Source organism: Blochmannia endosymbiont of Camponotus quercicola (genome assembly GCF_059935335.1).
This window is the reverse complement of the sequence record NZ_CP011794.1, coordinates 692,057-792,315: the sequence shown is the minus strand read 5'-3', so window position 1 is coordinate 792,315 and position 100,259 is coordinate 692,057. Positions and strand designations below refer to the sequence as shown.

At 29.0% G+C, this 100,259-nt stretch carries 72 protein-coding genes, 8 tRNA genes and 2 pseudogenes (1 of these 82 cut by a window edge); 62 read left to right on the top strand and 20 right to left on the bottom strand.

Features of this window, described 5'->3' with window-relative positions:
* The first annotated feature begins 644 nt into the window (after positions 1-644).
* The 3 genes from CBquer539_RS03285 to pgi all read left to right on the top strand — a co-directional run bounded on the left by CBquer539_RS03285 (position 645) and on the right by pgi (position 4,063).
* A tRNA-Ile gene (locus tag CBquer539_RS03285) sits at positions 645-718 on the top strand.
* 367 nt (positions 719-1,085) lie between these two features.
* On the top strand, positions 1,086-1,979 hold the full coding sequence (locus CBquer539_RS03280) for a homoserine O-succinyltransferase (RefSeq protein ID WP_500836430.1): 894 nt from the start codon (positions 1,086-1,088) through the stop codon (positions 1,977-1,979).
* Between the two features lie 428 nt (positions 1,980-2,407).
* The gene (gene pgi, locus CBquer539_RS03275) at positions 2,408-4,063 is read left to right on the top strand and encodes a glucose-6-phosphate isomerase (protein WP_500836429.1); all 1,656 of its coding nucleotides are present in this window, start codon (positions 2,408-2,410) and stop codon (positions 4,061-4,063) included.
* 74 nt (positions 4,064-4,137) lie between these two features.
* On the opposite strand, the gene rsmD is transcribed toward pgi, so the two are convergent.
* Positions 4,138-4,746: a 16S rRNA (guanine(966)-N(2))-methyltransferase RsmD gene (gene rsmD / locus CBquer539_RS03270; RefSeq protein WP_500836428.1), complete on the bottom strand. Its 609-nt coding sequence runs from the start codon at positions 4,744-4,746 to the stop codon at positions 4,138-4,140.
* A gap of 437 nt (positions 4,747-5,183) precedes the next feature.
* On the opposite strand from rsmD, the gene ftsY reads away from it, so the two are divergent.
* From ftsY to polA, 10 genes are all read left to right on the top strand, one after another.
* The gene (gene ftsY / locus CBquer539_RS03265; RefSeq protein ID WP_500836427.1) at positions 5,184-6,107 is read left to right on the top strand and encodes a signal recognition particle-docking protein FtsY; all 924 of its coding nucleotides are present in this window, start codon (positions 5,184-5,186) and stop codon (positions 6,105-6,107) included.
* Positions 6,108-6,707: 600 nt separating this feature from the next.
* Entirely contained in the window at positions 6,708-7,559 is an 852-nt protein-coding gene (rpoH, locus tag CBquer539_RS03260) for an RNA polymerase sigma factor RpoH (RefSeq protein ID WP_500836426.1), read from the top strand.
* Between the two features lie 323 nt (positions 7,560-7,882).
* A complete protein-coding gene (metE, locus tag CBquer539_RS03255; protein ID WP_500836425.1) occupies positions 7,883-10,177 on the top strand; it encodes a 5-methyltetrahydropteroyltriglutamate--homocysteine S-methyltransferase in 2,295 nt (764 codons plus the stop codon).
* A gap of 258 nt (positions 10,178-10,435) precedes the next feature.
* Positions 10,436-11,215 carry a uridine phosphorylase gene (gene udp / locus CBquer539_RS03250; protein WP_500836759.1) on the top strand — a complete coding sequence of 260 codons (780 nt, stop codon included), beginning with the start codon at positions 10,436-10,438 and terminating at the stop codon, positions 11,213-11,215.
* Between the two features lie 287 nt (positions 11,216-11,502).
* The gene (gene rmuC / locus CBquer539_RS03245; RefSeq protein ID WP_500836424.1) at positions 11,503-13,044 is read left to right on the top strand and encodes a DNA recombination protein RmuC; all 1,542 of its coding nucleotides are present in this window, start codon (positions 11,503-11,505) and stop codon (positions 13,042-13,044) included.
* Between the two features lie 116 nt (positions 13,045-13,160).
* Complete coding sequence (gene ubiE, locus CBquer539_RS03240; protein ID WP_500836423.1) at positions 13,161-13,919, top strand: bifunctional demethylmenaquinone methyltransferase/2-methoxy-6-polyprenyl-1,4-benzoquinol methylase UbiE; 759 nt, start codon at positions 13,161-13,163, stop codon at positions 13,917-13,919.
* A 593-nt stretch (positions 13,920-14,512) separates the two neighbouring features.
* Positions 14,513-16,150, top strand: coding sequence for a ubiquinone biosynthesis regulatory protein kinase UbiB (gene ubiB / locus CBquer539_RS03235; protein WP_500836422.1), 1,638 nt, complete (start codon positions 14,513-14,515; stop codon positions 16,148-16,150).
* A 245-nt stretch (positions 16,151-16,395) separates the two neighbouring features.
* The gene (gene ubiD / locus CBquer539_RS03230) at positions 16,396-17,895 is read left to right on the top strand and encodes a 4-hydroxy-3-polyprenylbenzoate decarboxylase (RefSeq protein WP_500836421.1); all 1,500 of its coding nucleotides are present in this window, start codon (positions 16,396-16,398) and stop codon (positions 17,893-17,895) included.
* 497 nt (positions 17,896-18,392) lie between these two features.
* Positions 18,393-19,022: a thiol:disulfide interchange protein DsbA gene (gene dsbA / locus CBquer539_RS03225; protein ID WP_500836420.1), complete on the top strand. Its 630-nt coding sequence runs from the start codon at positions 18,393-18,395 to the stop codon at positions 19,020-19,022.
* Between the two features lie 242 nt (positions 19,023-19,264).
* A complete protein-coding gene (gene polA / locus CBquer539_RS03220; RefSeq protein WP_500836419.1) occupies positions 19,265-22,069 on the top strand; it encodes a DNA polymerase I in 2,805 nt (934 codons plus the stop codon).
* 148 nt (positions 22,070-22,217) lie between these two features.
* Here the strand turns inward: polA and yihA are convergent, their stop codons facing one another.
* From yihA to coaBC, 8 genes and pseudogenes are all read right to left on the bottom strand, one after another.
* A complete protein-coding gene (gene yihA, locus CBquer539_RS03215) occupies positions 22,218-22,823 on the bottom strand; it encodes a ribosome biogenesis GTP-binding protein YihA/YsxC (RefSeq protein ID WP_500836418.1) in 606 nt (201 codons plus the stop codon).
* A gap of 205 nt (positions 22,824-23,028) precedes the next feature.
* A complete protein-coding gene (glnA, locus tag CBquer539_RS03210; RefSeq protein ID WP_500836417.1) occupies positions 23,029-24,459 on the bottom strand; it encodes a type I glutamate--ammonia ligase in 1,431 nt (476 codons plus the stop codon).
* Positions 24,460-25,173: 714 nt separating this feature from the next.
* Positions 25,174-25,353, bottom strand: a pseudogene (gene rpoZ, locus CBquer539_RS03205) (DNA-directed RNA polymerase subunit omega); the annotation flags it as partial.
* A 95-nt stretch (positions 25,354-25,448) separates the two neighbouring features.
* Complete coding sequence (gene gmk, locus CBquer539_RS03200) at positions 25,449-26,087, bottom strand: guanylate kinase (protein WP_500836416.1); 639 nt, start codon at positions 26,085-26,087, stop codon at positions 25,449-25,451.
* A 321-nt stretch (positions 26,088-26,408) separates the two neighbouring features.
* The gene (locus CBquer539_RS03195) at positions 26,409-26,849 is read right to left on the bottom strand and encodes a MarR family winged helix-turn-helix transcriptional regulator (protein WP_500836415.1); all 441 of its coding nucleotides are present in this window, start codon (positions 26,847-26,849) and stop codon (positions 26,409-26,411) included.
* A gap of 1,198 nt (positions 26,850-28,047) precedes the next feature.
* Complete coding sequence (locus CBquer539_RS03190) at positions 28,048-28,929, bottom strand: YicC/YloC family endoribonuclease (RefSeq protein WP_500836414.1); 882 nt, start codon at positions 28,927-28,929, stop codon at positions 28,048-28,050.
* An 835-nt stretch (positions 28,930-29,764) separates the two neighbouring features.
* Positions 29,765-30,217: a dUTP diphosphatase gene (dut, locus tag CBquer539_RS03185; RefSeq protein WP_500836758.1), complete on the bottom strand. Its 453-nt coding sequence runs from the start codon at positions 30,215-30,217 to the stop codon at positions 29,765-29,767.
* The gene (coaBC, locus tag CBquer539_RS03180; protein WP_500836413.1) at positions 30,201-31,409 is read right to left on the bottom strand and encodes a bifunctional phosphopantothenoylcysteine decarboxylase/phosphopantothenate--cysteine ligase CoaBC; all 1,209 of its coding nucleotides are present in this window, start codon (positions 31,407-31,409) and stop codon (positions 30,201-30,203) included. Before coaBC ends, dut begins: the two co-directional genes overlap by 17 nt.
* Before the next feature lie 488 nt (positions 31,410-31,897).
* Between coaBC and rpmB the strand changes: the two genes are divergently transcribed.
* Together rpmB and rpmG are read left to right on the top strand one after the other, a co-directional pair.
* Positions 31,898-32,128 (top strand): 50S ribosomal protein L28, encoded by a 231-nt coding sequence (gene rpmB, locus CBquer539_RS03175; protein ID WP_500836412.1) that lies wholly within the window; start codon positions 31,898-31,900, stop codon positions 32,126-32,128.
* 20 nt (positions 32,129-32,148) lie between these two features.
* On the top strand, positions 32,149-32,316 hold the full coding sequence (gene rpmG / locus CBquer539_RS03170) for a 50S ribosomal protein L33 (RefSeq protein ID WP_500836411.1): 168 nt from the start codon (positions 32,149-32,151) through the stop codon (positions 32,314-32,316).
* Positions 32,317-32,533: 217 nt separating this feature from the next.
* On the opposite strand, the gene coaD is transcribed toward rpmG, so the two are convergent.
* The 5 genes from coaD to rfaD form a co-directional block, all read right to left on the bottom strand.
* Positions 32,534-33,058, bottom strand: a complete 525-nt coding sequence (gene coaD / locus CBquer539_RS03165) for a pantetheine-phosphate adenylyltransferase (protein ID WP_500836410.1) — start codon at positions 33,056-33,058, stop codon at positions 32,534-32,536.
* A gap of 666 nt (positions 33,059-33,724) precedes the next feature.
* On the bottom strand, positions 33,725-35,002 hold the full coding sequence (gene waaA, locus CBquer539_RS03160; RefSeq protein WP_500836409.1) for a lipid IV(A) 3-deoxy-D-manno-octulosonic acid transferase: 1,278 nt from the start codon (positions 35,000-35,002) through the stop codon (positions 33,725-33,727).
* Between the two features lie 1,887 nt (positions 35,003-36,889).
* Positions 36,890-37,855 (bottom strand): lipopolysaccharide heptosyltransferase I, encoded by a 966-nt coding sequence (gene waaC / locus CBquer539_RS03155; RefSeq protein WP_500836408.1) that lies wholly within the window; start codon positions 37,853-37,855, stop codon positions 36,890-36,892.
* 23 nt (positions 37,856-37,878) lie between these two features.
* Positions 37,879-38,919, bottom strand: a complete 1,041-nt coding sequence (gene waaF / locus CBquer539_RS03150; RefSeq protein ID WP_500836407.1) for a lipopolysaccharide heptosyltransferase II — start codon at positions 38,917-38,919, stop codon at positions 37,879-37,881.
* Positions 38,920-38,933: 14 nt separating this feature from the next.
* Positions 38,934-39,899, bottom strand: a complete 966-nt coding sequence (rfaD, locus tag CBquer539_RS03145) for an ADP-glyceromanno-heptose 6-epimerase (RefSeq protein ID WP_500836406.1) — start codon at positions 39,897-39,899, stop codon at positions 38,934-38,936.
* A gap of 566 nt (positions 39,900-40,465) precedes the next feature.
* On the opposite strand from rfaD, the gene CBquer539_RS03140 reads away from it, so the two are divergent.
* The 6 genes and pseudogenes from CBquer539_RS03140 (at position 40,466) to pfkA (ending at position 45,181) form a co-directional block, all read left to right on the top strand.
* Positions 40,466-40,855 carry a rhodanese-like domain-containing protein gene (locus CBquer539_RS03140; RefSeq protein WP_500836405.1) on the top strand — a complete coding sequence of 130 codons (390 nt, stop codon included), beginning with the start codon at positions 40,466-40,468 and terminating at the stop codon, positions 40,853-40,855.
* An 11-nt stretch (positions 40,856-40,866) separates the two neighbouring features.
* Complete coding sequence (gene grxC / locus CBquer539_RS03135) at positions 40,867-41,151, top strand: glutaredoxin 3 (RefSeq protein WP_500836404.1); 285 nt, start codon at positions 40,867-40,869, stop codon at positions 41,149-41,151.
* Between the two features lie 374 nt (positions 41,152-41,525).
* Positions 41,526-41,648: a hypothetical protein gene (locus CBquer539_RS03130; protein WP_500836403.1), complete on the top strand. Its 123-nt coding sequence runs from the start codon at positions 41,526-41,528 to the stop codon at positions 41,646-41,648.
* Positions 41,649-41,675: 27 nt separating this feature from the next.
* A complete protein-coding gene (gene gpsA, locus CBquer539_RS03125) occupies positions 41,676-42,695 on the top strand; it encodes an NAD(P)H-dependent glycerol-3-phosphate dehydrogenase (protein ID WP_500836402.1) in 1,020 nt (339 codons plus the stop codon).
* 55 nt (positions 42,696-42,750) lie between these two features.
* Positions 42,751-43,488: pseudogene (cysE, locus tag CBquer539_RS03120) on the top strand (serine O-acetyltransferase); the annotation flags it as partial.
* A 730-nt stretch (positions 43,489-44,218) separates the two neighbouring features.
* A complete protein-coding gene (gene pfkA / locus CBquer539_RS03115; protein WP_500836401.1) occupies positions 44,219-45,181 on the top strand; it encodes a 6-phosphofructokinase in 963 nt (320 codons plus the stop codon).
* Positions 45,182-45,373: 192 nt separating this feature from the next.
* Here pfkA and tpiA read toward each other — a convergent pair whose 3' ends face one another.
* Positions 45,374-46,150: a triose-phosphate isomerase gene (gene tpiA / locus CBquer539_RS03110; protein ID WP_500836400.1), complete on the bottom strand. Its 777-nt coding sequence runs from the start codon at positions 46,148-46,150 to the stop codon at positions 45,374-45,376.
* 218 nt (positions 46,151-46,368) lie between these two features.
* Entirely contained in the window at positions 46,369-47,121 is a 753-nt protein-coding gene (locus CBquer539_RS03105) for a ferredoxin--NADP(+) reductase (RefSeq protein WP_500836399.1), read from the bottom strand.
* 1,480 nt (positions 47,122-48,601) lie between these two features.
* On the opposite strand from CBquer539_RS03105, the gene rpmE reads away from it, so the two are divergent.
* From rpmE to CBquer539_RS03010, 19 genes are all read left to right on the top strand, one after another.
* Entirely contained in the window at positions 48,602-48,850 is a 249-nt protein-coding gene (gene rpmE, locus CBquer539_RS03100) for a 50S ribosomal protein L31 (RefSeq protein ID WP_500836398.1), read from the top strand.
* Between the two features lie 287 nt (positions 48,851-49,137).
* Entirely contained in the window at positions 49,138-50,286 is a 1,149-nt protein-coding gene (metB, locus tag CBquer539_RS03095) for a cystathionine gamma-synthase (RefSeq protein ID WP_500836397.1), read from the top strand.
* 337 nt (positions 50,287-50,623) lie between these two features.
* Positions 50,624-51,535 carry a methylenetetrahydrofolate reductase gene (metF, locus tag CBquer539_RS03090; protein ID WP_500836396.1) on the top strand — a complete coding sequence of 304 codons (912 nt, stop codon included), beginning with the start codon at positions 50,624-50,626 and terminating at the stop codon, positions 51,533-51,535.
* Positions 51,536-51,956: 421 nt separating this feature from the next.
* Positions 51,957-52,793 carry a glutamate racemase gene (gene murI, locus CBquer539_RS03085; protein WP_500836395.1) on the top strand — a complete coding sequence of 279 codons (837 nt, stop codon included), beginning with the start codon at positions 51,957-51,959 and terminating at the stop codon, positions 52,791-52,793.
* Between the two features lie 530 nt (positions 52,794-53,323).
* Positions 53,324-53,396: transfer RNA gene (locus tag CBquer539_RS03080), tRNA-Ala, on the top strand.
* 152 nt (positions 53,397-53,548) lie between these two features.
* Positions 53,549-53,622: transfer RNA gene (locus CBquer539_RS03075), tRNA-Asp, on the top strand.
* Between the two features lie 16 nt (positions 53,623-53,638).
* Positions 53,639-53,712 (top strand) — tRNA-Trp (locus CBquer539_RS03070).
* 1,267 nt (positions 53,713-54,979) lie between these two features.
* Positions 54,980-56,629, top strand: coding sequence for an acetolactate synthase 2 catalytic subunit (ilvG, locus tag CBquer539_RS03065; protein ID WP_500836394.1), 1,650 nt, complete (start codon positions 54,980-54,982; stop codon positions 56,627-56,629).
* Positions 56,626-56,862: an acetolactate synthase 2 small subunit gene (ilvM, locus tag CBquer539_RS03060; RefSeq protein ID WP_500836393.1), complete on the top strand. Its 237-nt coding sequence runs from the start codon at positions 56,626-56,628 to the stop codon at positions 56,860-56,862. The genes ilvG and ilvM overlap by 4 nt, the downstream gene beginning before the upstream one ends.
* Before the next feature lie 57 nt (positions 56,863-56,919).
* The gene (locus CBquer539_RS03055) at positions 56,920-57,843 is read left to right on the top strand and encodes a branched-chain amino acid transaminase (protein WP_500836392.1); all 924 of its coding nucleotides are present in this window, start codon (positions 56,920-56,922) and stop codon (positions 57,841-57,843) included.
* A 75-nt stretch (positions 57,844-57,918) separates the two neighbouring features.
* Positions 57,919-59,769 (top strand): dihydroxy-acid dehydratase, encoded by a 1,851-nt coding sequence (gene ilvD, locus CBquer539_RS03050; RefSeq protein ID WP_500836391.1) that lies wholly within the window; start codon positions 57,919-57,921, stop codon positions 59,767-59,769.
* An 8-nt stretch (positions 59,770-59,777) separates the two neighbouring features.
* The gene (gene ilvA, locus CBquer539_RS03045; RefSeq protein ID WP_500836390.1) at positions 59,778-61,328 is read left to right on the top strand and encodes a threonine ammonia-lyase, biosynthetic; all 1,551 of its coding nucleotides are present in this window, start codon (positions 59,778-59,780) and stop codon (positions 61,326-61,328) included.
* Between the two features lie 56 nt (positions 61,329-61,384).
* Complete coding sequence (gene ilvC / locus CBquer539_RS03040; RefSeq protein ID WP_500836389.1) at positions 61,385-62,866, top strand: ketol-acid reductoisomerase; 1,482 nt, start codon at positions 61,385-61,387, stop codon at positions 62,864-62,866.
* 238 nt (positions 62,867-63,104) lie between these two features.
* Positions 63,105-63,443: a thioredoxin gene (trxA, locus tag CBquer539_RS03035; RefSeq protein WP_500836388.1), complete on the top strand. Its 339-nt coding sequence runs from the start codon at positions 63,105-63,107 to the stop codon at positions 63,441-63,443.
* A 432-nt stretch (positions 63,444-63,875) separates the two neighbouring features.
* Complete coding sequence (rho, locus tag CBquer539_RS03030) at positions 63,876-65,135, top strand: transcription termination factor Rho (RefSeq protein ID WP_500836387.1); 1,260 nt, start codon at positions 63,876-63,878, stop codon at positions 65,133-65,135.
* A gap of 570 nt (positions 65,136-65,705) precedes the next feature.
* Positions 65,706-65,779: transfer RNA gene (locus tag CBquer539_RS03025), tRNA-Arg, on the top strand.
* Positions 65,780-65,827: 48 nt separating this feature from the next.
* Positions 65,828-65,900: transfer RNA gene (locus CBquer539_RS03020), tRNA-His, on the top strand.
* Positions 65,901-65,934: 34 nt separating this feature from the next.
* A tRNA-Leu gene (locus CBquer539_RS03015) sits at positions 65,935-66,022 on the top strand.
* A gap of 121 nt (positions 66,023-66,143) precedes the next feature.
* Positions 66,144-66,217: transfer RNA gene (locus tag CBquer539_RS03010), tRNA-Pro, on the top strand.
* A gap of 68 nt (positions 66,218-66,285) precedes the next feature.
* Here CBquer539_RS03010 and hemD read toward each other — a convergent pair.
* The gene (gene hemD, locus CBquer539_RS03005) at positions 66,286-67,035 is read right to left on the bottom strand and encodes a uroporphyrinogen-III synthase (protein ID WP_500836386.1); all 750 of its coding nucleotides are present in this window, start codon (positions 67,033-67,035) and stop codon (positions 66,286-66,288) included.
* Between the two features lie 37 nt (positions 67,036-67,072).
* Complete coding sequence (gene hemC / locus CBquer539_RS03000) at positions 67,073-68,002, bottom strand: hydroxymethylbilane synthase (protein WP_500836385.1); 930 nt, start codon at positions 68,000-68,002, stop codon at positions 67,073-67,075.
* Between the two features lie 985 nt (positions 68,003-68,987).
* Here hemC and dapF point away from each other — a divergent pair.
* From dapF to yigL, 4 genes are all read left to right on the top strand, one after another.
* Entirely contained in the window at positions 68,988-69,812 is an 825-nt protein-coding gene (gene dapF, locus CBquer539_RS02995) for a diaminopimelate epimerase (protein WP_500836384.1), read from the top strand.
* Positions 69,813-70,027: 215 nt separating this feature from the next.
* Positions 70,028-70,744 carry a 5-amino-6-(5-phospho-D-ribitylamino)uracil phosphatase YigB gene (gene yigB / locus CBquer539_RS02990; RefSeq protein ID WP_500836383.1) on the top strand — a complete coding sequence of 239 codons (717 nt, stop codon included), beginning with the start codon at positions 70,028-70,030 and terminating at the stop codon, positions 70,742-70,744.
* A gap of 2,481 nt (positions 70,745-73,225) precedes the next feature.
* Entirely contained in the window at positions 73,226-74,170 is a 945-nt protein-coding gene (gene corA, locus CBquer539_RS02985; protein WP_500836382.1) for a magnesium/cobalt transporter CorA, read from the top strand.
* Between the two features lie 374 nt (positions 74,171-74,544).
* Positions 74,545-75,369 (top strand): sugar/pyridoxal phosphate phosphatase YigL, encoded by an 825-nt coding sequence (yigL, locus tag CBquer539_RS02980; RefSeq protein ID WP_500836381.1) that lies wholly within the window; start codon positions 74,545-74,547, stop codon positions 75,367-75,369.
* A gap of 544 nt (positions 75,370-75,913) precedes the next feature.
* Here yigL and CBquer539_RS02975 read toward each other — a convergent pair.
* Positions 75,914-76,510: a YhgN family NAAT transporter gene (locus CBquer539_RS02975; protein ID WP_500836380.1), complete on the bottom strand. Its 597-nt coding sequence runs from the start codon at positions 76,508-76,510 to the stop codon at positions 75,914-75,916.
* Positions 76,511-76,749: 239 nt separating this feature from the next.
* On the opposite strand from CBquer539_RS02975, the gene asd reads away from it, so the two are divergent.
* Positions 76,750-77,856 (top strand): aspartate-semialdehyde dehydrogenase, encoded by a 1,107-nt coding sequence (gene asd / locus CBquer539_RS02970; protein WP_500836379.1) that lies wholly within the window; start codon positions 76,750-76,752, stop codon positions 77,854-77,856.
* Between the two features lie 167 nt (positions 77,857-78,023).
* Here asd and CBquer539_RS02965 read toward each other — a convergent pair whose 3' ends face one another.
* The gene (locus CBquer539_RS02965; RefSeq protein ID WP_500836378.1) at positions 78,024-78,659 is read right to left on the bottom strand and encodes an NfuA family Fe-S biogenesis protein; all 636 of its coding nucleotides are present in this window, start codon (positions 78,657-78,659) and stop codon (positions 78,024-78,026) included.
* Positions 78,660-80,236: 1,577 nt separating this feature from the next.
* Here CBquer539_RS02965 and aroK point away from each other — a divergent pair.
* From aroK to rpoC, 17 genes are all read left to right on the top strand, one after another.
* Positions 80,237-80,779: a shikimate kinase AroK gene (gene aroK, locus CBquer539_RS02960; protein ID WP_500836757.1), complete on the top strand. Its 543-nt coding sequence runs from the start codon at positions 80,237-80,239 to the stop codon at positions 80,777-80,779.
* Positions 80,780-80,838: 59 nt separating this feature from the next.
* Positions 80,839-81,924: a 3-dehydroquinate synthase gene (gene aroB, locus CBquer539_RS02955; protein WP_500836377.1), complete on the top strand. Its 1,086-nt coding sequence runs from the start codon at positions 80,839-80,841 to the stop codon at positions 81,922-81,924.
* Positions 81,925-82,333: 409 nt separating this feature from the next.
* Entirely contained in the window at positions 82,334-83,002 is a 669-nt protein-coding gene (rpe, locus tag CBquer539_RS02950; protein ID WP_500836376.1) for a ribulose-phosphate 3-epimerase, read from the top strand.
* 241 nt (positions 83,003-83,243) lie between these two features.
* A complete protein-coding gene (trpS, locus tag CBquer539_RS02945) occupies positions 83,244-84,251 on the top strand; it encodes a tryptophan--tRNA ligase (RefSeq protein ID WP_500836375.1) in 1,008 nt (335 codons plus the stop codon).
* A gap of 426 nt (positions 84,252-84,677) precedes the next feature.
* A complete protein-coding gene (locus CBquer539_RS02940; protein ID WP_500836374.1) occupies positions 84,678-85,265 on the top strand; it encodes an anthranilate synthase component II in 588 nt (195 codons plus the stop codon).
* 1,979 nt (positions 85,266-87,244) lie between these two features.
* Positions 87,245-87,616: a 30S ribosomal protein S12 gene (gene rpsL, locus CBquer539_RS02935; RefSeq protein ID WP_500836373.1), complete on the top strand. Its 372-nt coding sequence runs from the start codon at positions 87,245-87,247 to the stop codon at positions 87,614-87,616.
* A gap of 166 nt (positions 87,617-87,782) precedes the next feature.
* A complete protein-coding gene (gene rpsG, locus CBquer539_RS02930) occupies positions 87,783-88,253 on the top strand; it encodes a 30S ribosomal protein S7 (protein ID WP_500836372.1) in 471 nt (156 codons plus the stop codon).
* Positions 88,254-88,430: 177 nt separating this feature from the next.
* On the top strand, positions 88,431-90,551 hold the full coding sequence (fusA, locus tag CBquer539_RS02925; RefSeq protein ID WP_500836371.1) for an elongation factor G: 2,121 nt from the start codon (positions 88,431-88,433) through the stop codon (positions 90,549-90,551).
* A 62-nt stretch (positions 90,552-90,613) separates the two neighbouring features.
* Positions 90,614-91,798, top strand: a complete 1,185-nt coding sequence (gene tuf, locus CBquer539_RS02920; protein ID WP_500836370.1) for an elongation factor Tu — start codon at positions 90,614-90,616, stop codon at positions 91,796-91,798.
* A gap of 77 nt (positions 91,799-91,875) precedes the next feature.
* Positions 91,876-92,253: a preprotein translocase subunit SecE gene (gene secE, locus CBquer539_RS02915; protein WP_500836369.1), complete on the top strand. Its 378-nt coding sequence runs from the start codon at positions 91,876-91,878 to the stop codon at positions 92,251-92,253.
* 1 nt (position 92,254) lies between these two features.
* On the top strand, positions 92,255-92,800 hold the full coding sequence (nusG, locus tag CBquer539_RS02910; protein ID WP_500836368.1) for a transcription termination/antitermination protein NusG: 546 nt from the start codon (positions 92,255-92,257) through the stop codon (positions 92,798-92,800).
* A gap of 139 nt (positions 92,801-92,939) precedes the next feature.
* Positions 92,940-93,368, top strand: a complete 429-nt coding sequence (rplK, locus tag CBquer539_RS02905) for a 50S ribosomal protein L11 (RefSeq protein WP_500836756.1) — start codon at positions 92,940-92,942, stop codon at positions 93,366-93,368.
* A gap of 7 nt (positions 93,369-93,375) precedes the next feature.
* Entirely contained in the window at positions 93,376-94,080 is a 705-nt protein-coding gene (gene rplA / locus CBquer539_RS02900) for a 50S ribosomal protein L1 (RefSeq protein WP_500836367.1), read from the top strand.
* A gap of 392 nt (positions 94,081-94,472) precedes the next feature.
* Entirely contained in the window at positions 94,473-94,964 is a 492-nt protein-coding gene (gene rplJ, locus CBquer539_RS02895; RefSeq protein ID WP_500836366.1) for a 50S ribosomal protein L10, read from the top strand.
* Positions 94,965-95,056: 92 nt separating this feature from the next.
* The gene (gene rplL, locus CBquer539_RS02890) at positions 95,057-95,428 is read left to right on the top strand and encodes a 50S ribosomal protein L7/L12 (RefSeq protein WP_500836365.1); all 372 of its coding nucleotides are present in this window, start codon (positions 95,057-95,059) and stop codon (positions 95,426-95,428) included.
* Positions 95,429-95,689: 261 nt separating this feature from the next.
* Complete coding sequence (gene rpoB / locus CBquer539_RS02885; RefSeq protein WP_500836364.1) at positions 95,690-99,718, top strand: DNA-directed RNA polymerase subunit beta; 4,029 nt, start codon at positions 95,690-95,692, stop codon at positions 99,716-99,718.
* An 89-nt stretch (positions 99,719-99,807) separates the two neighbouring features.
* Positions 99,808-100,259: the beginning of a DNA-directed RNA polymerase subunit beta' gene (gene rpoC / locus CBquer539_RS02880; RefSeq protein WP_500836363.1), read on the top strand. The gene runs 3,799 nt beyond the window's last position; 452 of the gene's 4,251 nt are visible here — the first part of the coding sequence; its start codon is at positions 99,808-99,810; the stop codon falls past the right edge of the window.

Here is a 100,259-nt window from a genome sequence, read left to right as displayed (position 1 = left end):
AGTATAACCTCAGCATAAGCAAACAACAACTTCCAGAGGAAACGAAGAAGCAAAGATGTCAATAACATGGCAATTTTTTCTTTCCAACAACAAATTCATTAACCGCAAGCACAAGAGCCAGAACTAGGCAGCAACCTACAACCTGTCCCTTCCTTCGTCAAAAAAGCACAAACCCTTCTTTCTCTCTCCTCCCTCTCGCAACACATAGACTACAACATATTTGGAGGGGGGGGGAGGTTATCTTATTTTCTTTTTCACCCGCCCACCGGACATTCTAATAAATATATCAAAACAATTGAGAAATTCAATAGTAAATATTTAATCTATTTTTGTTATTAAAATGTTGAAATAGTGATAAAATTCAAAAAATGAAAAATTGAGGTTATTGTTGTCTATTGATGTTTTCTTTAGTGATTAGACTTACAGAAGAACTTGAAATAGCATTTCAAATCATGTTATCGTGAAAAAAGGTAATTCGTATTATATTATGTAAAGCGAGCGCATGCTTTTTACACACGCTCGCTCTTTAGTTAAATGAGTAAGTATAGTTTAACGATTACAGCTGTAGTACGCATATTATAATACTGTATTTAAAAGATTATGAAAGAAGATAAGTTTAATTATTTAAATCATATACATATATTAGGCTTGTAGCTCAGTTGGTTAGAGCGCACCCCTGATAAGGGTGAGGACGGTGGTTCAATTCCACTCAGGCCTATAATATTAGTGGTAATTATTATAGTATATTCGTAGAAAAAAAAGCATAGCCATGGAATCTTGGTCACATGAATAAACTTAATAAGATTTGTATGTTATTGGTTTTGTATATGTGAGCCGTATGATGGAATGTTATGAATCATGTATTATTATCTATATAATTAGATGTATAATAACAACTGTATCAGTAATTTTTAACCGGATTTTATTTTTGTATTTTATTAGTATGTGTTTATAAAATTTTTGTTAATTATTATTTTATCTTTATGATGATTCATGGGAAGTTTGTAATATGTGCATAGGTAAAATAGATAATCTGAAATTAAATAAATTTAGTTCATACGTATATAGATCAAGGTTACGACATTATGCCAGTTCGGGTATTAGACGAATTGCCTGCGGTAAAGTTTTTGCAGAACGAAGATATTTTTGTCTTGCAAAAATCACGAGATACTTTTAAAGAACATCGTTCTTTAAAAATATTAATTCTTAATTTAATGCCAAAAAAAATTGAAACAGAAAATCAGTTATTGCGTTTATTATCAAATTCTCCTTTACAAATTGATATTCAATTATTGCGTATAGATGATCATATTCCTAAAAATACACCCGTTGAACATTTAAATAATTTTTATTGTAATTTTTCAGATATTCAACATCAAAATTTCGATGGTTTGATTGTAACCGGAGCTCCTCTGGGATTAATTGATTTCGTAGATATAACCTTTTGGCCTCAAATTAAGCAATTATTTTTATGGGCAAAAGAACATATTACTTCTATATTATTTGTTTGTTGGGCGGTACAGGCGGCTTTAAAAGTATTATATAATCTTCCTAAATTTATCCGAAAAAATAAATTGGTAGGAATTTATCAACATAATACTATTCATTCTCATGTGCTCTTAACGAAAGGGTTTGATGAAATCTTTGCAGCACCTCATTCTCGTTATTCAGATTTTCCTAAGGATTTAATTTATCAGAATACGGATTTAGAAGTTTTAGCAGAATCTGATGAAGCAGGTGCATATTTACTTATTAGTCAAGATAAACGTTTAGTATTTATAACTGGACATCCAGAATATGATGCCCTGACATTATCTCAAGAGTATTATAGAGATTTAAAATTAGGATTAAGTCCGATGTTACCGGATCATTATTTCCCCCAAGATAACCCTAATCTAATTCCCAAAATAAGTTGGAGAAGTCATGCGTATCTATTGTTCTCTAATTGGTTAAATCATTATGTATATCAAATGTCATGAAACATTATTTTTTTTGTTTAAATAGAATCGGATAAATAAATAGTATGATTTATTATGTGCACTTAAAACTACAATTTTGGTTTTCGTCTTTATTGCGCATGAATTCAATATACATATTTTTTATTTTTTAATTTAACTAATAATCAGAATATGTATTTCATGCAAAGTATGTATTTACATTTAGATAATAATTTTAATTTAAATAAATACGGTTAATGTATATAATATTGTTATGAAAAATAAAAAATTGTTCGGTATGTTTAGTATTGTGTTCATAAATTTATATTTATATCCATGCATGTTTAAAATATAATGCAGTGATTTTATATATATATATTATTAATAAATTACATTCAACTGATGAGTCGTTGGTTTTGGAATTTAACTCCTGTTCACTTTCTTTTATGATAGAGCATAAAAAATGAATTATGAAAAATATCAATCCTAGCCGTACACAAGCTTGGAAGCATCTAAAACAACATTTTTGTGATATGAAGGACGTATCAATTATTGATTTGTTCAATCAAGATAAATGTAGATTTGCCCACTTCTCTAAAACATTTAATAATGAAATTTTAGTGGATTACTCAAAAAACTTAATTATAAACGATACCATCATTAAACTGATATCTTTAGCCATAGAATGTGATTTGATGGGAGCTATTTCAGATATGTTCCGTGGTGCAAAAATTAATCGTAGTGAAAATCGTGCTGTATTACATATAGCTTTAAGAAATGTAAAAAATATGCCAATTTTAGTAGATGGATTGGACGTAATGCCACAAATAAATGCAGTATTAAAGAAAATGAAACAATTTTGTAGTAGTATTATTCAAGGTAGTTGGACAGGCTATACAGAGAAAACAATTACAGATATTGTTAATATAGGCATTGGAGGTTCTAATCTTGGTCCTTATATGGTTACTGAAGCATTAAAACCATATAAAAATCATTTGAATATGCATTTTGTTTCTAATATAGATGGCACTCATATTGTTGAAACATTAAAAAATTTAAATCCAGAAAATACGTTATTTATAATAGCGTCAAAAACTTTTACCACTCAAGAAACTATGACTAACGCACTCAGCGCGCGTAGTTGGTTTTGTAAAGCTACCTCTAATAAACAACATATATCAAAGCATTTTATAGCGTTATCTACAAATACGACAGAGGTGCTTAAATTTGGTATTGACCCATCAAAAAATATGTTTAAGTTGTGGGATTGGGTAGGTGGTCGTTATTCATTATGGTCATCGATCGGTTTACCTATAATGTTATCATTGGGAGTTAATAATTTTGAATTGTTGTTAACTGGAGCCCACGATATGGACATGCATTTTCGTTATACACCTTTAGATAAAAACATACCAGTAATTTTAGCGCTTATTGGTATTTGGTATAATAATTTTTTTCAAGTAGAAACTGAAGCGATTTTTCCTTATGATCAATATATGCACCGTTTTACAGCATATTTGCAGCAAGTAAATATGGAATCTAATGGGAAATGTGTAGATCGTAATGGGCATCCCATTACCTATCAAACTGGCCCTATTATATGGGGAGAACCTGGAACTAATGGACAACATTCGTTTTATCAATTACTTCATCAAGGCACTAAAATGGTTCCGTGTGATTTTATAGTACCAGCAATAAGCCACAATCCTATATATGATCATCATGAAAAATTAATATCGAATTTTTTTGCTCAAACTAAAGCGCTAGCTTTTGGCAACACATATGAAACATTAATACAAGAATTTAAAAAATCTAAAAAAAATTATGAACATGTGCAAGATGTAATTCCTTTTAAATTATGCAAAGGAAACCATCCCAGTAATTCCATTTTAGTAAAAAAAATTACTCCTTATACTTTAGGTACTTTAATTGCCTTATATGAACATAAAATATTTACACAAGGTGTCATCTTGAATATTTATACTTTTGATCAATGGGGAGTAGAATTAGGAAAACAATTGGCTGATAATATTTTACCAGAGTTAAAATATAAAAACTTTATTTCTAAAAATCATGACAGTTCAACTCGTGGTTTAATAAATTGTTACAAATCTTGGTGCAGTTAATATTATGTTTAAATTATAAAAGCCATGTCTGATTACAGTGAGATGTTTAATAATTTGTATTAATTAGTATTTATTCATAAATTCTTTGATTTTCTTGTAAAAAGATAACATTCGATACTTCGAGTAGTTTTTTTTCGATACAAGAACCAATGACTAGGAATTGTATTAATATTAAGAACATTTTTATTTTTTGAGGTTTCTATATAAATCCATGATTCTTCTTTAAATAGATTATACTGTTCTAATAAAATAATAATCTCAGGTACAATATTATCTTGAAAAGGCGGATCAAGAAAGATTATATTATAAGTCATACTCCTGCTCGTCTTCGATTGACGCAACCAAGAACGACAATCAGTGCATATTATCTCACTATTATATTCCGAAAAAGACTTGATGATGGTCTTTAGTGCTGCAATACAAATACGATTATTATCTAAAAAAGTTACTTTGTTAGCACCTCTAGATAATGATTCTAAACCTAATGCACCGCTTCCAGCAAAACAATCTAAACATACTGCGTTATAAATAATAGGACTAAGCCAACTGAATAGCATTTCACGTATACGATTAGTGGTTGGGCGTATCTTAGCATATTGAGTAACTGGTATGTTTCGTCCTTTCCATTTACCTCCAATAATCTTGATTTTTCTAAATGCGCTTAAATGAAGTTTGTTTTGCATATATCTACTATATTCTGTATTCTAAAATAGTAACTTACAAAAGATTTTTTATTTTTAACGTGAAAGCGTTGTTACTATCAACACAACAATGTTAACTTGTTTTATCTTATTGTATTCCTGATGACTTATATCTAAACTATAGATATTCTATATTTATTAAAAAAATTACAATTGTATCCGAAGCTGTAGTTATAATTATAACTACATTATTATCTTATATTTCATATATTCACAACCCATTCATTTCTTGTTATACTTTTGATTAACCATATTCGTATTATGTAATTAGTGTAGTGTTATATTAGTTATTTTATGTCTTTCTGAAGGGATACAGATCAAACATGTTTATTAACATTAATTGATAAATTATTTTGTAAAGAATACAAAAATAAAAAAATAATATTCATATATTAATAGTGATTATCGAGGTAGTACACATGAATTGTGCATATAATTTGTTTAACAAACTAAAACAAAGTTTATCGAATACTCGCAAAAAAATAGGCGATAACATAATGGAGTTAATACGCGCTAAAAGTCTTGACTCTAATGTGTTAGATAAAATTAAGAATCAATTATTAGTAGCAGATATAAGTATACAAACTACTCAAAAAATTATTAACAATTTGAGACATTACATTAACCTTAACATTACTTGTGACGAAAAATCTTTTCATGATGCTTTACGTAATGAAATGTTAAAAATAGTTATACCTATCGATAAGCCATTATTTGTACAAGAAAAAAAACCATTCGTTATATTGATGACGGGAGTCAATGGTGTTGGCAAAACTACTACTATTGGAAAATTAGCACATTATTACCGATTAGAGAATAAAAGTGTAATGTTAGCAGCAGGAGATACTTGCAGAGCAGCAGCAATAGATCAGTTAAAAATCTTAGGCAAACGTAGTGGTTGCGTCGCAGTAATCACAAAACACTCTACTTCTGATTCTGCTTCAATAGTTTTTGATGCTATTAGAATAGCTAAAATCAAATCTGTTGACCTACTCATTATAGACACTGCAGGGAGATTACAAAACAAAATATATGCAATGGAAGAATTAAAAAAAATTATTAAAGTAATAAAAAAAATTGACGCGGAAGCACCTCATGAAACCATGTTGGTTCTCGACGCTAATATTGGGCAAAATTCTATAAATCAAGTACGTATATTCAATGAGGCAATTAAAATTACAGGAATAATTATGACCAAATTAGATGGTAGTGCCAAAGGAGGAGCGCTTTTATCTATTGCTGATCATTTTTTAATCCCAATACGATATGTTGGAATAGGACAAAATATTGATGATTTACAACCATTTAAATCACACAATTTTATTGAAGCTATTTTTAAATAATAAACTTAATAAACACAACATACCACTTATAACTTATATAAATATTTACCTAAAGGCCATTAACCTAAATCATGAGGAAAATGTTTTTATAAATAATTATTGTAAACAATGTTATTAGCGTTTATGATGCTTGCGAGGTGTTCGTAACAAAGCGATTTGATTCTAAGTGTACAGAATATTAATTGAAAATAAAATTAATAATGCAATCGCAAACAAAATAATTAGACAGATGCATTGTAGTAGTAGTAGTATATATGTTAAAAATTTCTGTCTTCTATATGATCTACGTGTTATCAAATGTTAATTTTTTGAATTCAGATTTGTGTTAAAATTATTGTATATAAGCATAAGCCATTTGGTGTTATTAAGCGTAGTCAATTTAATTATAATAAGTAACTTTATGGTATTCTAATTCCGTTAAATTATTAGAAAATCAGCGGCATAATATGTATTATATGCATATATCATGTTATGTAAATGATGCTATCTATTACTATAGATATAAAATTACCTACATATGGTTTCCCAGGATTATTTATATACAGTACAATAATGGTTTAAATAATTATATGCGTACATATGATTGATTTAGGAGAATAAATGCCTAAATATATACAAAAAAGTATAACTTTAGTCCCTCAAGGAAACTTGGAGGCTTATATAAGAGCGGCTAATGCTTATACTATGTTAACAGCAGAAGAAGAACGAGCATTAGCTGAACGATTATACTATCATGGAGATTTAAGAGCTGCAAAAAAACTTATTGTATCACATCTAAGATTTGTTGTTCACGTTTCTCGCAATTATTCTGGTTATGGATTACCACAAGCCGATTTAATACAAGAGGGTAATATTGGTTTGATGAAAGCTGTACGGCGATTTAATCCAGAATTAGATGTTCGTTTAGTATCATTTGCTGTGCATTGGATTAAATCAGAGATTCATGAATATGTTCTAAAAAACTGGCGTATTGTAAAAATAGCTACTACTAAAGCACAACGTAAACTGTTTTTTAACTTACGAAAAGCTAAACAACATTTGGGTTGGTTTAATGCAGGAGAGATAGAAATAGTTGCAAAAGCATTAAATGTAACTAGTAAAGATGTTCGTGAAATGGAATCTCGTATGTCAGCGCAAGATATGACTTTTGAACAATCTTCAGATGAGGATAACCGAGGAATATTAATAGCACCTATGTTATACTTACAGGATAAAGCTGCTATTCCCAATGAAGAAGACGAATGGATTGATCAGGTTAGCGATAAATTAAATACGGCTATAAATACTCTGGATAAACGTAGTCAACATATTATTCGCGCACGATGGCTCAATGTAGATAATAAAAGTACACTGCAAGAATTGGCTAATCAATACGGTGTTTCTGCTGAAAGGGTACGTCAATTAGAAAAGAATGCTATGAAAAAAATGAGATTAATAATACAAAGTAATTAAATTTTTTTATGCGTTTTACTTATTAAAAATTAATATAACCTGTTAAAGCCATATATATTTATAATTTAGTTCATTTAACTGCAGGCAAGTGTAGTAATTTTATATTAGTTTGCATAAACTATAAATTATTGATGCTATATGTTTTTGTTTATGCCAATAGTTATATATAAATATATGGTTACAGCGTTTAATTTTTAAAGTTTGTTTTGAAGCATCCGGATTGATTTGTTAATAACTACAGTGCTTTTATTTTTTAAAAAAACATTTTTTATCTAAATTTTTTTAAATACTTCATATAACCAAAATAACTCATGGAGTAAATTATGACAATTGTCGGGCATACATTAGGATTTCCTCGTATTGGCTTACATAGAGAACTAAAGTATGCTCTAGAGCATTATTGGGACGGAAAAATAGAAGAAGATAAATTATTAGAAATAGGTCGTGTATTACGTATACGTCATTGGAAACAACAGAAAGATTCTGGTATGGATTGGATCCCAGTAGGTGATTTCGCATGGTATGATCATGTTTTAACTGCTAGCTTGATGTTTAATAATATTCCAGATAGACATCGTATTTATCAGGAAAATATTAATTTAAATACATTGTTTAGAATAAGCCGAGGTTATTCTTTAAATGATATACCAATACCACCCTCAGAAATGAAAAAATGGTTTAATACCAATTATCATTATATAGTACCCGAATTTGTTCACAATCAAGAATTTAAATTAAATTGGACTCAATTATTTGATGAAATAGATGAAGCTCTGTCCCTGAAATATAATGTGAAACCAATATTACTTGGCCCGCTTAGTTATCTTTGGTTAGGAAAGGTGAAAGGAAAAAAATTTGATCGACTATCATTATTGCCTGCTTTATTATTAGTATATCAAGAAATATTAAATATTTTGTCATCAAAAAATATCGATTGGGTGCAAATTGATGAACCTATACTAGTTTTGGAGCTACCATTGCAATGGATAAAAGCATATTTGAGTGCGTATGAACAACTGCATGGCATAGTTAAATTGTTATTGACTACTTATTTCGATGGTATCTATCATCAATTAGATGTCATTTCACAACTGCAAGTAGATGGCTTACACGTCGATTTAGTTTCTAGCTCTGATAATATACCTTTGCTGCATGCCCGACTACCAAAGAATTGGATATTATCGGCAGGAGTGATTAACGGACGTAATGTGTGGAAAACTAATTTACATAGTTGGTTTCAAAAACTATATCCCTTAGTAGACGAGCGTAAATTATGGATAGGTTCGTCTTGTTCCTTATTGCATACTCCTATTGATTTAAATATGGAAACAAAATTGGACAAACACACTAAAGAATGGTTTGCTTTTGCGATTCAAAAATGTTATGAAATAAAAGTTTTATGCGCTGCATTAAATACTAAAAACACAAATGACTCGACATATGAAGACGTACTCAGTGAATATTACGTTTCTAACAGTTTAAGATCTTATTCCAGGACAGTTCATGATATACGTGTTAAAACGCGTCTCGGACACATCGACAAAATTTCGCATTATCGATCCGCTCCATATGAAACACGGGTTACATTGCAACACAAAAAGCTTAATTTGCCATTGCTACCAACCACTACTATTGGTTCATTTCCTCAAACTGAAGACATTCGTAAACTTCGATCAAACTTTAGAAATAACCAAATCAGTAAAGAAGATTATTGCGTTGGTATTAAGAGTTACATTAAACAGATTATTACAGAACAAGAAAAATTAGATTTAGACGTTTTAGTACATGGAGAACCGGAACGAAATGATATGGTAGAATATTTTGGGGAAAATTTAAACGGATTTATATTTACTCAGAATGGATGGGTACAAAGCTATGGTTCTCGTTGTGTAAAACCTCCAGTAATTATTGGAGATATTAGTCGCTCACAACCCATTACTACAGAATGGATAAATTATGCTCAGTCATTAACTAATAAACCGGTAAAAGGTATATTAACGGGACCTATAACTATCATGTCTTGGTCATTCCCGCGCGAAGATATACAACGCAAAACAATAGCATTACAATTAGCATTATCAATACGTGATGAAGTGATAGATTTAGAAAAATCTGGTATTGGAATAATACAAGTTGATGAGCCGGCTTTACGAGAAGGATTGCCTTTAAAATCTTCTGATCAAAAACAGTATTTAGAATGGGCAGTTAATGTCTTTAAAATGACTGTTTCATCAGTGAAAGATGATACTCAAATTCATACTCATATGTGTTATTCTGAATTTAATGATGTTATTCATGCTATTTTAGCATTAGATGCCGATGTAATCAGTATAGAAGCATCTAGATCAGATGAAAAAATGTTAAAATCTATACAACGTTTAATAGGGAATTTAAATGAAATTGGCCCAGGAATATATGATATTCATTCTCCAAATGAACCAACTCAAGATGATTTTATCGAAAAAATTAATCAGTTATTAAAATATATTCCAAAACAACGTTTATGGATCAATCCTGATTGCGGGTTAAAAACAAGGTCATGGTCTGAAACTAGAGAATCATTAAATAATATGGTATCCGCGGTTAAATTATTACGCAAGCAGTTTTATTTATCATAAATATGGCTAAATAATTTAGTTGATTAATTGTGTAGTATTTGATATGATCAATGTCATTTACAATAATTGGTATTATTGCATTATAAGTTGCTTATAAATTAGTTATGTAAGGATGGTTATTGAATAATTAAAAAATTTATTATTATTTCATTTATAAAAATAAAGAATTTTGAAAAAACTTTTCAACTAATTTTAGTTATAAAACGGGTCTATAATGATTCCTAGAGTATTAGATAAAGTTTTTGTGTTATGACTATTATGACTAATAATGTATTTCATTTAGGTTTAAAGGTTGAGGATCTGCAGGGTGCAACTTTGGCTATTCTCCCAGGGGATCCTAGTAGGGTAAAAAAAATTGCTTTGTTAATGGACAAACCAGAATATATTGCTAATTATCGAGAATTTACTACTTGGTCTGCAAAAATTAATGAAAATAAAATAATTATTTGTTCTACAGGTATAGGTGGGCCGTCTACTTCTATTGTGGTGGAAGAATTATCTCAATTGGGTATACGTACATTCTTGCGTGTAGGTACTGCGGGAGCTATCCAAAAATACGTAAACACAGGTGACGTATTGATTGTTACTGCTGCTGTTCGCTGTGATGGAGCCAGTCAACATTTCGCTCCATTAGAATTTCCGGCAGTAGCAGATTTATCATGCACTATGGCTTTAATTAAAGCAGCTAAAAAAATTGGTGTTAAATCACATTTTGGTATAACTGTATCTTCAGATACATTTTATCCTGGGCAAGAAAGACAGGATACATATTCTGGGCGAATTATTCAAAAATTACGTGGTTCTATGGAAGAATGGCAGAATATGGGAGTGATGAGTTACGAAATGGAATCCGCAACACTATTGACTATGTGTGTGACTCAGGGATTACGAGCAGGAGTAGTCACAGGTATTATTGTAAATCGCACACAAAAGGAAAGCCCAAATGTTGCTTTAATACATCATGTTGAATATATGGCAATCAAAGTTGTAATAGAAGGCGCTCATATTCTTCTGAATGAAAATAATACCCTTATATAGTTGTGAAAATAATATTAAATTATTATTATTATTCTGTAAATGTATTCGGGATTCATTCTAGTATACTCAGTTTTATAAAAGTTTTATAAACATATTACTTTATTGAAATATACAAGTCTAAAATATAATTTTACATTATTATGTTACTTAAATAGTATATTGTTGTTTCCAACATGATACACGTTTTGCGTACTTTATTCCTAAATCATTATACGCAACCGTATTATGATCATAATAAGCAATTATTATAGCATTAATTTATAAATATATTTTATAGCAGAGAATATATGATAATTACTCCGTTTTATTTATGTAATGCAATTAGCATGTCCGTGGGTTTTTTAATATCTGCAATATTTTTTAAAATTATAGGAAAACGTTGTATTAAAAAATATAAAAATAACTATACGGCTCATGAACACGCTTTATGCATAGCTACACAAAATTTAAAAAATGAATCTACCTTACGTCATAATATTGAACAAAAATTGCAGACCAAATCACAAATAGTATATGAACTACACGGTAAACTATCTACCGCCGAAGAACGTTTAAAATTACTAGATCATTATCATCAGAAATGCGAACAACTAAATAATCAATTACATATACAATTCAATTTAAATCATGATCAAGAATTAAAATTACAGGAATTAAATATTCGTTTAGAAGAATATAAATTAGCAACAGAAGAAAAACAGAAGTTGTTTATCGATAGTGAAAATAGATTAACTATGCAATTTGAAAATTTAGCAAATCGTATTTTTGAACAAAATGGGCATAAGGTAGATAAGCAAAATAAAATAACTCTTGACAGAATGTTATATCCATTACGAGAACAATTAGAAGGATTTAAAAATCAACTACAAAATAGTTTTGAAAAAGAAGAACAAACGAGACATACTCTGACATACGAAATTCGTAACTTACATCAACTAAACTCAAAAATTACTCAAGAAACTATTAATTTAACACAAGCATTAAAAGGAAATAATAAAACACAAGGCAGTTGGGGAGAAATAATTTTAACTCGCGCATTAGAGGCTTCTGGTATGCGTGAAGGTCATGAATTTCATGTACAAGTCAGTATAAAACAAATAGATGGCAATAGATTGCAACCTGACGTAATTATACATTTACCCCATGGCAAAGATGTAGTTATTGATTCTAAAGTATCTTTAGTGGCTTATGAACGTTATTTCAATAGTGATAACGAAGAAGATCAACGGTTAGCTGTGATTGATCATGTTCATTCATTACGTGCTCATATAAAATCATTGAGTAAAAAAGATTATCAAAAATTATTTGGATTAAATACGTTGGATTATATTTTAATGTTTATTCCTATTGAATCAGCTTTTATGTTAGCTATTCAAAAAGAATCATCATTATTAACAGATGCTATGCAGTCTAATATCATGTTAATCAGCCCTACAACATTATTAGTAGCTTTACGCACCATCAACAACTTGTGGCGTTATGAATATCAAAATTGTCATGCTAAAAAAATCGCTGATAAAGCAGGACGATTATACGACAAACTACGGTTGTTTATGGATGACTTGAATAAAATTGGTCTCTATTTGAATAAAGCAGAAGTTATCTATAGTGCGGCTAAAAATAAATTTTGCGAAGGAAAAGGTAACATTATAAGTCAAGCAGAAAGTTTTAGAGCACTTGGGGTACAAATAAAACAACCGATTATTACTAATGCAATTTCAGTGAATTCTATGTTCTTGTGTGATAAAAAAAATATTTCTTCTGCTTCATCTAATTTTGAAGATAATAGTACTCAAAACACATGTCACGAAGCTTTATCAAATTCTTGATAAAGTATATTTCAAATATATATGTCGATGAAAATGAAACCATAATACTATTTTGTTAAAATAGTGTTTTTTTGATCAATGGAAACCTAATGATAACATCACTATAATAAATACGTATGAAGAACAAATATGATAAAGACATGACTCATTTCGGTTTTCAAAATGTTTATAAAGATAAGAAAGCATCGCTAGTGTCCAATATATTTCATACTGTAGCATCAAGGTATGATTTAATGAATGACTTAATGTCATTCGGCATACATAGAATGTGGAAGAAATTCATGATTTATCACAGTGGAGCATATGTCGGATGTAGTGTACTTGATCTGGCTGGAGGTACTGGAGATTTAAGCATTCAATTTTCCCGATTAGTAGGTAATACAGGAATCGTGGTATTAGTGGATATTAATGACTCCATGCTACGTATGGGTCAAAAGAAATTACGTAATTTAGGTATATTAGATAATGTTATATATGTACAAGCTGACGCTGAAGCTTTACCTTTTTCTGAGAATACTTTTGATTGTGTTGCCGTTGCTTTTGGATTACGTAACTTTACAAATAAGGAACAATCATTGTTTTCGATATATAGAGTGCTAAAACCTAGAGGAAAATTGTTAATTTTGGATTTTGGTGTGCCTATTTTTAAAATATTGAATTCAATATATGATTTATATTCATTTCATATTTTACCTAAAATTGGTGAATGTATAACTCAAGATTCTAATAGTTATCGTTATCTTGTAGAATCTATTCGTATGCATCCAGATCAAGAAACTGTAAAGAATATGATTCTACAAACAGGATTCAACAACGTTGAATATTTTAATATGACTGGTGGAATCGCTGTACTACATTGTGCATATAAATACTAAAACAAAAAATATTTATATTAAACAAATTATTAAGATTAACATCTAACTTTTTTTGTTCATTATCACTGGAAGCTATTGATATTTATTATTAAATGTTTACAAAAAATATTTCATTTAGAGCCTATAAAACTACAATATTTGATTTATTTTATTTTTTGATAAAGAACAGTTACATATTTTTAAGTATTTATAAAACAAATTAAACACAAATACACATATAGTACTTGTTATTATTTGAATAAATGAGTTTGTAACAGTGCACAAAATATGCTCGTTTTAAGATAGCGGGAATTTAGAATTAACATACAATTTAATTAAACGTTTAGATAATGTTTGGTTTAACATTACTAACATTTTCTGCATTTAAATCAACTGTGTTCTATCAAAAGGATTAAATAATATAATTCAAGTTTTCTATTTTCCTATTATACAAGAAGTGAATATTTATTACAAATATTTAAATTTAGTCATACTCGATGCGTAAGAATACATTCGCAATCTATTTGAATTAAAGTGATTTAATAGAAATATACATTATTTAAATATACAATCGGGTATTTACATAACTATTTAAATGAATTATAGGAAATCTGATGTTTGTTGATGAGTTATATCGACTTTATTCCATAATTAAAACCATACTAAATTATGGATTAAGTGATTTTGTCCCCACTCATCGATTAATTTTTCCATTAAGAATGGGTAGTAGATTTTTTTTACGTATTTTAAATAAGCATTCTCAACTAACTTTAGGGGAGCGCTTTCGTTTAGCATTACAAGAATTAGGCCCGATATGGATTAAATTTGGTCAAATGCTTTCCACTCGGCGTGATATTTTTTCAGATTCTGTTGCGGATCAATTAGCAATACTGCAAGATCGTGTAGCGCCTTTTGATGGAATTATTGCTAAAACGTATATCGAACGTGCTATTGGTAATTCATTAGAAACATGGTTTAAAGATTTTCAAGAAGTACCATTAGCATCTGCATCTATTTCACAAGTACATTCTGCTAGATTAAAAAGAAACAACAAAGATGTAGTGATTAAAGTTATTCGACCAGGTCTTTTACCCATTATTAAAATAGATATATGTTTAATGTATAGATTAGCTAATTGGATTTATAAATTTCTACCAGAAGGACGGAAATTTAAATTTTCAGAAGTTGTTTCAGAATATGAAAAAACTCTTTTTAATGAACTTAATTTGCTGAAAGAAACAGCCAATACTATTCAGTTAAGAAGAAATTTTAAAAAAAGTAAAATATTATACATACCGAAAGTATATGTAGATTTTTGTAGTGAAAGCGTTATGGTGATGGAGCGTATTTATGGTATACCCGTGTATGATATAGTTTCATTAAAAAAACAAAAAACTAATATGAAATTATTAGCAGAACGTGGGATAGAAGTATTTTTTACGCAAGTATTCCGAGATAGTTTTTTTCATGGAGATATGCATCCTGGTAATATCTTTATTAGCTATAAACACCCAGAAAATCCAAAATATATTAGTATCGATTGTGGTATTGTCGGGTCCTTAAATAAAAAAGATAAATACTATTTAGCAGCAAATTTTATTGCGTTTTTCAATCGTGACTATCGTAAAATAGCTGAATTGCATCTTGATTCGGGTTGGATACCTATGGATACCAACATTGAAGATTTTGAATGTGCTATGAGAACAGTATTTGAACCAATTTTCGAACAACCATTAGAAAACATTCCTTTTAGCAAAATATTACTGTATCTATTTAATACTGCACGATATTTTAATATGGAAATACAACCTCAGTTAATTTTGCTGCAGAAAACTTTGTTGTATATTGAAGGAATTATTAGACAATTGTATCCTGATTTAAATCTTTGGAAATCTGCTAGACCTTTTTTAGAAAAATGGATGCAAGATCAATTAAAATTTTCAACAGCAATATGTACTTTAAAAGACAAAATACCTTATTGGATAGATAAGGTGCCGGAATTACCCACTCTATTATCTAATGAATTTAAACGTTCTTGCATATTACAAAAAAAAATAGAAATGTTAATAACAGAATTAAGAACACAGCGTGCTAGCCACAGTCAAGCATTATTTTTATTCGGTGTCGGCGCAACATTAGTTATTAGCGGTATTTTTTTGTATATAGAGGATAAATATTTAAAAGTTTTTTCTATTTTTTTATTTATAGTTGGAATTTTTATTTGGACAATAGGTTGGAAACGTATTATGTAATAATAATTATGTTATTATTGTCCATCTAATTTGGTTTTTAATAAAAGATTGTTTGAACGATACAAAGAAATATTTTATTGTTTGAATAAATATTTAATATATTACAATGATAACTGTGTAAATATAAATTACAAAATTATACTTAATTATAACATGTAATGCTTATAAAATGATCTCTATCATGAGATAGTGATATTCAATTAAATTATTGATCATAAAACATTTAAATTTTTTGTTAAAAGGCCATGAAATACAAAGATTTGCGTGATTTTCTTAAAATTTTAGAGCGAAAAGGAGACTTGAAAAAAATTACATTCCCTATTAATCCTGATTTGGAGATAACAGAAATTGCTGATCGTACTATTAAATCTGGTGGACCAGCACTTTTTTTTGAAAATCCTAAAGGATTTTCAATGCCTGTTCTTTGTAATTTATTTGGTACTCTTAATAGAATAGCTTTGGGTATGGGAAAAGAAAGCATTTTATCATTACGTGATATTGGAAAATTACTTGCATTTTTAAGAGAACCTGAACTTCCGACAGGAATGCGTGATTTTTTTTCTAAAATGCCTCATTTCCGTAACATTTTGAATATGCCTATTAAGCGTGTCAGTACAGCTCCATGTCAAGAAAATATTTGGTGCAACAAAGATGTAGATATTACACAAATGCCAATCATGCGTTGTTGGCCTCAAGATATATCTCCTGTAATTACTTGGGGTATTACAATAACTCGAGGTATAAAAAGCAAACGACAAAATCTTGGAATTTATCGTCAACAAGTAGTATCAAAAAATAAAGTTATTATAAGATGGTTGTCTCATCGCGGTGGTGCGTTGGATTTTCAGGAATGGCATAAGAATACTTCAGAGAAAAGATTTCCAATTAGTATAGCATTAGGCGCTGATCCAGCTACTTTACTAGGAGCAGTAGTCCCCATTCCTGATACATTATCAGAATATGCTTTTTCTGGTTTATTAAGAGGTAGTAGAACTGAAGTAATTAAATGTATTTCATGTGATTTAGATGTTCCGGCTAATTCTGAAATTATACTAGAAGGATATTTAGAGCGAGGTAAAATGGCAATCGAGGGTCCTTTTGGAGATCATACAGGGTATTATAACACTACTGATCAATTTCCGGTGTGTACTATTACTCACATTACCCAAAGAAGCAATCCAATTTATCATTCTACATATACTGGCCGTCCGCCAGATGAGCCTGCAATTCTTGGAATGGCGATGAACGAAGTATTTATTCCTATTATACAAAAGCAATTTCCAGAAATTACAGATTTTTATTTACCTCCTGAAGGCTGTTCATATCGATTGGCTATTGTGACTATAAAAAAACAATATATTGGACATGCTAAACGTATAATTTTTGGAATATGGTCTTTTCTGAAACAATTTATGTATACTAAATTTATTATTGTGTGCGATGACGATATTAATGCACGAGATTGGAATGATGTAGTATGGGCGATAACTACGCGCATGGATCCAGCTCGGGACACCATAATAGTGAAAAATACTCCAATTGATTATCTTGATTTTTCTAGTCCAGTTTCTGGTTTAGGGTCTAAAATAGGTATGGATGCAACAAATAAATGGTTTGGAGAAACTGAAAGAGAATGGGGTATTCCAATTAAAATGCACGACACAATACGACATTACATTGATAGTATTTGGGATGAGTTAGACATACTTTACAATAAAAAACAATGCAACTCAAACACTATATAAGAAATCACTGAATACATTATGCTTATATTGAAAACGGGGATCTATATATATAACTTCTCTGTTAATAACAATCTGACACTCATATTATTAATTAATAAATAATAATGATAATCATTTTAAAAACAATTTTGTATTTATCTAATGTACTCACTAAAAACATCTGTATATGTATTGAATAGTTTTAATGTAAAAATGAGTTACTTTATGATGCTTTTGCATGTTATTTAAATAATTTTTTAACTGACTATTATATTAGTCAGTTAAAAAATTATTTTTTATTCATTATCACACCGACTTGATACAATAATTATAAATTTTATATCTTATAAATGATTACATGAATTTCATATGTATACCATATTATAATACATATTATAATTAAAACTAATATCAACAATTAAATTAATTGAAATATTACTAAATGAAAAGAGTATTTTATTATAATAAAAAATATTTATATTCTTATATAAATGTTGATGTGGTTATTGGGAGGGAGTATGAAAAAATTACATCTTATTTTGATAGTAATTTCTTTAGTATTTTCATGTAAAAGCATTTCATCTGCAATTATTGAAGGAAGGCAATATATTCGATTAAACAAACCTATTCATAATGCACCTCAATTGCTAGAATTTTTTTCTTTTTATTGCCCACATTGTTATCAATTCGAACAAATTTACCATATTTCTAATAATATAGAACAAATATTACCCAAAAATATAAATTTTTATAAATATCATGTGAATTTTTTAGGTAATTTAGGAAAACAATTAACACATGCTTGGGCTGTAGCAATAGCATTGGGAATAGAAAATAGAATCAGCCCTATATTATTTATAGCGATACAGAAGCAACAATCTATTCACACTATAGAAGATATTCGTGAAATATTTATTAAATCTGGTGTCAATTCAGAAGAATTTGATGCTGCTTGGAATAGTGTATTAGTAAAATCTTTAGTTATAGATCAGGAACAAGCAGCAATAAATTTTCGTTTGAGAGGTGTTCCATCCATATTTATTAATGGTAAGTACATGATAAAAAGTGAAAAATTAGATATATCATCAGTAAATGCTTACATCAAACAATTTTGTGAGTTGTTAAGTTTACTCATAGATAAAACATAATAATTATATATTTATATAATTATTATGTTTTATCTTTATAAATTTTTGTTTTTCTTGTTAAGAATAATTCTAGGTGTGTCATAGTGTATTCACAGCTACTTTGCTGTATAAACCAACTTCATTTGATTTTATTATTTTGTTGTTTATAATGGAATGTATAGCTCATGGGTTTTAATTATACAAGTGTCTAATAACATTCTCTTATATTCTCTGTAAGATTAAGTCGTATTTAAAATGTCATTATGGGTACAATTGTAAACAATCCTATAATTTTAGTGGATGCTTCTTGTTATATACATCGTGCATACCATGCATTTCCGCCATTAACCACTAGTAATGGCAAACCAGTATGGGTGATATACGGAGTAATCAATATGATAAAAAGTCTGTTGATGCGATATCAACCTACCCACATGGTATTGATTTTTGACGCAATGGGAAAAACATTTCGTAACAATTTGTTTGAAAAATATAAAGCTAATCGTGCTAAAATCCCTAAAGATTTATATATTCAAATCGATCCATTGTACGAGATTATACAAGCAATGGGGTTGCCAGTGCTTAAGGTGCCTGATGTAGAAGCAGATGATGTAATAGGTACATTAGCTATGTCTTGCGCACGATTAGGTAATTCTGTGTTAATTAGCACAGGAGATAAAGATATGGCACAGATAGTATCATCTCAAATAACTCTCATTAATACTATGTCAAATATTATTTTCACTCCTAAAGAAATAGAAAAAAAGTTTGGAGTTTCACCAATTTTAATGGCTGATTATTTAGCATTGGTAGGGGATCGTTCTGACAATATTCCTGGAGTTCCTGGAGTAGGCAAAAAAACTGCGCAACTATTGTTAAATAAAATAGGTAATCTAAAAGTATTATATAATCATTTAGATAAAATCAGTGAATTGAGTTTACGTAGGGCTAAAACAATACAAAATACATTACAAATTAATAAAGAAGTAGCATTTCTTTCTTATAAACTAACATCTATTAAAACAGATGTTCCTTTAAATATATCTAATTGTCAATTGTTAATACAACAGGCGAATATTAATACTTTATCATCGTTATTTAAAAAATATGAATTTAAAAATTGGTTGATGGATTTAAAATCAGGAGTGTGGTGTGACAAATACCAATATTCGAAGAATGTATCACCAAGCCGATGGTTAAATAACACACTTTTGTTTCAAAAAAATAATTTATCATCAGATTATTTTAGAGAAAAAAAAATTATCAGAATAATACATAATGTTGACACTCTTTATCATTGGGTTGAAAAAATTAATATAGCCAAATTTTTTGTATTTAGTATACGTACGGATATATTTAATGTGTCTACAGCTAATGTCATAAGTATATGTTTATCTATAGATACTAAAGAAAGCGCGTATATTCCTATAAAAACTGATTCCATTGATAATCGTCAGGATTTTTTATATCTTGAGGAGATATTGTTAGCTCTGCAGCCAGTTTTAGAAAATTCAAAAATAAAAAAAGTTGGTCAACATCTAAAATTTAGTTACGCTATCTTTAAACGTTATAATATCAACTTAGTTGGGATGGTGTTTGATGTGATACTAGAATTATATATACTGTATGGTACTTCTAATTATCAAGATATAAAAAATTTTTTAGATCAAGACACGTTTAATGCTGTTATAAATTTTAAAAAAAATTATGATAATTATAATAAAAATAATATCATTGCAGACTTAGAGAATATACAGTTACAATCCTTATATGCTGCCAAATTTGTTAAATCCTTATTTAATCTGCATTATGTTTTATGGCCAAAAATAGAAGCAAATAGTAAATTGAAAAAAATATTTGAAGAAGTAGAGATGCCATTAATTTCTATCTTATCTCGTATAGAAAGTTATGGCGTATTAATTGATAAAAAACTACTTAATGCTCATTCTCTAGAATTAGATTATCGACTTAATGTATTGGAGTTAGAAGCGTATCAATTAGTAGGAGCTCCTTTTAATCTTGCTTCGACTAAACAATTACAGGAAATATTATACAATCAACAAAAATTTCCAATTTTAAAAAAAACACCTAGTGGCGCTCCTTCAACCAATGAAGAAGTATTGAAGAAATTAGCAAAAAAATACTCAATTCCAAAAATTATTTTGCAATATCGTGGTTTGGCTAAATTAAAATCTACTTATACTAATAAATTAATTGCTATGATTAATAAAAAATCAAATCGCGTGCATACCTCATATAATCAAACTAGAACTTCTACAGGGCGGCTTTCTTCTACTAGTCCTAATTTACAAAATATTCCAAATAGAAATTATGATGGAAGAAAAATACGTCAAGCTTTTATTGCTCCAACAAACTTTTTAATTGTAGCGGCAGATTATTCACAAATAGAATTAAGAATTATGGCGCACCTTTCTCAAGATATCAAATTAATTAATGATTTTCTTTCCGAAAAGGACATTCATACTGCAACAGCTTCTGAAATCTTTGTTACTGCATTACACTTAGTTACTGATGAACAAAGGCAGCGAGCTAAAACTATTAATTTTGGATTAATTTATGGAATGAGCGCATTTGGATTAGCACGGCAATTATCGGTAACATGCAAGGAAGCACAAAATTATGTAGATCGCTATTTTAAACGTTATCCTGGCGTTATGAAATATATGCAACATATTCGAGAATATGTCAATAAATATGGTTATGTTTCTACATTAGATGGAAGAAAATTATATTTACCGGATATTTATTCTACTAATATCCCTCAAAAAAAAAGCGCTGAAAGAGCAGCGATCAATGCTCCTATGCAAGGGAGTGCTGCTGACATTATTAAGAAAGCAATGATATCCATTGATGATTGGCTACAAAGAGATGCTATTCCAGCGCGCATAATTATGCAAGTGCATGATGAATTAGTATTTGAAGTACACCGTGACATCGTAGATTTGGTTGTAAAGAAAATTAAAAAATTAATGGAGGAATGTTTTATTATAGACGTACCATTAAAAGTAGATATCGGTATTGGAAAAAATTGGGAACAAGCACATTAATATTATTAATCTAATATATACAAAATACAGCGAACATAATGTTTAAAATTGTTTATCAGATAATTTATATAAATCAAATCATAAATTATCTTTAAAAAAAAGATATACAAATAATATAATTAAAAATTGTTAAAATATATTACTTTAATTATTTTAGCCAATTATTAAGGATTTTTTGTAATGATTTTATTCCATATTTTTTAATAGCGGAAAAAGGTTCAACTTGTATATGTGTTTTAAACATTATATTCATATTTTGCATTATTTTTTGAGATGTAATTTTCAAAATATTTTTAGAAATTTTATCTGATTTACTTAATAGAGTAACAATCGGAATATCTATAGATAGTGCGTTTTTAATTATTTTTTGATCTAAATTTTTTACTGGATGTCTGATATCCATGATTAATATTAATCCTTTTAAATTTTTTCGTTTTTTTAAGTATTCACATATAATATCATCCCAGTAATTTTGTCTTTTTTTTATTCTCTTATTCTTAGCATAACCATATCCGGGAAAATCAATCAGACGAACACCCGGACTTATTTCAAATAAATTAATAAGTTGCGTACATCCTGGTGTTTTACTTACTTTAGTTAATTTTTTTTGATAAGTTAAAGCATTAATAGCGCTAGATTTTCCGCTATTAGAATAACCAACAAAAGCTACTTCCATACCCATTTTTTCATTAGGTAGACAATAAACTTCTGGTGCGCTTATTAAGAAATGAGCAACACGATAATTATATATCATAATATATGTATATATATAGTTATAATAATATGAAAATGAGTTATTTAAATTTTAAATAAATTTTAATAATTTATTTAATAAATCCTGTAAACAACTTCATATATATATAAAAAACAATTATCTTTTGATATCTAATATAATTTATTGAAATATTATAAACGAAATTAATACTGTATATGCATATATTTTATATACTATAAAATTTTTAAACACTGTAATATAGATCAAATTCTAAAGGATGCGGAGCAGCGCGTACCAGTTTGATTTCTTCTTGACATAATAGAATATATGTATTGATATAGTCTTGAGTAAAGACATTGCCTCGTGTCAAAAATTTATGATCTTCGTATAAAGATTGTAATGCTTCATCCAGAGACCTAGCCATAGGTGGTATAGATAATGCTTCTTTTCTAGAAATAGTGTATAAATTTTTATCTATAGGTTCTCCAGGAGAGATTTTATTGATAATGCCATCTAATCCAGCCATAAGTAATGCGGAAAAAGCCAAATAAGGATTAGCGGACGGATCAGGAAAACGAACTTCAATACGACACGATGTGTTGTTTTGAGATTTTTTTCCTATACCTGATGGAATACGGATCGCGCTAGAACGATTGCAAGCAGAATAAGTTAACATTACCGGAGCTTCATAATTTGGAATTAAACGTTTATATGAATTAGTAGTTGGATTAGTTATAGCGTTTAATGCTTTAGCGTGACGTAAAATACCTCCGATATAAAACAAAGCGACGTCAGAAAGATTACCGTATTGGTGGACATCTTCAAATAAATTAGTATCTTTTTTATGTAAAGATATATGACAATGCATACCTGATCCATTATCATTCATAATGGGTTTTGGCATAAAAGTTGCGGTTTTCCCAGAATTATGAGCAATATTATGTACCACATATTTATATAGTTGTATTTCATCAGCTTTTTTAGTAAGAGTATTAAATCTAGTTGCTATTTCATTTTGACCAGATGTTGCGACTTCATGATGATGAGCCTCTACAATTAATCCCATTTTTTCCATTGTTAAGGACATAGTAGATCGTAAGTTTTGAGACGAATCTATTGGAGGAACTGGAGCATATCCGCTCTTTGTTTTAGGGCGATGACCTTTGTTTCCGTCTTTATAAATTTTGCCGCTATTCCATGATGATTCTTTATCATCAATAATTACGTAAGACCCTGATATTGTTGTTTCAAAACGAATGCTATCAAATAAAAAAAATTCTGGTTCAGGACCAAACATTGCAATATCAGCGATACCAGAGTTATATAAAAACATTTCTGCCCGTTTAGCTATGGATCGTGGATCCCTATCATAATTTTGCATAGTGCTGGGATCAATCACATCACAACGAATAATTATCGTAGTATCTTCATAAAATGGATCTATGACATAACTAGTAGGATCAGGCATTAATATCATATCTGATTCATTAATATTTTTCCATCCTTTGATAGAAGATCCATCAAAAATTTTACCATAATTAAATAAATGATCATTAACCTGGGTTTTAGGGACAGTAATGTGTTGTTCTTTCCCCTTTGTATCGGTAAAACGTAAATCTATAAATTTTATTTTATTTTCATTGATAATAGAAAAAATTTTCTCAATGTCTGTCATATTTATTCTCTTAATTATTATGAATCGTGCGATAGAAAAGCTATAAAATAGTACATTAAAAACATATTATTTACGAGCTTCATGATGATTATTATTTGTCAAAAACACTACTAAAACTATTTAATTAAAATATACATACTGGCGTTTACCTCAATTGTATTATATCAGCATGTAATGTATTTAACTAGATTTGTTGCTTTTATGAAATATAAAATTTTTTAATTTAACAATCGTAGTGCTAGATTATTTGCTTAAAACCATAGCAGTCTAATTTAATATAAAATAAACACATGCATACTCATAATTACTATCAATTATTTTTTTCGATATTATGTAATTCAATATAAGAAGCTGGTTATTATATTATCCTGATAAATAATAAATATTGTAAAAATCAATAGTAGATACGCTTTTGTGTACATTATGTAACAAATGCAACAACAGTATAAATATCAATAGTAATATCAAATCAAAGACGGTTTTTGTGTACCAATGCAAGATACATTATAGCGGTAATGCTGCTGAACTAGCAAATAAAAATGTATGTACGGCATCAATGCTAAAACTTATATAAAAATAAAATAATCTTCAATTTTATTTATTTTTATTTTTTTTAATATTTATTCTGTAACAGATGTTATTTTATAAATACAATTTTATAGTTCAGATAGTGTGATTTTATTGTATATAAATATGTGTTTATATTTATTTAATTATCAAATCTTCTTCTATCTCCCTGAGAGCAAGTACAGTATATTTGTCATTATTATTTTTATTAATCAACGTTTTTGTTCCGCCAATTTGAAGTTGTCGTGCACGTCGTGCAGCAACTAATATCAAATCAAATCTATTACCAATTTTTTTTACAGCGTTTTGTACAGTTATACGTGCCATTTAATTCACCATAGTATAGATTTTATTTTATTAATTTCAATTGATATCAGATTGCATATTACATATCGTAATATGTGTTATATATTATTTGTTACTTATGTGTCTGGCAACAATAAATTGTTTATTAATGTTGCGTAGCGTATTTTTTGATGTGCTATTCTTAATTGCGCGGATAACATAATTGACTGTAAATGTATTAAAGCGATATCAAAGTCGTCGTTTACAATAACATAATCATATTCTTTAAAATGCTTAATTTCATCTATTGCTTCTTCCATACGCACGGTAATACTTTTTTCTGTATCTTGTCCTCTCAGATACAATCGGCGTGCTAATTCTTTTTTGGATGGAGGTAAAATAAAAATAGTATAAATGTTATTTGGCATTTTGCTTCTAATCTGTTGCGTTCCTTTCCAATCAATATTTAATACAACATGTATACCAGCGTTTAGCATAGCTTCAATGTTATTTTTTGCGGTACCATAATAATGATTAAAATTTTTGGCATATTCAAAAAACATATTTTTATTTATCATATGTTTAAATTCTTTTGTTGAAATGAAATAGTAGTCTTTTCCATGTGTTTCTTCAGGTCTTTTAACGCGTGTGGTATAAGAAATAGATAATTTAGTTTGATAAATAAAATGATCATATTGCATTAAAGTGTGAATTAACGTAGATTTTCCTGTACCGCTTGGTGCGGATATGATACACAACATTCCCGAATTTTTCATTATGAAATGATATATGCATGCTTGAAAATGTAAATAGTTAAAATTTATAAATATATTGTATACTTACGCATAATTGTGGATCTTAAGTTTATTATATAATTACTCTAATTTATATAAAGATCATTATCTGAGCAAATATAGTCGTATTATTAATTAATTTTTTTTTAATAAAAGATCCTCAGTAAGAGGAATGTTGTCATTTAATGATGTTAAAGCTGCATTGTCGTTATTAAATTGCTTAAAACTTATTAAGTTGTACTAAGGATCTTTTATTGTATTTATGAAAATTTATTATGTAAGATACTATGTGGCAATTGTATGTTATCGCGCCATGTTATTTTTTTGTTGTGTTTCAAGTAAACTACATACTTCTCTAAAACTTCTAAGTTGTGCATCAGACAACAGGGAAAACATGCGATCTAAAATAATATTATGTGTATCTTCAGCAATATGCAATTTATCGCGTCCTTTTTCTGTAATATATACGTATTTAACTCTACGATCTGTAAAACTTTGTTGCCGACGTAACATTTCATCTTTTTCCAGTGCGTCAAGAACTGTTACGACAGTTCTTGAAGAAAATCCCATATAATTTTTAATGTCTGTCGCGCTAGTTTTGCCGGTAGTAATAAGATGTAAGATCTTCATTTTGGACATTGAAAGACCTTCATTAATTAATTGACCATTTATTTCTTTACGTAAACGGTGATAAATACGGGATAAGGATTCTACCATATTTGAAATATTTGTTAATCTGTTCATAATTATGTGTCTCTATATTGAATCGAACAACGATAATAGGACTGTATTTGACAGTATTAGTTAATAATAGTCTAAAATAGAAATTATTATTTGGAGTATTTGTTCATGAAAAATACTCACTTTTAGCTAATTGTTTACATCTGACAGTCAATTATATTTTTTATTAACTATTGCAGTTTACGCCTCCTAATTTATTGTAATTTCACTAAATTAATATTTCGGTATTTATTAAAAATACGGATATTATTAATTCAAGAATATATATATTCTAATATTTAATTTGTATTATTTACTATTTTTATTTTATCGGAGTTTTTTTAAATTTGAAATATTACTATTGGAAAAAGAAAATTTCTGATAGATTTATCAAAAAACAATTTTTTTATTTTTTGTGATTTATTTTTAATTTTAAAGTTATATATGACTGCGAAGTATATGGATTAAATCGTAAACATAAATAATTTTATTATAAAACATAAAATAATTTTTTATTTTTTTATAAGAATAAAAACAAAAAATTATTTTTTATAATAAATAATATTTTATGGATAATCATATATTTGTGTTTAGGTTTGTATTAATTCATAAAAACGATGACTATTAAATTGATATATATCAGTTAATTTATGGTAAAATATTAAGTATATAAATTTATAGGCATGTTAATAACACAGATATAATATATAAAGTCATATAAATTAATTTGTAAATATATTTAATAAAAAATTAAAAAATTTTATAAACACCTTATATTAAAAATAATAATAAAATCTATTTTTAAAAAAAATGAATCTGCTTTATATTATAAATAATATGCATAATACTGGTCATGGTTCTTACATGATGAAAATATATATATTATATACACAGAATTTGACTTTATTTGTAATTAAAGTAAGTCATTAAACTAGGTGTATCATTTTATACGATATACTGTGATTAAGAATCGTAATAGTAATAATACTATAAGAAATATATGATGTGAATATAACAAAGTTTGGAGCTATGATTTTTTTGATAAAAATATGATATCAAATGTTTTGAGTTATAAATCAAATTGTATCTAATCAGCATGAACTAATCGTGCAATTTATATAAAATAATTTTTCAAAATTAATAATAAAATTAATAATTAAACACGTAATATTAACATACAATCTTTTTTATATTTCATACATCATATGTTATCTTGTATGGATTACTCAATGTTCTGAGTTTGCTCTCGTATCTGCTCAATAAACATTTTTAAAGAAATTGCTAATTGAGTGATGTGTGAATTGATAGATTTGGAGGTTAATGTATTAGCTTCTCTATGCAGTTCTTGTATTACAAAATCTAGTCGTCTACCAATAGATCCTTTTTTATCAAGGATACGGTGCATCTCTTTAATATGAATTGTTAGTCGATCTACTTCTTCTGAAATATCAACTTTTTGAGCTACTATTAATAACTCTTGCTCTAATCGTATTGGATCAGTATAAATACAAACATCCTTCATTTGTTCCAAGAGTTTTTTTCGTTTCCATTCTAATACATTAGGAATATATTGACGGATTTTATTAACTTCAGTATACATTAGATGTAATCGTTCTGTAATTTTATTTTTTAAAAAAATACCCTCTCTTTCTCTATCTTTTATTAAATTACATAATGTTTCTTTAAAACACATTAATAATTCGGAATGAACATTATTTATGCTATTTATGTTATTTTGTTCATATGTTATTACTCCAGGCCAAAGTAAAATATCTAGCGGATTAATTTCACCTTCATTAATTAGTGTTTTTATCCATTTTGCGTATGAAACAAGATGATGAATCAATTGTTTATTGATAGTAAATGTATCTCCCGCATTATCGAAATTATTATTTATTTTAATACGTAAAGTACACTCTATTTTTCCTCTAATAAGAGAATCTTTAATATTTTTGCGAATTACCCATGATAAACCATCAAGATATTTAGGTAGATCGACATGAATATCCAAATAACGTTGATTTAAAGAACAAATTTCCCAAGTAACATTACCCCATGTATATTTTGCTTCATGTCTTGAAAAAGCAGTCATACTGTGCACCATAACATCACCTGAATTTTATTAATATGTGATAAAGATAGATTTTAAAAATATAATAATTCCATCTTGTCATCCATTCTTAAATTATAATTTTTTATGTACTTAATATACTCGATATGATTTTTAAATAATTTTTTATAATTTTTTTTTTAATGCTTAAAAATTTTTTACTGTTAATTAAATAAATAGTAGTATATTTTTAGCATAAATAATAGTGATTTATACAAATCTTGTATACATCAAAATAAAATAAAAACAGTCACAGTAAAATCCGAAATTTTTATGAAAAATTGATTTTTTTTTCATTTAATAAAGCATTATATTTTGTACTTTAAGTATTAAAATATATACATAACACTGCTGTTTTTATTAAAAATATAATTTATGCATAAATTATATTTTCTAATCTTATAGAAGGCTATGTATGATTGATATATCTCATATAATCTATCTGTTAATTATTAATATATACTAAAAGTAATCAAAAAATTGTTTGTTTTACATAAATCATCATTGAGATTTGTATCAATAATCAATTATTTGTTAATTAACAGTTATAAATATTTATTATCGAATCAATAATATTGATTAACAAATTTAAATATATAAAAAATAAAAATACCTGATAGTATAGGTTATTGTTAGTAATAAAAATGCTATTTTAATGTTTACTATAAAAATATAAATATTTTGCGTAATCAACCACAATGGCATTATTGTTATATGTACAAATGTTAATTATATATTTAAGATTTTTTACTGTATCGAAAATATACATACATATTTGTGTTTCACAAATACAATACAAAAAAAATTACTATATGTAATTAACAATATTTTACATCGAATGCCCAAAACCATTTGTCCCGCGTTCGGTAGGAATAAATGATTTAACTACAGAAAAACTAACTTGAATTATTGGTATAAAAACTAATTGTGCTATCCGTTGCCCAGGATGCACGATATACTTTTTTGATCCACGATTCCACAAAGATACTATCAATTCTCCTTGATAATCTGAATCAATAAGTCCTACCAAATTACCCAAAACAATGCCATATTTATGACCTAAACCCGAACGAGGTAAAATGACACCTGCTATTTTTGCATCAGAAATATGCACCGCAATGCCAGTAGAAATTAAATGAGTTTTTCCAGGATAGAGGACCAAAGGTCTATCTAAACAAGCTGATAAATCTAATCCAGCAGATCCTAATGTAGCATATCTCGGAAGATGAAAATGATTATAAACACGATTATCAATAATTTTAATATTAATTGTTTTCATTATAGCGATTAATAATCTCATTAATCAGTTGTTGTGCTAGCAATTTTTTTTTTCTCAAGGGTAATATAGTACTTCCTTTATTCCAAAATAAATACAAGGCATTATTATCACTGTTGAATCCTTGATTCATATGAGAAATGTTATTAGCACAAATTAAATCTAAATGTTTACTAATTCGTTTATCTTGAGCATATTTTTTTATATTATTAGTTTCAGCAGCAAATCCAACAACATAAGGACGTTTTTCATTTAATGATCCTACTTCTGCCACAATATCAGGATTTTTAATCATAATTATTTTTAAAGTATTTTTATCTTTCTTAATTTTTTCAAGAGAAGTGTGATAAATACGGTAATCTGATACTGCTGCGCAACCAATAAAAATTTGTTGATTTCTAATGTCTTGCATCACAGCTTCTTTCATGTCTAATGCAGAAACAACATTAATACGCTGTACTTGAGTAGGTGTATGTAAATTTACTGGACCTGCAATTAACGTGACTTTTGCTCCTTTATCTGCAGCAGCCTGTGCGATAGAAAATCCCATTTTTCCTGAACTGTAATTAGTAAAAAAACGCACTGGATCTAAAGCTTCATGAGTGGGACCGGCAGTAATCATGATCTTAAGATGGTTTAAAGAACTACCATGAGAAAAATGGTGTTCTACATGTTCAGCGAGTATTTTTGGATCCGTCATGCGTCCATAACCAATATCATCGCAAGCTTGACATCCATAATCTGGGCCCCATATTAAAACCCCTCTGTTGCGCAGAGTATCTAAATTTGTCTGAGTTGCAATAGCTTTATACATTTGTTGATTCATGGATGGAGCAACAGCAATGGGAGCTGTTGTGGCTAAACATAAACTACATAATAAATCGTTAGCTAGCCCTACAGATAACCTAGCTAATAAATTGGCTGTGGCTGGAGCAAGTAAAACTAAATCGGCCCACTTAGCTAATTTTATATGAGGCATTGTAGTGTCTATTTGAGGGGTAACAAAATTATCTAAAACTGGATGACATGATATTGTTTGCAAACTTAAGGGAGTAACGAATTTTTTTGCAGATTTTGTCATGATCACTTTAACTTCTGACCCTCGTTCTTTTAAATATCGTACAAGATCTATAGTTTTGTATGCAGCAATACCACCACTTATTCCTAATATGATATGTTTATTGATTAAGCCTGTCATATTATATTTCACATAATTTTAATGATTGTTTATCTTGTGTGTTATACCATAAAAACCGATTGTTTTTGTTAGTATAAACAAAAATTAATCAAATTTTTATTGAGCGAATGTTTCAGTAAAATCACATATATACATTGTATATAGCATATAAATCTTCATATAATATGTTTCAACGATTATGTATAAAACAATGTATGTATATGATATATATAAATAATCATAAAACTAAATTTATGATTTAAATATATTGTATTTAGATATTGTCATTTATTAGATGGCTTTTGTAAAAGTTACTTATTACTTGTGTTTAATAGTGAGGCGTGAGGATTTAAGTAAATAATTATAGTATAACGTATAATTATAAATCAGACGGTAAATGATGTCAGTACTTGTAATTTATATATAATTAATTTAATCAAATTAAAAAATAATTTTTATTGTGCTCATTTTAAATAGTATTCACAGTAATCATTAGGAGGAGGAGCAGTATGGCTCGAGTATGTCAAATTACTGGAAAACGTCCTATGAACGGGAATAAACGTTCTCACGCAATGAATGCAACTAAACGTTGGTTTATACCTAATGTTCATTCGCGTCGTTTTTGGGTTGCAAGTAAGCAGCGTTTCTTTTCGTTACAGATATCCACTAAGGGTATACGATTAATCGACAAGTTAGGTATTGAGTATTTTCTTTCTAAAATATACCTTAAAAACAAATAACATTGAACAGGAATAACATAATGGCTAAAGAAACACGAGAAATAATTCGTTTATTTTCTTCTTCTAAGAATGGACATTTTTACAGCACCACAAAAAATAAACGTACTAATCCCGAAAAAATGATATTAAAAAAATTTGATCCTATTGCGCGAACACATGTAACATATATAGAAAGAAAAAGTAGTTAAGTAAATAGCAACAAGTAAATATGAAACAAAATTACTAGAATATGACTTGATGATATCAAGTGGTATTTAGTATTTAAAATATAGGTTTGGGTGCTATACTTTAAGTACCCAAACATGCAATTATACTGTGTTTCTTTATATGTATTATCTATACAGAATCAATAAATAATCATTGTGATCTTGATATATGACGCATGTAATTATCGCATGTGTGTAATCACAATTTTTTAAAGAAACGGGAAGTTTTGTTTTTTTTTGAAGCGTTATACAATTTTTCCATGACTTTTTCGGCGATAAAATTAGGCATAAAATGATCTATTTTCCCTCCATATTGAGCGATTTCTTTTACTAATTTAGAAGAAAGATATGTCCATATGCCTGTAGACGTCATAAATATAGTCTCTATTTCATCTGAGAAATAATTATTAATTTTCGCAAGTTGTATTTCATATTCAAAATCTGATCTGGTTCGTAGTCCACGAATTAAAATATTCACTTGTTTTTTTTTCATCACGTTTATCGTCAAATCATTGAACCCAATTACTGTTACATTAGTTAATGTTGCAGTTGCTTGTTTTGCAAATATTACACGTTCCTCAAGACTAAATAGAGGGTGTTTTTGTGGATTTTCAGCAACTGCTAAAAATATTTTATCAAAAATTTTATGAGCTCTAATAATTATATCTAAATGCCCATAAGTCAATGGATCAAAAGTGCCTGGATACATAGCCCGAATTATCATGATATATTAATAATTATATTTTTTAGTAATTAAAAACAATAGACCATAAATATATATATTTATTTTCAAATAACTACATTTAATGTAGTTATTTGATAATTTATCACGTGTTTCACATTTAAATATTTGACTTGTATACAATAATCATATGTCAAAAACAGCCTGAGAGCATACAGTAGACCATCAAAAAGTTTTTTGTAATTAAATTGTTTATATATATATTCCTATATATTTAAACTGTTTTTTCTAAAATTCAATGAATATTTATTAAACATGAAGTATGGTGACTGTTCGATTGTCATAAAACTCTAAATGAGTATAACGACGACTATTTAACAAATCTAATAGCATGTTATAATAATAATGTATCTAAGATACAACTGTTTCAGTTGTATAGCGATTAAATGTATTGTAATTACAATCAAGATAACACTATTTTTATTAGTGAAAATAAGTAAGTAAAATTATTGTTCATTAGCATCATCCGTTGATAATAGTGTGATTCCATTAAATCACATTGTAATGTTTTAACTATTTCGGTGTTTGGTTGTTATTCAATTTTTATCTTGTAATTAGGTTTATATAAGCGGGATATTTTAAAATTTTAATATTTAATACGTGTAACTATTTATAATAATATCCAAAATGTTACATAGTAAATTGTCTTTAAATTAACAAATAATTATCTAATAGACACAATAGCTGTTGTAGTGCTCCTTGATTGTGTTTCAACACCTTAATAGCTCTATATCCATAGTTTAAACGACACTCTTGATTTGAAAGTAACATAGTCACAGCCTTTACTAAGGATTCTGTATCAGTCACGGTAATTAATCCATCTGATTCATACAACTTAACACAAATATCATGAAAATTAAAAGTATACGGTCCCATAATCAATGGAATAGAATGTGCTGCTGCTTCTAGCGGATTATGTCCTCCGTGTTTTACTAAGCTACCTCCAACAAATGCTATATCTGAAACACCGTATAGCAACATTAATTCTCCTATAGTATCATTAATAATTACTTGTGTTGCTTCAGATGGAGCGATCCCATCACTTCTCATGATATAAGAAAATCCAGCTTGTTCGGTAATATTTTTCACATTAACAAAACGCTCTGGGTGGCGGGGAGCTAGAATCATCAGTAAATTAGGAAACCGTGTTAACAGATGTTTGTGTGCTTGCAATAATAACATTTCTTCCCCCGCGTGAGTACTGCTCGCTATCCATACTAAGCGTTTTTTAATCCAAGTCTTTTTTAAAAATGAGATTTTATTTAATAAATCCTGGGTCATTTCAACATCAAATTTTAAATTGCCTGTAACAAATAATTGATGTTTTTTTAATCCTAACTTAAGAAATCGGGAAGCGTCTTCTTTATTCTGAGCAGCAATTAAAGTAATACGTTGCATAATCAATGAAATAAAACAACTAAACCTTTTGTATCCGATAAAAGAACGAAATGACAACCGAGCATTAGCAATGATGAAAGGAATATTGCGTTGATATAGTATATTAATAAGATTTGGCCATAATTCGGTTTCCATGGCAATAACTAATCGGGGTTGAACTTGATCTACAAATCGTTTCATAGCTCCAGGTAAATCGTAAGGTAAGTAACTACAATGTGTGTTATGACTAAATTTAGATCGCGCTAACTCTATCCCTGTTGGAGTCATCGCGGTTAGTGTAATAGTTATTTTTGGGTAACGCTGCTGTAAAGCACGTATTAAAGGAATAGCTGCTAATGTTTCTCCGAGGGATACAGCATGTAAAACAATACCATTAGATTTGATAGGTTTTTGATAGAATCCGTAGCGTTCTAGCCAACGTTTACGATACGATGGCGACCTTCTGCTGCGCCATAATAATCGTATCCATATTATAGGTTGAGCAAAATACATCATAGTATTATATATTGTAATATACAGCGCAAACATATAATATCTCAAAATAATTAGTTAATATACTCATTACTACTAATTCAATTATTGTACATGTATTGATCATATATCAATATCGTTATATTGCATACAATATATTTTAATGACAATGCCTATATAAATTGAAATAATTTATTTGAAAAAATTGTTTTTATTTTCTTTGCTGTTATTTAGTAATTATATTTGTAAAAAATATCTTTTTACTTAAGAACAAGAAATAATAAATGTATCAATATTTTTTAAAACCGTATTTATATGGATAAAATGATAACTATTGGTCGTTGATTCAACACTTATTCAATAATTTATGAATTTGCTAGTAACAATCGTATCGGATTATAGGTCATGTTATCGAAATTATGTTTATAAAAAAATAGATTATGTAAATTATAAATAATTTATTATTTTGAAAAAATAAAAACATTACACATTATAAATATAAAAATGATATATGCACCATATAAATAATTTTGTTATCATGTCAAAAATCTGTATTAAAAACATGATGTATTTAATTTAAATTAATAATTTATTAAGTAGTTATTAATATTAACAACTTGCAATAATTGTGTAATATTGTATATATGTGTTGTTTTAATTGAAAATGATTGAAAAATAATTTTTTATCACTTTATCTTATTTTATAGTTAAATTTAAATTAATTTTCCCAAAATTTATAAAGATATAAAAAATAAAAATATTTATTTTTATATAACTATGATGTAATCATATTATATACTCTGCTATATTTGATATTAAATAACAATTTTAGTTTTATAATATTAAACAATATTTTTATACAAAAAAAATAATAATATAAAACTGACGCATATATCTTGATTTGCTCAATTTCATCAATAGAATTGAGTTCTAATGAAGCACTATATATTTACCTATTTTCATCGCAACGATAAATAATATACTGTTCATTTAGAATATATGTATCACATTAAAAATAATTTTGTTACCAGAATTTTTAATATTTAAAGAATTTAACTTTATTTGTAGTACATATTTGTATTTAATTTAAAATCATAAAAAATAATTTAATATAATTTTTACTGCACGCAATAGGATGTATTTTAGTTTTAGGGATTGTATTTTGTCATGTAAAAATATTTATTTGTATACTATAATACGTCTGAATTACTACGTATATAACAATCTTTCATTATAATCGTATAATTATTGATTATAACATTAATCAATAAAAAGCATTTATATATACTTTGCAGTCAAAATAAATATTAATACTTATATATTTACACCAATATATTGTATATATTTATATCGTCTATACATAGATCATTATTTGGATCTAATTAATTTTTATTTATTTTAATAAAAAAATAATAATCTCATTTAATTTAACGTTTTCATATTAATAAATAAATTAAATTTATCAGCTTTACCAAAAAATAATACTTTTGATTATATAAAAAATTTTTTATTTTTTTAAATAATATTAGTTGATTTAAAATCATAAGCATATGTAATTAATAATGCTTAAAAATTTAATATTCTTAAATGAATTTAAATTTATACAATCAATGTAGTTACGAGGATATGACAGCACTGAAATAATGAATATGTTTTCATAATTTTTTATAAAAATATCTATAATGTACTATTAAACTTAATAATTCAGAACAATTTATAATCATGTGTTAAATTACTTTTAATTTAAAATGATAGTATTTATCATAAATAATTTGATATCTGAAGAGGTCAAGCTTATATAGAATGAGTGCATACTCATATTCTATATAAATACGACAATCACAATGAATAGTACGTAATTTTAATAACCCATATCGATTTATAGTTAGATGGTAAAATTATTTGTAAAAATTATGATAAATAGGTTTATAAAATGTTTTTAAGCTATTTCGATTTTAAAATTTTTTGTAATGTTTTCCAAACATGTATAGGAGTTAGGTGTTCCATTTTTTTAGTTGAAGACTGTAAAATAATTTGGTTTTGTCCATACGTTCCAATTAATTTAGGATTAGTTGGGCCATATAATGTCACATTAGGACAATCAAGTGCTGCGGTTAAATGACTGAGTCCAGTATCAACAGAGATTGTTGCTGTTGCTCCAGATATTTGAATCGCGATCTCTTGTAGTGTCAATTTTGATAATATTATTATTTGACTATAGTATGATGATGCTAACCGTTTGGTACGCAATTCTTCATGTTTTGTCCAAAAAGGTAGCTTGATATGATATCCTGCATCAATAGCATACTGTGTAATAATACTCCAATTAAATTCCGGCCAATGTTTTTTAGCTTTAGTAGTAGAATGAAAAAATATTAAGTAAGGATCGTTATGTTTTTGAGGTGGAAATAAATATTTAATATTATATTTTCCTCTGTAAGGGGGTACAGGATACTTTAAGCTGAGGGCAAAAAGTTGTCGAATACGTTCCACAGCATGTTGATTTTTGTTGATGCAGTGTCGTGTATGATAAAACCAAGAACTAATGGGTTCCCGCGCACTTATGTAGTCCATACCGTGTTTTGTGCCCCGTGTCATACATGTTATTAACAATGACGTCTTCAATAAACCCTGAGCATCAATAATTACATCGTATTTTTTTTTTAATTGCATAATACATTCACGATATTTTTTCCATGAAGAAAATTCATACCAATTTTTTATCCAAAATCTAAGATTTATAGGAATAATTTTATGTATTACCGGATGCCACCTAATAATCTCGGAAAAAGTTTCTTCCACGACCCAATCGAATAATATTTTTGGTAAAGCATTTGATGCATCAGTAACCGCAGGTAAAGTATGTATGATATCTCCCATAGAAGAAGTTTTTATAATTAAAACCTTCATAATGACGATCTTGTTTAAATTCATTAATTTAATAATTTTTTTAATGTCTTTAAAACCTGCTCCGGAGTAATGTCTATTAGACTATTGTGATAACCATATAAATTGTCATCATTGCACACTGAATAGTATCTTTGAATACGGCGGAGCGCAATAGATTGATGAGATAAAGGTGGAGTAAATTTTGGATCACTAGGCCCATACAGACCTACTACAGGACGTTTTAATGCACAAGCTACATGCATCAAACCAGAATCGTTACTAACAATTCCCTTGCATGCTGCAATAATTGTAACGACTTCTCCTAATGAAGTGGCTCCGATGAGATTGCTACAGTGTTTTTTCAATTGTGTGAGAATACTATTTTCAAACAATTTATTTATTAATTGATCCTTAGGTGATCCCAATATAGCCACATGATATCCACAACGAATCAATTGAATGGCGAGCGTTATATAATGATAATGGGGCCAACTTTTAGCTAAACCAAATTCTGTACCTGGGCATAAACCAATCAGTAATTTTCTGTGATTATATAAATTAAATTTATGTAATGCATCTACAATGTCTTTTTTGTTTACATTTAATTGCGGCCACGGGAGTGGATAGGGTAAATTATAAAAATGTTTTACAATATCACGATCATATGCTAAAGCGGCATAACGTTGTACCATTAACGGAAATAATGTTGCATTCAATATTCTTAAATCATTTAATAAACCATACCTCATTTCTCCGCGCCATCCAGTTCGAATCGGGATATCTGCAAAAAATGGTATCAAAGCGGATTTAAATGAATTGGGTAATATTATTGCTTGCTGATATTTCTTATTTTTTAAAAATTTTCCAAGACGATAACATTTTGACAATTCTAAAACTCCATGTTCGTACGGAATAAATGATGTTTGATTAATTTCAGGCATATGACAAAATAAATCTTTACACCATATTGGAGTAATAACATCAATCTGTATATTAGAACAGTACCTCTTAATAAGCAAACGGTACATACTATGGGACATCACGGTATCGCCGATCCATGAAGGACCAACAACTAATATTTTCATAATAAATATTTTGTTTATTTTAGGTCACACTGATCAATATCAGTGTATGATAACCAATTTAAATACTGATGTACACCTTGGTTAATCTTAATGAATTCCTTACTATAGCCTACCTCTCTTAATTGATAAATGTTTGCTTGAGTGAATATTTGGTAATGATTGCGGATTTTTTTTGGTATGGAAATATATTTGATAATTGCATTTTGGTTAAAAAAACTAAATACAATGTTAGTAATTAGCTCAAATGATTCAGCTTTTCCAGTTCCACAATCAAAAATTCCAGATATATTATTATTCCAAACCCAAAGATTTATATCAATGATGTCTTCGATGTGTATAAAATCTCGTTTTAATTGTTTACTACCAGTAAATAATGTTGGATGTTTTTTGTTTTTAATTTGTTTATATAATTGAAATATTATACTAGCCATACTACCTTTATGCGTTTCATAAGGTCCATAAACATTAAAATACCTCAATCCACAAACTTGAGATGTCACTTTTGGCAATATAGTGCGCACATATTGATCAAATAAAAATTTAGAGTAACTATATATATTTACAGGTTGTTCGTATTTTTGAGAGTTTAAAGACACACTGGTGTCCTTTCCATATACTGATGCGGAAGAAGCGTATATAAAAGGAATGCTGTGTTTAACGCAATATAATAAGAGATCTTTAGAATATTGATAATTATTCTCCATCATATACTTACCATCCCATTCAGTAGTCGAAGAGCAAGCTCCTTCATGAAATACTACGTCTATATCTTTAATATAAGAATTAATAGGACTGTCAAGTATATGTTTCATAAAGTAATATTTATCCATATAGTCTGAAATGTGTAAATTTATTAGATTTTTATATTTTTTTCCATTCTTTAGATTATCTACTACTAGAATATTTTTGCATGATATTTTATTTAATGCTTTAATAATATTGCAGCCTATAAACCCTGCTCCGCCAGTAACTATAATCATACACGCTCACATAATTTCATATGTACTAAACACAATTAATCAATAATTCAAATTTTTAGTTTATTTATTATATATGTATTAATTATGGTTGATAATTATTTTATCATATTATTTATATATCATTACAAGTAAATAAACATTAATGCGATCAATTATTTTTTATGTATAATTTATAAAAAGACTAAATATTAAGAGTATTATGATATAATACTTAATCTATTGATAATTTTCATAAAAACTTATATTAGTCTGTCACTAATGCACAGACTAAACGGTCATTTTATGATCTCTTGACAACATGATGTATATGTTTCTTATGATTGTTCAAATATTTATTTTTATTAATTTTATATAAAATATATAAGATTACAAATGTATGTTATTGTAATTTTATAATAATTATTTAGAATGTTACTGATTTCATTAAAAATTACACAATACCCTCAATATGAACACATATTATACTTATAATATATATTATTGTCTTTAATTAGGGTTTACGGCCCATGTGCATACAAAAAATAACAATATTTTTACAACAACATATGATACTCAGTATTGTATGGATGCTTTTATTGATTATAGCATTATATACTACAATTAGTAGTTGGTTATTCAGATCCTCTGAAATATTACGCGATAAAGCAATTTATCTAATGAACAAGAAGAATGCGATAGTAATAGATATTCGTGATCAAAATGATTATCACGAAGGGCATATAATAAACAGTGTTAATGTTTCAATAGAAGCAATTAAAAATAATAATATTTGTAAATTAAAAAGGTTTAAAAAATATCCCTTAATTGTTGTACATGACAATAATGCATTAGCCCATTCAATTAAACAGCGTCTATATAAATTAAAGTTTGAAGAAGTATATGTGCTTCATGGTGGTATAATTGGTTGGAAAGATAATAATTTTCCTCTGTCACTAAAAAATAAAGTATTGAAATAACGAGAATAAAAATGGCTTATATTGAAATTTATACAAAAAAAAACTGTCCTTATTGCGATCGTGCTAAAGCGTTGTTAACAAAAAAATCTCTGGATTTTAAAGAGATTTCTGTAGATAATAATGAGTTATCAGATAGCGCAGGCATGGAAATGAGACAACGATCCGGTGGTTGTGTCACATTGCCACAGATTTTTATAGATGGTATACACATTGGAGGATCGGATGATTTAGTATTTTTGGATGACCAGGGAAGGTTGGATCTAATTTTAATGAATAAAACTATTAATAATAAGTAATAGTGATTACCAAATATTAAATGTAGTAGGGTTCTTTTTTTTGTGTTAGAAAGAAACAGTATCGTGTGTTATTTCATGCGAAAAGAATTTATACCAAGATATTTCGTTTGAAGCAGTGAACACTCCTTGATTTTTTAAATAACTTGGAAGCCAAAAATTAAAGAAGATTTAAATACTAATTCTGAGCATATCATGTTTACCGTATACTAAATAGTGTTGTGTATACTGCTACTTCAAAAATTAAGGAAGATACAGATTTTTATATCAAGTAAAACAAGCTGGAATTTTTTAATATTTCAGGATTGAGCAAAAACGCAAATGATATATTGTCTTAGCGTGCATTGTCCAGGTATTTTACTTGCTTGTGTTAGTGAATGTATATAAGTAATCAAGTGTCTATAGGAACTTTTCCGCAACTTAACTTAGATCCAATTAATTTTAATATTTTATTTATTAAGTCTTTGGGAGATAAATATGATGATACGCTTAACAGCTAATATTCTAAAATAGTTAATTTTAATATTGTGTCTATTATATCTCCCACCATAACCATTATTGGAGCTGGTTCCTATGGCACAGCAATGGCTATTGCATTATCCAGAAATGGCCACACTGTATTATTGTGGGCTCATAATGCTACCCATGTTCAAACACTTAAAATTAACCGATGTAATGAAGCCTATTTGCCAAATATCCCATTTCCACCATCATTACATTTAGAGCAGTCTTTATCTTTAGCTTTGTCTACTTGCCGAAATTTATTAATTGCAGTTCCAAGTCATGTATTTGGTCATGTTTTAACGCGGGTAAAATTAGACTTAAAAAACAACACTCGCATCATCATAGCATCTAAAGGTTTAGAACCTAAAACCGGCCGTTTGTTACAAGACGTGGCGCGTGATATTTTAGGAAAAGATATTCCTATCGCGATTATATCTGGTCCGACTTTTGCTAGAGAACTTGCTATGGGACTACCTACTGCTATAACATTAGCGTCCAATGATGCTATGTTGTGCCGTGATCTACAAAATATGCTGCATTGCAGTAAAAATTTTAGAATATACAGTAATACAGATACTATTGGCATCCAAATAGCTGGAGTAGTAAAAAATATAATTGCTATTGGAGCAGGTATTTCTGATGGCATAGGGTTTGGAGCCAACGCGCGAACAGCATTAATTGCACGTGGTTTAGTAGAAATGTCTCGCCTTGGTGTGGCGATTGGAGCAACAGCAGATACCTTCATGGGATTAGCTGGATTAGGAGATTTGATATTAACTTGCACCGATGATCAATCACGTAATCGTCGTTTTGGGATATTATTAGGACAGGGCTTAAATATACATCATGCCAAAAAAAATATTGGGCAAGTGATTGAAGGATTCAATAACATAAAAGCAGTATATATGTTGTCCATTAAACATAAAGTAGATATGCCTATTACTGAACAAACATACCAGATACTATACCAAAACAAAAATGTTCATGATGCAGCTTACTCTTTATTGGAACGCACGCAAAAAGAAGAAAAAATTAATAGTTAAAATAATCAATAATAGACTTGAATTATTATGTGTACTACGACGATCAGGTAAATTTATGTCTTTAAATATATTAGAAATAATTTGGAACAACATTAAGGTCGAAGCGCGATTATTAATAGACTCTGAGCCTATATTAACTAATTTCATATGTACGACTCTGTTAAGCCATAAAAATTTTAAAGATGCATTAATTTATATATTATCTAAAAAATTAACTAATGAAGATATATCTACAGTTGATATAACTAGGATATTAGAAGATATATGCAATGTTGACGAGAATGTAATCACTGTTGCTGCACAAGACATTTATGCGATACGTTTAAATGATCCCTCCGTAACTAAGTATCTTACTCCTTTGTTATATTTTAAGGGATTCCATGCATTGCAAGCATATCGTATTTCTCATTGGTTATGGCATCATAATCGTCAAGAATTAGCTATGTATTTATATAATCATATTTCCATTACTTTTAATGTAGATATTCATCCTGCTGCAAGTATCGGATATGGTGTTATGATGGATCATGCAACTGGAGTAGTAATCGGAGAAACATCAGTGATAGAAAATAATGTATCCATCATGCAATCTGTGACTTTAGGTGGCACTGGAAAAATAAGTGGTGATCGTCATCCCAAAATTAGACAAAGAGTAATGATTGGAGCTGGTGCTATTATTTTAGGTAATATTGAAGTAGGATATGGAGCTAAAATTGGAGCTGGTTCTGTTGTATTACACTCTGTACCACCTTATTCTACAGTTGCGGGAAAACCTGCGAGACTTATAAAAAAACTTAACAAATTGTAGTAATTTACCGTATAAAAATAAATATATGAAGTATTGCGTATGCATATATTATTAAATGCAGTCTTTAAATACTACCATATTAAATATCTATACAATTAGTATTATTAATATGCAGTTTTAATTATCTTAAAAGTTTTATATTTTTAAAAATTAAATCGATAATATATACTGAAAATAAAGATGATTACAATTAATATATGATGTAATTAAATATGCATATACGATAAATTTTTAATACCTTTTAAATGAAATCAAATTAATCTTATATTTAATATATCAACTATATTGATCACAAAGTGTATATTTAATTCTATATTTTTAGACTTTAAAAAATAATTTTCATTATATGATTTGTATAATTTAAAGTTGTTGCTAATATAATTAGATTAGAATAGAATCGGAATATTATAAATTTGTAAAAATTAACTATTTTATTACCGATAAATATAATATGTTATATTTATTATAAATAAACAATTAAATCAATAGAATTTTAATAATTCAATGTTTAGAAGATATTACTGATTATATTTTTTATAATTTAATCATAAATTTATTGAATTAAAAATTTGCTGTGATTTTACATACAATTACATATTCATATGTAGTTTTTTACCATGTCATATAACAGACATATTTTCTATTATCATAATATTTTATATAAAAGTATAGTTATGGTCTAATATTAATAACAACATAATAAAGTCGTGTATTTATGATAAAAAAAATAGGAGTACTAACAAGTGGTGGTGATTCACCAGGAATGAACGCGGCGATTCGAGGTGTAGTGCGGGCAGGCCTTTCTGAAGGGCTAGAAGTTTATGGAGTGCATGACGGTTACTTGGGATTATTTCAAGATCGAATGATACAATTGAATCGTCGCAGTGTTTCAGATATAATAAATCGTGGAGGAACTTTTCTTGGATCCGCTCGTTTTCCTGAATTTAAAGAAGACCCTATTAGGGCAATAGTTATTAATAATATAAATCAACGTAACCTTGATGCTCTTATAATAATTGGAGGGGATGGGTCTTATTTAGGCGCTAAGAGATTGAGTGACGTAGGATTTCCTTGTATTGGATTACCTGGGACTATTGATAACGATGTCGCTGGAACGGATTATACTATCGGTTATTTCACAGCTTTAGAAACAATTGTTGATGCAATTGATAGATTGCGAGATACATCTTCTTCACATCAACGTATTTCTATTGTAGAGGTAATGGGGCGATGTTGTGGCGATTTGACCATGGCAGCAGCAATAGCTGGGGGTTGTGAATTTATTGTGGTCCCTGAAGTAGAATTTAATGCACAAGATCTAGTAAATGAAATTAAATCTGGTATTTCTAAAGGCAAAAAACATGCAATAGTAGCCATTACAGAACGTATTTGTAATATATTTTATTTAGCAAGATATATTGAAGAAAAAACTGGTAGAGAGACCCGTGCTACTGTTTTGGGGTATATTCAGCGCGGAGGTAAGCCAGTCGCTTATGATCGCATTTTAGCATCGAGAATGGGAGCATATTCTATTGAATTGTTATTACAAGGTTATGCAGGACATTGTATTGGAGTACAAAACGAAAAATTAGTACACCATGACTTCAACGATGCTATGCAGAATATGCAGCGTCCATTTCGTAAGGATTTGTTAAAAACAGCCAAAAAACTATTTTAAATTTAAGTTGTTATAGTAGTAATTTATCTTATTTATAAATATCATTATTACAAATTGTCTATACATCTATACATATTATCATCTGTATTTACTACGTAGATTATGTTCGTTGTCATTTGTTTAGTATTTCAGATTGCTAATGCATATCTATATATGTGATATACAATATAACTGCCACATATATGTGCATTATTAAGAATGATATGGTTTCTTGTGTTTTTCTGCTGTTCGTACAATCATAGAAAAACTATCTGAGTTCAAAGAAGCAGTCCCTACTAGCACGCCATCAATGTCTTTTTGATTAAAAAATTCAGTAACATTTTCTGATGTCACAGATCCTCCATATTGAATTATTATGTTGTCGGCTATAGCCATATCATAACTTGCAATATAGTTTCGAATTGATTCATGAATTATTTGTACATTTTTTGGAGATGCACTGATACCACTTCCTATGGCCCATATAGGTTCATAAGCAATAACCGCATTTTTAAACATCTCTATCCCGAATAATTCGATGACCTTCTTAATTTGATTAAGACATACTGATTGGGTGTATCCAGCATCGTATTCTTTTTTATTTTCTCCTATACATAAAATAGGAATTAATCCGATCTTTTTTAAGATAAAAAATTTCTTAGCAATATATGCATCGTTTTCCTTATGATATATTCTCCGTTCAGAATGACCTATAATAACATATCGTGTCTTCAAATCTTGTAACATTGCTGCAGAAATATCACCGGTAAATGCTCCAGATAAATTAATGTCAACATTTTGCGCGCACAACTGAATTGGGCTATTCAGCAAATAATGGTTGACTACATCTAAATACATGACAGGTGGAGCTACGGCCACACTACATCTGGAAATACTAGAAAATGTATTAACTAATGTAATAATTAAATTAGTTATGGTATGCTTGTTGCCGTTTAATTTCCAGTTCCCTACTACCAATAGACGTCTCACATCATTTCTCCTATACAAATCACTCTGTATAATAATTATAATATATATCAACAATAATAATGATAAATAAAATCATGTTATATTGTGCTGTTGAAATTATGTATATTTAAAATTCATTGGTTGTGAGTGACAAAATTCTGACATTAAAAAATTGCAATTTTAATAATCACTAATTCGTAATACACTGTAAGTTACAACATAGAAATGGTAAATTTATCTTACCAATAACGCTCTTGAGTAACATGACCTGGTTTGCGTCGTAAATGATCTTTCATTCCATATTTTTTATTCAATATTTCTTTAGTGTCATGTATCATCTGTGGATTTCCACACAACATTACATGACTATTATTTACATCTAACTGTAATCCTATTTTATTTTCTAAAGAATCATTGGCTAGTAGAGTAGATATACGCCCAAAAAGTGAATTAGAAGATTCCTCTTGACTGGTAATGGTTTGAACATGTAATTTGCCACTATAAAAATTTTGTAGTTTTTTCATTTGAGATAAATAATTTAAATTTTTAGAGAACCGTGCTGCATGCACTAATACAATATTTGAAAACTGATCAAGTCTTTGGTCATGATCCTCAAGTATTGACAAATATGGACCAATTCCTGTCCCGCTAGCCAACATCCATAAATTTTTTGTATAATTTGGAATTTCATTTAACACAAAACGTCCATGTGCCTCTTTAGTAAGCATAAGAGTATCACCGGGACATAAAGTACATAATAATGGAGTAAATTTCCCGTCTAACACAGTAGCTATATAAAATTCTAGATTTGGGTTATGAGGAGCATTAAGATACGAATAAGCACGTTGCATAATTACATTATCTATATTTATCCCTATTTTAGTAAATTGACCAGCAACAAATGTATTCACTGGAGCTTGTACAATGAGACTAAATAACCGATCTGTCCAGTGTTTTATATCAACAATTTTTCCGGTGACCCAAGTAGACATAGAGCATACCTATTATATTCAATAATATCCCATATTCAATCTTATTAAATTATCACTGCATTGATATATAATAAGGATCAAGATCGCAATATATGCATATATTGCGATCTAAAAAAAAGTTAACACAAAAACATTTATAAATTGTTTATTTATTTACTGAACCACAATTTTATGATACTTCACATTATATACTTAATCAGGTGTTTTAGTGTTATATTTTTCCTTAAAATCATCTATGTATGAAATCTCTGATTAATAAGACTAAATATATATATACAATATAGTAATTATTATACTACATACATTGTTAATGCATGTAGTAATCTCTTTGAGAATACCCGTATAATACTCTACAAATTAATTATCATTTTAAATTAAAATGTAATCTAGTATATCTGTTATAATTTTTTTGTAAAATTTATTGCTATAAAGAGTTTTGTATTCTTATGTCTGCCAATACAAAATCGTGTTGTGAGGATATGCGACAATTGTTGTGAGTTATTTAACAAAATTAACTGATATAAATGGCAAAATAATATGCTTTACTGATATTGGAAGTACAACTATGCTGTGTGTTTTTATTATCTGGTATACTAATGGATAAATGGTTTATTTTAAGTGTTTTGTAACAAAGTTTAATAATTCATATAGTATTGTTTCGGTTTATAAGTCAATTTTATATTATTTCTGAGAGTAAATAAGTTTTTATACTAATTAGATAAAATTGATATTATTTGTATAATAATATATGTTGCGTTTGTTACAAGATTAATGAATAAATTATTGTCTATTTTATTTGAGCATCATATGGCCGATGACAGTCATATGTTGATGTCTTGTATTGGTTGATTTTAAAGATTAGAAAAAATTATTATTTATTTACGCAATTATACTCATAAATAAATATTTGAATTATTAAAGTATTAAAATATTAGGAAATTTTTTTTGATGAACATAATGCATTTTAGTATAGTTATATGCACAAACTCAATGGGTTATGATAATAATGTTGTTTATAACAACAGTTTAATTGCTAATTGTATCTGTGTGACAGATACAATTAAGTGAAAAAGCTTTATATTAGAGGTTAAATGTGTAGGCTTTTAATTCTTAGAGTCGTTCAATAACATAATAGATCATAGATGAATTTTGTTTATTTGATAGAATATCCCTTATTTTTAGATACATGTATTTGTAACGTAAATGCAACAAATATCGTGAATTTATATAAAATTTTACATGAAATGGAAGGTTCATACGCATGTATGTTAATATCGAGGGTGTAAAAATTTTCATTTATCTACGTCATCGATTTTGTTATATCGTATACAATTAAATAATTAATGATGGGATCGTTTGTTTAGTAGTGTACAACATGATATTTAGTTGTTAAGTGCTACGAAATAAATTTATATTTTACATTTTTATGATATTTTGTTAACTTCAGCAATGTAGTGTTACTTAATGTGAGATTATTATCATGAGGAAAAATATTCACCCAAAATATAGCAAAATATCTGCGTATTGTTCATGCGGAAATGTTATCAACACTAGATCTACTTTAGATCATGACTTGAATTTGGATATTTGTAATTTATGTCACCCATTCTACACAGGCACACAACGTATAGTGGATACACGTGGACGTGTAAATATTTTTAACAAGCGCTTTAATGTTGCTGTTAATGCTGATTTTTTACCTATTAATAAAAAATTAAACAAAAAATAAATATAGATGTTATTTAAATACATATACGCATGGATTATAACATGTAAATATGAAAAGTATAAATACTATAAAAAAAAGAATGTAAGTTATTATATTTTATTACTGTGAATAATTTGTATCAACATATGTATAACAATTTCAATTGTTATGAGTGATCTATATGTGATATATAGATTATGGAATAAATTTATATTAAATTCAATCACGCAAATATTGTATATATAAATTCTATATCTATAAAAAATTAATAGTGTTTATAAAAATATAAATGAGTTAAAATTGCTTTTATGAATATAAAAAAATCTACGATTAGCGTGAGAAGCGGTTTGAATAGCGATGAACAGCATGGATGTGTTGTTCCACCTATTACTCTTTCAACGACTTATAATTTTTTTGGATTAAATCAGCCTCGGCCTTATGATTATTCACGGCGCAAAAATCCTACTCGTGATGTAGCTCAACAAACTTTGTCAGATTTAGAATACGGAAAACATGCAATTATGACAAGCAGCGGCATGTCTGCTATTTATTTAATATGCTCAGCTTTACTCGAACCAAATGATTTATTAATAGCACCGTATGATTGCTACGGAGGCACTTATCGATTGTTGGATGCATTAAACAAAAAAGGTGCATGTAAAGTACTATTTATTGATCAAAATGATACGCAAATATTGCTGAAATCGTTAGCATATAAACCGAAATTAGTTTTTATAGAAACTCCAAGCAATCCTATGCTTCGAATAATAGATATACGTGCTATTTGTAATTTTGACAAAGATATCTTATTTGTTGTAGACAATACATTTATGACCCCAGTATTTCAAAATCCATTAATTTTAGGCGCAGATTTAGTAGTACATTCTTGTAGTAAATATTTGAACGGACATTCAGATTTAATAGCAGGAGTAGTAGTATCCAAGGATACATGCGTTTCTGATAAATTAGCTTGGTGGGGAAATACGCTTGGTATTACTGGGAGTGCTTTTGATAGCTATCAATTGTTGCGGGGTATGCGTACTTTAATGCCTCGTGTTTATCAACAACAAAATAATACCAAAAGTATTATTGCTTTTTGTCAAAAACAACCTCAAATTAATACGCTATATTATCCAGGTTTATCTACTCATCCTGGATATGATATTGCTTGTAAACAACAAAGTGGATTTGGGTCAATATTTAGTTTTGAACTCAAAGGCACTAAAAATGTATTACTGAAATTTTTGAGATCATTAAAATTATTTACATTAGCAGAATCGTTTGGAGGGGTAGAAACTTTAATTGCCCATCCAGCTACTATGACACATGCTGCTATGCCAGAACATGCGCGAAAACGCGCTGGCATCAATGATATGTTGCTTCGTGTATCAGTAGGACTAGAAGATAGCGATGACCTTATTGCTGATTTAGAGCAGGCATTGGAATCAATACAATAATGTAGATACACCATGTTGTTATTATTATATATACATGAATCCATTATTATAAATTTGCTGACTAATTAAATAGGCGCAAAAATTTATAAATATATATTGATTTATATAGGTACCTGTTTTTTGAGTGAAAACTTTATCTATTCAGATCTTATTTAGAGCATAAATGAAAATAATAATTTCTTGAGCTAACGTAATATAGTTTTAATTATTGATTTAAAAGGTATTACACAATAATAATTTTTATTAAAAAATAAACATGTAGTATACATAATTATTTACAGTATGGTTAAATATGTACTTTATGTACATCTGTTTTATAGATTTACGAGGGGAAACTATGAGCATGTTCCATGCAACTCAACAAGAAATATTAAATCAATATTTGGCTGAGTTACATGGAAGCATTAATGTTTCATTTGAATTTTTTCCTCCACGTACTGATGAAATGGAAAAAACATTATGGAAAACTATAAATAAATTAAGTAAATTAAATCCTATTTTTGTTTCTGTAACATATAACGCTAATTCTGGAACACGAAATCATACTGACAAAATAATTAAAGACATAAAAACACGTACCGGGTTAATAGCAGCTCCTCATTTAACGTGTATTAATGAAACTCCTCAGGCATTACAAATTATTGCTCAAGAATATTGGAATAATGGTATTCATAACATTATTGCGTTAAGAGGTGATCAAATAAAAAAAAATCATCAACCGTCTATGCATGCTTCAGATTTAGTGTATTTATTAAAAAAAATTGGAAATTTTGATATTGCAGTAGCTGCTTATCCAGAAGTACATCCGGAAGCAAAAAATGCGCAATCAGATTTAATTAATTTGAAAAAAAAAATAGATGCTGGGGCTAATCGCGCAATCACTCAATTTTTTTTTGATGTAGAACAATATTTAAGATTTAGAGATCTTTGTGTATCTGTTGGAATTGATATAGAAATTGTTCCTGGAATATTACCTATTTTTAATTTTCGTCAATTACAACATTTCATTACTTTTACTAAAGTAAGGATACCACATTGGATGTATGTAATTTTTCATGGATTAGATCGTGACTTAGAAACACAGAAAATGCTTGGCACATTTGTAGCAATAGACATGATCAGAATTCTTCTTAAAGAAGGGGTAAGAAATTTTCATTTTTATACTCTTAATCGGTCAGACTTAACATATGCAATATGTCATACTTTAGGAATAAAAAGTAAAAAACAACATAATGTAATGCGCGAATAATATTTTTAATATTTTTCGTATAATTAAATCACCTGCCACATATTATAATAGTATTGTTTTAAAAACAAATATTTTTTGATATTGAATTGTATTCTTAAATTCACTTAGATATATATTTGTAATCTTTATTTATATAAAAAACTATGTATTGTATTAGTAATAATTATTAATTAACAGATAAATATACTAATATTTATTTAATGATAAATAGCATTCCAAGGAATACATGTCTACAGGTGTTTGTTTTAAAATACGATAATTATATTTAATACAGTGATGTTACATAGAATATAAACATCATTAAATAAAAAATATATACTCTACATACAGATCAAATTATCAGACATTATAACTTATATGTATATCCGATTATATGTATATATTATATACGGCATATAAAACAAATAATTAATAAAAATATATGACTTACTTTTTTCAAAATACACATAGACAGCCAACAATCTTAATATTGGATTCTGGAGTAGGTGGCCTATCTATCTATACCGCGATACGCAAATTATTACCATACGTATGTTATCTATATTTCTTTGATAATCAGGCTTTTCCTTATGGTGAACACTCAGAGTTATTTATTATAAATCGTGTAATTTCTATAATTAAAGCTGTACAAAACCAACATCAATTAGATCTTGTAATAATTGGTTGTAATACTGCCAGTGTGGTTTCATTAAAAATCTTACAAAATCATTTTATATGTCCTATTGTTGGAGTAATACCCGCAATTAAATTAGCATCTAAATTAACTAAAAATGGCATTATTGGAGTATTGGCCACACATCGTACTATAAATCATAATTATACTTGGGGTCTTATAAAACGTTTTGCAAACAAATATAAAGTCATGCTATTAAGTGCATCTGAGTTAGTAAATTTGGCCGAATCTAAGATACATGGTGAAAAAATATCAATATCAATGTTTCGTAATATTCTTACTCCTTGGCTAGAGATGCAACAACCTCCTGATACTATAGTGCTTGGATGCACTCATTTTTCTTTATTGAAAAAAGAATTAATTGCAGCATTATCTTCAGATAGTTATTTGATAGATTCGAGGCATTCGGTTGCTAAACATAGTTTACGATTACTACGTAAGAACATCAATGGTCCTATAAACAATTTTTATTATTCCAGACCAAACAAAATCTATTGTTCTATGAACACAGTAGAAGCTATCAAATTAAAATCTGTTTTATTATCTCATTATAATTTTTTTTCTTTAGAAGTTTTATCAGTATAAATTGAATTATATCATATTTTTTAATATGAAACTCGTATGTTTGTCAGTTGTGAACAGGAATTAAAAAATTCAACTGTTGTATTTGTAGATATAAACACACACATTTATATGTAATTATTATTATAATAATAATAATAATTTTTTTGTTATTATCATTATATTACTTTATCAGATTTTATTTTTGATATATAAATATTTTATTTATATATTTAAATATTTATATGAATTTGATGTACAATATATGTCTGTTAATTTTAATTTAATATTACTGACAGATGATTAATAAATTTAATCGAAACTTGTAATTAACGTTTAACAACAATGTGATTATTTATTTAATTATATTAGTATACTTCATTATCACTAATTTTAATATATATATATAATATATAATCGATAATATTTATATATCTTAAAAAATTAAAACATTATTTAAAGCTATTTGATTTTTGGACAATCGAAAATCGTAATTATATTATTTTGTGTTTGCATCTTTGTTTGAAACTCGTTACAATGTGGTCGGTTAGCGTGGGGCTATAGCTCAATTGGGAGAGCATCTGTTTTGCACGCAGAAGGTTAGCGGTTCGATTCCGCTTAGCTCCATTACGAGTGCGGTAGAGTATTATAATGATAGTTTATATGTGCATCGTTAGAATTATATATATTGATGAGATATATAAAAAATTTTTTTAATAATGCTTTTTAACCAAAATTAGTATATTGAGTAATTGATTATAAGAATATATAAATAATGCGGTGCGGTAGTTCAGATGGTTAGAATATCGGCTTGTCACGCCGAGGGTCACGGGTTCAAGTCCCGTCCGCACCGCATTATTTATCGATAAAGGGGTGTAGTTCAAATGGGTAGAACGTCGGTCTCCAAAACCGGGTGTTAGGAGTTCAAGTCTCTTCACCCCTGTCAAACATAAACATCCAAATATAGACAATAACATTAAAACTCGTTTTAAGTTAATGTGCATACTGTATCGATGTTTGTGTAATTTCTAAGAAATAAACGGTTAATATACTTATATTTATGTTTTATTTTTATATTTTACAAAAAAAAGTAATATTTTATGTTATATATAAATATATATGTTTATTTTTGATTATATATCACATAAAAATGTGATATGTAATCTGTTGAACTTATTTGCTGTTTTTATCTTTATGAACTATTCATAGTTATATCTTTATAGGTTGTTGTTACGAACGATTTACAAAAAACTAATTATATGAGTTAATATTGTAAATATTAGAAAGTATGGTAACGATCAGGATTTATATATTATTCTGTTTTAAATAAATAAAATTTATTCATTAAATTTTTGTAAGCGTAGATATTTGGAGTTAGTTATATACAAAAATTAACAAGGCTTGTCCCCAATAAGAGAATCAAATGATTTATAAAATTAGATATCAACCACAATTGGTGGTTATATGGGATGGTATTTTTAAAAACATAATTGTTAAGTTTCGGTATCTATGGTACTTAAAATATTTGAAAAGTTATAACACTATACATTTAACTAAAAAGTGTACTGCGTCTTAGTAAAAATTATCTATTACATTAAGAATAAAACCAACTTAACTGGTCTTTTGATATTAAGATAATTGAAATTTTTTATGTCTTTTTTTTAGTGTAATTGTGTGCACAGTTTTATTACGAAATAGATGCATCAGTACTATAAATAATGCTAATAGTAATGTTATTAATATTTTAACGCTTAAAAAATACGGAAATTACTTTTTTTAAAAATTATTGTTATTTTTTAATAAAATATATAATAAAATAGAAGTTTCGAAAAATTAATCATTAATGATTACATAATATAGAATTTATCTATAAGTAATAAATATTTCATATAAACCAGAAATATTGTTCTATTTAATTTTTTTTTGCATAAAAAATAAAATAAATTTTTTTTTATATAGTTAATGCATGATCAAAAAAACTTGCGTCTATATTGAAGATATAGATTTTGCGTAATCATTTTATTAAACAAAAACTACTTTAACATTATATTATACTATATTTTATAGATATTTCAAATCTACTTGAATCTAATAATAATATGGTAATTTCCGTGTACTTATGATTGATTTAAAAAATCGATTTTTTTTTGACAATAGATAATTTAATTAAATTATTGGTTCATTCATAAACATCATATGAGGAAATAAATATGAACGGAGCTCAGTGGATAATAAAAGCACTGGGAGATAAAGGTGTAGAAATTATTTTTGGTTATCCGGGCGGGGCTATTATGCCGATATATGATGCTTTATTTGATTCTGAAGTAGAGCATTTATTGTGTAGACATGAGCAAGGAGCAATTATGTCTGCCATAGGATATGCTAGAGCTACTGGAAGAATTGGTGTATGTTTTGCGACTTCTGGCCCAGGAGCTACTAATTTGATCACTGGATTAGCTGATGCTTTATTAGATTCTATTCCCATAGTGGCTATTACTGGACAAGTAGGGTTAGAATTTATTGGTACCGATGCATTTCAAGAAATAGATGTATTAGGGTTATCCTTAGCTTGCACTAAACATAGTTTTTTAGTTCATTCATTAAATATGCTGCCTAATATTATCGATGAAGCGTTTTTTATTGCTTCTGAAGGAAGACCAGGACCAGTGCTAATAGATGTACCAAAAGATGTTCAGTTGTCTACTGGTAAATTAATATCGAACTACCGTATTAATAAAAAACATATTTATAGTATTGAAGGTGATATAGAAAAAGCTCGCGTATTAATGCTTCAAGCATATCAACCGATACTTTATGTAGGCGGAGGTGTGGGTATGGCTGGAGCAGTAACTTCGTTACGCACATTTATTTCTAAAACAAAAATACCTACCGTAGTAACGCTAAAAGGGCTGGGTGCTCCAGATTATACAGAAGACTGTTATTTAGGAATGTTAGGAATGCATGGAAATCAAGCAGCCAATTTAGCGGTACAAAAATGTGATTTATTGATTGCGATAGGAGCTCGATTTGATGATAGAGTAACTGGACGATTGCATACTTTTGCTCCACAAGCAAAAGTAATTCATTTGGATATTGATCCTGCAGAATTTGGTAAATTGCGTCTGGCTCATGTTTCTTTGTCGGGAGATTTAAACGATTTGTTATCTTCACTAACACAATCTTTATCTATTAGCGCATGGAGGCAAAAAGTAAAATCTTTAAAACTGAAGTACTGTTGGTCTTATCAATCATCTGATGAAAAAATTTATGCCCCAATTTTGTTACGAGCAATTAGTGAAAATGCTCCTCACGATACTGTAGTTACTACAGATGTTGGACAACATCAAATGTGGGCCGCTCAACACATGCAATTTAGTCGTCCAGAGAATTTTATTACTTCTGGAGGACTTGGAACCATGGGGTTTGGAACACCAGCAGCCATTGGCGCTCAAATTGGCCGACCAAAGCATATGGTGATATGTATTTCTGGTGATGGATCGTTTATGATGAACATACAAGAACTCGCCACTATTAAGCGTAGAAATTTGCCAGTTAAAATTGTTTTATTAGATAATCAACGTTTAGGAATGGTGCGTCAATGGCAACAATTATTCTTCAATAAACGTTATAGTGAAACTACATTAACAGATAATCCCGATTTTCTTGTTTTGGCTAAAGCATTTGATATTCATGGAATGTGTATTACTTATACATCTCAAATGTTTGATGCAATTAATACATTGTTTACACATACAGGACCTTTTTTGCTACATGTGCGAATTAATGAACATGAAAACGTTTGGCCATTAGTGCCGCCTGGATCTTCGAATGATGCTATGTTGGAGCAGCAAGTAATATGACACATTATTCCTTGTTTATCAAAGCCAGATTTTGTCCGGAGGTGCTTGAACGTATTCTCCGGGTTATTCGTCATCGCGGATTTGAATTACATACATTAAACATGTTGTCGTATAATAAGTTTAATGAGAAAAAAATAAATATTTTATTGACTGTTTCCAGTAATAAAGCAATATGTTTATTGTCTGCGCAACTAAATAAACTAATAGATGTATATTATATTAAAATTAAATGAATTAACATCAGCATTAAATTTACATTTTCTCGACTATATTACCAAGGAAGATCTCAGATGAATACAGAAAACTTTATTTGGTTTAACGGGGATATTGTACCATGGCGAGAAGCTAAAGTACATGTAATGTCTCATGCTTTACACTATGGATCATCAGTATTTGAAGGCATAAGGTGTTATAATTCATATAAAGGTCCGGTTATATTTCGTCATCGCGAACACATGCAGAGATTGTATAATTCTGCAAAAATTTATCGTATGCCTATTTCTTGGGGTATTGATGATTTAATGCAAGCCTGTAGGGTTATTTTGTGTAAGAATAATTTAATCGATGCTTACATTCGTCCTGTGGTATTTATTGGAAATGTAGGTATGAAAATTGATCCGACTCCTGGATATACTACTGATGTTGCTATAGCAGCTTTTTCGTGGTCCCCTTATCTGGGAGAAGATTCTTTGAAACAAGGGGTTGATGTTATGGTATCTTCTTGGAATAGAGTTCCAGCAAATACTCTTCCAAGCACAGCTAAAGCTGGAGGAAATTATTTATCATCTATGTTAATTAGTAATGAGGCTCATAGAAATGGGTATCAAGAAGGTATAGGGTTAGATATATACGGTTATATTTCAGAAGGTGCCGGTGAAAATTTATTTGAAGTTAGAAATAACATTATTTTGACGCCGCCATGTGCTTCTTCTATATTACCTGGGGTTACACGTGATGCTATTATTACGTTAGCAGTAGATATTGGTTTAGAAGTACAAGAACAAGTGTTGTCTCGTGAATCTCTGTACATAGCTGATGAGATATTTATGTCTGGTACTGCCGCCGAAATAATCCCAGTACGTAGTGTAGATAAAATTATAGTAGGTACTGGTACGTGCGGGCCCATTACTAAAAAATTACAACACTTATTTTTTAATTTATTTACTGGAATAACTGAAGATCGATGGGATTGGTTAGATCCAGTTCAACAATAATATTGATTAATATTTTTCATATTAATTATTAAATAATTGCATATCCAACAATATATAAGATACTGGAGTTTAAATATGCCTCAATATCGCTCTACTACTACTACGCATGGTCGTAATATGGCTGGTGCTCGAGCATTATGGCGTGCTACAGGTATGACTACTGAAGATTTTGATAAAATGATTATTGCTGTAGTTAATTCATTTACCCAATTTGTTCCCGGGCACGTACATTTACGAAATGTAGGAAAATTGGTGTCTGAACAAATTAATATTAATGGAGGAGTTGCAAAAGAATTTAATACTATAGCAATAGATGATGGAATCGCCATGGGTCATAGCGGTATGTTATACTCTTTACCGTCTAGGGATCTTATTGCTGACTCTGTAGAATATATGATTAATGCCCATTGTGTTGATGCTATGGTATGTATTTCTAATTGCGATAAAATAACACCTGGGATGTTAATGGCAGCATTGCGTTTAAATATTCCAGTTATCTTCGTATCAGGAGGTCCAATGGAATCTGGATCAATAAATTTATTTAATCAAAATATTAAATTAAATTTAATTGACGCAATTACTTCTGCTGCGAACCCCAGTATCTCTGATACTGATCAACGAAACATTGAATTAGAAGCGTGTCCTACATGCGGATCCTGCTCAGGGATGTTTACTGCGAATTCCATGAATTGTTTAACAGAAGCATTAGGATTAGCTCAACCAGGTAATGGGTCGTTGTTGGCTACTCACTCTGATCGTAAAAAATTATTTTTAAATGCCGGTAAATATATTGTTCATTTAGCTAAATCTTATTATGAGGATAATAATTATTCTGTTCTACCGCGTAATATAGCTAATAAATCTTCTTTTGAGAATGCAATGATGTTAGATATCGCAATGGGTGGCTCCACTAACACCGTATTGCATTTACTTGCAGCTGCGCAAGAAGGAGAGATAGATTTCACTATGGCAGATATTGATAGATTATCTAGAAAGGTACCACATTTGTGTAAAGTAGCTCCAAATACTCAACGATATCACATGGAAGATTTTCATCGAGCTGGAGGAGTAATGGGTGTACTTGGAGAGCTTTATCGTTGTGGTTTATTGCATGGGGAGACGCGTAATATATTGAATAAATCTTTATCAGAAACATTAGTAAATTACGATATTGTTTCGTGTAATAATTTTGAATCAAAAAATATGTATGCTGCAGCACCAGCAGGAATACGTACTATACAAGCATTTACTCAAAAAAACAGGTGGACTTCATTAGATACAAATCGTTGTTCTGGTTGCATTCGTTCTCGTGAGTATGCTTATAGCCAAGATGGTGGTTTAGCGGTATTATATGGCAATCTTGCTGTAGATGGATGTCTTGTAAAAACAGCTGGAGTTCATATAAACCTTCAAAAATTTAGTGGACCAGCTAAAGTTTATGATAGCCAAGAAGAATCTGTTCAAGATATTTTAACGGGAAATGTGCATTCTGGAGATGTCATCGTAATTCGATATGAAGGCCCAAAAGGTGGACCAGGTATGCAAGAAATGCTATATCCGACATCTTTTCTTAAATCTATGGGTTTAGATTTGTGTTGTGCTTTAATTACAGATGGTAGATTTTCCGGTGGAACATCAGGGTTATCTGTTGGTCACATATCCCCGGAAGCAGCTAATAAGGGATTAATTGGATTAGTGCATAACGGAGATATAATTAGTATTAATATTAGCGCACGTAGTATTATATTAGAAGTATCTGAACACATATTAAAAATACGACATGCAGAAGAAATTGCGCGAGGGATTAAAGCGTGGACCCCAATAAATCGAAACAGAAACGTATCTACTTCTTTAAAAGCATATGCTCATTTGGTAACAAGTGCGGATAAAGGCGCGATTCGTGATAAGTCTAAATTATTAGGATAAAATCCTAAATGAATAAATTTGATTCTTTTGCTCATGAACCATGTCCCGCGGAATATCTACGTACTGCTTTGCGTTCTCATGTATATGAAGTAGCTCAAATAACTCCATTACAAATTATGAATAAATTGTCACAACGATTTAAAAATACGGTGTTAGTGAAACGTGAAGATAGACAGCCAGTACATAGTTTTAAACTACGTGGAGCTTATGCTATGATTTCGAATCTTAATGAAACACAAAAGTCTTCTGGAGTTATTACGGCATCAGCAGGCAATCACGCTCAGGGAGTGGCTTTTTCTGCGACTCATTTAGGTATTGCATCTTTGATTGTCATGCCTATAAATACTGCTGATATAAAAATAGATGCAGTACGTAATTTCGGAGGAAAACCATTATTATGTGGATCTAATTTCGATGAAGCTAAAGTTAAGGCTATGTATTTAGCTGATAAACATCAATTAACTTTTATTCCCCCATTCGATCATCCCACAGTGATTGCGGGTCAAGGAACATTAGCGATGGAATTATTACAGCAGGATGCTCATTTAGATCGTATTTTTGTTCCAGTAGGAGGAGGTGGTTTGGCCGCAGGTGTTTCTGTGTTAATTAAACATTTAATGCCCCAAATAAAAGTTATAGGTGTTGAATCAGCAGAATCAGCTTCCTTGTGTGCTGCATTATCAGCCGGTATGCCAGTATTACTGCATGAGGTAGGATTATTTGCTGAAGGAGTAGCTGTAAAATGCGTTGGGAGCGAAACATTTCGTTTGTGTCAAGAATACTTAGACGATGTAATTACAGTGGATAATGATGCAATTTGTGCTGCGATAAAAGATTTATTCGAAGACGTACGTGCTATTGCTGAACCTTCAGGCGCTTTAGCATTAGCTGGAATGAAGAAATATATTCAACAATATGCAATTCGTGGTGAAAGATTAGCTCATGTGCTTTCAGGTGCTAATATAAATTTTCATGAATTACGTTATATTTCAGAACGTTGCGAACTGGGAGAACAACGAGAAGCGTTAATGGCGATTACTATCCCAGAAAAAAAAGGTAGTTTTTTAGAGTTCTGCCAAATATTAGGAAACAGATCGGTAACAGAATTTAATTATCGTTTTAATGGATCTAAAAATGTTTGTGCGTTTATCGGCATACGTTTGAAAAACGGACATTTTGAAAGGAAAATGATAATACAAGAAATACTTGCTAATGGTTTTCACGTTGTAGATTTATCTGATGACGAAATGGCAAAATTACACGTGAGATATATGGTAGGAATAGGCGCGCGTTTATTCCAGCCTTTACAGGAGCGAATTTTTAGTTTTGAGTTTCCAGAAGCTCCGGGAGCATTATTAAAATTTCTTCATACTTTAGGTGCTAATTGGAATATTTCTTTATTCCATTATCGCAATCACGGCACTGATTATGGACGTGTTTTAGCCGGATTTGAATTATCTAATCAAAAAAAATCAGAATTTGAACAATATCTATCTAAGTTAGGATACGAATGGCATGATGTTACAACTAATCCGGTGTTTGAGGTATTTTTAAATTAACAACAACATTCTTATTAAAAAATTATTTTTTTACATTATTAAAAAAGAGATATTTTATGGCTAATTATTTTAACACATTAACTTTTTTGCAAAAATTAAAACATTTAGGAAAATGCCGATTTATGAGTCAAAATGAATTTTCTAACGGAATTCAGTCGTTATTATCTAAAAAAGTAGCTATAATAGGCTGTGGGTCCCAAGGTTTAAATCAAGGTTTAAATATGAGAGATTCGGGCGTAGATATTACATATGCTTTACGCCGTGAATCTATTATTAATAAACGAGAATCGTGGTCAAGAGCAATACGGCATGGATTTCCTGTAGGAACTTATGAAGAAATTATTCCAAAATCAGATATTGTTATTAATCTAACTCCAGATAAATGTCATACATCAGTAATACATCAAATAGAACCTTTAATGAAACATGGATCTACACTAGGTTATTCACATGGATTTCATATTGTAGAAGTTGGAGAAACAATCCGTAAAGATATTACGGTCATAATGGTTGCTCCAAAATGTCCTGGGACAGAAGTGCGTAAAGAATACCGACGAGGTTTTGGAGTACCTTCTTTAATTGCTGTGCATGAAGAAAACGATGCATACGATATAGGTATAACATTAGCAAAATCTTGGGCATTTGCACTTGGTAGTCATCGCGCTGGAGTATTAGAATCTTCATTTGTAGCAGAGGTTAAATCAGATCTTATGGGGGAACAAACTATTTTATGTGGAATGTTACAAACCGGATCAATTATTTGTTTTGACTATATGATTAGCAATGGTATTGAGGCTAAATATGCAGGAAAATTCATTCAATATGGCTGGGAAACTATAACTGAAGCTTTAAAACAAGGAGGTATTACATTAATGATGGATCGATTATCTAATGCTGCTAAAATACGTGCTTTTGTGTTATCTGAAGAGTTAAAAAATATATTAAAACCAGTTTTTGAAAAACATATGGAAGATATACTTAATGGAGCATTTTCTACAGAAATGATGTTGGATTGGAAAAATAATGATTCTAAATTACTTGCTTGGCGAAATAAAACCAGTCAACTTGCATTTGAACAAGCGCCAAATTGTCAACAAGAAATTCCGGATCAAATGTATTTTGATCACGGGATATTAATGGTAGCTATAATAAAAGCAGGTGTGGAACTATCTTTTGATACAATGATAAAAGCTGGAATAGCACCGGAATCAGCATATTATGAGTCATTACATGAATTACCTCTCATTGCAAATACTATAGCTCGTAAAAAATTATATGAAATGAATATGGTGATTTCTGATACCGCAGAATACGGTAATTATTTGTTTTGCCAGGAAGTGGTACCTTTGTTAAAAAAGACTATAATTCCTAATTTAAAAAAAGGAGATTTAGGGATATCATCGACAAACATTAAAATAGATAATGTTATTTTGCGTAATACTAATGAAACGATTAGAACTCATGCAATAGAAAAAGTTGGAATTAAATTAAGAAGTTATATGAAAAATATGAAAAGTTTGTCATGTATTAATGATTAGACACAAGAACTGTGATTATCTGCGATCGCAGTTACCTTGTTATTATTATGGTGCATTATTTAGGCGATGACTCAAATAGTTTTAATGTGTTGTTGAGCAGCAATCATAAAAGTTCTATTTACATGACTAATTATATCAACAACCTTAAAAAAATTAGTTAATTTATATATATATAAAATAAATAAATATAATAAACAATGGATAATGATTATAAGAAAATAAGTTATAAGGAGGATAAATGAATCATATTATTGCGCATTTGACGGATTCTAATTTTAAAGAAAAAGTGTTAAATTCTATCAATCAAGAAAGTAAGCTATTTTTAGTTGATTTTTGGGCCGAATGGTGTAATCCTTGTAAAGCAATGACACCTATTTTAGAAGACATAGCTGTTGAGTTTAATGATACATTAAAAGTAGTAAAATTAAATATAGATGAAAATCCAATAACTACTAAAAACTACGGCATTAAAAGTATCCCAACTTTATTATTGATTCGCCATGGGACAGTGTTATCTAGTAAAGTAGGATTGTTATCTAGACAACAATTACAGGAATTTTTAAAGACATATATATAATTATAATATTTGTGTGTTTAACATCTGTAGATTTTAAAATTCTTTTATATGTTAGTAGACGTTTCCGTAGGATTACAGTAGAATGACGATGTGTTGTTCATGATTAATATAAATACTTAATTTACAATAAAAGCTAATTATTGTTACCACTACTATAATAGTGGTAACAATAATTGTGTTATATAATTATAAACAATAACATAGACGTATTTCCAAAATACTTATGAGATGACTGGTAGATTGTTATAAATCTATTTTTATGCGATATTTCGATAATAAGTGACATTTGACGTTTATCCGTGTTCTATATTGTTAGGAATGGATAAGTAATAAAGGTTGTGTTATAAAGGAAATTATTACGTTATATTGTATATACATCGTATATTTGTAATATCAACAGTATATATAATTCCAATTTAAGAACCCATAATTATGAATCTTACAAAATTAAAAAACATACCAGTTTCTGAATTAGTACATCTTGGAGAAAGCATGGGTCTAGAAAATTTGGCGCGTATGCGTAAGCAAGATATTATTTTTGCTATATTTAAACAACATGCTAAAACTGGAGAAGATATTTTTGGGGATGGTGTATTAGAGATCTTGCAAGATGGTTTTGGGTTCCTTAGATCTAGTGATAGTTCCTATCTTGCCGGTCCAGATGATATTTACGTGTCTCCCAGCCAAATTCGTCGTTTTAATTTACGCACAGGAGATACTATTTCTGGAAAAATTAGACCCCCAAAAGAAGGAGAACGCTATTTTGCATTACTTAAAGTAAGTGATGTAAATTATGATAAACCAGAAAATGCTCGCAATAAAATTTTGTTTGAAAATCTTACCCCATTACATGCCAATTCCCGGTTACGTATGGAAAGAGGGAACGGTTCCACAGAAGATCTGACCGCAAGAGTATTGGATTTGGCATCACCCATTGGACGTGGTCAGCGCGGTTTAATTGTGGCTCCTCCTAAAGCCGGAAAAACCATACTGTTACAAAATATTGCACAAAGTATTAGCCATAATTATATAGATTGCGTTTTAATAGTACTTTTGATCGATGAACGTCCAGAAGAAGTTACTGAAATGCAACGCTTAGTGCATGGAGAAGTAATTGCGTCTACCTTTGATGAACCAGCATCTCGTCATGTGCAAGTGTCCGAAATGGTAATCGAGAAAGCTAAGCGATTAGTAGAACATAAAAAAGATGTTATTATTTTATTAGATTCTATAACTCGATTAGCTAGAGCTTATAATACTATTGTACCTTCATCTGGAAAAGTATTAACAGGAGGAGTTGATGCTAATGCTTTGCATCGTCCAAAAAGGTTTTTTGGAGCTGCTCGTAATATGGAAGAAGGAGGAAGCTTAACTATCATAGCTACTGCCTTAATAGATACTGGATCAAAAATGGATGAAGTAATTTATGAAGAATTTAAAGGAACTGGTAATATGGAGCTGCATTTATCTAGAAAAATAGCTGAAAAACGTGTTTTCCCAGCTATTGATTATAATCGTTCTGGAACTAGAAAAGAAGAACTATTAACTACTCAAGATGAACTACAAAAAATATGGATTTTACGCAAAATCATTCATCCAATGAGTGAGATTGATGCAATGGAATTTATGATGAATAAATTATCTATGACCAAAACTAATGATGAATTTTTTGACATGATGAAGCGCTGTTAGTTTACGTAATGTTATACGTAAAATATTATATTTTCACAAATAGACTATTCATCATAGCTTCCTATATTGACAGTTTATCGGGTTTTTATATAAATTTATTGAAGCAATTATTTACATTAATTTTTTTTGAATTTTGTATTTCAAAAATGATTGGTGTCACACATATAACTTTCATGTCATTTCTATTTTGTATGCTTTAAATTACTAAAGCGGTATAAAAAAAATTATATAATTATATATTTTTAATTGTTTTATGTATTAGTAGTGATTAATTATTTTTATTTTTTAATATATATATATGTGATATATGAATGTTAAGTGTCGATGACATATGCATTTATGTAAATGTTAATAATATTTTCACTCTATTTATTTAATCTATTATACAATTTTTATGAATACATTATCTTTACAAATAATTGTGTATTTTCATAATCATTGTTGATTGCATGTTGTTTTCACTAAAGCATTGTGGTGAATTCATTTTCATGTAAAAATGATGATTTGTACGATTAATTACACATATCTTATTGACATAAATCTAAATTAGATATATACGCTAAATTCGTAGCGTCCGTAGCTCAATTGGATAGAGCATTGCCCTCCGGAGGCGAAGGTTTCAGGTTCAAATCCTGTCGGACGCGTTAATTTGGTTTAAACTTTTATGATGAAAAATTGAAAACTAGTTGATGGTGATTGTAGCTCAGCTGGTAGAGCTCTGGATTGTGGTTCCAGAAGTCGTGGGTTCGAGTCCCATCAATCACCCATAAAAAAATAAAAGAATAGAAAATAACACAAAGCGAAGGTGGCGGAATTGGCAGACGCACTAACCTCAGGAGTTAGTGTCTTTACAGAGAGACGTGAGGGTTCAAACCCCTTCCTTCGCAAGAAAATAGATAATTAAAAAATTGATTATATAAATGATGGTTTAATTGTTAGATCCAAATATTTGACGGTAGCATATATATATTGCAGTTATAATTATGTGAAAATCAATAAATCATCCATCGGCGAGTGGCGCAGTTTGGTAGCGCTCCTGGTTTGGGACCAGGAGGTCAGAGGTTCAAATCCTCTCTCGCCGATTCTTACAAATTATATGAGAATAATTAAATGTTTTATTGTTGTGTTCCCTAAAACTTATATATATACATTATGAATTTTGAACTAAAATATGAGTTAGTACGTCGTTATTTGCCGAGCGAGCTATAATAATATTCGTCCAACCTAAATGTTTGGCTAATTTAGCTAAACGTAGACTTATTACTACTAATCTACACCGTATTAACCAAGATGTACGATAAAATGTAGGAATTAAATAATATAACTGTTTTAGTATTTCTCCAGAAGTGACGACTACCGTTTTAATATTCAATTCCAATAATTTGCATGATTGCTCTTCTCCATTATATTTTAATGGTTGTCTACTATAACATTCGCAGGATAAAACTAACACTCCTCTTCTTTGAAGAGTATCGTCTAAAACAGTAAGTCCATTATTACCTCTCAATATAAGAGCACGTTTTCCATAACTATAAATTAATGCGGGTAGTCGTAATAAATTTTCACTGGTTTCTTGATCTGTAGGATATCTTACTGATATTCCTGATAATTTTCGCATCTTAATGCTAGTGGCGCGACCAATAGAATAATATGCTAAATTAGTAGGCCAAGATATTCCTGCGCTAAGTAACTGGCTGTGAGCATATTTAATTGCATGTTGTGATACAATACATAAAAGATCTCCCGCAGAAAGTAGATTTAATCGTTGTTCTAACGACGATAATGTTTTTCCTGTAGAAAAACAAATTAACGGTAAATGATATGCAAATTTACCAAAATAAAGTAGTTTTTGTACCAATTCTTCTCCGTATGGAGAGGGGCGAGTAATTAAAATATTCATAATTATTAAGTATATTAAATTTCATTGGTATATATTGTTATATTAATTTCAATGAAATATGTTGTTGTTTAAGCTTAATTAATAAATCTTCAGCAAGTATAAAACCTAATTTTTCCGATTGATCTAAAGGTGCTCGTCCTTCAGTACGAATGATTTTACTACCATCAGATAACCCAATAAGCGCTCGGAGCCATACTTGATCTCCTTCAATTTCAGCATAACTGGCAATGGGTAAATGACAATAACTTTCTAAATAAGTAGTCACAGCACGTTCTGCTCTAACACGTAATGAAGTTTCCTGATGATGTAAAGGAGATAATAACGACAAAATGTCAGTATCAGCTGAGCGACATTCAATAGCTATAGCACCTTGTCCCATAGCTGGTAATAGATCAGACGGATCGATATGAGCACGAATGTACTTATGCAGCTGTAATCGTTTTAATCCAGCCACAGCTAAAATTATTGCATCATATTGTCCATATTTTAATTTTTTTAATCTAGTATCTATGTTGCCTCGTAAATCACCTATATTTAAATCTGGACGTTTCGCTCGTATTTGGCATTTTCTGCGCAAACTTGATGTACCTATTGTACTACCAAGGGGTAATGTATCTATACTAGGGTATTTTAAACTAACAAAAGCATCCCGCGGATCACTGCGTTTACATAAAATTGGAAGAGTTAATTCATTTGGTAAAGGCACCGTAATATCTTTCATGGAATGTACAGCGATATCGGCACGAAAATCTATTAATGCATGTTCTAGTTCCTTAATGAATACACCTTTTTTAATTATATTTTTTGAAGCAATATTTAAAAATTTGTCTCCTGTTGTTATGATAGGTATCAATTTTATGTGTATAGTTGGATGATAACGTTTCAATTCGTCACCAACATATTGAGCTTGATAAATAGCAAGTCGGCTTTTTCGTGTAGCAATTCTTAAAATTTTAGTTTTATTCATTGTAATTATGCTAGAATATACTATTCTATCTTCAATTGATTTAATGTTTTTTGTATATATATATATAACTATATTATATACACGTATATTATAAAATCGTTAAAATAGACGATACTTATCAATTAATCGATTAAAATGATTTAAATGATTAAACAACGAGAGTGATTTATTGAGTAAAAATTTTTAGTTTATGTCATTTATAAATAATATTTTCATGTAAATCATCAGCGAATTATACATATATAATCATATGGAACTGTAAAAGTTTGATACTAACAAATAAATATTAAAATATCGTTCATTCAAAAAAAATTATTGCTGTATGTTAATGTTATTATCTATAATATTGTAATGTTGCTGCATTTACAATTTTAATTTTTTATATTATGTTCCTTTTCTAACTGTTTAAAATAAAGAGTGCTTAGAATATAATTCAATATTGTTGAATACACAATCGGTTTGCTTATTTATATGTAATATTTTGATTTTGGTTAAAAATAAAGAAGACAATAGTATCAAAAAATTATCGCATAGGTTGTCAATACATCTTTATATAAAACATACTTTTTTATTTATTAAGTAACAATGTTTTTATTTTTGTAGTTATATTTAGAATATTATCAGTTTTTGCCAATAGACTGAAAAGACACTTTATTGTAATAAACATTGCATTTGCGTTAAAAGTTCATACTTTTTTTACAAATACATGTTTCATCAATAAGCACAATATAATAAGGTTATTATTAATGCAATTAATATAAAAAGTTATTTTTATAAGTATATTAATCATTATGTAAATTTTTTAGAATAGAAGTCATAATATTATTTATTCTGTTTTTAAAACGTAACCAACAGTATTACATTGCCTTCATACATTGACATAAATGTAAAAAATAAATAATAATTGAGTTTTTAAGATACTAAACAATTTTTAAAAATCAGTAATGTGTACCAAATTTTGTTTTTGATATTATATGAGGAAAGCATGCGATTTACAAAAATGAATGGGTTAGGCAATGACTTTGTCATCATAGATGCTATAACACAAAATATACGTCTTACTTCTGAAAATATCAGATATTTATCGAATCGATATTATGGTATCGGGTTTGATCAATTACTAATAGTAGAACCCCCTTATGATCCAACAATAGATTTCCATTGTCGAATTTATAATGCGGATGGAACGGAAATAAATCAATGTGGCAACGGTATCCGCTGTTTGGCACAGTTTGTTTACTTAAAAAAATTAACTAATAAACAAAACATTCACATTAGTACTCGTACTCATCATATGATATTATCTATACTGAATGATAATCGCATATCCGTTGATATGGGTCCACCTATCTTTGATCCAAAACTTATTCCATTTTATACATCGAAACATCAAAAAATTTATATTTTATTTTTGTCTACACAAATAATACTATGTGGTGTAGTATCTATGGGTAATCCTCATTGCATTATTTTAGTTGAAACAATAAAAACCGCTCAAGTTACTTTATTAGGATCAGCTTTAGCAGATCATCATTGTTTTCCGGAACGAGTGAATGTAAGTTTTATGCAAATTATTAATCATAATAATATTCGATTACGAGTATACGAGCGTGGTGTAGGTGAAACTCAAGCCTGTGGAACTGCTGCTTGTGCAGCAGTTGCTGTAGGTATTCAACAGGGGTTATTATGCGAATCAGTAGAAGTAAGCTTACCCGGAGGTACTTTATCGATAAATTGGAAAGGTGTGGGTAATCCAGTCTACATGATTGGGTCAACATCATATGTATATGATGGATGTATTAATTTATAATGCGTACAATGTTAAAGAATTATATTGTTTGTAACAGAATTCATCTTGGAAAAATATTACTTGTTAAACCATACAAATATTAAATATTTGAATTTTACTCATTATTTAATTTTTTAGATGTATTGCATTTATACTAGAACAAGATAATAAGAATCTAAGTATTTAATAGAAATTAACATAATGATTGTGTATATATAATATGCAAGGTGTAATTTATGCATTTTTACCATGTGCTACAGCCTATTTATGCTATAACTTTAGATTTAGATAACACATTATACAATAATTACCCAGTAATAAATCAAGCTGAAGAAAAATTAGTGTTATTTTTGAAACAGTATCATCCCGCATTATCTAAAATACAAAAAAAGGATTATTATCAATCGCGTCAAATACTTCGACTTATAGAACCAGATATTTATCATGACGTAAATTATTGGCGTTGGAAATCTTTAGAAATAACTTTACTACAAGCAGGATTGAGTAAGAATGAAGCTCAATCAGGTGCTGATTATGCTATGGAAATTATTATACATTGGCGAAATAAAATTAATATTCCTATTAGTACGCACAATATATTATCAGCATTAAGTTCTAAATGGCCATTAATCGCAATTACTAATGGCAACGCAAATCCTATTTATTGTGGACTACAGAAATATTTCCAAGATGTACTACGTGCTGGAATCAATGGCCGCGCTAAGCCTTATAAAGACATGTATTATTTGGCTGCAAAACGTTTTGGAATATCCTGTAAGAATATTTTACACGTAGGAGATGACTTAGAGACAGATGTGAAAGGAGCAATATATGCTGGGATGCAAGCCTGTTGGATTAATCAATATAATCTAGATCAATTTCGTTTAACCGATACAAAACTATTGCCACATTTGAAAATTTCAAAATTAATATCATTAACATGTTTATTATAATGTTAATGATAGTTATTCAGATACATTATTTAAATAACGATCATTAACATACATCATATGTATCTTATGAATATTTATAATATTTTTGACTAACTCAATGATAAATAACAGCAGCATTAACCTTATAATGATAAAAATGCATTGGTGTTATCTGGAGCTGGTAGCGTTGGGGAAAACTCGAGTATTAGTAATTGTGGCATTGTATTTGGTTATAATTAGTAAAATAGTGTAACCTCATGGTTAACAATAGCGATTACTTTTACGAATAAAGTCGCTTCATCAATACGTGAGCGCGTACAATCTTTAATTGGTGTTCAAAATAGTGACATATGGATTAGCAAATTGGTTATTACATATTTATCACTTAGATTAGATGTAGATTTACCATTTTACATCCTTGATAACAGGATCAAATTTGACTTTTAAACAATCAATATCTTCATTTAAGTCAAACGCAACTAAATATAATAATGTACATCAATCATGCATAATGTCAATATAGAAAAGGGTAGTGTCTCAAATACTCAAAATATAGACATCGATAGAAATGCAATAGAAATGATGTAGTTCCAGATCTATTAATTTTATCAAGACATATGTAGTCGTTCTGAATTAGTAGATTTAATGAATTATTAAAACGTGCATATATATTTTATGTGTAAATTGTTCAAATGTTTTAGTTTTTATCAAAAACAATTTATTACTATCCTAAATAGATGAATTCTAATATATTAATAAGTCTAATATGCTTGCTATGTTTGTGATAAAGAAAAAATAATAATTTAAATGATTATTGGTGATGACGATCAATTTACTTATGATTAGAGAAGAAGAAGCTAAAGTAAAAATTTTCAACGATTTTTAGTAGATTTTACACATGTACGTATTATTGCATTGGAAGAGAATTGTCGTTTTACTAATAATATCTTAAAAACCGCTGATACTGTTATTTGTAAAAATAAAATACATCTTAAGAAAAATTTATGGATACTAAAATAAGGGAGATGTTATTTCTTTTTGTTGTGTTTTTAATGTAATAGAAATAGGTTTTGTTTATAGCAAATAACTTAATAAATTGGTGAGAACGACACGGTTTATGTAATGATTGTGCCATTTTATATCGAAATAATTTCCAAACTTGTTTGATAGAAGAAATTTTATTAAAAAATATATCTCATCAAATACATGGAGGGGTGTATTTTTTTAAGCATAAAAATGTGTAAATGTCCTAGCATATTTAAAATTTATTGTCAATCAGAATAATGATATGCACTTATATGCGATTATTAACATGTTTAATAGAAGGATTAATCGACGTATCTTATAAATTATTAGTAAATACGCTAATTTAAGTCATTTAATTTTGTTGGAAAGTAGTTTACTAATTTTAAAGAAAGAGATTACTAAAGGAAACATGCTATTACTTTAAAACAATTTATTACGGGTTGATATGGATTCATTAAAAACATGGTAATTATATCACCCTTATCCACACAAAATTATTATATTATTAGGCAAGTCGTATTATGAAGTATGTGTGAGAAAAATATATCAAAAACACATATCACGAGTGTATTTAAAATATTAAAGAATTGATAGCAATGGGTAGCAATACTTCATTAGAAATAACAACAAGTGTATATAGTTACGATAATTTTATCATATATTTTTTATAATTTAAAGAAAGTTCATCTAATTTGTATTCAGATGTGGTGCAATTAATGACGTTGTATGTTTCAAAGAGATTGGAATATTTTCAAGTATTTTATTATAGGACTAAAAGAAGGGTTTTTTCTAAATTACGTTGCCTTAACTAATGAAGAATTATTAGGAGAAAACGTAGATTAATTTACGGTGGTGTCATATGTGCTATGTATAAAAAATTAACAATTAGTTACTCAGCAATTCGTTATATTTATGGAAAAGAGATGGTAATTTAATTACATCTAAGTTTGTTAACGAATTACTGATAGATTACTTGGAAGTATGTTAATGTTCTTCACTAAGAATAAGTGCCGATTACTTTTGTAAATTCAGCTCATATTTCTATTTTATTGATTTTTCAGAAAGTTACCGTTCTAATCTTATTAGGTGATTATATAATTAGACATACTGTGTGCTTATTATTATTAAAAAAGATTTATAAACATTGACAACCTTTTTATTCTAGGCGTAACATGCGCGCTCTAATTTATGCGGATGACATTATAGTATCTCAGTAAGAACACCATATCTATTGAGTGAGTATTTAATTAACTATTAATTATTATAATAATTATATTTATCATCAAACAGATAAACACCTACGAGTTATTTGAATCGTTATAGATATTTGATATTGAATGACAGTTTATATAACTATTCTAGTATACAGAGCATATTTGTAAATTACATGACGTAAAAGTAACCATTTATTATCACTAATTTAGTTGTTGTGATCTAATGTGTTTTAATTTGTATTCTTTGAGGAAGTAATGATATATGTTTAACATATTTCAATTAAAAAATAATCATTTATTTCGTGTTAATGAAAAAGATGAAATATTATTTAACAATGATATTATTTGGGTTGACATAATAAAGTCAAATAACGATGATCATAATTATATACAAAACATATGGCTTCATCAAAAAATAAAATTTTTTGAATTAAAAGATATCAATAAGACTACACGTTTTTTTAAAGATAAAAATGGATTGCATATTTGTTCTTTTTTCTTTTCATATAACAATCAAGAACAAATAAATAACTCTATTGTATCCTTCACCATCTACGATGGATGTTTATATACTTCACGTCAAGAAGAGTTTCCAGTATTTTGTATGTATCAAGAATATTTACATAACCATTTGTTAATTAATGGCAATGCCTATGAATTATTATTAAACTTATTTGAATTAAAACTTGATGATTTAGCAAATAAAATAGAACATATTTATTCTACGTTAGAAACATTGAGTTCTGTTATTATGAATGGACAACAAATCGATGATTATGATCATGCGCTTTCTGATTTAGCTATATTGGAAAATATGGGTTGGAAAATTCGCGTTAATTTGTTAGATACCGAAAGAGCAATAAAATTTCTAATACGTAAAGTCAAATTACCTGTAGCACAACAACAATATGCTAATGATATTTTAAGCGATATTACATTATTGTTACCCCATAATGAATATGTGTTTCGTCAGGTGAGTTCTTTAACCCAATCAGCAATGGGATTTATTAATATTGAACAAAATAGAATCATAAAAATTTTTTCAGTTATTTTTTTACCTCCAACTTTAATAGCATCTAGTTATGGAATGAATTTTGAATTTATGCCGGAATTACAATGGTCGTTTGGTTATCCTAGTGCTATTATTTTAATGATTTTAGCAGGACTTGCTCCGTATATTTATTTTAAACATAAAAACTGGTTGTAAATATTATCAAGATCATTATCATTACATACATTACTTTTAAGAAAAATACTAATTTAGTAGTGTTTAAATACTTTAAATTAAATGCTTATATACATCTTTATGATATGAGGTATAGCTAAGCTAAATATATTTAATATTTTAAAGGTTATTGCTAATCATAGTTTTTAATAAACCGATAAGAATATTTGCAATATTAATAATATTATTTTTGTAAAAAACTTTATTATATTAGTAGTGTATGAAACAAGTTATACAAGTAAATTAGTACTTGTAATAGTATCTGCAATAATAGTCAATTTTTATTGACACTATATTGTAACTATTGGTGTATAATCGTTATTATTTTTATTTTAAAACAATAAGCGAGGTAATAAATGTTTCGAATCGTTGCGTCTGATTTAGATGGAACCCTTCTTACACCAGACCACCGATTAACATCTTTCACTAAAAAGATTCTGCAATTGTTAACTGCTCGTGATGTGCATTTCGTTTTTGCCACTGGCCGCCATCATACAGACGTCATACAAATGCGTGATAATTTGAAAATTAATTCCTATATGATCACTTCTAATGGATCTAGAATTCATAATGCTAATGGTAAATTAATTGCTTCTTATAATATAGATACAGAAATTGTATCTGACTTGTTATGTATAGCACATTATGATTCTCAAATTATTACTAATATTTTTTGCAACGATCAATGGTTAATTAATAGATCAATATCAGAGCAAAATTGTTTCTATAACGGATACGGATCTAATTATCGCATATATCAAAAGGATACATTACCTCTAGATGGTATCTGTAAAGTATATTTCACTAGTAATGATTACCAGCGATTATTGTCTTTAGAAAAAGAATTAAATGAACGATGGGATCATCGTATCAATATTAGTTTTTCGCTCCCTACATGCCTTGAAGTAATGCCAGAAGGAGTGTCTAAGGGACATGCTTTAGCGCAAGTAGCTAAATTATTAGGATGTCAACTTAAAGATTGTATTGCATTTGGGGATGGAATGAATGATAAAGAAATGTTAGCAATGACAGGAAAAGGATGTATAATGAGCAATGCGCAACAGCGACTCAAAGACACCCTTCCATCGTTAGAAGTTATTGGTAGCAATAAGGATGATGCAGTTCCTCGTTATTTGCAATATATTTATCTTAACAAGCAGGTTGATATACCATTCCATTAAAAATAATTAATTTTTAATTAATATTTTTATTAAAATACTATGATTAAAATGCATTACATTATTTGAACTAATAACCTTACAAATTCATATTAATTAAATGTAAATGCATTCTGTTCGTGTGTCAAAATATTTATTTATATAGTGTTAATTCAGAATAGTATTATTTTCGTTAAAATAGCGAGTTTGATTTTAATTAACAAAATTTTTTTAAAGAAAATCATTTTCAGAATGTAATATTATATAAAAATAACAATTAACTAATTACAGTTTTTGGAATTGTATATATTTTTTGAACAAAATTAAATTAATTTAAGATATAGATTCGACCTTATATATTATATATAGGTTATTATTTTGTATACTGCATTATAGTAAAAAGTCACTTCTTTAATCCTAATATAAATAATTAAATAAATTAATAAATTTTTTATATTTAATTCTTAAAAATATTTGTTGGCAGTTAATTTAACCAAATTCATGAATAATTAATATTAAAATATCCGAATATATTTTTATAAAAATAAATAATTTTTTATCATCATAATCATGATACACATAAATAACTATGTATCCCATCAAGTAACATTTGAGTAGAAATCATTACCAATAACAAACCCATTAGTCTTTCTAACGCGCTGATACCTTTATTACCTAATAAACGAGAAAATATATTAGATAACATCAAAATTAACATGGATAACCCCCAAGCGACAATTAATGCTAAAATTAAAAAATTGATTTGCTGAGGATATTGATGAGACAATAATAATAACGTTGCTAGAATTGAAGGACCTGCAACCAAGGGAATAGCAAGTGGAACTAAAAAAGGTTCTTCTCCATCTGAAAATCCGGTGTTGTTTCCTTCTTCTGAAGGAAATATCATTTTTATAGCAATTAAAAATAATACAATACCTCCAGAAATTGACACTGTTTCTGTGTGTAAATTAAGAAATTTTAAAATATGTTCGCCAATAAATAAAAAACCTAACATTAATAATAAAGCAATTATCATCTCTCGAATTATTATAATTTGACGGCGTTTTGGTTCTAAATCTTTAAGTATTGACATAAAAATAGGTAAATTTCCGATAGGATCCATAATTAAAAATAATAGAACTGTAGCTGATATCATTTCATTCATTATTATTTTCCCAGAAGTTATTCATATTGTATATACACCACGCTTTTTATAAAGTAAATTATAAATATTATTATCAATATATTACATCATATTACTTACGATACACGCAGAACATGATATATGCGTATAATTCCTATATAATATACAGCATATTTTTAATAAATGTTCAGTATCTCATAATACTTGCGATACATATATTTTTTGATACACAGTACTGAATAATAAATAAGAGACTGATAATGAAAAATATTGGGTTTGTTGGTTGGAGAGGAATGGTAGGTTCAGTGTTAATGAATCGTATGCAAGAAGAACATGATTTTAATCATTTTTATTCAATCTTTCTTTCTACATCTCAAATAGGAGAACATGCTCCAAAAATTCAAGGATCACAAGAATTATTTTTACAAGATGCTTGTAATATCGAGCTTTTGAATTCATTAGATATTATTGTTACATGTCAGGGTAGTGCATATAGTAAAATTATTTATCCAAAATTAAGAAAAATTGGCTGGGCAGGATATTGGATTGATAGCGCTTCATTTTTAAGAATGAATGATGATGCGATTATTATTTTAGATCCTGTCAATCAAGAATTTATAGAACAAAGTATAAATAGTGGCATTAAAACATTTGTAGGTAGTAATTGTACGGTAAGTTTAATGTTAATGTCTCTGGGTGGATTGTTTGCTCAAAATTTGATCGAATGTGTTTTTGCTTCTACTTATCAAGCAGCTTCTGGATGTGGAGCGCGTGCCATGCGTGAGTTATTAATACAAATGGGACAGGTGTATAATACAGTAACTGATTTATTAAAGTCCCCTAAAACAGCCATTCTAGATATTGAGCATGCAGTTACCAAATTTAGTAGAACTGATTCTTTGCCGGTAGATTGCTTCAAGGTACCTTTAGTAGGTAATGTTATTCCGTGGATAGGCGATTATATGTGTAATGGTCAAACTCAAGAAGAATGGAAAGGCCAAGCAGAAACTAATAAAATTCTCAATACTTCTGAAATTATAACAGTAGATAGTTTATGCGTACGTGTCGGCTCGTTACGTTGTCATAGCCAATCATTTGTTTTAAAACTCAAGAAAGATATTTGCTTAACAGAAATAGAAGAATTACTTCGATCTCATAACAATTGGGTAGAGGTAATCTCAAATGAGATTACGCAATCGTTAGAACAATTAAATCCTGTTATGGTATCCGGAACACTTAAAGTACCTATCGGGCGATTACGGAAATTGCATGCAGGTAACAAATATATTTCAGCTTTTAGTGTAGGAGATCAATTACTTTGGGGAGCCGCTGAGCCATTACGTAGGATGTTACGTCAATTACTATAAACTTACTTTATTTATTTCAAAAATTGAATTACGCGCAATATATATAATGTAAGAACACAACAAAACAGTAAAATAGGATACAAGAATTATAAATAAACCAAATATTCAATGAAGTTCATAATTATTTTCACTAAAAATTTTATAAACTAAACATACATAATAAAGTTCTAATAAAAAGAGTGCGTTCCACGTTGGTGTTGAGTAATGTCTAATACCCCTTTTAATTCTGGAAAAACACGTCTTAAGGTAGTTTCTATGCCCTCTTTTATAGTATAGTTAGCCATCGCGCAGCCGTTGCATCCTCCGTAAAATTTTATGACAGCTAATAAATCTTCAGTAATATGCATTAGAGATACGCTGCCTCCATGCATCTCCAACTGCGGATTAATTTGAAATTGTAATAGACGTCTAACTCGTTCTTCTAGCGAATCATTGTTGATATTATCTTCTGTGTTATCGCATGCATTAGTAGCATTAGTAGCATTAGTAGCATTAGTAGCATTAGTAGCATTAGTAGCATTAGGAGCTTTAATAGTAAGTTGAGTATCTAATCCATTAATCATAACGTCAATTTTTGCATCTTTAAGGAAAGAGACATATAGCCGATCTATGCGTATAGAAAGAAGCTTAAATTCAATGACAATATCACTGGATTTAAATTCCTCTGGAGGGCAAAAACAAATACCACATTCTGCATTAACCATACCCGGATTAAGTATAAATACTCTTATCTGAGTACCCGGCTTTTTATCAGATAGAAGCCTAGCAAAATGTTCTTGTGCAATAGAAGTTACATAAATCATATAATATATATACAAATCATTTAACAATAAAATAACCTTTCAATTTTATTGTTCACATACTACGTAAACTATTCGAGGTAGCTTATATGTATTCTTATACATTTTCAATATATATTATCATTATTTTTATGTATATTTTATGATAGAGTGTATTAGAACATTACATATAATTAATGTGTTATGCAAAATTGTAATTTACAATTTTGCATTCATTACATTTAAAGTTTTTTAATTTATGATAATAAATTCACTTCAAAAAAAAGTAAAATCATGTAAAGGCAGTAAAATGGATATAAACCAACGCATATGTAAGAATGATATATATTTATGTGTATAATATATCCAGTGCTTAACAAGTCTATTCTATCTTAATAAACATTAATACGTATTTAATTTCAAAAAAAATAATAGCAAATATAAAAAAATAAAATATATAATATAAAAGGGTCCAAATTATATTTTTAGCGCATAATTATCACTTTATTCAAAATTCAAATGTTAATAACAGTAGGAATATTAATTCGTAATTAAATGTGATAATAAAAAAGCCGCGATGGTTACGTTTTAACTATAAATAACAATTTTTATAATACAAGAAACATGGTATAACTGTTGAAAATTTCATTTATTTATTTTTTATATTTTCCTAATCTAATAAAACAATGAATTCTAGAAATATAGTTATAGATGTTACTAGATATAAATTAATAGAAGTTTTAAATGAACTAATGTTTTAAATTTTAATTTGTTTTTTTATTAATAAAATTTAATGACGTCCTTTTTAGGCAGTAACATTAATGTACTAATGCTACAGAATCCTTTAGTTGTAATACCTATAAAAAGGATCTATCAGCATAACAATTAACCATTATTAACATGCTATGATTCATATATTATTCTATGGGCTAGCCACTAAATTACTGTAAATTATAAAATATAGATACTTATTATTTTGTGTATCCAATAACAGATATGTATATATGAGCTTTCAACTATATGAAAATGTACATATTAATATAGTTGAATAATGAGAAATATATTGTATTTGTGCTAACAAATTATATGGGATTTAATATTGTTTGGTGTTAGTTATTTCGGTGAATATTAATTATTAAAATATGGAAAAAAATCTGCATACATAATTTTTATGAACAATGATTTATTTTTTTATACGAGCATCATGTTTGATATCCCGAAACAAAAAATATTATGATTGCTAATACCAATAAAAATGATATAAACGGAAAAATAGTTCTATTTATCTCTATGGAATTGAATTATATTTGTGCTGATATTTAATCGAAATCAATGTGCCCATTGTTAATGTTTCTTTTTGATATAAGAATAAATAAGTTTCTGAGTTGTATTCGAATAAAGATTTATATTACAATGACAGCACGTTGTTATATATCAATAATTAATAGTTGTTATTATATCATTATATCAGACGTATTGTGATAAAATACATCTGATATAATGTTTCATGTTTTTGTAATCTATACATGTATGGATTAGTCGGGTCTTCATATTAAAGTAATGAAGTGTATACAATGAAGAAATCATTTTCCTATAATAATATGTTAAAAAAATATAATATTTTTTTAATTGGTCCTATGGGTGCCGGGAAAAGTACTATTGGGCGTCAACTAGCAAATCAATTAAATATGGAATTTTTTGATTCTGATCAAGAAATTGAGACTCGTACCGGCGCAAATATTAGTTGGGTCTTCGATGTAGAAGGAGAAACTAGGTTCCGTGATCGTGAAGAAAAAATTATAGATGAATTAACAAAAAAACAGGGAGTTGTGTTAGCTACAGGAGGTGGTTCTGTTAAATCGCACATAACACGCAATAATCTTTCTGATCGTGGATTAGTAGTGTATTTAGCAACGACTGTTGAAAAGCAATTAGTTCGCACGCAGTATGATAACAAAAGACGTCCATTGCTACGATCGTCATCGGTATCAGGAAATATCCGAGAATTATTGGAAATATTAGCTAAAGAACGAAACCCATTATATGAAGAAATCGCAGATATAAAGATTTCCACTGACAATCAAAACATCAGGGTTGTTATGAATAAAATTATTGTTTTTCGCAATCAGAGCAGTGTATTATAGTATAATATACAATATAATAAATGAAATTATTCAATGTTACAGTTTTTACGATTTTTATTATGGAAAAAATTATCATAAAATTGTATAAAAGAACTTATCCAATTATTATTTCAGAAAAATTATTCGATAAATTTTCATCTTTTTGGTCATTAAATATTGGTGACAAAGTAGTATTGATCACTAATGATCGAGTAGCACCAATTTATTTAAACATATTACGCAGTTTATTGACTAGATCAGGTATTATTGTTGATCAACTAATCTTGCCAGACGGCGAGCAAAACAAATCCCTAAGTACATTAAATACAATATTTACTAAATTATTGAGACAAAATTATGATCGTAATACGATACTTATTGCTCTTGGTGGAGGTGTCATAGGAGACATAACTGGATTTGCAGCTGCTACATACCAACGCGGAATACGTTTTATTCAAGTCCCCACAACATTACTTGCACAAGTAGATGCGTCGATTGGGGGTAAAACTGGTATTAACCATATACTTGGTAAAAACATGATTGGAGCTTTTCATCAACCTGTTGCAGTTGTTATCAATTTAGATGTCTTGCGTACATTAACTATGAAAGAATTTTCTTCTGGATTAGCCGAAGTAATTAAGTATGCTGTTGCTCTTGATTCTAATTTTTTCAGTTGGTTGGAATTGCATTTAGATGATTTATTGATTTTACATTCCCCATCTTTAATATATTGTATTCGTCGTTGTTGTGAATTAAAAGCATCTATAGTTACAATTGATGAACGAGATCAAGGAGTTAGAAGTTCATTAAATCTCGGGCACACCTATGGTCATGCTATAGAATCATACTTGAATTATTCACAATGGTCTCATGGTGAAGCTATAGCTGCGGGTATTGTGATAGCAGCAAATACTGCTTTGCGTTTAAATCAGTTTAATCCCGGCGATGTGAAACGTATAAAACGGTTGTTAGTACGCGCTGGATTGCCTGTGTGCGGGCCAAAAGAAATGACATCGGATAATTACTTAGAATATATGATGCGCGACAAAAAATCAATATCAGGACAACTCAATTTAGTTTTACCCGTTTCCATGGGATACGTGAAAACTGTTTTCAATGTAAATCGAGAGTTGGTGTCTGCATCTATTAAGGATACTAATAATTAAACGAATCATATTAAATACATCATATATTATATGATGTATAAATATTTTTGTCAAAGATAGTACAATTTAATCATAATTAAATACTGGTATTTGTAGATTTTATTCCAATCCAATTATCTAGAGATTCATATCTACAATATACGATATAAAGCGAGCGGTATAAATAAATCTGAAAAGCATGCATAGCTAATTGCTCTGATATCACAAATTATACAGAGTATAAATCTTGTTGAAAAATTATTCTATTTTTGTGTATCTATACAAATAAATATTTTACGTAAGAGATAGTAATATAATTCTTCCAGGATTGTATAATTATTATTATTTGATTTGGTTTAATTAAAGTTAATAAATACAATTTTTAAATTAAATTAATATTTTATGGTATTACAATTTTAATGGAAATTTCATGAAACGTTTCTTCATAGCTCCATCTATTCTGTCGGCTAATTTTGCTAAATTAGGAGAAGATGTTACTAATGTTATATCTGCTGGCGCGGATATTTTACATTTTGATGTTATGGATAATCATTACGTTCCTAATTTAAGCATAGGATCCATGGTGTTGCAGTCATTACGGAATTATGGCATTAGTATCCCTATCGATGTCCACTTGATGGCAAAACCAATAGATCGATTAATATCGGACTTTGCAGCTGTTGGAGCAAATTATATTAGTTTTCATCCAGAAGCAACAGAGCATATTGATCGTTCATTACAATTGATTAAAGCGCATGGATGTAAAGCAGGATTAGTTTTTAATCCTAGCACTACTCTTAATTGCTTGGAGTATGTGATGCATAAAATTGATCTGATTGTATTAATGTCAGTAAACCCTGGTTTTAGCGGACAATTATTTATTCCTATGATTTTAAATAAAATACGCCAAACCCGTAAATTAATAGACAATACTAATCCTAATATTAATTTAGCAGTAGATGGAGGCATTAATATAGAAAATATACATTCAATTTTAAAAGCCGGAGCAAACATGTTTATTATAGGATCAGCTATCTTTAGATCTTCAAATTACTACGAAGTTATGAGTGTTTTTCGCTCTATTCTATCAAATCAATGATGAAAAGATACTTAGTATTTTATTTAGAACAAAATAATTAAAGAATATATTATATTTGTTATATAGTTATCTATTTGAGTCAGATCTTATTTGATACGTTTATATTCTATAAGATAATTTTATTTTTTGATTTATACAGTTTGTATGATAATAAATTACATTTATGTATAATTTTTATTATGTAAATTTTAACGTAACAACATTTTATTTATTTCATCTTAACACTACGGAATATATTTGTATGAACAAACCAATTGTATTTAGTGGAGCTCAACCATCAGGTGAGCTTACTATTGGTAATTATATCGGCGCAATACGTCAATGGGTTAAAATGCAACACGATTATCAATGTATATATTGTATAGTAGATTTACATTCGGTTACAAACCGAAACAATTTAGATCAATTACACAAAACATCATTAGATACATTAGCTTTATATTTAGCATGCGGCATTGACCCGAATAATAGTACAATATTTATTCAGTCTCATGTGCCAGAACACAGTCAATTAAACTGGTTATTAAATTGTTATACGTATTTTGGAGAACTAAATCGTATGACTCAATTTAAGGAAAAATTAGCACAACAAAAAGAAAATGTTAACATCGGATTATTTAACTATCCAGTACTAATGGCATCAGATATCTTATTATATCAAACCAATTTAGTCCCAGTAGGTTCTGATCAGAAGCAACATTTAGAGTTAACACGTAAAATCGCTGAGCGTTTTAATTATACATATGGCACAATTTTCGTTATTCCAGATGTATTTGTTCCTACATGTGGTTCTCGTATAATGTCTTTGTTGGAACCAAATAAAAAAATGTCTAAATCAGATCATAAAACCGATAATATGATTACTCTTTTAGACGATATTAGTATGGTATCAAAAAAAATTAAACGTGCTGTTACCGACGCCGATCAACCCCCAAAAATTAGGTACGATCCTGTTAATAAACCTGGAATCTCTAATCTATTAGAGATTCTCTCCGGAATAAGTGGGCAATCTATCATTTCTTTAGAAGAAATGTTTAAAGAAAAAACATACTCTCAATTAAAAAATGAGGTTATTCAATCAATATCATCGGTGTTGATAGAACTGCAAAAACGTTATTATACTGAACGTGCTAATGAAGACAGATTACGTAATATATTGAATATAGGAGCAAAAAAAGCACGAAAAAAAGCTAATGTTACTTTAGAAAAAGTGCATAAAGCGATAGGGCTACTTAATTACAATAGTTAAGGTCCACCACTATTAAAGTATAATAGTGATAGTATATTTAGGTATATTATAATAGAATATTGTTTAAATTTATAGAAATATGCATTATAAATAATTATCTATTATTGTAGCTTATTGATACAAATTCATTGTATATCTGTTATGTAATACATACAAAAAAACTAATCATTTTCGTTAATTTCTAATTTTAGAATATATAATTACAATAACATGAATAATTACGATTATATTTAATTTTTATTATTTTATATAAAAATAGGTTATATATTTTAATTATTTACGTTATTTCTTTGAATATGATATGTAGATATATTTAAAAATTATTGATATAGTTAATATTAATACAAATTAAAGCTATGTTTAATACTATTTTAAAGTATATTAACATAATTAATCAATCACTCAATATAGTTATATAACCATAAAATGAACAAAATTCTTATTATTGATAATTATGATTCCTTCACTTGGAATCTTTATCAATATTTTCGAGAAATGGGTGGTATAGTGGAAGTTAGAAGACACGATGCTTTGAATATTATAGATATTGAACAATTATCTCCAGAACGTTTAGTTATTTCTCCGGGGCCTGGTACACCAGAGAACGCGGGTATTTCTTTAGATGCGATTTATTATTTTCATACTAAGATCCCTATTCTTGGAGTATGCCTTGGGCATCAAGTTATAGCTCAATTTTTTGGAGCTAAATTAAAATATGCACAAGAGATAATGCACGGTAAAACTTCTTTAATCTATCATAATGGAAGCGGAATATTTACCGAAGTAATACAGCCTGTAAGTGTAGTACGGTATCATTCATGGGTAATAGATGCAACTACTATTCCAGCGTGTTTAGAAATAACTGCATGGAGCGGGAGCGAATATAGTGATAAATATCTCGAAATTATGGGTATTCGTCATCGTAAGTTAGCTATAGAAGGTGTACAATTTCATCCAGAAAGTATATTAAGCGAACAAGGCTATCAAATGTTGGCTAATTTTATGAGATATTAACTTAAAATTTACAAATTTATTGAGAACCTAAAAATTAAAAATGGTTTGTTTTTGTTTTTAAAAACTAAATATTATTGCGTTAATATCCAAAAAATAATATTAAATAAAATAATTTTAAACAATTAGACGGTAATTCGATATATTTTATCATTTATAGGTGAAATTCATTATAACTTTAAATATTAATTTAAATATAATTTATTTAGTTAACTGCGTATAATTTTTTTTATTTCTTACATTATATTTTGTATTCATGCAATATATATATATCGCTTAATTACAATATTTATAAGTTTAGAATGTTAATCATACTATTTTTTCATGGAGATTATATATATTAAATGTTAAAAGTTTTACTATAATAAATGATAGCAATTTTGACATAACACAAGACATATTATAGTACAGGTATTATAATAGTAATATAAATAATTTTCTCATTATATAATTATATATTTGCTTATAATTTATAATAAATTGCATAATTCATAACAATGAATATTTTCATATTTTTTGAGACAAGCAACACAATATCTATCTAAAATAACTTATAAACAATATAAAAACTGTATATATAAATATTTTCTAAAAACATGAATTTTTATTATTGATGCTAATCATTAAATACATATTTTTATGAAAAAATTTATAATTTCAATTTATAAATAACCAAGGCAACTACAGAAATAATTTAAGAATTAATATTTCTAAATTATATAAGTATTGATAACAAATCAAATTACATCAATTCGTAATTTTTAATAATATAATCATACCGCATAATATATTATTATGCTAATAATAAAAAGTGTTATTGCGAGTTTAATGGCGAAACATCATAAATATATAAAATTTAAAATAAAATTTTTTATAATCTTTAATTGATACAGGAATACAACATTTAACAATTTTTCGACATCTATTTTACAAGATTTCAGCTCGAAAATTATAAGTACTTAAATTCAATTATTTAGATAATGTATAGACGTCATATATCATATTAAAATTTATTAAAATTGAAGGTTTGTAAATTTTTATTCATTACTATAATAAACTATAAAAATTTTTTAATGAATCTAAATATATTAAAATAATTAATGTTAATCTAATATTGTTAAACTATACAATTGATATATAAATATTATTAAAAATATATAATTTAATGTTAGGTTATGTATCTTTTATACAAAAAATATACTAAGAATTACTAGTTATACAATATAGCCGTAACTATATACAATAAAAATTGTCTTTAAAAAGGGTAAAAATTATGAAACCGTTATTTATTAAATTCATTTTATTCATTTGCATTATTTCTCTTGCCCTTACTGGTATTATTTGTTAATGTTAAAAAAAACATAAGGAAATATTTATAATAATTTATGTTTAAATGTGATATATTTTATATTGATATAAATTTCAAAAATTTGCACGTATTTCCATATAATAATTGTTAGAATTATACGTTACAAGTTTGAGGTTGTCATATAAAATTTTATGAAAAATGCAATTTATCTAAATATATAATTATTATATGAATAATAATTATTATCATGACGTAGCAACAATCTAACGATCATGATATGATTACCTTAATTATCTTCAAAAATAGAATACAATATTGTAATAAAATGTTATACTTTTACTAACTGATGCAGTACAATATATAACTGGTGCAATTAGTCATAACATTTTCTGTTGCTTGTTATGATAATGAAAACCGTTAAATGTAATGTCTTAAAAATTAGCTCAAAAAGGTAGATGTGTTTGGAGTTAAATTTATGTGTATAAAGTACTGAAATTTTATACATTCCACTTAATAGATAAGCAGATTATATCTATTATAGTTTTTTCTTGACTTTGCAATTCTATAATTATAGCATCATGAGCCGTTGTTTGAGTTAAGGAAGAAAACATTCAGGTAATTATATTTTATATGGTGTATTTCAGGATAAAAGATTGGAGAATTTAGTTTAGTGATGACAACAGTTAATCAACTTGTTCGTAATGCGCGTTCTACAAGGACTTTTAAAAGTAACGTACCAGCGTTAGGATCCTGTCCTCAAAAAAGAGGGGTATGTGTGCGTGTATATACTACCACCCCAAAAAAACCAAATTCTGCATTGCGAAAAGTATGTCGTGTTCGATTGACTAATGGATTAGAAGTGACTGCTTATATCGGAGGAGAAGGGCATAATTTACAAGAGCATGCTTCAATTTTGATTCGCGGAGGTCGAGTTAAAGATTTGCCAGGTGTTCGGTATCATGTTGTTCGTGGAGCTCTTGATTGTGCAGGAGTTAATTCCCGTAAACAAAGTCGCTCTAAATATGGAACAAAAAAACCGAAATAATAGCATAAAAAAGTAATAAATACAGTAGATTTATTATTTTTTTATTTATTTTGTGATTTAAGGCAAATTTTAGGAATAAGGCGAGATATGATTAACTACAAACACAAAAAATATTAATGGTTTACTTCGAAATTAAATATCAACAGTTAAATAGGAACTACAATTAATGCCGCGCCGTCGTGTCGTTATTAAACATAATATTTTTCCAGATCCAAAGTTTGGGTCCGATCTTTTGGCAAAATTTATTAATATATTGATGTTAAATGGGAAAAAATCTATCGCAGAAACAATAGTATATTCTGCCTTAGATATTTTATTTAAACGGTCTAAAAAAGACTGTTTAGAAGCATTTGAAATTGCTTTAAATAATGTACGCCCAATTGTAGAAGTAAAATCTAGACGTGTTGGTGGTTCTACTTACCAGGTACCAGTAGAAGTACGTCTTGTGCGTAGAAATACTTTAGCAATGCGGTGGATCATTGAAGCTGCTCGTAAAAGAAATGATAAATCTATGGAGTTACGTTTAGCGAATGAACTTTTAGATGCTATAGAAGGTAAAGGGTATGCTGTTAAAAAACGTGAAGAAATACATCGTATTGCAGAATCTAATAAAGCCTTTGCCCATTATCGTTGGTAATAGCATCTTATTGAATAGGTATCATCTGATTTTTTTTTCAAACCCTTAATAAAACTTAACTATTAAGTGTCGCTTATTTGAGTTATTTAAATAAATTTGCATGTTACTTAAAAATGGTCTTTATCAAATATAAAAAAATATTTTTGTTAAATCATAATAATATTATTGAGGACATCGATGATTCGTGTCACACCGATTGTACGGTATCGCAATATTGGTATAAGCGCACATATTGACGCTGGAAAAACTACTACCACTGAACGAATTTTATTTTATACAGGTGTAAATCATAAAATTGGAGAAGTGCATACTGGTTCTGCAACTATGGATTGGATGGAGCAAGAGCAAGAACGGGGAATAACAATTACTTCTGCAGCTACCACTTGTTTTTGGTCAGGTATGGCCAATCAATTTGATTCACACCGTATTAATATCATAGACACTCCCGGGCACGTGGATTTTACCATTGAGGTAGAACGCTCTATGCGAATACTCGACGGTGTAGTGATGATTTACTGCGCTGTAGGAGGAGTACAACCCCAATCTGAAACGGTATGGCGGCAAGCAAATAAATATAAAGTACCACGTATTGCATTTATAAATAAAATGGATCGAGTAGGTGCAGATTATCTACGAGTTGTAGAACAATTGAAAAGTAGATTGCTTGCTAATCCTGTACCTATTCAATTAGCTGTAGGTTCAGAAGATAAATTTACTGGAATTATCGATTTGATTAAGATGAAAGCGATTCATTGGAACGAAGCAGATCAAGGCGTCACCTTTGATTATAGTGAAATACCTGACAATTTAATAGAGTTATCAAATATATGGCGTAAGCATTTAATAGAGTCTGCTGTTGAAGAATCCGAGGAATTAATGGATAAATATTTATCTAACAGTAATCAACTGACAGAACAAGAAATTAAACAAGCGTTACGTCAGAGAGTATTAAATAACGAAATTATATTAGTGACGTGCGGATCCGCTTTTAAAAATAAAGGGGTACAAGCAATGTTAGATGCTGTTGTAGAATATTTGCCGTCTCCAAGTGATGTAACATCTATTACAGGTATATTAAAAGACGGATCTACGCAGCAACAAATCAAACGTCATGCGAATGACAATGAACCGTTTTCAGCCTTAGCTTTTAAAATTTCTACTGATCCGTTTGTAGGAAATTTAACTTTTTTTCGAGTGTACTCAGGTGTCGTTAGCTCCGGAGATAGTGTTTTAAATCCTATAAAAGAAAAACGTGAGCGATTTGGTCGGATAGTACAAATGCATGCAAATAAACGAGAAGAAATTAAAGCTGTACATGCAGGTGATATTGCGGCAGCTATTGGTTTGAAAGATGTCGACACTGGAGATACTTTATGTGATCCATATTCGCCAATTATACTCGAACGCATGGAATTCCCAGAACCAGTTATTTCTGTGATGGTTGAGGCTAGAACTAAATCAGATCAAGAAAAAATGAGTTTAGCTTTAAATCGTCTAGCTCAAGAAGATCCATCATTTCGCGTATGGATTGACAAAGACTCTGGACAAACTATCATCGCTGGGATGGGTGAATTGCATTTAGAAATTATTGTAGAACGTATGAGAAGGGAATTTAATGTTGAAGCTAATGTCGGAAAACCTCAGGTTGCTTATCGTGAAACTATTCGTACTAGTGTAAAACAGGAAGGAAAATTTATTCGCCAATCAGGAGGTAGAGGTCAATTTGGACATGTTTGGTTACGAATTGAACCTATGCATCCACATGGAGAAGGTTATAAATTTTTAAATGAAATAGTAGGAGGAGTTGTGCCTAAGGAGTATATACCTGCTGTAGATAAAGGTGTACGAGAACAAATAAGCAACGGTATTCTTGCCGGATATCCAATTGTAAATGTTTGTGTGGCTATCTTTGATGGTTCTTATCACGAGGTTGATTCTTCAGAAATAGCGTTCAAAATAGCAGGGTCCATAGCATTTAAAGAAGGGTTTATGAAAGCTCATCCTGTATTGTTAGAACCTATTATGAAAGTAGAGGTCGAAACCCCTGAAGATTATATGGGGGATGTTATTGCAGATTTAAATCGTCGACGAGGTATAATTAGTGGTTTAGACAATTCTAAAATTAGTGGAAGGATAATTTGTGCTCAGGTTCCTTTATCTGAAATGTTTGGTTATGCTACTGCTTTGCGCTCACAAACTCAAGGACGTGCTTCCTATTCTATGGAATTTTTAAAATATAATGAAGTGCCCAACAATATAGCGCAAATTATCATAAATTCTCGTCAAATTAAGCAATAGAAAAATAATATTTAGGTTTAATTATTTTTAAAAAACTATAAAAAGACCTAAGGAGTTTAGAGGTGTCTAAAGAAAAATTTAAACGCGTAAAACCACATATTAATGTAGGTACTATTGGTCATGTGGATCACGGAAAAACTACTTTAACTGCTGCTATAACTACTGTTTTATCCAAACAATATGGTGGCTATGCTCGTGCTTTTGATCAAATTGATAACGCTCCAGAAGAAAAAGCACGAGGAATTACTATAAATACTTCTCATGTTGAATATGATACCGCATATCGGCATTATGCACATGTTGACTGTCCTGGACATGCTGATTATGTAAAAAACATGATAACTGGAGCCGCGCAAATGGATGGAGCAATTTTAGTGGTCGCTGCTACCGATGGACCGATGCCTCAAACTCGCGAGCATATATTATTAGCTAGACAAGTAGGCGTGCCTCACATTATTGTATTTCTTAATAAATGTGACATGGTTAATGACGAAGAATTACTAGAATTGGTTGAAATGGAAATGCGAGAATTGCTATCTCAATACGATTTTCCAGGAGACGATACACCGATCATTCGAGGATCTGCTTTAAAAGCATTAGAACATGATGAAATATGGTCTAATAAAATTTTAGAATTATCAGATGTACTGGATAATTATATCCCAGAACCTAAACGCGCTATAGACCAACCATTTTTGTTACCTATTGAAGATGTGTTTTCTATTTCTGGACGTGGCACAGTTGTAACAGGTCGTATTGAACGTGGTATTATTAAGGTAGGAGAAGAAATAGAAATTGTTGGTATAAAAGATACAATAAAAACTACGTGTACTGGAGTAGAGATGTTTAGGAAATTATTAGATGAAGGACGTGCTGGAGAAAATGTTGGTGTTTTATTACGCGGTACAAAACGAGATGAGGTAGAGCGTGGTCAGGTATTATCTAAGCCTGGATATATCAAACCGTATTCTTATTTTGAAGCAGAAGTATATATTTTAAATAAAGATGAAGGAGGAAGACATACACCATTTTTCAAAGGGTATCGTCCTCAATTTTATTTTCGTACTACAGATGTTACTGGCACCATTGAATTACCAGAGGGAGTAGATATGGTGATTCCTGGTGACAATATTAGAATGATTGTTAATTTAATATCCCCAATAGCTATGGATGACGGCCTTAGATTTGCTATTAGAGAAGGAGGTCGTACTATAGGCGCTGGTGTTGTGTCTAAAATTATATCTTAATTATATAATTTAATGAACATAATTGCATAATTATATAATAGCCATATATATATATGCTAATATAGCAGTGTGTTGGTATGCATGTAAAAAATAAAAGAAAAAAAAAAGTATATGTATTAGAAGCAATTAAATGGATTAGCATTATAGGATTAGTTTCAACATCTATTATTGGAAATTACCTATATCGTAATTATAATGTTTTAGTAAGAGGCGCGGTAGTATTTCTTATTATTGTAGCTTCTACATACATTGCATCAACTACTAAAATAGGAAAATTAATAGTTGTGTTTGGAAATGAATCACGTGCTGAGTTGCGAAAAGTGATGTGGCCTACTTATAGAGATGGGTTGAATACTACCCTAATTGTGATGGGAGTAACTATATTTATGTCATTATTGTTATGGGGATTAGATACTATTTTAGTTTATGTGATATCATTTGGACTAAGGTTGTAATATGATTGATACTTTGAAGAAACGTTGGTATGTTGTTCAAGCATTTTCTGGATTTGAAAATCGTGTAGCTCATTCCTTACGTGAGCATATTAAATTACATAATATGGACACAATGTTCGGTGCGATCATGGTACCAACAGAAGAGGTGGTCGAAATGCGAGCTGGGCAACGTAGAAAAAGTGAACGTAAATTTTTTCCCGGTTATGTATTAGTACAAATGATGATGAATGATTCTAGTTGGCACTTAGTAAGAAGTGTTCCGCGTGTTATGGGTTTTGTCGGAGGCACATGCGATAAACCTGCTCCTATTGGGGATAAAGAAGTTGATGAGATAATTCATCGATTGCAGCAAATAGGAGATAAACCTCGTCCTAAAACATTGTTTGAACCCGGCGAGCTGATTCGAGTTAGTGATGGGCCTTTTTCTGATTTCAATGCTGTGGTAGAAGAAGTAGATTATGAAAAAAATCGGCTGAGAGTATCAGTATCTATTTTTGGTCGAGCCACTCCAGTAGAACTAGATTTTTCTCAAGTTGAAAAATCTTAATTATAAATTAGTATATTAAACAGAATATCTGTGAAATATGCACGATAGAACAACAATTATTTTTTTTTGCAGGTGCAATTGTTTGTAAATCAATTAAGATCAAAACCAGAAATATTATTTTTCTAGGACGATTAATATGGTGATAAAAAAAGTAAAAGCGTGTATTAAACTACAAATTTCTGCCGGAGCGGCTAATCCTAGTCCTCCTGTTGGGCCTGCTTTGGGTCAACAAGGCGTCAATATTATAGAATTTTGCAAGGCATTTAATGAAAGCACTAAAAACCTTGAAACAGGGCTCCCAATTCCAGTTATTGTTACCGTTTATGGTGATCGTTCTTTTTCATTTATTACTAAAACTCCTCCTGCTTCAATATTGTTAAAAAAAGCCGCAAATATTCAATCTGGCTCCGCAAAACCAAATATAATAAATATTGGTAAAATATCGTACGCTCAAATTCATGAGATCGCAAAAATTAAAGCTGTTGATATGACAGGTGCTAATATAGAATCAATATCGCGTTCTATCATAGGTACAGCTCGTTCTATTGGAATAAAAGTGGGAGATTAATTTTCATATGGTTAAATTAAGCAAAAGAATGCGTATGATACAAAATTATTCGGATACATCTATACAATATGATGTGGTAGATGGATTAGAATTATTAAAGAAAATGACAAGGGTTAAATTTGTTGAAAGTATTGATACTGCCATTAATTTAGGAATTGATGCACGTAAATCAGATCAAAATATACGTAGTAATGTGATACTACCGCATGGTATTGGGCGTAATATTCATGTTGCTGTTTTTGCTCAAGGCGAAAATACAGTATTAGCTAAAAATGCAGGAGCTGATGTAGTTGGATTAGAAGATTTATATGATCAAATAAAAAATAGAAAATACAGACCAGATGTGATTATTGCATCTCCTGATGTCATGAATGTAGTAAGTAAATTAGGTCCTATTTTGGGTCCGAGAGGTTTAATGCCTAATTTTAAAATGGGTACGGTATCTCATGATATAGCGGAAGCAGTAAAAAATGTTAAATCAGGACAAATACGTTATAAAAATGATAAAAACGGTATTATTCACTCTACTATTGGGAAAATCAATTTTAATACCATGCAACTCAAAGAAAATTTAGAAGCGTTGATAGTGTCTTTAAAACAAGCTAAACCAGTTGTATACAAAGGAACATATATTAAACAAGTAACTATTTCTACTACTATGGGCAAATCTGTATCTATTGACCGAAATAGTTTATCTGTTATAATTAATTAATTAATATTGAGTATTGTATTGATAGATTCTTTACATGATTTATGAAGTAGTTTAGAATTCTTAGAATAGTGTGTTTATTATTAAATTTTGATATCTATTTATATAGATGTATAAATCTAAATAAAAATAATATAAATACAGATTTATGGTGAACTTTATAACATTTCACCATATTGGTTGTATTATGATGGTGTAGTGTACGCGCATTTCTGTACAATTGTGATTAAAACTAATTTAAATATAGTATGAATCGCTATATCATGAATACATAAACAATAACATTAATAAAAAATTTTATATTTAAAATTAAAATTGTAAATCGATTTATAACATGTGCAGAAGTTTGTAATTAGGAGTTTAATACATATTAAATTTAAAGCACGGTGTGATTAATGACATTAAATCTCCAAAAAAAAGAAGAAATTATTTATAAGATTCGCGAAACAGCTAAAAAAGCTTTATCTGCTGTTGTAGCTTCTTTAGATGGTGTTACTGTCAATGAGGTAACAAAATTGAGAAAGGAAGCGCGTGATGTTAATGTATGTGTACATGTTATTCGAAATACATTAATGCGGAGAGTAATAAAACATACACCTTTAGAATGTTTACGGAAAGTTTTAACAGGACAAAATATTATTGCATTTTCTGTATGTCGACCTCGTGATTCTGCGCAAGTTTTTATAAAATTTACTAAAAATCATGAACATTTTAGAATAAAAGGCGCAGCCTTTGAAGGCAAATTTATTTCTACATCAAAAATAAATCTTTTATCTGATTTACCTGATCATAAAGAAGCTATTTTTAGATTAATGACGATTATTAAAAAAAGTAGTATAGGAAATTTTGTACAAATTTTATATGTATTATCCAATCAAAAAAGATAAATTATTATTTAGTAAAAAATATTTAAAATATTTTTTACTAAATAATAATTTGATTATATAATATTTTAATATTTTATATTTTGGAAATTTTTATGTCTCTTACAAAAGAACAAATTTTAGACGCTATTTCCAACATGTCTGTTATGGATATAGTGCGGTTGACTTCTATGATGGAAGAAAAATTTGGTGTATCCACCGCTTCATTAACTACTGTTGAGCAACCTGCTGTATCAGAAGCAATAATAAAAGAACAAACCGAATTTAATGTTTTTTTAACTGCTATTGGTAATAATAAAATTCCTGTCATTAAAACTGTGCGCAGTATCACTGGATTAGGGTTGAAAGAAGCCAAAGAATTAGTAGAGTCTGCGCCTGTCATGGTGAAAGAATCAATAGGTAAAGATGATGCTGAAACTCTAAAAAAGACTCTAGAAACAGTAGGTGCTTCTGTCGAAATTAAATGAATGAGAACCAATAATAAATTATTATTGGTTCTCATTCATAAGATTTAGTCTCTATGTAAATAGAGACTAAATTGAGTATTCTTAAATAATAGAATTATGATATTTCAACATTCTATGTGCATTAATAATAAAAGTGCATAAACACCTTATATATATATCTGAGTTAAAACAATGTATGTAGTAAATTATACAACCATTATATTGTATAACAGTCAATTTGTTCTTGAAAAAATAGTCCATATTAACTAATTGAGGAACTTTATGGTGTATTCTTATACTGAAAAGAAACGTATTCGTAAAGATTTTGGAAAACGTCCTCAAGTTTTGGGTATTCCATATCTTCTTTCTATTCAGATTGATTCTTTTCAAAAATTTATTAAGCAAGATCCAGAGGGACAATGTGGCTTAGAAGCAGCTTTTAAATCTGTTTTTCCTATAAAAAGCTATAATGGTAACGCTGAATTACAATACATTAAATATCATTTGGGAGAACCTACATTTGATGTAAAAGAATGTCAGACACGTGGAGCCACTTTTTCTGCGCCGTTACGCGTGCGTTTATGTTTAATTGTTTATGAACGAGAGGGATTAAATAGTGTAATAAAGAACGCTAAAGAGCAAGAAGTATATATGGGTGAAATTCCGCTTATGACTAATAATGGTACTTTTATTATAAACGGTATTGAGCGGGTTATTGTTTCTCAATTACATAGAAGTCCGGGTGTATTTTTCGATAGCGATAAAGGCAAAACACATTCATCTGGTAAAGTATTATACAATGCCCGTATTATTCCATATCGTGGATCTTGGTTAGATTTTGAATTTGATTTAAAAGATAATTTATTTGTCCGAATTGATCGACGACGGAAATTGCCGGTAACAGTAATATTAAGAGCTTTAAATTATACTACTGATCAAATATTAAATATATTCTTTAACAAAGTAGTATATGAAATTCAAAATAGTAATACATTATATATGCATCTAGTTCCTGAAAGATTACGCGGTGAGACAGCATCTTTTGATATTGTTGTTAATGGTATTACGTATGTAAAAAAAGGGCGTCGTATTGCAGCTAGACATATTCGTCAATTAAAAAAAGATAATATTTCAAAAATTGAAGTACCCATAGACTATATAATTGGTAAGGTTGTTATCAAAGACTATTGTAATAAAAATACAAATACGCCTATTGTTACAGCGAATACAGAAATATCTGCCGATATATTGCGTAATTTAATTCAATCAGGATATAAGTCCATAGAAACATTATTTAGCAACGATTTAGATTATGGTAATTATATTTCTGAAACTTTGCGCATTGATACTACTACAAATAGATTTGATGCGTTGGTAGAAATTTATCGTGTAATGCGTCCAGGAGAACCTCCTACTAAAGAAGCTGCTGAATATTTATTTGAAAACTTATTTTTTTCGGAAGAACGGTATGACTTATCTGCTGTAGGAAGAATGAAATTTAATCGTTCGTTACAACGAGTGCAAATAGAAGATTTAGGAGTATTAAATAAAGATGATATTGTTGATGTAATAAAAAAGTTGATTGATATTAGAAATGGTAAAGGGGAAGTGGATGATATCGATCATTTAGGAAATCGACGAATTCGTTCTGTAGGTGAAATGGCAGAAAATCAATTTAGAATTGGATTAGTTAGGGTAGAACGTGCGGTGAAAGAACGATTATCTTTAGGTGATTTAGATGTGTTGACTCCGCAGGATTTGATTAATGCTAAACCAATTTCTGCTGCGGTAAGAGAATTTTTTACTTCTAGTCAATTATCTCAATTTATGGATCAAAACAATCCATTATCCGAAATTACGCACAAACGTCGCATATCTGCTTTAGGGCCAGGAGGTTTAACTAGAGAACGCGCCGGATTTGAAGTGCGTGATGTCCACCCCACGCATTATGGTCGAGTTTGTCCAATCGAAACACCGGAAGGTCCAAATATAGGTTTGATTAACTCATTATCTGTGTACGCTCGAGCTAATGAGTATGGGTTTTTAGAAACTCCATATCGTAAAGTCCAAAATGGTATTGTTAGTAATGATATTCATTACTTATCTGCAATTGAAGAAGGTGATTTTGTTATTGCCCAAGCAAATACAAATTTAAATTCAAAAGGAGAATTTATTGCTGATCTGGTAACTTGCAGAAATCAAGGTGAATCTGGTCTTTTTAAGAAAGACCAAGTAGATTACATGGATGTATCTACTCAACAAATAGTTTCGGTTGCTGCCTCATTAATTCCTTTTCTAGAACACGATGATGCTAATCGTGCTCTTATGGGTGCAAATATGCAACGTCAAGCTGTTCCTGTCTTGTGCAGCGAAAAACCGTTAGTAGGCACTGGAATGGAACGCGCAGTAGCTATAGATTCCGGTGTTACTGTGGTAGCTAAACGCAGCGGTATCGTTAAATATGTAGACGCATCACGTATTGTAATACATGTTGACAAGAGTGCAACACATACTGAAGAATCAGGTATTGATATCTATCACTTAACAAAATATATTCGATCCAACCAAAATACTTGTATTAATCAACGGCCTTGTGTGTCTTTAGAAGAACTAGTAGAACATGGAGATGTTATAGCAGATGGTCCATCTACCGATTTAGGAGAATTAGCTTTAGGTCAAAATATGCGTATTGCTTTTATGCCTTGGAATGGATATAATTTTGAAGACTCAATGTTAGTTTCAGAACGTGTGGTACAGGAAGATAGATTTACGAGTGTACATATCCAAGAGTTAACTTGCATATCTCGTGACACTAAATTGGGCTCTGAAGAAATCACTGCTGATATTCCAAATGTAGGAGAAACAGCTTTATCTAAATTAGATGAATCTGGAATTATTTACATTGGCGCAGAAGTGATAGGGGGGGATATCCTTGTCGGAAAAGTTACACCTAAAGGAGAAACTCAATTGACACCAGAAGAAAAATTATTGCGTGCTATTTTTGGAGAAAAAGCTTCTGATGTAAAAGATTCATCTTTACGTGTACCTAACGGGGTATGTGGTACTGTAATTGATGTACAAATATTTACTAGAGATGGTATTAGCAAAGATAAGCGTTCATTAATCATCGAATCTGCGAAATTAGAACAAGTTAAAAAAGATTTAAGTGAAGAATTACAAATTTTTGAATCAGCTTTATTTGATCGTGTTTATGATATATTAATTGCCAGTGGTTTTGAAAAGGAGAAATTATTTGAAATTAACCGCAATTCTTGGTTAAATTTGGTATTATCAGATGCAGAAAGACAATATCAATTATCCCAATTAACTAAACAATATTTTGATTTAAAACACACGTTTGAAAAAAAAACTGAAATTCAACATCGTAAAATTACTCAAGGAGATGAATTAGCTCCTGGTATATTAAAAATAGTTAAAGTATATTTAGCTGTAAAACGCCAGATACAACCTGGTGACAAAATGGCAGGACGACATGGAAATAAAGGAGTAATTTCTAAAATTAACCCCATTGAAGATATGCCGTATGATCAATACGGCGTACCAGTAGATATCGTGCTTAATCCTCTCGGCGTACCATCTCGGATGAATATTGGTCAAATTTTAGAAACCCATCTTGGTATGGCAGCAAAAGGTATTGGAGATAAGATAAACTGCATGTTGCAACAATATAAAGACGCAAGTCAATTAAGAAAATTTATTCAACAAGCGTATAATTTAGGAGAAAGATCGCGTCAGTATATTGATCTCAATAAATTTTCAGATGTAGAGATATTAAAATTAGCTAAGAATTTAAAAAAAGGTATGCCTATTGCTACTCCAGTGTTTGACGGCGCTACAGAAAAGGAAATTAAAGGTCTTTTAAAATTATCTGGATTACCAGCTTCTGGTCAAATTACATTGTTTGATGGATGCACAGGGGAAGCATTCGAGAGGCAAGTTACTGTGGGTTATATGTACATGTTGAAGCTAAATCATTTAGTAGATGATAAAATGCATGCGCGTTCCACTGGTTCTTATAGTTTAGTGACACAACAACCATTGGGCGGCAAAGCTCAATTTGGTGGTCAACGTTTTGGTGAAATGGAAGTGTGGGCGTTAGAAGCTTATGGTGCATCATATACTTTACAAGAAATGTTAACGGTAAAGTCGGATGATGTAAATGGACGTACTAAAATGTATAAAAATATTGTTGATGGCAATCATACAATGGAACCCGGAATGCCCGAGTCTTTTAATGTTTTATTAAAAGAAATTCGTTCTTTAGCAATTAATATTGAACTAGAGGATTAATATTTGCACTAATGTTTATATAATAGACATATTTTATATCATATAATACTTATGCGTCCAACAGGTATAACTCTGATAAAGGCTCTTTTGTGAAAGATTTATTTAGATTTTTTAAGACACAACATACTCAAGTAGAAGAATTCAATGCAATTAAAATCGCACTTGCTTCCCCAGATATGATCAGATCCTGGTCTTTTGGCGAAGTAAAAAAACCAGAAACTATTAATTACCGTACTTTTAAACCAGAAAGGGACGGTTTATTTTGCGCACGTATTTTCGGGCCTATTAAAGATTACGAGTGCTTATGTGGTAAATACAAACGTTTAAAACATCGTGGGGTAGTTTGTGAAAAATGTGGAGTGGAGGTAACACAAAGTAAAGTACGACGTGAACGCATGGGACATATCGAATTGGCTTCTCCTACTGCTCATATTTGGTTTTTAAAATCATTACCATCGCGTGTTGGTTTATTATTAGATATGCCTTTACGTGATATAGAACGTGTTCTATATTTTGAATCCTATGTGGTAATTGAAAGCGG

What these genes read in the sequence shown, in the direction of transcription:
- ilvA (WP_500836390.1), top strand. Translation starts at nt 59,778, where the DNA reads ATGAATAAATTTGATTCTTTTGCTCATGAACCATGTCCCGCGGAATAT.
- asd (WP_500836379.1), top strand. Translation starts at nt 76,750, where the DNA reads ATGAAAAATATTGGGTTTGTTGGTTGGAGAGGAATGGTAGGTTCAGTG.
- ilvM (WP_500836393.1), top strand. Translation starts at nt 56,626, where the DNA reads ATGACACATTATTCCTTGTTTATCAAAGCCAGATTTTGTCCGGAGGTG.
- rpsG (WP_500836372.1), top strand. Translation starts at nt 87,783, where the DNA reads ATGCCGCGCCGTCGTGTCGTTATTAAACATAATATTTTTCCAGATCCA.
- rmuC (WP_500836424.1), top strand. Translation starts at nt 11,503, where the DNA reads ATGATAATTACTCCGTTTTATTTATGTAATGCAATTAGCATGTCCGTG.
- rplA (WP_500836367.1), top strand. Translation starts at nt 93,376, where the DNA reads ATGGTTAAATTAAGCAAAAGAATGCGTATGATACAAAATTATTCGGAT.
- hemD (WP_500836386.1), bottom strand. Translation starts at nt 67,035, where the DNA reads ATGAATATTTTAATTACTCGCCCCTCTCCATACGGAGAAGAATTGGTA.
- rpmB (WP_500836412.1), top strand. Translation starts at nt 31,898, where the DNA reads ATGGCTCGAGTATGTCAAATTACTGGAAAACGTCCTATGAACGGGAAT.
- rpsL (WP_500836373.1), top strand. Translation starts at nt 87,245, where the DNA reads ATGACAACAGTTAATCAACTTGTTCGTAATGCGCGTTCTACAAGGACT.
- rsmD (WP_500836428.1), bottom strand. Translation starts at nt 4,746, where the DNA reads ATGCAAAACAAACTTCATTTAAGCGCATTTAGAAAAATCAAGATTATT.
- ubiE (WP_500836423.1), top strand. Translation starts at nt 13,161, where the DNA reads ATGAAGAACAAATATGATAAAGACATGACTCATTTCGGTTTTCAAAAT.
- CBquer539_RS03105 (WP_500836399.1), bottom strand. Translation starts at nt 47,121, where the DNA reads ATGTCTACTTGGGTCACCGGAAAAATTGTTGATATAAAACACTGGACA.
- rplL (WP_500836365.1), top strand. Translation starts at nt 95,057, where the DNA reads ATGTCTCTTACAAAAGAACAAATTTTAGACGCTATTTCCAACATGTCT.
- rpoH (WP_500836426.1), top strand. Translation starts at nt 6,708, where the DNA reads ATGCCTAAATATATACAAAAAAGTATAACTTTAGTCCCTCAAGGAAAC.
- waaF (WP_500836407.1), bottom strand. Translation starts at nt 38,919, where the DNA reads ATGAAAATATTAGTTGTTGGTCCTTCATGGATCGGCGATACCGTGATG.
- aroB (WP_500836377.1), top strand. Translation starts at nt 80,839, where the DNA reads ATGGAAAAAATTATCATAAAATTGTATAAAAGAACTTATCCAATTATT.
- metB (WP_500836397.1), top strand. Translation starts at nt 49,138, where the DNA reads ATGAATATAAAAAAATCTACGATTAGCGTGAGAAGCGGTTTGAATAGC.
- waaA (WP_500836409.1), bottom strand. Translation starts at nt 35,002, where the DNA reads ATGTTTGCGCTGTATATTACAATATATAATACTATGATGTATTTTGCT.
- yihA (WP_500836418.1), bottom strand. Translation starts at nt 22,823, where the DNA reads ATGATATATAATTATCGTGTTGCTCATTTCTTAATAAGCGCACCAGAA.
- yigB (WP_500836383.1), top strand. Translation starts at nt 70,028, where the DNA reads ATGCATTTTTACCATGTGCTACAGCCTATTTATGCTATAACTTTAGAT.
- rfaD (WP_500836406.1), bottom strand. Translation starts at nt 39,899, where the DNA reads ATGATTATAGTTACTGGCGGAGCAGGGTTTATAGGCTGCAATATTATT.
- ilvD (WP_500836391.1), top strand. Translation starts at nt 57,919, where the DNA reads ATGCCTCAATATCGCTCTACTACTACTACGCATGGTCGTAATATGGCT.
- murI (WP_500836395.1), top strand. Translation starts at nt 51,957, where the DNA reads ATGACTTACTTTTTTCAAAATACACATAGACAGCCAACAATCTTAATA.
- grxC (WP_500836404.1), top strand. Translation starts at nt 40,867, where the DNA reads ATGGCTTATATTGAAATTTATACAAAAAAAAACTGTCCTTATTGCGAT.
- CBquer539_RS03280 (WP_500836430.1), top strand. Translation starts at nt 1,086, where the DNA reads ATGCCAGTTCGGGTATTAGACGAATTGCCTGCGGTAAAGTTTTTGCAG.
- CBquer539_RS03190 (WP_500836414.1), bottom strand. Translation starts at nt 28,929, where the DNA reads ATGGTGCACAGTATGACTGCTTTTTCAAGACATGAAGCAAAATATACA.
- rpmG (WP_500836411.1), top strand. Translation starts at nt 32,149, where the DNA reads ATGGCTAAAGAAACACGAGAAATAATTCGTTTATTTTCTTCTTCTAAG.
- aroK (WP_500836757.1), top strand. Translation starts at nt 80,237, where the DNA reads ATGTTAAAAAAATATAATATTTTTTTAATTGGTCCTATGGGTGCCGGG.
- corA (WP_500836382.1), top strand. Translation starts at nt 73,226, where the DNA reads ATGTTTAACATATTTCAATTAAAAAATAATCATTTATTTCGTGTTAAT.
- CBquer539_RS03130 (WP_500836403.1), top strand. Translation starts at nt 41,526, where the DNA reads ATGTATATAAGTAATCAAGTGTCTATAGGAACTTTTCCGCAACTTAAC.
- udp (WP_500836759.1), top strand. Translation starts at nt 10,436, where the DNA reads ATGACTAATAATGTATTTCATTTAGGTTTAAAGGTTGAGGATCTGCAG.
- pgi (WP_500836429.1), top strand. Translation starts at nt 2,408, where the DNA reads ATGAAAAATATCAATCCTAGCCGTACACAAGCTTGGAAGCATCTAAAA.
- gmk (WP_500836416.1), bottom strand. Translation starts at nt 26,087, where the DNA reads ATGAAAAATTCGGGAATGTTGTGTATCATATCCGCACCAAGCGGTACA.
- rpe (WP_500836376.1), top strand. Translation starts at nt 82,334, where the DNA reads ATGAAACGTTTCTTCATAGCTCCATCTATTCTGTCGGCTAATTTTGCT.
- ftsY (WP_500836427.1), top strand. Translation starts at nt 5,184, where the DNA reads ATGAATTGTGCATATAATTTGTTTAACAAACTAAAACAAAGTTTATCG.
- ubiB (WP_500836422.1), top strand. Translation starts at nt 14,513, where the DNA reads ATGTTTGTTGATGAGTTATATCGACTTTATTCCATAATTAAAACCATA.
- trpS (WP_500836375.1), top strand. Translation starts at nt 83,244, where the DNA reads ATGAACAAACCAATTGTATTTAGTGGAGCTCAACCATCAGGTGAGCTT.
- dsbA (WP_500836420.1), top strand. Translation starts at nt 18,393, where the DNA reads ATGAAAAAATTACATCTTATTTTGATAGTAATTTCTTTAGTATTTTCA.
- CBquer539_RS02940 (WP_500836374.1), top strand. Translation starts at nt 84,678, where the DNA reads ATGAACAAAATTCTTATTATTGATAATTATGATTCCTTCACTTGGAAT.
- metF (WP_500836396.1), top strand. Translation starts at nt 50,624, where the DNA reads ATGAGCATGTTCCATGCAACTCAACAAGAAATATTAAATCAATATTTG.
- nusG (WP_500836368.1), top strand. Translation starts at nt 92,255, where the DNA reads ATGATTGATACTTTGAAGAAACGTTGGTATGTTGTTCAAGCATTTTCT.
- CBquer539_RS02975 (WP_500836380.1), bottom strand. Translation starts at nt 76,510, where the DNA reads ATGAATGAAATGATATCAGCTACAGTTCTATTATTTTTAATTATGGAT.
- CBquer539_RS03140 (WP_500836405.1), top strand. Translation starts at nt 40,466, where the DNA reads ATGCTTTTATTGATTATAGCATTATATACTACAATTAGTAGTTGGTTA.
- rho (WP_500836387.1), top strand. Translation starts at nt 63,876, where the DNA reads ATGAATCTTACAAAATTAAAAAACATACCAGTTTCTGAATTAGTACAT.
- secE (WP_500836369.1), top strand. Translation starts at nt 91,876, where the DNA reads ATGCATGTAAAAAATAAAAGAAAAAAAAAAGTATATGTATTAGAAGCA.
- metE (WP_500836425.1), top strand. Translation starts at nt 7,883, where the DNA reads ATGACAATTGTCGGGCATACATTAGGATTTCCTCGTATTGGCTTACAT.
- pfkA (WP_500836401.1), top strand. Translation starts at nt 44,219, where the DNA reads ATGATAAAAAAAATAGGAGTACTAACAAGTGGTGGTGATTCACCAGGA.
- dapF (WP_500836384.1), top strand. Translation starts at nt 68,988, where the DNA reads ATGCGATTTACAAAAATGAATGGGTTAGGCAATGACTTTGTCATCATA.
- yigL (WP_500836381.1), top strand. Translation starts at nt 74,545, where the DNA reads ATGTTTCGAATCGTTGCGTCTGATTTAGATGGAACCCTTCTTACACCA.
- coaBC (WP_500836413.1), bottom strand. Translation starts at nt 31,409, where the DNA reads ATGACAGGCTTAATCAATAAACATATCATATTAGGAATAAGTGGTGGT.
- ubiD (WP_500836421.1), top strand. Translation starts at nt 16,396, where the DNA reads ATGAAATACAAAGATTTGCGTGATTTTCTTAAAATTTTAGAGCGAAAA.
- ilvC (WP_500836389.1), top strand. Translation starts at nt 61,385, where the DNA reads ATGGCTAATTATTTTAACACATTAACTTTTTTGCAAAAATTAAAACAT.
- hemC (WP_500836385.1), bottom strand. Translation starts at nt 68,002, where the DNA reads ATGAATAAAACTAAAATTTTAAGAATTGCTACACGAAAAAGCCGACTT.
- CBquer539_RS02965 (WP_500836378.1), bottom strand. Translation starts at nt 78,659, where the DNA reads ATGATTTATGTAACTTCTATTGCACAAGAACATTTTGCTAGGCTTCTA.
- CBquer539_RS03195 (WP_500836415.1), bottom strand. Translation starts at nt 26,849, where the DNA reads ATGAACAGATTAACAAATATTTCAAATATGGTAGAATCCTTATCCCGT.
- glnA (WP_500836417.1), bottom strand. Translation starts at nt 24,459, where the DNA reads ATGACAGACATTGAGAAAATTTTTTCTATTATCAATGAAAATAAAATA.
- trxA (WP_500836388.1), top strand. Translation starts at nt 63,105, where the DNA reads ATGAATCATATTATTGCGCATTTGACGGATTCTAATTTTAAAGAAAAA.
- coaD (WP_500836410.1), bottom strand. Translation starts at nt 33,058, where the DNA reads ATGATAATTCGGGCTATGTATCCAGGCACTTTTGATCCATTGACTTAT.
- waaC (WP_500836408.1), bottom strand. Translation starts at nt 37,855, where the DNA reads ATGAAGGTTTTAATTATAAAAACTTCTTCTATGGGAGATATCATACAT.
- polA (WP_500836419.1), top strand. Translation starts at nt 19,265, where the DNA reads ATGGGTACAATTGTAAACAATCCTATAATTTTAGTGGATGCTTCTTGT.
- CBquer539_RS03055 (WP_500836392.1), top strand. Translation starts at nt 56,920, where the DNA reads ATGAATACAGAAAACTTTATTTGGTTTAACGGGGATATTGTACCATGG.
- rpmE (WP_500836398.1), top strand. Translation starts at nt 48,602, where the DNA reads ATGAGGAAAAATATTCACCCAAAATATAGCAAAATATCTGCGTATTGT.
- rplJ (WP_500836366.1), top strand. Translation starts at nt 94,473, where the DNA reads ATGACATTAAATCTCCAAAAAAAAGAAGAAATTATTTATAAGATTCGC.
- fusA (WP_500836371.1), top strand. Translation starts at nt 88,431, where the DNA reads ATGATTCGTGTCACACCGATTGTACGGTATCGCAATATTGGTATAAGC.
- ilvG (WP_500836394.1), top strand. Translation starts at nt 54,980, where the DNA reads ATGAACGGAGCTCAGTGGATAATAAAAGCACTGGGAGATAAAGGTGTA.
- rpoB (WP_500836364.1), top strand. Translation starts at nt 95,690, where the DNA reads ATGGTGTATTCTTATACTGAAAAGAAACGTATTCGTAAAGATTTTGGA.